96 protein-coding genes are annotated in these 105494 nt (G+C 57.7%); 46 read left to right on the top strand and 50 right to left on the bottom strand.

Annotation, left to right across the window (positions count from 1 at the left end; genetic code table 11):
* From AS89_RS16885 to AS89_RS0104365, 5 genes are all read left to right on the top strand, one after another.
* Positions 1-648 (top strand): MFS transporter (locus AS89_RS16885; RefSeq protein WP_010131153.1); only part of this gene is annotated, 648 nt, incomplete at its 5' end.
* 60 nt (positions 649-708) lie between these two features.
* Positions 709-1458 carry an SDR family NAD(P)-dependent oxidoreductase gene (locus AS89_RS0104380; protein ID WP_010131152.1) on the top strand — a complete coding sequence of 250 codons (750 nt, stop codon included), beginning with the start codon at positions 709-711 and terminating at the stop codon, positions 1456-1458.
* Positions 1459-1506: 48 nt separating this feature from the next.
* On the top strand, positions 1507-2475 hold the full coding sequence (locus tag AS89_RS0104375; protein WP_010131150.1) for a sugar kinase: 969 nt from the start codon (positions 1507-1509) through the stop codon (positions 2473-2475).
* 357 nt (positions 2476-2832) lie between these two features.
* On the top strand, positions 2833-5694 hold the full coding sequence (locus AS89_RS0104370) for a TonB-dependent receptor (RefSeq protein WP_010131149.1): 2862 nt from the start codon (positions 2833-2835) through the stop codon (positions 5692-5694).
* 232 nt (positions 5695-5926) lie between these two features.
* On the top strand, positions 5927-7768 hold the full coding sequence (locus tag AS89_RS0104365; RefSeq protein ID WP_237709626.1) for a polysaccharide lyase family 7 protein: 1842 nt from the start codon (positions 5927-5929) through the stop codon (positions 7766-7768).
* A gap of 174 nt (positions 7769-7942) precedes the next feature.
* Here AS89_RS0104365 and AS89_RS0104360 read toward each other — a convergent pair whose 3' ends face one another.
* The 10 genes from AS89_RS0104360 to AS89_RS0104315 form a co-directional block, all read right to left on the bottom strand.
* Positions 7943-9991, bottom strand: coding sequence for a M13 family metallopeptidase (locus AS89_RS0104360; RefSeq protein ID WP_010131147.1), 2049 nt, complete (start codon positions 9989-9991; stop codon positions 7943-7945).
* Between the two features lie 315 nt (positions 9992-10306).
* On the bottom strand, positions 10307-11074 hold the full coding sequence (locus AS89_RS0104355; RefSeq protein ID WP_010131146.1) for a hypothetical protein: 768 nt from the start codon (positions 11072-11074) through the stop codon (positions 10307-10309).
* 168 nt (positions 11075-11242) lie between these two features.
* Entirely contained in the window at positions 11243-12928 is a 1686-nt protein-coding gene (locus AS89_RS0104350) for a M28 family metallopeptidase (protein WP_100169246.1), read from the bottom strand.
* 87 nt (positions 12929-13015) lie between these two features.
* On the bottom strand, positions 13016-13783 hold the full coding sequence (locus AS89_RS0104345; RefSeq protein WP_029249780.1) for a hypothetical protein: 768 nt from the start codon (positions 13781-13783) through the stop codon (positions 13016-13018).
* A gap of 112 nt (positions 13784-13895) precedes the next feature.
* Positions 13896-14306, bottom strand: a complete 411-nt coding sequence (locus tag AS89_RS16880) for an ACT domain-containing protein (RefSeq protein ID WP_010131144.1) — start codon at positions 14304-14306, stop codon at positions 13896-13898.
* Complete coding sequence (locus AS89_RS0104335) at positions 14303-15202, bottom strand: hypothetical protein (RefSeq protein ID WP_010131143.1); 900 nt, start codon at positions 15200-15202, stop codon at positions 14303-14305. Before AS89_RS0104335 ends, AS89_RS16880 begins: the two co-directional genes overlap by 4 nt.
* A gap of 172 nt (positions 15203-15374) precedes the next feature.
* Positions 15375-15920: a hypothetical protein gene (locus tag AS89_RS0104330; protein ID WP_010131142.1), complete on the bottom strand. Its 546-nt coding sequence runs from the start codon at positions 15918-15920 to the stop codon at positions 15375-15377.
* Positions 15921-16079: 159 nt separating this feature from the next.
* Entirely contained in the window at positions 16080-17312 is a 1233-nt protein-coding gene (locus AS89_RS0104325) for a hypothetical protein (protein ID WP_138976364.1), read from the bottom strand.
* A 124-nt stretch (positions 17313-17436) separates the two neighbouring features.
* Positions 17437-18114, bottom strand: a complete 678-nt coding sequence (locus tag AS89_RS0104320; protein ID WP_010131140.1) for a thiol:disulfide interchange protein DsbA/DsbL — start codon at positions 18112-18114, stop codon at positions 17437-17439.
* Between the two features lie 192 nt (positions 18115-18306).
* The gene (locus AS89_RS0104315) at positions 18307-18957 is read right to left on the bottom strand and encodes a c-type cytochrome (RefSeq protein WP_010131139.1); all 651 of its coding nucleotides are present in this window, start codon (positions 18955-18957) and stop codon (positions 18307-18309) included.
* Positions 18958-19092: 135 nt separating this feature from the next.
* Here AS89_RS0104315 and yihA point away from each other — a divergent pair, with 135 nt between their 5' ends.
* The gene (gene yihA, locus AS89_RS0104310; protein ID WP_010131137.1) at positions 19093-19749 is read left to right on the top strand and encodes a ribosome biogenesis GTP-binding protein YihA/YsxC; all 657 of its coding nucleotides are present in this window, start codon (positions 19093-19095) and stop codon (positions 19747-19749) included.
* A gap of 679 nt (positions 19750-20428) precedes the next feature.
* Here yihA and polA read toward each other — a convergent pair.
* On the bottom strand, positions 20429-23170 hold the full coding sequence (gene polA / locus AS89_RS0104305) for a DNA polymerase I (RefSeq protein ID WP_010131136.1): 2742 nt from the start codon (positions 23168-23170) through the stop codon (positions 20429-20431).
* Positions 23171-23402: 232 nt separating this feature from the next.
* Here polA and AS89_RS0104300 point away from each other — a divergent pair, with 232 nt between their 5' ends.
* Complete coding sequence (locus tag AS89_RS0104300; protein ID WP_010131135.1) at positions 23403-24041, top strand: hypothetical protein; 639 nt, start codon at positions 23403-23405, stop codon at positions 24039-24041.
* On the opposite strand, the gene AS89_RS0104295 is transcribed toward AS89_RS0104300, so the two are convergent.
* Entirely contained in the window at positions 23983-24987 is a 1005-nt protein-coding gene (locus AS89_RS0104295) for a metal ABC transporter substrate-binding protein (protein ID WP_100169248.1), read from the bottom strand. The two genes, AS89_RS0104300 and AS89_RS0104295, sit on opposite strands and share 59 nt — an antisense overlap.
* 212 nt (positions 24988-25199) lie before the next feature.
* Here AS89_RS0104295 and znuC point away from each other — a divergent pair, with 212 nt between their 5' ends.
* Positions 25200-25994, top strand: a complete 795-nt coding sequence (gene znuC, locus AS89_RS16875) for a zinc ABC transporter ATP-binding protein ZnuC (protein WP_050901637.1) — start codon at positions 25200-25202, stop codon at positions 25992-25994.
* Positions 25994-26797, top strand: a complete 804-nt coding sequence (locus tag AS89_RS0104285; protein WP_010131132.1) for an iron chelate uptake ABC transporter family permease subunit — start codon at positions 25994-25996, stop codon at positions 26795-26797. Before znuC ends, AS89_RS0104285 begins: the two co-directional genes overlap by 1 nt.
* Positions 26798-26839: 42 nt before the next feature.
* Here AS89_RS0104285 and AS89_RS18750 read toward each other — a convergent pair whose 3' ends face one another.
* The 9 genes from AS89_RS18750 to AS89_RS0104240 all read right to left on the bottom strand — a co-directional run bounded on the left by AS89_RS18750 (position 26840) and on the right by AS89_RS0104240 (position 32798).
* Complete coding sequence (locus tag AS89_RS18750; protein WP_158217336.1) at positions 26840-26995, bottom strand: hypothetical protein; 156 nt, start codon at positions 26993-26995, stop codon at positions 26840-26842.
* A gap of 2 nt (positions 26996-26997) precedes the next feature.
* On the bottom strand, positions 26998-27177 hold the full coding sequence (locus AS89_RS0104275; protein ID WP_029249779.1) for a hypothetical protein: 180 nt from the start codon (positions 27175-27177) through the stop codon (positions 26998-27000).
* Positions 27178-27209: 32 nt separating this feature from the next.
* Entirely contained in the window at positions 27210-27419 is a 210-nt protein-coding gene (locus AS89_RS18595; protein ID WP_138976363.1) for a hypothetical protein, read from the bottom strand.
* A 150-nt stretch (positions 27420-27569) separates the two neighbouring features.
* Complete coding sequence (locus AS89_RS18125; RefSeq protein ID WP_010131131.1) at positions 27570-28361, bottom strand: CPBP family intramembrane glutamic endopeptidase; 792 nt, start codon at positions 28359-28361, stop codon at positions 27570-27572.
* 83 nt (positions 28362-28444) lie between these two features.
* Positions 28445-29113, bottom strand: coding sequence for an SCO family protein (locus AS89_RS0104260; RefSeq protein ID WP_010131130.1), 669 nt, complete (start codon positions 29111-29113; stop codon positions 28445-28447).
* 1 nt (position 29114) lies between these two features.
* Complete coding sequence (gene cyoE, locus AS89_RS0104255; RefSeq protein WP_010131128.1) at positions 29115-30023, bottom strand: heme o synthase; 909 nt, start codon at positions 30021-30023, stop codon at positions 29115-29117.
* A gap of 121 nt (positions 30024-30144) precedes the next feature.
* Positions 30145-31197 (bottom strand): COX15/CtaA family protein, encoded by a 1053-nt coding sequence (locus AS89_RS0104250; RefSeq protein WP_010131127.1) that lies wholly within the window; start codon positions 31195-31197, stop codon positions 30145-30147.
* Positions 31198-31215: 18 nt separating this feature from the next.
* Positions 31216-31875, bottom strand: coding sequence for a hypothetical protein (locus AS89_RS0104245; RefSeq protein ID WP_010131126.1), 660 nt, complete (start codon positions 31873-31875; stop codon positions 31216-31218).
* A gap of 89 nt (positions 31876-31964) precedes the next feature.
* On the bottom strand, positions 31965-32798 hold the full coding sequence (locus AS89_RS0104240; protein ID WP_010131125.1) for an SURF1 family protein: 834 nt from the start codon (positions 32796-32798) through the stop codon (positions 31965-31967).
* Positions 32799-32830: 32 nt separating this feature from the next.
* On the opposite strand from AS89_RS0104240, the gene AS89_RS0104235 reads away from it, so the two are divergent.
* Positions 32831-33055 carry a DUF2909 domain-containing protein gene (locus AS89_RS0104235; protein WP_010131124.1) on the top strand — a complete coding sequence of 75 codons (225 nt, stop codon included), beginning with the start codon at positions 32831-32833 and terminating at the stop codon, positions 33053-33055.
* Positions 33056-33102: 47 nt separating this feature from the next.
* Here AS89_RS0104235 and AS89_RS0104230 read toward each other — a convergent pair whose 3' ends face one another.
* From AS89_RS0104230 to coxB, 4 genes are read right to left on the bottom strand one after another with little or no spacing between them, the layout of a single operon-like run.
* Positions 33103-33993, bottom strand: coding sequence for a cytochrome c oxidase subunit 3 (locus AS89_RS0104230; protein WP_010131123.1), 891 nt, complete (start codon positions 33991-33993; stop codon positions 33103-33105).
* 6 nt (positions 33994-33999) lie between these two features.
* Positions 34000-34572, bottom strand: coding sequence for a cytochrome c oxidase assembly protein (locus AS89_RS16865; protein ID WP_010131122.1), 573 nt, complete (start codon positions 34570-34572; stop codon positions 34000-34002).
* A gap of 24 nt (positions 34573-34596) precedes the next feature.
* Positions 34597-36147: a cytochrome c oxidase subunit I gene (gene ctaD / locus AS89_RS0104220; RefSeq protein WP_010131120.1), complete on the bottom strand. Its 1551-nt coding sequence runs from the start codon at positions 36145-36147 to the stop codon at positions 34597-34599.
* A 24-nt stretch (positions 36148-36171) separates the two neighbouring features.
* Positions 36172-37332, bottom strand: a complete 1161-nt coding sequence (coxB, locus tag AS89_RS0104215) for a cytochrome c oxidase subunit II (protein ID WP_081475666.1) — start codon at positions 37330-37332, stop codon at positions 36172-36174.
* A 501-nt stretch (positions 37333-37833) separates the two neighbouring features.
* Here coxB and AS89_RS0104210 point away from each other — a divergent pair.
* Positions 37834-39108, top strand: a complete 1275-nt coding sequence (locus tag AS89_RS0104210; RefSeq protein WP_010131118.1) for an MATE family efflux transporter — start codon at positions 37834-37836, stop codon at positions 39106-39108.
* 154 nt (positions 39109-39262) lie between these two features.
* Entirely contained in the window at positions 39263-39922 is a 660-nt protein-coding gene (locus AS89_RS16860; protein ID WP_010131117.1) for a hypothetical protein, read from the top strand.
* Positions 39923-40031: 109 nt separating this feature from the next.
* Here AS89_RS16860 and AS89_RS0104200 read toward each other — a convergent pair whose 3' ends face one another.
* The 3 genes from AS89_RS0104200 to AS89_RS0104190 are packed head-to-tail and all read right to left on the bottom strand — an operon-like array spanning position 40032 to position 43189.
* A complete protein-coding gene (locus AS89_RS0104200) occupies positions 40032-40838 on the bottom strand; it encodes a hypothetical protein (RefSeq protein WP_010131116.1) in 807 nt (268 codons plus the stop codon).
* An 18-nt stretch (positions 40839-40856) separates the two neighbouring features.
* Positions 40857-41117, bottom strand: coding sequence for a YheV family putative zinc ribbon protein (locus tag AS89_RS0104195; RefSeq protein WP_010131115.1), 261 nt, complete (start codon positions 41115-41117; stop codon positions 40857-40859).
* A gap of 23 nt (positions 41118-41140) precedes the next feature.
* Positions 41141-43189 carry a M3 family metallopeptidase gene (locus tag AS89_RS0104190; RefSeq protein ID WP_010131114.1) on the bottom strand — a complete coding sequence of 683 codons (2049 nt, stop codon included), beginning with the start codon at positions 43187-43189 and terminating at the stop codon, positions 41141-41143.
* A 102-nt stretch (positions 43190-43291) separates the two neighbouring features.
* Between AS89_RS0104190 and AS89_RS0104185 the strand changes: the two genes are divergently transcribed.
* Together AS89_RS0104185 and AS89_RS16855 are read left to right on the top strand one after the other, a co-directional pair.
* Complete coding sequence (locus AS89_RS0104185; protein WP_010131113.1) at positions 43292-43861, top strand: gamma carbonic anhydrase family protein; 570 nt, start codon at positions 43292-43294, stop codon at positions 43859-43861.
* 30 nt (positions 43862-43891) lie between these two features.
* Positions 43892-44740: a helix-turn-helix transcriptional regulator gene (locus tag AS89_RS16855; RefSeq protein WP_010131112.1), complete on the top strand. Its 849-nt coding sequence runs from the start codon at positions 43892-43894 to the stop codon at positions 44738-44740.
* Positions 44741-44818: 78 nt separating this feature from the next.
* Here the strand turns inward: AS89_RS16855 and AS89_RS0104175 are convergent, their stop codons facing one another.
* Together AS89_RS0104175 and AS89_RS16850 are read right to left on the bottom strand one after the other, a co-directional pair.
* On the bottom strand, positions 44819-46246 hold the full coding sequence (locus AS89_RS0104175; protein WP_010131111.1) for an aldehyde dehydrogenase family protein: 1428 nt from the start codon (positions 46244-46246) through the stop codon (positions 44819-44821).
* A gap of 152 nt (positions 46247-46398) precedes the next feature.
* Positions 46399-47361, bottom strand: a complete 963-nt coding sequence (locus AS89_RS16850; RefSeq protein ID WP_010131110.1) for a LysR substrate-binding domain-containing protein — start codon at positions 47359-47361, stop codon at positions 46399-46401.
* A 161-nt stretch (positions 47362-47522) separates the two neighbouring features.
* Between AS89_RS16850 and AS89_RS0104165 the strand changes: the two genes are divergently transcribed.
* Together AS89_RS0104165 and AS89_RS0104160 are read left to right on the top strand one after the other, a co-directional pair.
* Positions 47523-48770, top strand: coding sequence for a Zn-dependent hydrolase (locus AS89_RS0104165; protein ID WP_010131109.1), 1248 nt, complete (start codon positions 47523-47525; stop codon positions 48768-48770).
* Positions 48771-48962: 192 nt separating this feature from the next.
* Positions 48963-49874, top strand: coding sequence for a dimethylarginine dimethylaminohydrolase family protein (locus tag AS89_RS0104160; protein ID WP_010131107.1), 912 nt, complete (start codon positions 48963-48965; stop codon positions 49872-49874).
* Positions 49875-49961: 87 nt separating this feature from the next.
* On the opposite strand, the gene AS89_RS0104155 is transcribed toward AS89_RS0104160, so the two are convergent.
* The 10 genes from AS89_RS0104155 to AS89_RS0104110 all read right to left on the bottom strand — a co-directional run bounded on the left by AS89_RS0104155 (position 49962) and on the right by AS89_RS0104110 (position 58695).
* Positions 49962-50351, bottom strand: a complete 390-nt coding sequence (locus tag AS89_RS0104155; protein ID WP_010131106.1) for a c-type cytochrome — start codon at positions 50349-50351, stop codon at positions 49962-49964.
* Positions 50352-50385: 34 nt separating this feature from the next.
* Positions 50386-50787 carry a hypothetical protein gene (locus AS89_RS0104150; RefSeq protein ID WP_033229933.1) on the bottom strand — a complete coding sequence of 134 codons (402 nt, stop codon included), beginning with the start codon at positions 50785-50787 and terminating at the stop codon, positions 50386-50388.
* A 170-nt stretch (positions 50788-50957) separates the two neighbouring features.
* Positions 50958-52094 (bottom strand): 5-(carboxyamino)imidazole ribonucleotide synthase, encoded by a 1137-nt coding sequence (locus AS89_RS0104145; protein WP_010131104.1) that lies wholly within the window; start codon positions 52092-52094, stop codon positions 50958-50960.
* An 87-nt stretch (positions 52095-52181) separates the two neighbouring features.
* Positions 52182-52673 carry a 5-(carboxyamino)imidazole ribonucleotide mutase gene (purE, locus tag AS89_RS0104140; RefSeq protein WP_010131103.1) on the bottom strand — a complete coding sequence of 164 codons (492 nt, stop codon included), beginning with the start codon at positions 52671-52673 and terminating at the stop codon, positions 52182-52184.
* A 344-nt stretch (positions 52674-53017) separates the two neighbouring features.
* Positions 53018-53866 (bottom strand): shikimate dehydrogenase, encoded by an 849-nt coding sequence (gene aroE, locus AS89_RS0104135; protein WP_010131102.1) that lies wholly within the window; start codon positions 53864-53866, stop codon positions 53018-53020.
* A 99-nt stretch (positions 53867-53965) separates the two neighbouring features.
* Entirely contained in the window at positions 53966-54397 is a 432-nt protein-coding gene (locus tag AS89_RS0104130) for a hypothetical protein (protein ID WP_010131101.1), read from the bottom strand.
* 53 nt (positions 54398-54450) lie between these two features.
* A complete protein-coding gene (hemF, locus tag AS89_RS0104125) occupies positions 54451-55356 on the bottom strand; it encodes an oxygen-dependent coproporphyrinogen oxidase (RefSeq protein ID WP_010131100.1) in 906 nt (301 codons plus the stop codon).
* A gap of 59 nt (positions 55357-55415) precedes the next feature.
* The gene (locus tag AS89_RS0104120) at positions 55416-56042 is read right to left on the bottom strand and encodes an L-threonylcarbamoyladenylate synthase (RefSeq protein WP_010131099.1); all 627 of its coding nucleotides are present in this window, start codon (positions 56040-56042) and stop codon (positions 55416-55418) included.
* A gap of 247 nt (positions 56043-56289) precedes the next feature.
* A complete protein-coding gene (dprA, locus tag AS89_RS16845) occupies positions 56290-57444 on the bottom strand; it encodes a DNA-processing protein DprA (protein ID WP_010131097.1) in 1155 nt (384 codons plus the stop codon).
* 183 nt (positions 57445-57627) lie between these two features.
* Positions 57628-58695, bottom strand: coding sequence for a LysM peptidoglycan-binding domain-containing protein (locus AS89_RS0104110; RefSeq protein WP_010131096.1), 1068 nt, complete (start codon positions 58693-58695; stop codon positions 57628-57630).
* Positions 58696-58998: 303 nt separating this feature from the next.
* On the opposite strand from AS89_RS0104110, the gene def reads away from it, so the two are divergent.
* The 5 genes from def (at position 58999) to AS89_RS0104085 (ending at position 65067) form a co-directional block, all read left to right on the top strand.
* The gene (gene def, locus AS89_RS0104105; protein WP_010131095.1) at positions 58999-59505 is read left to right on the top strand and encodes a peptide deformylase; all 507 of its coding nucleotides are present in this window, start codon (positions 58999-59001) and stop codon (positions 59503-59505) included.
* A 201-nt stretch (positions 59506-59706) separates the two neighbouring features.
* Entirely contained in the window at positions 59707-60675 is a 969-nt protein-coding gene (gene fmt, locus AS89_RS0104100; RefSeq protein WP_010131094.1) for a methionyl-tRNA formyltransferase, read from the top strand.
* Positions 60668-61975 carry a 16S rRNA (cytosine(967)-C(5))-methyltransferase RsmB gene (gene rsmB / locus AS89_RS0104095; protein WP_010131093.1) on the top strand — a complete coding sequence of 436 codons (1308 nt, stop codon included), beginning with the start codon at positions 60668-60670 and terminating at the stop codon, positions 61973-61975. Before fmt ends, rsmB begins: the two co-directional genes overlap by 8 nt.
* 237 nt (positions 61976-62212) lie before the next feature.
* On the top strand, positions 62213-63598 hold the full coding sequence (gene trkA, locus AS89_RS0104090; protein ID WP_010131092.1) for a Trk system potassium transporter TrkA: 1386 nt from the start codon (positions 62213-62215) through the stop codon (positions 63596-63598).
* Between the two features lie 17 nt (positions 63599-63615).
* Positions 63616-65067 (top strand): TrkH family potassium uptake protein, encoded by a 1452-nt coding sequence (locus AS89_RS0104085; protein WP_010131091.1) that lies wholly within the window; start codon positions 63616-63618, stop codon positions 65065-65067.
* A 47-nt stretch (positions 65068-65114) separates the two neighbouring features.
* On the opposite strand, the gene AS89_RS18120 is transcribed toward AS89_RS0104085, so the two are convergent.
* Together AS89_RS18120 and AS89_RS0104075 are read right to left on the bottom strand one after the other, a co-directional pair.
* Positions 65115-65756, bottom strand: a complete 642-nt coding sequence (locus tag AS89_RS18120) for a CDP-alcohol phosphatidyltransferase family protein (protein ID WP_010131090.1) — start codon at positions 65754-65756, stop codon at positions 65115-65117.
* 121 nt (positions 65757-65877) lie between these two features.
* Positions 65878-66747 carry a lysophospholipid acyltransferase family protein gene (locus AS89_RS0104075; RefSeq protein ID WP_258165055.1) on the bottom strand — a complete coding sequence of 290 codons (870 nt, stop codon included), beginning with the start codon at positions 66745-66747 and terminating at the stop codon, positions 65878-65880.
* Between the two features lie 195 nt (positions 66748-66942).
* Between AS89_RS0104075 and glyQ the strand changes: the two genes are divergently transcribed.
* The 4 genes from glyQ to AS89_RS0104055 are packed head-to-tail and all read left to right on the top strand — an operon-like array spanning position 66943 to position 71803.
* Complete coding sequence (gene glyQ / locus AS89_RS0104070; protein WP_100169247.1) at positions 66943-67923, top strand: glycine--tRNA ligase subunit alpha; 981 nt, start codon at positions 66943-66945, stop codon at positions 67921-67923.
* The gene (gene glyS, locus AS89_RS0104065) at positions 67923-70004 is read left to right on the top strand and encodes a glycine--tRNA ligase subunit beta (protein WP_010131085.1); all 2082 of its coding nucleotides are present in this window, start codon (positions 67923-67925) and stop codon (positions 70002-70004) included. Before glyQ ends, glyS begins: the two co-directional genes overlap by 1 nt.
* Before the next feature lie 10 nt (positions 70005-70014).
* Positions 70015-70563, top strand: coding sequence for a D-glycero-beta-D-manno-heptose 1,7-bisphosphate 7-phosphatase (gene gmhB / locus AS89_RS0104060; RefSeq protein WP_010131084.1), 549 nt, complete (start codon positions 70015-70017; stop codon positions 70561-70563).
* 25 nt (positions 70564-70588) lie between these two features.
* Positions 70589-71803, top strand: coding sequence for a class I SAM-dependent rRNA methyltransferase (locus tag AS89_RS0104055; RefSeq protein WP_010131083.1), 1215 nt, complete (start codon positions 70589-70591; stop codon positions 71801-71803).
* A 63-nt stretch (positions 71804-71866) separates the two neighbouring features.
* On the opposite strand, the gene AS89_RS0104050 is transcribed toward AS89_RS0104055, so the two are convergent.
* Positions 71867-74032 (bottom strand): TonB-dependent receptor family protein, encoded by a 2166-nt coding sequence (locus AS89_RS0104050; RefSeq protein WP_010131082.1) that lies wholly within the window; start codon positions 74030-74032, stop codon positions 71867-71869.
* 206 nt (positions 74033-74238) lie between these two features.
* On the opposite strand from AS89_RS0104050, the gene AS89_RS0104045 reads away from it, so the two are divergent.
* Complete coding sequence (locus AS89_RS0104045) at positions 74239-74709, top strand: GNAT family N-acetyltransferase (protein ID WP_010131081.1); 471 nt, start codon at positions 74239-74241, stop codon at positions 74707-74709.
* An 89-nt stretch (positions 74710-74798) separates the two neighbouring features.
* Here AS89_RS0104045 and gyrB read toward each other — a convergent pair whose 3' ends face one another.
* The 4 genes from gyrB to dnaA form a co-directional block, all read right to left on the bottom strand.
* Complete coding sequence (gene gyrB / locus AS89_RS0104040; RefSeq protein WP_010131079.1) at positions 74799-77219, bottom strand: DNA topoisomerase (ATP-hydrolyzing) subunit B; 2421 nt, start codon at positions 77217-77219, stop codon at positions 74799-74801.
* Between the two features lie 119 nt (positions 77220-77338).
* Positions 77339-78439, bottom strand: coding sequence for a DNA replication/repair protein RecF (gene recF / locus AS89_RS0104035; protein WP_010131078.1), 1101 nt, complete (start codon positions 78437-78439; stop codon positions 77339-77341).
* 133 nt (positions 78440-78572) lie between these two features.
* Entirely contained in the window at positions 78573-79682 is a 1110-nt protein-coding gene (dnaN, locus tag AS89_RS0104030) for a DNA polymerase III subunit beta (RefSeq protein WP_010131077.1), read from the bottom strand.
* An 82-nt stretch (positions 79683-79764) separates the two neighbouring features.
* A complete protein-coding gene (gene dnaA / locus AS89_RS0104025; RefSeq protein WP_029249771.1) occupies positions 79765-81558 on the bottom strand; it encodes a chromosomal replication initiator protein DnaA in 1794 nt (597 codons plus the stop codon).
* 709 nt (positions 81559-82267) lie between these two features.
* Between dnaA and rpmH the strand changes: the two genes are divergently transcribed.
* From rpmH to mnmE, 5 genes are all read left to right on the top strand, one after another.
* Positions 82268-82402, top strand: coding sequence for a 50S ribosomal protein L34 (rpmH, locus tag AS89_RS0104020; protein ID WP_010131075.1), 135 nt, complete (start codon positions 82268-82270; stop codon positions 82400-82402).
* A 44-nt stretch (positions 82403-82446) separates the two neighbouring features.
* The gene (rnpA, locus tag AS89_RS16835) at positions 82447-82971 is read left to right on the top strand and encodes a ribonuclease P protein component (RefSeq protein WP_010131074.1); all 525 of its coding nucleotides are present in this window, start codon (positions 82447-82449) and stop codon (positions 82969-82971) included.
* Positions 82968-83237, top strand: a complete 270-nt coding sequence (yidD, locus tag AS89_RS18380) for a membrane protein insertion efficiency factor YidD (protein ID WP_010131073.1) — start codon at positions 82968-82970, stop codon at positions 83235-83237. The genes rnpA and yidD overlap by 4 nt, the downstream gene beginning before the upstream one ends.
* Positions 83238-83244: 7 nt before the next feature.
* Complete coding sequence (gene yidC, locus AS89_RS0104010) at positions 83245-84900, top strand: membrane protein insertase YidC (protein ID WP_010131072.1); 1656 nt, start codon at positions 83245-83247, stop codon at positions 84898-84900.
* Between the two features lie 115 nt (positions 84901-85015).
* A complete protein-coding gene (mnmE, locus tag AS89_RS0104005; protein ID WP_010131070.1) occupies positions 85016-86389 on the top strand; it encodes a tRNA uridine-5-carboxymethylaminomethyl(34) synthesis GTPase MnmE in 1374 nt (457 codons plus the stop codon).
* A 54-nt stretch (positions 86390-86443) separates the two neighbouring features.
* Here the strand turns inward: mnmE and AS89_RS0104000 are convergent, their stop codons facing one another.
* From AS89_RS0104000 to AS89_RS0103990, 3 genes are all read right to left on the bottom strand, one after another.
* Positions 86444-87712: a sensor histidine kinase gene (locus tag AS89_RS0104000; RefSeq protein WP_010131068.1), complete on the bottom strand. Its 1269-nt coding sequence runs from the start codon at positions 87710-87712 to the stop codon at positions 86444-86446.
* Complete coding sequence (locus tag AS89_RS0103995; protein WP_010131066.1) at positions 87702-88397, bottom strand: response regulator transcription factor; 696 nt, start codon at positions 88395-88397, stop codon at positions 87702-87704. Before AS89_RS0103995 ends, AS89_RS0104000 begins: the two co-directional genes overlap by 11 nt.
* A gap of 108 nt (positions 88398-88505) precedes the next feature.
* Positions 88506-89996, bottom strand: coding sequence for a DUF4397 domain-containing protein (locus tag AS89_RS0103990; RefSeq protein ID WP_010131065.1), 1491 nt, complete (start codon positions 89994-89996; stop codon positions 88506-88508).
* Positions 89997-90722: 726 nt separating this feature from the next.
* On the opposite strand from AS89_RS0103990, the gene mnmG reads away from it, so the two are divergent.
* The 15 genes from mnmG to AS89_RS0103915 all read left to right on the top strand — a co-directional run bounded on the left by mnmG (position 90723) and on the right by AS89_RS0103915 (position 105459).
* Positions 90723-92612: a tRNA uridine-5-carboxymethylaminomethyl(34) synthesis enzyme MnmG gene (mnmG, locus tag AS89_RS0103985; RefSeq protein ID WP_010131064.1), complete on the top strand. Its 1890-nt coding sequence runs from the start codon at positions 90723-90725 to the stop codon at positions 92610-92612.
* A 4-nt stretch (positions 92613-92616) separates the two neighbouring features.
* A complete protein-coding gene (gene rsmG, locus AS89_RS0103980; RefSeq protein ID WP_010131063.1) occupies positions 92617-93261 on the top strand; it encodes a 16S rRNA (guanine(527)-N(7))-methyltransferase RsmG in 645 nt (214 codons plus the stop codon).
* A 184-nt stretch (positions 93262-93445) separates the two neighbouring features.
* A complete protein-coding gene (locus AS89_RS0103975; RefSeq protein WP_010131062.1) occupies positions 93446-94264 on the top strand; it encodes a ParA family protein in 819 nt (272 codons plus the stop codon).
* A gap of 18 nt (positions 94265-94282) precedes the next feature.
* On the top strand, positions 94283-95191 hold the full coding sequence (locus AS89_RS0103970) for a ParB/RepB/Spo0J family partition protein (RefSeq protein ID WP_010131060.1): 909 nt from the start codon (positions 94283-94285) through the stop codon (positions 95189-95191).
* 290 nt (positions 95192-95481) lie between these two features.
* Positions 95482-95874 carry an ATP synthase subunit I gene (locus tag AS89_RS0103965; protein WP_029249770.1) on the top strand — a complete coding sequence of 131 codons (393 nt, stop codon included), beginning with the start codon at positions 95482-95484 and terminating at the stop codon, positions 95872-95874.
* Between the two features lie 117 nt (positions 95875-95991).
* Positions 95992-96933 (top strand): F0F1 ATP synthase subunit A, encoded by a 942-nt coding sequence (gene atpB, locus AS89_RS0103960; protein ID WP_010131057.1) that lies wholly within the window; start codon positions 95992-95994, stop codon positions 96931-96933.
* 92 nt (positions 96934-97025) lie between these two features.
* Entirely contained in the window at positions 97026-97274 is a 249-nt protein-coding gene (gene atpE, locus AS89_RS0103955; protein WP_010131056.1) for a F0F1 ATP synthase subunit C, read from the top strand.
* 55 nt (positions 97275-97329) lie between these two features.
* Positions 97330-97800 (top strand): F0F1 ATP synthase subunit B, encoded by a 471-nt coding sequence (locus tag AS89_RS0103950; RefSeq protein WP_010131055.1) that lies wholly within the window; start codon positions 97330-97332, stop codon positions 97798-97800.
* A gap of 11 nt (positions 97801-97811) precedes the next feature.
* Complete coding sequence (locus AS89_RS0103945; RefSeq protein ID WP_010131054.1) at positions 97812-98345, top strand: F0F1 ATP synthase subunit delta; 534 nt, start codon at positions 97812-97814, stop codon at positions 98343-98345.
* Between the two features lie 47 nt (positions 98346-98392).
* Complete coding sequence (gene atpA, locus AS89_RS0103940) at positions 98393-99937, top strand: F0F1 ATP synthase subunit alpha (RefSeq protein WP_010131053.1); 1545 nt, start codon at positions 98393-98395, stop codon at positions 99935-99937.
* A gap of 65 nt (positions 99938-100002) precedes the next feature.
* The gene (gene atpG, locus AS89_RS0103935) at positions 100003-100863 is read left to right on the top strand and encodes a F0F1 ATP synthase subunit gamma (protein ID WP_010131052.1); all 861 of its coding nucleotides are present in this window, start codon (positions 100003-100005) and stop codon (positions 100861-100863) included.
* A gap of 38 nt (positions 100864-100901) precedes the next feature.
* Positions 100902-102299, top strand: coding sequence for a F0F1 ATP synthase subunit beta (gene atpD, locus AS89_RS0103930; protein ID WP_010131051.1), 1398 nt, complete (start codon positions 100902-100904; stop codon positions 102297-102299).
* 67 nt (positions 102300-102366) lie between these two features.
* Positions 102367-102786: a F0F1 ATP synthase subunit epsilon gene (locus AS89_RS0103925; RefSeq protein ID WP_010131050.1), complete on the top strand. Its 420-nt coding sequence runs from the start codon at positions 102367-102369 to the stop codon at positions 102784-102786.
* 125 nt (positions 102787-102911) lie between these two features.
* Positions 102912-103937 (top strand): patatin-like phospholipase family protein, encoded by a 1026-nt coding sequence (locus AS89_RS0103920; protein ID WP_010131049.1) that lies wholly within the window; start codon positions 102912-102914, stop codon positions 103935-103937.
* Positions 103938-103986: 49 nt separating this feature from the next.
* Entirely contained in the window at positions 103987-105459 is a 1473-nt protein-coding gene (locus tag AS89_RS0103915; RefSeq protein ID WP_010131048.1) for a tetratricopeptide repeat protein, read from the top strand.
* Positions 105460-105494 lie beyond the last annotated feature (35 nt).

The raw sequence follows: 105494 nt of genomic DNA, 5'->3' as shown, positions 1-105494 counted from the left end.
ACACTGCGCGAGCTGCTGTCTCATCGTCAGAGCTGGAGCGTTATCTCCGCACGTTTCTTTATTGAGCCGATCTGGTGGCTGTTCGTCGCCTGGCTGCCGCTGTACCTGAATGACAAGTTTGGTTTTGACGTAAAGGCGATCGGTGCTTCGGCGTGGATTCCCTACTGTGGTGCCGCGGCTGGTGCAATCTTTGGCGGCTGGCTCTCTGGCAAGCTCATCAGCAGTGGCTGGACCGTGAACAAGTCGCGTAAGTTCGCTGTCGTTGTCGGTGGCTGCTGCATGCTACCTGCATTGCTGGCAACTACCGTTGCGGCAACACCCGCGGCAGCACTCGCGCTCATCACCGTGATCCTGTTTGGCTTCCAGGCAGCGATCAACAACATCCAGACTTTGCCGAGCGACTATTTCTCTGGCAAGAGCGTAGCCAGCCTCGCCGGTATCAGCGGCGCGGTCGGTGTTATCAGTGTAATCACCGCCATCCAGATGGTTCCGATCATCACCAACGATGGCACCTACTATCCACCCTTCTTCATTCTCGGTGCATCTTTGGTACCGCTGATGTTGATTTCTGTCCTGTTTGTTGGGGGGCGTATCGGGCCGGTACGCAGCAAGCAGGAAAAGAAGCAATTCGCTGAAGCAGCGAACTGAAAAACGTTGATCACTCTTCGAAAACTATTCGGACGAAAAAAATTACAGTTAGGAGTAACTATGAAACTTCAAGGCAAAGTAGCCATCGTCAGCGGTGGGGCACGAGACATTGGCAAGGCGGTATCTTTGAAGCTGGCGGCAGAAGGCGCGAAAGTAGTGGTGAACTACTTCAGCAACAGCCAGACTGCAGAAGAAACCCTGGCCGAAATCAAGGCCGCCGGTGGGGAAGCCATCATCGCGCAGGGCGACATGACCAAGCAGGCTGATGTCGACGCAGTAGTAGCTGCAGCGCAAGAAGCTTACGGCTCCAACATCGACATACTGGTAAACGTTGCCGGTGGCCTGGTTGAGCGCAAAACCCTGGGTGAGATGGACGAAGACTTTTTCAACAAAGTGATGGCCCTGAACCTGAATAGCACCTTCCTGCTGACCAAAGCGGTTGTTCCGCACATGGACGGTGGTGCGATCGTGAACCTGGCGTCTCAGGCTGGCCGTGACGGCGGCGGCCCCGGTGCTTCGGCCTACGCTACTTCCAAAGGTGCGGTAATGACCTTCACCCGTGCCATGGCAAAAGAGCTGGGTCCGCAGAACATCCGCGTCAACTCTCTGTGCCCGGGCATGATCAGTACGACTTTCCACGACGTCTTCACCAAAGATGCGGTACGTACCAACGTTGCCAACGCCACTCCGCTGAAGCGTGAAGGTAAGGCACCGGAAGTGGCTGACGCAGTTGCCTACCTGGCGTCTGACGAAGCTTCTTTCATCACCGGTACCAACATCGACATCAATGGTGGTCTGTTCTTCTCCTAAGGGGGAAGAACGATGCATTAGCGTATTGGGGTAAACAGGCGGAATACCATGCACAAGCGCATAGCGGTCATCGGCGAGTGTATGCTCGAAATGAACCTCGGCGACGATTGTCGCAGCCATCACAGTGAGTCGCGCCTACGCGCGGGGCTCGCTTTTGGTGGCGATACGCTAAATACAGCCTTGTATATGTCCAGGCTCGGCGGCAACGTCGAATATGTGACAGCGCTCGGTGACGATCATCTGAGTGATTGGATGGTCCGTCAGTGGCAGGCAGAAGGGATCGGTTGCGAACTGGTAAGGCGTGAGGCGAACGGTACGCCCGGACTTTACCTGATCGAGACCGACGCCAGCGGTGAGCGCACTTTCCACTATTGGCGAGATCGCGCACCGGCCAAGCGCCTCCTCGATAATCCACAGGCTGCTAAACAACTCTTTGCGGAGCTAAAGGGTTTCGATGCGGTATACCTCTCCGGTATTTCCCTCGCGATTCTTTCCCCATATGGCCGCGAATGCCTGTTCGAGTTTCTCGCGGAATTCCGCCAGGACGGTGGTCAGGTCATTTTTGACGGCAATTACCGGCCGCGCCTGTGGGGCAGTGAGACGCTCACGCGCAAGGCCTATGAACAGATACTGCAGTTAACGGATCTCGCCCTGCCTACGTTTGAAGACGAGCAGCTGTTGTTCGCCGATAGCGACACCGATACCGCCCTGGCGCGCTTCCAGGAATATGGGGTCGATGAAGTTGTACTGAAGTTGGGCGCCGAGGGCTGCCTAATCGTTCAACCAAATCGCGATCCGAAGTTGGTTCCCGCAAATAAGGTCACGCCAGTCGATACTACTGCCGCGGGCGATTCTTTTAATGCGGGCTACCTTGCCAGCCGTCTCGGCGGTAGCAGTGCCGAAGAGGCCGCCCGCTGCGGGCACAAACTTGCCAGCACAGTGATTCAGCATCGCGGCGCCATCATCCCACAAAGTGCGATGCCAACAATGCCTGTTAAAGAGACGGAGCCGGCATAAATATCTTGCGGTTTCTGTTCCCAAAAAGCGGCTTTCTAGCCGCTTTTTTTATGTCTGCAGATTTTTCGAATACGAATCTTGGGATCATGTACTCGACACATCTATCAACCAGATTGGTTTGACCTCTTTCTGCTTTACAGAAGTGCATCACAAAGCGAAAAATAAATGGCGCTTTTCTTCTCCCCCCAGAAAAACAAAAAACTATATATAAAACATATATTTAAGTTAAATCTGCCAAAACCTGTATGACCAATATAAAAACCAATGTAATTGACAGGTTTTTATGAATTGGTTTAACTCCGCCTGCTGCGAACTAATAAAAATAAAATCGTTCTTACAATGAGAGGAAACTGTTAGATGGATAACTATAAGAAGTTTGATAAGCAGAGCGCTGTGCGGGACCTCAGCGTGCTGATGCTCTCCGCCTCCGCCATGGCATTTGCCCCAATGACGTTTGCCCAGTCGGATGACTCCACTGTGATGGAAGAGGTTGTAGCAACCGGCATCCGTCACAGTATGGAAGCCGCCGCCGATGCCAAACGCGACGATGCACGCGTAGTCGATGCCGTAGTGGCAGAAGACATTGGTAAACTCCCCGACAACAACATTGCAGAAGCTCTGCAACGCGTTACTGGTGTCTCCATTAACCGCGACTTTGGTGTGGGCTCTGAGGTTTCGATCCGCGGCCTTACCCAGAACCGCGTAGAAGTGAATGGACGTTCCGTACTCGGCGACAGCCGAAGCGGAATCGATTTTCAGGATTTCCCCGCCGCCTTCCTGGAAAAAGTGGAAGTCATCAAGTCGCCGACCCCGGAAATGACCGAGGGCGCACTGGGCGGCACCATCAGCCTGAAAATGGCGCGCCCACTGGACTTGGACGGCCCTCTCGCCGCAGTATCGGTACAGGGTGAATACGCCGATAAAGCAGACAACCTGGCTCCGATCATGAGCTCCGGGGTAGGCAACACCTGGGATCTGGGCGACGCCGGCACCTTCGGCGCTATTGCGTCTCTGTCTTATCAGGATCGTGAGCTGCGCCGCGACGAATCCCTCTTGCAGTTGCAGGTAGGGGAAGTAGAAGGCCTGGCGCCTGCGCAAAATACCCCGAGCGGCAACTATGTATACGGGCGCGAGCACACCTTCAACCCGCGTCGTGAGGAGCGCGAGCGCACCGCAATCAACCTTTCTTTCCAGTGGGCACCCGCCTCTGAACAGGGCCAATTCTATTTGGACCTGAACTCGGTTGAACGCGCGGGCAGCCAGGAGACCTTCTCGCTACTGCATATCCTCGACACCCCAACCGTAATTCCTGGTGAAACCTACGAAGATGCAAACGGTCAGCTGCAAAACTTTATGTACGACGCAGTTCAGCCATTGCAAACCGCCGGCTCCAGCTTCCGCAACAGCGACTCATTCAGCCATGCGTTCGGTGGCGAATGGGATTTCACCGACAAGCTAACCGTGAGCGGCGAGTTTTCCTATGCCGAAGCCGACAGCTACACCCCCTTCTCCGAATTCCGCTTCCGCGGTATTGATCGCGAACTGGAAGGGCAAGGTGCCGACGGCGAAAACAAGTGGCTAATTCCGGTGACCTTCGAGAACAGCAATAGCAGTGCACCAACCATCGACTTTGCCGACGGCTACGTATTTACCGATCAGCAAAATCAGGCGTTCCGCCGCTACGAAGATACCCGCACCTACATCAACAACGAGGAAAGCGCGTTTAAGTTCGACGTGGAGTACGCCGAGCCGTTTGGCCTGGATTGGGTATCGTCGGTTAAGAGTGGTGTACGTGTGACTTCGCGCGATTTCGAACAGAATCGCTACCAGTTCCGCATCACCAATATCTTTAAGAACCTGGAAGATGGCGACGGCAACCCAGACATTATCTGGATGGAAGATATCGCCGCCCAATTCCCGGATGCCATCAAAAACTACGATTTCAGTGGCGATGCGTTCGAGCACACGGGTCGCAGCGGCGCCTACGACCTGGCAAAGGTGACCGCGTACGATGTTGGCCTGCTGCAGAATCAGCAGGCGACTTTTGACATCGTGCAACAGCTGCTGGCTGGTACCAATATGGAAATCAGCGGTAGCCTTGCGGATAACCTCGAGTACCAGGAAGGCAGCTATTCCGAAGTAAACGAAGAAACATCCGCGGCTTACATTCAGGCAAACCTCGACTTCGGTGATGTGCGTGCGATCGTTGGTGGACGCTACGTGTCAACCGACATCAGCTCCAGTGCCTACCAAGAGGGCTCGATTGTTTCCGATGGCGCGAGCTACGACGACTTCCTGCCTAGCCTAAACGTAACCTGGAGCCTGACCGACGATACCCAGCTGCGCTTCGCCGCCGCCAAGGTAATGCGCCGCGCAGACTTTAACGAACTGAGCCCAGCCTACAATTACCGCGACGCGTACATCGCGGCCAGCCGCGGCAACCCCGAGCTAGAGCCCTACCGTGCAACCCAGTATGACATTGCCGCTGAGCACTACTGGGATAGCAACATGGTGTCCGCCACCCTGTTCTATAAGGATGTTGAATCTTTCCTGACCCAGACTTTCGAGTGCGAAAACCAGCCAGAAGTTGTCAGCACACTGACCAACACCTCTGATTTCGACAAGATCTGTCTGTGGCAGGCGGACGGCATTCAGTACGCCAATGAGAACACCCCTATTGCTGACATGGGTATCCTCACCGACTTCATCACCAACGGTGAAAACGGTAAGATTCAAGGCTTGGAACTGGGTTACCAGCAAGCCTTCGACTTCCTGCCCGGCCGCTGGTCTGGCCTGGGTATGAGTGCCAACTACACCTATGCGGATAGTGAAGATCCGAACGGTACTCCGCTGGAGGATATTTCCAAGAACACCTTCAATACGCAGTTCTACTATGAGTATGAAGGCCTCGGGATTCGTCTTGCGTATACCTACCGTGATCGCTTCCTCGATCAGGCGCAAACCAAGCGTGTATTGCCATTGGGCGAACTCGTACTGGGCGCAGGTTCTGACGACCCAACCCTGGGTAACAACTACCGCGAAGACCTTTCGCAACTGGACCTCTCTGCCAGCTACGATGTGAGCGAAGACATCACCGTTATCGCCAACATCACTAACCTGACCGCAGAGCCCACCATCAACACCGGTTCAAACGGTACCGCTTTCCAGATCATGGAAACCGACCGCCGTTACGTACTGGGCGTGCGCGCAAAATTCTAAATTGCTGCACGCAGTAAGAGCATTGCGGACCAAGCAATGAAAAGCCGCCGATGGTTTGCCACCGCCGGCGGCTTTCTCTGACGAATTTATCGCTTTTTTCGTTGTATCCCTGCAAACCAGAGAGGACCGGGTAAGCCGGTGGTATTGCCGTGGCTAGAAAATGCGGTAAACCACGCAGCGGTCGTGTGTACGCTGCACATTCAAAACCCTAGAAAAATATAATGAGGGTCACATGAAACCAACATCTCTAGCGATGAAACTCAGTTATGCTGCCGTGCTGTCGACATGTATTGCCAGCGCTAACGCATCGATTCTTAACCCCGGCTTTGAAAGCAATTTCGACAGCTGGACCGACATCGATCCTTCCGCGATTTCCAGTGTTGCCAACAGTGGTAGCAAGTCAGCAAAAATCTCCGGCAGTGGCGGCCGCGTCGAGCAGGATGTAGCTGTCAGCGCCAATACCAACTATCGATTGACCGCCTATGTACGCGGGGCCGGAACTGTGGGTGCGCAAGTAAGTGGTAGCACTTTCGATACCAGCGCGAGTAATTCCGACTGGCAGCCGGTATCCGTGGAGTTCAATTCCGGTAGCGCCAGCAGTATCACCGTTTTCGGTACCTATAACGGTGCAGAGGGCCGCCTCGATGACTTTGCTCTGGAAAACCTCGGTTCAGGGTCCAGCTCTTCAAGTTCATCCAGTAGCTCTTCGAGCTCCGGCGGTGACAGCTGTATCTCCGGCAGCAATCTTTCTGTGGCTGCCGCCATCGACGATGGCAGCAACGATGGCAATGGCCCAACCAATGTGATTGATGGCAGTCTTGCCACACGTTGGTCCTCAAAGGGCATCAAGTGGATAACCCTTGATCTCGGCACTGAACAGACCGTGAAGGAAATCGATATTGCTTGGTACAAGGGCAATCAGCGCACGAGCTTCTTCGAAGTCGAAACCTCGACCGACAACAGTAACTGGACCCTAGTCCTGTCCGGTGGCCAATCGAGCGGCAATAGCACGGATCTGGAAAACTACGATGTAACCGACTCCAGCGCACGCTACGTTCGCGTCACCGGTAGCGGTAATACTTCCAATAGCTGGAACAGTATTCTGGAGATGGATGTGATCGGATGTGCCGGTGGCAGTAGCTCCAGCAGCAGTTCCGGTGGCGGCTCATCCAGCTCAAGCTCCTCAAGCTCCAGCAGTTCCGGTGGCAGCTCCGGCGGCGGCTCCGGTTCCGGCGGTGGCCTGGACCCGAACCTGCCCCCATCCAGCAACTTTGACTTGAGTGCCTGGTACCTGAGTGTGCCCACCGACAACAACGGCGACGGCAAAGCGGATTCCATCAAGGAAAACGACCTGAATGCGGGCTACGCCGACGGAACCTATTTCTATACCGCGGCCGATGGCGGCATGGTGTTCCGCTGCCCGGTGGACGGCTACAAAACGTCGAGCAATACATCGTATACCCGTACCGAACTGCGTGAGATGTTGCGCCGTGGCGACACCAGCATCGCCACCCAGGGTGTGAACGCCAACAACTGGGTATTTGGTTCAGCCCCTGCAGGGGCGCGTGCGGCAGCTGGCGGTGTTGACGGCGTACTGCGTGCGACGCTTTCTGTTGACCATGTCACCACCACTGGCGACAGCGGCCAGGTTGGCCGGGTAATCGTAGGCCAGATCCATGCCAACAATGACGAGCCCCTGCGTCTTTACTACCGCAAACTGCCGGGTAACAGCAAAGGCTCGGTATACATCGCGCACGAGCCGAACGGCGGCAGCGATAGCTGGTACGACATGATTGGCAGTCGCTCCAGTAGCGCTTCCGATCCGGCCGACGGTATCGCGCTGGGCGAGAAGTGGAGTTACGAAGTGAAGGTCGTCGGTAACACCCTCACGGTCACCGTGTCTCGCGAAGGCAAAGCGGATGTGGTACAGGTGGTGGATATGAGCAACAGCGGCTATGACGTTGCCGATCAGTACCAATACTTCAAAGCCGGTGTGTACAACCAGAACAATACCGGTAACGGCAGCGATTACGTACAGGCAACCTTCTACGCGTTGGAACAGTCTCACAACTAACCCAATACAGCCTTTCTAAATCGCGTGAAATGGGCGGCCTGCCCCAAGCATCGAATGGCCGCCCAATAGAAGCTTCCCGGAGCTGGTATGAGTTAAATCCCCCAGGCTCCGGGCTTTTTACTTCCGCTTAATGTGCCCGCTGTGTTTCGCGTAATGGCTTAAGCCAGAGAACACTTACCAGATTTTGACGCGCTCGTCGGGTTTCAGATACAGCGCATCACCTTCTTTCACACCAAATGCGCTATAGAACTCCGGCACGTTGCGCACGGCACCGTTAATCCGAAACTCGGACGGTGCATGTGGATCGGTGTTGATCAGGTTGCGCATTGCCTCTTCGCGATACTTGCCCTGAAAAATTTGCCCGTAGCCCAGGAACACCCGTTGCTCACCGGTAAAGCCGTCGAGTACCGGAGCTTCTTTGCCGTCAAGAGACATTTGGTAAGCCAGCAAGCCAATACTCAGGCCACCCAGGTCGCCAATATTCTCGCCAAGGGTAAATTCACCGTTGATGTGGAGGTCGTCAAAAGGTGCGAACGCACTGTACTGATCAATCAACTGCGCGGTGCGGTCTTTGAATTCGGATTTATCTTCCTCCGTCCACCAGTTGCGCAGCACACCGTCACCATCAAACGTGCTGCCGGAATCATCAAAGCCATGGCCGATTTCGTGACCGATCACTGCACCAATACCGCCGTAGTTCACTGCATCATCCGCTTCCATATTGAAAAATGGGGGCTGCAAAATTGCGGCAGGAAATACGATTTCGTTTAAAGGTGGGTTGTAGTAGGCATTCACCGTCTGGGGCGTCATGGCCCACTCATGCTTGGCAACCGGTCCCTTTTGCTTTTCCAGCATTTCGGCGTAATTGAACAAAGCGGATCGCTGCATATTGCCGTAGAGGTCGTCGCCGCTAATGGTGAGAGCCGAATAGTCACGCCACTTATCCGGATAGCCAATTTTCGGAGTAAACTTGGACAGCTTGTCGAGGGCTTCCTGCTTCGTCGCTTCGCCCATCCAGTCGAGTTCCTTGATGCTGACTTCATAGGCTTTGATCAGGTTGGCGACCAGTTCCTGCATTCGCGCTTTGGCTTCCGGTGGGAAGTGCTCCTTCACGTACACCTTACCGACGACTTCACCCAGGTGCTGATTCACTAGATTCACACCACGACGCCACAGCTGGCGCGGCTCTTCCACCCCGTGCAAAGTGCGACTGTTAAAGTCAAAATGCTGCGCATAGATGGCCTCATCGAGATAAGGCGCGGCATGGCGTGCAGCGCTCCACTTCAGATAAGGCTTCCAGGCGTCGATACTGGTCTCGCTGATAATGGTATCCAGCTCTCGCATATAATCGAGCTGGGTCACCACCAGATTTTCCAGCTCAGTAATACCTGCCGTTGCAACAAACCCCTGCCAGTTAAAATTGGGCATCAATTCCGGCAACTCAGCCAGGGCCACCGGGTTGTACAGCGCAACCATGTCCCGGGTTTTTTCCTTCTTCATATGTTGCGCGGCGAGCGTCATCTCGAGATCATAAATACCCTGCGCGATTTGACCGCTGGATTCTTCACTGCTGATACCGGTGAGCGCCAGCATCTTGGCAATATGTTTCAGGTAGGCAGCGCGCACCTGCTCCGACTTATCGCCTTCTTTAAAGTAGTACTCGCGATCCGGCATACCCAGGCCACCCTGCCAGGCGTAAATCATATACACATTGGGATCTTTGAAATCGGCATACTGGCCGACGGTGAAAGGCAGGTCGTGCCCCAGTTTGTTGGCCTGGGCAAAATAGACAGCGAGCTCCGCGTGACTTGAAACTTCATCGATGCGCGCGAAACTTTCGATGAGTGGCTGCGCCCCAAGCGCATTGCGCGTTTCCAGATCCATAAATGAGCGATATAGACCACCCACCTTCTGCTGGTCGGTGCCATCCTCATGACTGGCGGCCGCTGATTCCTCGATTATCTTGCGCACATGCTCTTGTGCCTGGTCGCGCAGGATATGGAAACTACCGTAAGTGGCCTTGTCGGCAGGAATTTCGGTATTCGCCAACCAATTGCCATTAACATATGCGTTGAAATCATCGCCCGGGCGCACACTCGTATCCATGTTTTCCAGGTTGATCCCGGATTTCATCGCCGCTGTCTGCGGTTGCGGGTTTTCTACTTTCTGGTCACACCCTGCTGTTGCCAGCAGCAGTGCACTGATTACAAAGGCTTTTTTCATTATTTTTTCCTATTCAGGATCGTCTTTCCTGTCAGTACAGGCACATTTTTTGTACTACTCCTCGATAGTCTCACAGGTGCAAGTGCTGTGCCTACCGGGGTGCGTCTTGCGGTAATCGGTTTGCGACGGGGCGAATTCGAGGCACAAAAAAAGCGAGCCTCACAAGAGACTCGCTTTGCGGTCATACCCGGTGCGACGACTCGGGCCATGCCGCCGCGTTACCAAAAACCGGGATTACTCCACGATCTTTTGGGAAGAGCAGAGAAGGATGTATCAGCAGCATCTGAGAACGCTTCTTGCAGATCCAAGCTTTATTTATTGAATTCTGCGGCGAATAAAGTCTACCGAATAAAGCTCACCATCAATATCGACTTCAAATAATAGGTTCCGATCTGCATGCCCCTTAGCGATTTTTATTGGATTTAGAACGAAATTACTTTGGTAGGTTTCGCCTGGCGCAATAGTATGAGGCTTTAAACCATTGTCATATGCAAAGCTAATTGCTGCCGAATGCTCAGCATCCATGGCAGAAATCAACTCTGCATTTTGTTGATCTGCTCTCGCCTGAGCTAGTTGGGCCGCGACAGGATCATAGTATGACGTATAACTCGAACCATATGCATTTGCATAAGTTCCATTGCTCCCATATGCGGTTGCAGAACTCGTCGTATATGCGCTCCCATATCCAGCATTAGCCGCGTTCATCGCATTTCCTGCAGCTGATAAACCTACCGCAACAGCACGCCATGCAGCTGCTTTTTTGGCTTGGGCGACCATTTGTTCTGTCGTGAGGATTGGGTGGATCGCATTATCAACATACGCCGTAACGTCACCATCCATTATTGTTATCGGCTTCAATGTCCCGTTAGTGAAGGTAAGTGTAAAAATTTGTCGAGCATTTGCATCCGTGATCTCACCTGCCGATATCGTTAAGGTGCCTTTCGACCCTCCCAGCATGATGAATTCGCGCCCGTAATTATATCCCTTCGAACTATCACCAGATTCAATGGGGATATTTTTATATTGCGGCATTGCACAAGCAGTAGCTGCAAGTGCTACAACGAGAATTAACAGTTTTTTCATATGATTAGATTGCTAACGAATATTTTTATAAGTTCAGGTGGACCACTGCCTACAGGCTCATCAGAAACTGATTTACGTATCTGATGCCCAATACTAACACGCAGAACGTGACCCGCATCACATTTATTGAGAGTTCATATTGCACTCGCATAGCCATATCTAGTCATTTCAATCACCAGACTCATAGAGTTCGCCAAAAAAATCACCCTGATTCCAGCGTGGTTTCTGCGTTGAATCCGCCACATCACGCGCAATTGCGTAATTCACTTCGGCAAACTGCTGCGCCGCAATGTAGTTGATTCCCGCATCTGACTGATCGCTGGGTCTGTGGTAGTGGTCGCGCAGGAACTGGATTTGTGCGTGACTGCCGTCGATCTCGCTGTCGATGGCCTCGCGGCCGGTGATCAGGTAAATCGCTGGGATGCCCTGGCGTACGAAACTGTAATGGTCGCTACGCACAAAGATGACCTGTTCGGGCATGGGGTCAGGACTGAGTTTAAGACCGGCACGGCGCGCGGCACGGGCGGTGGTTTCGCCCAGGCTCGAATGCTCGGCACCGAAGGCGATGACGTCGCGGAACGGATACAGCAGCATCGGCATATCGAGATTGATGTTGGCCACCATGGAGCTTGGGGCAACCGGTGGGTGCTGGGCAAAGTAATCGGAGCCAAGCAGGCCCTCCTCCTCTGCGGTTACCGCGACAAACAGAATGGAACGCCGGGGCCCATGCTCCGCTGCGGCAAATAGCCGCGCTACCTCCAGCATCACGGCTATGCCGGCGGCATTATCCTGTGCGCCGTTATTAACAAGATTGGTGTCCGGCTCAATGCCGATATGATCCAGATGCGCGGAAAAGATGATGTACTCGTGTTTGAGCTGGGGATCCTGCCCCGGCAACAGGCCCACAACATTGGGGCTGGAGATGCGCTGGTGCTTGGCGCTGCTGGTCAGGGTGGCGGTATCGGGCAGGGAAAATCCCTGTGGCACCAGGCCATTTTCAATTTCAGTAAAAATGGTATCAAGGCTGCGCGCGGCGCCCATAAACAACTGCTTGGCAGCTGGCATATCGAGCATGACACCGGGCTGCAGGCGCTGGATAGCATTGCCCGGTGTTTCATCGGCACGCAGCCAGTCCCAGCGCGGATCCTGCAGATGCTTGGTAGAAGCCGCGAATGGGCGACGCAATTCCCGCATCGGGGTATTCAGGCTAATGGTGCCAACTGCACCACGGCGAGCGGCCGTCCGTTGTTTCGTGCGGTTGGATGCGAAGTGGGCACCCACCTCATTTGGTAGATGCTGTGGGCGTCCGGACAGGTACACAACAATTTTTCCCTGCACGTCGAGTCCGGCATAGTCATCGATGCCATAGGCGGGTGCATCGATACCAAAGCCGACAAACACCAGGCCCGCGGTAGTCGTGCTATCGCGATGCGCCGCAGAGGGAGCAGCAAGAAAATCCACCCCCAGGTCAAAGGTGATGTCGCCCTCGCGACTGTGCAGCACCAGTGTCGCCGCACCTGGATCCCAGAGCGCTTTGCGCAGGGGCACCTGCTGGAAGTAATCCTCTCCGGTGATGGAGACTAGCCCGAGCTCGGCAAACCGCGCAGCCACATAGTTCGCCGCCTGCTGGTAGCCGGCAGAACCGGTTTCCCGCCCCTGTAACCGGTCGTCCGCCAGAAATTCCACATCCGCACGCATGCGCTCCATGTCTGCACGAGGTATCTCGGGTAGCTGGCTGAGCCCCACACAGGCGCTCAGCAGTCCTACGACTAGGAGAGGAACAAACCGGGAAACTGGCCGCAAGGATTGCGGTGCTTTTAAGGCGATGACACGGATGGCGCTGAAGCGGGACATGCTGGGCTCATTCTAAAATTCGAAACGCCCCCAGCTTATCACGGCGCCGCGCGCGACACCGGCGATTGCTCTGCACAGGTTTTGCGATCAGTGCCGCGTATCGCGGGTATTGCGTGCCTTGAGAGATGCGGAAAAACTCGCCGCTACCGCACGCTCGGCGAGTTCGTGGGCGCGGTCTGCACAGAAATCACCGTGACCGGCGAGCATATGCTGGAACGGCAGGTCGAGCAGCCGCTGGAAGTCGGTAGCGAGCCAGCGCTGATAGTTTTCCCCCTGCGGGGTGGCGCGACGGCACCAGGCCGGCGATACCTGCATACCCCGATGCATGCCACTCAGGCGCAGCGCCCAGCGCCCGGCCCAGTTGCAGGCCGTCCAGCTGCTCCAGTATTGCAGGGAGTCCCCGGTAAGAAGCAGCCCACCGGAGTTAGGGACATACAGTGCAGCCTCGGGAATCTCGCTGTGGCTGAATTCAAATACCTGGCCATCCGGAATCGGGCAGCTGCCACCCTCTTGCAGAAATTCATCGGCGGCGGGAACTGGGTAGTAATCGGAGTGGTGTTGCCGCCAGAAAAATACATTGAAGCGATCGCGGTAATAGAGATCATCGCAGCCAAAGAAGTATCCAAGGCGCACCGCCTGACGCACGTTGCCGAGGTCGCACAGGCGCTCTTCCTGCAAGCGGGTGAGACGTATCGGATTGACCAGTAGCAAATCATCGTCAATGCGCACAATGCCCATATTGCGATTGACCAGCACCCCCGGCGCAACGCGGGCCTGGCCACGCACCACGAAGAAATCCGGCAGCAACTGGCGGATCGGGCCGTGGGGCAGTGGCGGCGGATAGGCGATATGCATGGTCGGCAGCGCACTCCTCGATAAGACGTCTTGCCCAGGGGCGCTCCCTGCCATCGGCGAACCCCGCCCAGACCTAAACATCTGGACGGAGAATAGAAACGGTGTCTACTTCCTAGGAGTACTGCAGACGATTGCTGATGCCATACAGGATCTGCATCGCATGTCTGGCATCGCGCGCGCGCACCAGGATGTGTTCGTGATAGCGCGCAGAAACCACATTGGCCTGGACCCCGGCATCAGCGAGCTCACGCAAAATTATGGCGGTGAGGCCGGGCGCCTCCACACCATGAACAAACTGCAAAGTAATTTGCCGGTAATCCTCACTCACCGATAACTGCGCCTGCTCGGCAAGATGTGTGGGCAGCAATGCGGTAATCCCTTCGCGCTCGCGGAAGATACACCGGCAATGTGCCAGGTGTTGCACCAGTTGGGCCTCATCCAGCACACACAGCCCGAGTACTTCGCGATCGAGGATCGGGGTCAGCCGCAATAGCAGCTGGTCGATTTTTACCTGAGCATTCATCGGCGGTCTCTCCCGGATTTGTCTTTCACCCGCGCCTTGGCGGTTTTGCTTTTTGACGATGCTTTCTGGCCTGGCACTTTGCCCTTGGGCTCAGCCACTGCCGGTCCGAAATCTTCGCCGGTAAATTCCGGCTCCCCTTCTACCGGGGTGGTATCGACCAATTGCTCGTGTTCACTCTGTTGCGCTTCCTGTTCCCATCGGTCGAGCGCCAGGTCGATATCTTTCTCCACATCCATGCGCGGGAAAATCGGACAGGGGGCGTTTTTCTCCGGATTGTGCCAACCGGATAGAGGTGCGACGAAAACAACCAGGGATTTATGCAGATAGTTGCGGCCGATGCTGGCTTCGGTCCAGGTGGTCTGCCAGGCAAACTTTCCCTTTACCGCATAATCGCTTTCGTAAGACTTGAGAGTGAGGAAGTACGGATACACGCGGCCACCCCGGCACACAATGCGGCGCTCGGTTTTAATATTGGCCATCTGGGTATGTGGGTCGAAGTACCAGCTTATGTCGTAGCCGTAGGCAAACTTCATCTCATCGCCATGGCGATTGAATGCGTAGGAGCGACCAGTTCCATCCTTGTTCAGGCTCCACACATGCTGCGCTTCGCCATCGCGGGAAATCAACCAATTGCCTACCCACTGCCCGGCCTGCAAGCGCGATTCCACTTCCCAACCGGGATACTGGCCTTGTTGCTCGCGCCCGGCTGTCTGCCCGGACGCTTGCGACTGCAATTCCTTGCTGGGTTTGGCAGCGGAGTCGGGTGCCGCAACCGCCGCAGTCGATGACAATAGCGCTGTCGATGACAATAGAAAGGCACTCACCAACACGGACCTTGCCGCAATCAGAGTTTGCCTACTGGTAACCAGTAGCTTGTGAATAAAGCGTTGCTGCATGACTGCCAGGCTCCGCTTGCGCTTTATTCTTCCCTGAGATGAATGCCAGTCCCTTGGACCCCGGCGGGGGACTTCCTTCCCCGGCCGCAGGCTGGACGCTTTCTTGGCCATTGCGCTGGCCCGTGCATTGATCATGGCTAGATTGACCAGCACTGCCCTATACGCTCCGGCTTCAATTGCCGGCCGAGGCGGTCTGCGGGGTCTCTTTCCGCTCGCGATCGTACAGATTGGGGCACTCGGCGCCGTGGTTGGGTGTTTCCCAGTCGGCGAGGCGACGCTGGAAGGCAAGGATGCCACCGTTATGCTGGCGCCAATGACGCCCGTCGATCACGTTGAAGTCTAAGGTGACCGCGCTCCAACCGGTAAACTGCGCGTAAACCATGCCGCTGTTGCAATGCAGGGTGCCGCCGGTACGGATTCGCACCGTATCACCGTTGATACGCCAGGAAATTGCGAAGCCATGGGTAAGCTGACCGTCAGCACGGAAACCGTGCGCAAAGCCGGTACCATCGGCGTGGAGCTGCCAAACCAGCTGCTCATCCCCCTGCCCCACCACCAGCCAGTTGCCGACCCAGCGTTTGGCCGCAGCCTGGTTGCCGGTCTGCTCCTGTGCGGAGGCGAATGCGGGAAGAATCAGGAACACTGCAAAGGTCAGGGCGTAGGATTGCAGCAGGGATACGAGAACGGGACGGAAGGACAACTGACGCAACAACTTCATGCGGCACTCTTCTCTGTTGGGTTCAACGACTGGCGGTTATTTGCACAACCTAATTAAAAGCCTAGTCGTAAATCTCAACAGTGGCAGCGAATGCGACAATTTTCTTTGTTTTCGCGTCAGCCCAGCCTAAGGAACTCGCCTTTAGTGAGGGAAACAAACCTATGTTTTACGCCGACGACGCAAACCAAACCACAGCATCAGGCCCAGCGTCAGCGCGGCAACAAACAAAAGTCCCGCCCATACATAAATGACACTGCCACTTGTCGGCTGCAGCAGTTCCCGGCCCTGCACCACACTGGCCAGCAAACGCTGAAACTGCTCGATCACCTCATTGGCCGGCGCGCGCGCGAGAATGGCCTCGCGCAGCGCCTGCCACTGCTGCTCGAGCTGGATTGCGAGCGCCGGATCCCGTTCGGCCAACTCTGCGCGCGCCGGCAAGTAACCACTGCGCAGGGCCAACATGAGTTTGTGATAGGCGCCGGCGGGGTCACCACCGCGATAGGCAATCTGCGCCAGATAGATCAGGCCCGCGGCCCGGGCCAGCGGGTGTTGCAGCGCACGAGTCTGCTCCGGGTGGGCGCGCCACCACATCAGCGATGCACGCGCGGGTTCGGGAAGCTCAGACGGACGCAACACCGCCATGCCGGGAAGGCCGACCAGCGCCGGGTACTGTTCGGCAAGTTTGCGGGATGGTGCCACCTGCGGTGCGCTGAAGCTGGCCACCTTGACCGCCAGCGCCCAGCGCTGGCGACTGCTGAGGTCGCCGTCCACGGCTTCATCATGGGCATCGTTACGGGTGGGCTCCAGCACATTGTAAAAATCGTAAAGACTCAGGTTCACCATGCGCGCGGGATCATTCAGGGCGCGTTCCGGTTGCCCGGCTAACCCATTTTCCCCATGGCAGTGCTGGCAGCGATCGCGATACAGGGCGTTTGCCTCACTGGCGGCAGGCAGGGGTTCGGCCGGGGAGCGCGGCAGTTGATAGAGCGCGGCCAGGCGGTCGGCCGCGGTGTTGGCACGGCGGCGTACCAGCTCCGCGGTGTCTTTGTCGGAAATAGCCGCTTGCAGCGTCTGCAATGTATTGAGCAATTGGGTGCGCCCCGGCCGGTCGGGCAGCCCCGCGACCAGGTCCGTAGCCAGCTCTGCGTTTTCGCGGGTTTGTCGATATAGCCCCCGGTCGAGGACATTGCCGCCGTTGACCGCGTCGGGATAATCCACCGCGACAAACGACAGCAGGCTCACTGCGCGCGCGGCAATATCCACCGGTGTCTGCTGCTCGGGCAGCTGCTCCTCGACCAGCGGTTCTTGCGGTATCTGCGCCATGGCCTGCAGCCAGCCACCCCAGAGGCTGAGCAGCAGAGCAATCAATAGTGGTGGGGGCAAATTGCGCATTCTGGCACTGGCAAAATCGGTGACGGTACCCATTGTTAGCCTAGCAGTGCGCCGACGCAGGGAAGTTCAGGCAATAAAAAACCCCGCAGTTGCGGGGTTTTGCGAGCGGGGTGCGCCGGGGCAATTAGCCTTTCTCGGCACGCTCTTTCTCGACCAGGAAGTCGACCACATCCAGCATGATCTCCTGCCCGTTGGACTTGCCCTTGATACCCGGCAGCGAGGTGCTGATGCGGTATTTACCGGCAACAACCATTTCCGGGGTACCGGTCAGTTTGTAGGCACGCTGTTTCGCCTGGCCCTGTTTGACCTTGCTGTTGATCGCGAAGCCATTCATCAATTTCACCGCTTTGGCGCCGTCGGCACCGGCATCGTTGAACAGCGCTTCAATGGCGGCATCATCGGCTTTCCAGTCGCGACCGTCGCGGGTGGCGAACATTTTGCGCTGCTGGGCGATGGCGGCAAAGATCGGGTCGTGCACCTTGTCCAGCGCACCCATGGCGTCCGCCACGTAGAACATACGCGCGTGGATCTCCATCACCGGCTGCCAGATGGCCGGGATCTTCTTCAGCGCCACATCGGCGGGCATGGTTTTCTGCCACTTTTTCAGCGGAGACTCAAAGTGATAGCAGTGGCCGCAGCCATACCAGAACAGTTCGGTCACTTCGATCTTGCTGTCGTCGTCCTGGGCAACGGCCTGCGGCAGTACTTCGTAGTGCTGACCGGCCTTGAACTTGCCCGGGGCTTCCTGGGCGCAGGCTGCCAGGCTCAGCAGCATGGTAAAGAGTGCGACGACGGCTTTCATAAAGAGTTACTCCAAAATTTATTCTGTGTGCCTGCAGCTGTAAGGCCAAAGTATGCTCGGGCTCAGCTGACTCCTGGCTGAATATAGACCGCGGAAATTATTGAAGTTCCCAACGGTCGGTGCAAGCCGGGTTCGGCAGGGGGAAACAAAAAGGCCGGTCACTGACCGGCCTTTTTCGCAACTGGCTACCGATTACTCGGTCAGGCCCGCTACGTAGTTCGCGACAGCCTTGATCTCGGCGTCGGACAGCTGGCGTGCCACGGTGCGCATAATGCGGGTATCACCATCGTTGGCACGGGTGCCTGCGCGGAAAGCCTTCAGCTGCTTCTCCACGTATTCGGCATACTGACCAGACAAACGCGGGTACGCGGCGGGTGCGTTACCCAGGCCGGTAGGCGAGTGGCAGCCCATGCACGCGGGTACACCGGTTTCGCTGTTGCCTGCGCGGTAGATCTCGCGGCCCAGCGCCAGGCCGTCCACGTTGTCACCGTTATTCAGCATCACCGAGAAGGCGGTAGAACCGGAAATCTGGATGTTCTGCGAAGCGTAGAAAGCAGCGATATCCTGCAGGTCCTGATCGCTCATGTTATCGAGCTGACCGGTCATTTCTGGAATGGACCGCGCACCGCTCTTCACGTCACGCAACTGCTTGAGCAGGTACTTTTCGCCGAGACCGGCAATTTTCGGGAAAGTCGGCGCCGGGCTGTTACCGTCCGCACCATGACAAGCCACACAGGTCGCAGCCTTTGCCTGCCCCGCACTGGCATCACCGGCAGCGTGTCCCACCTGGGCGAAAGCTACCATCCCCAAAGCCAGAGCGGCCTTCTTTATAATGCTGTTCATACGTCGTCCTGTTGCGCGCTGAAGTTTTGCACCCATCTTCGCTGCTGGCGGCACCCAAACGCCCTTAAACCATCAGCGACGATAAAACCGCGGCATTATATACTTGCGCGCCATCTGAGTGTACCGGGAAGTCCCATGTCTGAAGCCAATGTTAAACGAATCAATTTCCGCCACGCTGAATTTCTGATCAGCGCACCCACCTTGGCGGAGTGCCCGGTGGATTCTGGCGCCGAAGTAGCCTTCGCCGGCCGCTCCAATGCCGGCAAGTCCAGTGCGATTAATGCACTCACCGACAACAATAAGTTGGCACGGACCTCCAAGACGCCCGGACGCACCCAGCTGATCAACTTCTTCCACCTGAGCGAATCCCAGCGTCTGGTCGACCTGCCGGGCTACGGCTACGCCAAGGTGGCGCGTGCAATGAAGGACGAGTGGCAACGCAATCTGGCGTTTTATCTGGAGAATCGCCAATGCCTGAAGGGGCTGGTACTGTTGATGGACATTCGCCAGCCGCTGAAAGAGTTCGATTTGCAGATGCTGAACTGGGCAGTCAAGTCGGGCCTGCCCGCACATATCCTGCTGACCAAGGCCGACAAACTGAAGAATGGCCCCGCCAATAACACGCGCTTTGCCGTAGAGAAGGAATTGAAGGCACTCGAGCTGGACCACAACGTTACGGTACAGATTTTTTCCGCACCCAAGCGCAAGGGCCTCGACAAGCTCGAGCGCCAGTTGAACCAGTGGCTGGCGCTGCCCCAGGACGACGCCGAGGCGGAACAGCCAGGCGCGTGAATTGCACCGCCAAATTTCGTCTAAACTCAATGTAAGCCGCTTATTTTTTAGCCAACCCGGGCGATGAGCAGCTCACAGGATGTTTTCCCGGGCCGCGCAGGCCCGATAAGCGCCTTCAAGAACTGGAGGCAAAAAAAAGCCGGCAGATTGCAGCTGCCGGCTAGGGGTCAGTGCCCTTGGGGAGGGGCACTTGGGAGCCGCACCCAGGGGGACGGGTGCGACCTTGGGTTCTCACCCAAATTCCACTGCATCCTCTGCGATGCCTTCAAACCAAATCCTATAGTCCAAAGACTAAGCTGGGCCTGAAAGGTTCCCCACTCTTTTTTCGCAATGCGGACGCGGCAACTGTATCCCACCCATGGCTTTTTTGCGGGCAAAAAATTCTGTTTCTGAGACTTTATTCCTCGCCGCGCGTCAAAAAACTCTATTCCTGTTGATTAAATAACCAAGCCTTTTTGATACAGCCTCAGGCACTCTACACGTTATATCGACCTACGCAGCGCAAATTTCAGGCAAAAAAAAGCCCCGATGGGGGTATCTTCGGGGCGAGGGGCTTCTGACTAAGCTTTGGGGATGATGTTGCAATCCAACGATCTTGCTTAGTTAGAGAGGCCCCTTATCGAGTAGTTCCGCGGAAAGCGAAAAAATCGCAAAAATTTTTAAAAAATTGCTGACCGACTCAGTGCGCCTCGTCCCAGTTCGCGCCCTCACCCAGATCGGCAATCAGCGGCACATCCAGTTCTGCTGCAGCCTGCATCAATTCCGGAATCCGCTGCACCACCACTTCACGCTCATCAGCCGGCACTTCCAGTACCAGTTCATCGTGTACCTGCATGATTAGCCGGGTTTTCAGCTGCGCCTCGCGCAACCAAGCATCCACGCTGATCATTGCGCGCTTGATAATATCGGCCGCGGTACCCTGCATGGGCGCGTTGATCGCGGTGCGCTCCGCAGCCTGTCGCTGCATGCCGTTGCGGGAATTGATTTCCGGCAGGTACAGGCGGCGACCGAACAGGGTCTCCACGTAGCCCTTGTCGGCGGCCTGCTTGCGCGTGTTTTCCATATACGCGAGCACACCCGGGTAGCGCTCGAAATAGCGGTCGATATAGGTCTGGGCGTCTGCGCGCGGGATATCCAGTTGCTTGGCCAGACCAAACGCGCTCATGCCGTAGATCAAACCAAAGTTGATCGCCTTGGCGCGGCGGCGCTGTTCATCGCTGACCTCTTCCACCGGTACCTCGAACACTTCCGCGGCAGTCGCGCGGTGAATATCCGCCCCGTGGGCGAAGGCATCCAGCAGTCCCTTGTCTCCCGACAGATGCGCCATGATGCGCAATTCAATCTGCGAGTAATCCGCGGCCACGATCACGCTGCCACCATTGATGCGCGGGTCGGCGACAAACGCCTGGCGAATGCGACGGCCCTCTTCGGTACGGATCGGGATGTTCTGCAGGTTGGGATCCGAGGACGACAGGCGCCCGGTGGCCGCCACTGCCTGGTGGTAGGAGGTGTGTACCCGCCCAGTGACCGGGTCGATCATCTGCGGCAGCTTGTCGGTATAGGTGTTCTTCAGCTTGGCCATGCCGCGGTACTGCATAATCAGCGCCGGCAGTTTGTGTGACAGTGCGAGCTCCTGCAGCACCGGCTCGGCGGTAGACGGTGCCCCTTTCGGGGTTTTTTTGATCACCGGAATTTCCAGCTTTTCAAACAGAATCGCGCCCAGCTGTTTGGTGGAACCGAGATTGAATTCCTCACCCGCCTCGTCGTACGCCTGCTGCTCCAGCTCGCGCATTTTCTTGTCCAGCTCGTCGGACTGCTGTTTCAGCATCGCCGCATCGATATAGGCACCATTGCGCTCGATGTGCGTCAGCACCGGCACCAGCGGCATTTCAATTTCGTCGAGCACCTTTTCCAGGCTCGGCTCTTGCGCCAGCCGACCGCTCAGCTCCTGGTGCAGGCGCAGGGTGATGTCCGCATCTTCCGCCGCATACGGGCCGGCCTTGTCCAGTTCGATCTGGTTGAAGGTGAGCTGCTTGGCACCCTTGCCGGCAATGTCTTCGAACTTGATCGTGGCTTCACCCAGATATTTCTGCGCGAGGCTGTCCATATCGTGACGGCTGCCGGTGCTGTTGAGCACGTAGGATTCGAGCATGGTGTCGCGGGCAATCCCGCGCAGCTCAATGTCGTAGTTGGCGAGAATGTGGCTGTCGTACTTCAGGTTCTGACCGACCTTCTTGTATTCATCACTCTCGAGAATGGGCTTCAGTTTGGCCAGTGCCCGCGCAAAGTCGATCTGTGCCGGTGCGCCCATATAGTCGTGGGCCAAGGGCAGGTAGGCGGCCTCGCCGGCGTCCACCGCAAAGCTCACCCCTACCAGCTTGGCCTGCATGTAATTGAGGCTGGTGGTTTCGGTATCGAAGGCAAACAGGTCCGCCTGCTTCAGTTTGTCCAGCCAGGCATCCAGCTCTTGCTCGTCGAGGATAATGCTGTAGTTGCGCTCTATCGCGGCGACCGCCGCGGACGTTGCCTCGCCGCCGCCACCCAGCTCGTCGACCCAGCTGCGAAACTCCATTGCGGTAAACAGTTCGCGCAGTTTGTCGCTATCCGGTTCGCTGTTGGTGAGGGTCTGCGGCTGGTAGTCCATCTCCACGTCGGTCTTGATGGTGGCCAGCACGTAGGACATATCCGCCGCGTCCTTGTGCTCTTCCATTTTCTTGGCCAGGGTCTTGGACCCACGGAAGCCGAGCGGCGCAATGCCATCGAGATTGGCGTAAATATCCTTGAGGCTACCGAGCCCCTGCAGCAATGCCAGGGCAGTTTTCTCGCCCACACCGGGAACACCCGGGATGTTATCCACCTTGTCGCCCATCAGTGCGAGAAAATCGATGATCAGCTCCGGACCCACGCCGAATTTGGCCTTTACTCCCTCCACGTCCATCACCGTATTGGACATGGTATTTACCAGGGTCACGCCGGGGCGCACCAGCTGGGCCATATCCTTGTCGCCGGTGGAGATGATGACGTCCATGCCCTGCTCTGCGCCCTGCAGTGCCAGGGTGCCGATAACATCGTCTGCCTCAACCCCGTCGATCACCAGGCGCGGCAGCCCCATGGCATCGATGATGTCGTGAATCGGCTGTATCTGCGCGCGCAGGTCGTCGGGCATCGGCGGGCGGTGCGACTTGTATTCCTCGAACAGCTCATCGCGGAAGGTTTTGCCCTTGGCGTCAAATACCACCACCACTGGGCTGTCCGGATGCTCCTTCAGGTGCTTGCGCAGCATAGAGATCACCCCGCGCACGGCGCCGGTGGGCTGGCCGGTGCTGGTCGCCAGCGGCGGCAGAGCGTGGAATGCGCGGTAAAGGTAGGAGGAGCCGTCCACCAGGATCAGTGGCGCAGAAGAGGTCTTATCGTTGCTCATAGACAAATAGAAATTCGGGTTGCGATGACAGATAGATGAATGCGATGTGGCGCTGTTTGCGCAGGTCGACAGGATACCTGCCTTGAGAAGTTTTCGCTCGTGCGGCGGCGGCGGAAGTTGCCTCGCCCAACTCCATTTGTCGATGCCGCCGCGCGAGTCATCGCAGTGTCCCCCCCACTCAGGCAACAGCTTCTAGGCTTGCAATAGGGAAGTTGCAGAGAGGCATGAACAGATGAAATCCCGCATATTGATCCAGCTGGCGTTGGTTTGGGGGCTCGCCGGTACGGTGATCGCGCAAGATCAGGCGCCGGGCGCGGTAGAGAGCGCAGTAGGAGACCGCGTAGAGGGTGCAGTAGAGGAAACCGCAAGTGGCTCGGCCTACGCGGCAGAAACCATGGAGCATGTAGAGGCGACCGCATATCCGGTGCCGGAGTTGATTGCGGAAGAGGAAGTAAGCGACAACCGATACCTGATTCAGGAACAACACCGCGAGCAGTACCGGCAGGAGATGCTGCGCGACCCAAACCGAGAGGCCCTGCTCAACAACGTACGCAGTGTGCAGCAACAGCAGGTTGAAGCGTTGATGCGCGCGGCAGAGGAGCAGCTGGCGCAACAGCAGGCGCCGCAAGAGTCACCGCAACAAACATCTGCACAGGAAGCGTTGGAAACAACCGCGGCGGACCCTGTAACCACTGAGCAAGCGCCCGCAGCGGCGCTCACTCAGTCGGTTTCGGAAGCGCCTGAGGCAGTGCGGGAATCATCGCTTGCGCCTGCCGTTTTGCCGGAACAGGAAGCCGACCGGGAGGCACCGGCTAACGAAATACAACGGGAGCAGAATCAGGAAAGCGTGTCGGAGCAGGAGCCCAGCTGACGGTTGCTCCGTCCAATCCAGAAACTGGACGAAGCGGCCGGGCGCTTTTATCGGGAATTGTACTCAGGCAGCGGCGAGCATCCGCCAGCAGCTTTTCCATCAGCGCGCGGTACCCTGCATCTTGCGGCAGCGTACTTCCCAGGGGATCCAGGGCCTGGTAGCCCAAATTCAGATGGCTGGCAGTCTGACGATCGCGATCGTTCGCGGGGACCTCGCCAAACAGGCAACCGGCGGGCCCGGAAACCTCTTCACGTCGAATCTTGTCCACCATGGTGCGCGCGCCATGGGCCTGCTTTGACCCCCCACTCAGACTTTCCACCGCCACGCCGGCGGGGCCAAAGAACTGGCTGTAGGCCTTGTGCGTCGAGACGATGGGCACATCCTTGTATGCCCACAGGGCGCGATCCTGCACTTTTTGCAGATTGGCCATGGCGCGCGAGAAATCCCGGGCGCGCTGGCGGTAACCTTCAGCCTGTTGCGGATCGAGGGTACTGAGCCGCGCGGCGATGCGCGCGGCGATTGCTGAGGCATTACGCGGACGCAGCCACAGGTGTGGATCGGTCGGGTCGGAACCGTCGAATTCAAATTGGCTGGTATCGTCGAGCAGCGCCAGCTGGCGTTCCGCGGACACCAGTGCCATCTGCCGCGCGAGCACGGATTCCAGCGCGGGTCCCATCCACACGACTAGCGGAGCACCCTCGATGGTCAGGCGATCATTTACCGAGGGCGCATAGTGATGTGGATCGGCACCCTGCACCAGCTGGTGGACCTCAGCCGCATCCCCCACGACTTCGCGCGCGAGCATCGCCAGCGGCGCAATGCTCGCTACTACCACCAGCTTTTCAGAACGCTTGGTGTCCGGGGCTTTTGTACCGCAACCGGCACTCACCAGTGACGCAAAAATCAACCCGAGCGCAAAAACAACACCCAATGGCTTCTCGAACATAGGCAAACGAACCAACAGACCAAACAACAGACCGAACACCGCTGGCAAGGATAAATCGGCGGCCGGTAGCGACCGCAATTGCCGGCGAACACACGTCACACCGATTAAAGGGGTGCGATATAATCATACGCGGCTTACACTCGCCAGCCGTTTTATTATCGATCGCGCTTCTGCAGAGGCCAAACCCCTCTTCAACCAGTCTGGAGCCTCCCCTGAGTTCATCCACCCCGCTCATCCGCGCCCGCGACCTCGGCCTGAACATTGGCGGCCGCCAGCTGCTGCGGGATATTACGCTGGAATTGCGACCCGCAGAGATCGTCACCGTGATTGGCCCCAATGGTGCGGGCAAGACGACCTTATTGCGCCTGTTGCTCGGGCTGACCAAGCCCACCTCCGGTGCGATCGAGCGGCGTCCGGCATTGCGACTGGGTTATATGCCGCAACGCTTGCAGATCGACTCCAGTATGCCGATGACCGTCTCGCGCTTTTTACAGCTCGGTATCGATGATGTCAGTGTCGCCGCAGCTCTCGAACGCGTGGCAGCCCCGCACCTGGCCAACGCCCGCCTTACCGACCTGTCTGGCGGCGAAATGCAGCGGGTATTGCTGGCCCGCGCGGCGGCGCGCAGGCCGCAGCTGCTGGTACTCGATGAACCCACCCAGGGTGTCGACGTCGGTGGTCAGAGCGAGGTCTACCAGTTGATCGCCCAGCTACGCGACGAGCTGCAGTGCGGTGTATTGCTGGTGTCGCACGATTTGCACCTGGTGATGGCCGCGACCGACCGGGTGTTATGCCTCAATCAACATATTTGCTGCCACGGGCACCCGGAGCAGGTGAGCAAAGATCCGGTGTACCTTGAAATGTTTGGCGACAAACTCGCCCTGTATACCCATCACCACAATCATCATCACGACTTGAGCGGTGACGTTGTGGATAACGGTTGTCACCACGACCATCCGCACGCACTGACGCCGGGCAAGACCTCCGGCCCGCAGGAACACAATTAATGGACTGGTCACAACTCCTGAGCTCGACATTCCTCTGGTATGCGCTGGCTGCGGGCCTGTTGGTGGCGGTGGTCAGCGGGCCACTGGGCTGCTTCGCGGTCTGGCGGCGCATGGCCTATTTCGGCGATACCTTGGCGCACTCTGCCCTGCTCGGGGTAACCCTCGGGTTTGTACTGCATATACAGCCGACGCTGGCGGTGGTCGCCAGCAGCTGCGTACTGGCATTGCTGCTGGTGTACTTGCAGCGCCGTCAGAATCTTTCCGTCGATACCCTGCTGGGCATCCTCTCGCACAGCATGCTGGCGCTGGGCATCGTGACCATGAGCCTGCTGCAGATCAATGTGGATTTGCTGTCATTGCTGCTCGGCGACCTGCTGGCAGTTTCGTCGCAGGATCTGCTGCTGATGGCGATGGCGGCGGTCATCATTGCCGGCTTGCTGTGGTACCTGTGGCCAAAGCTGCTGGCATTTACGCTGCACGAAGAGCTCGCCGCAGTGGAAGGGGTTCCGGTGGATAAAATTCGACTGGCGTTGATGTTGATGCTGGCCCTGTTGATCGCCATCGCCATGAAAGTCGTCGGTGTACTGCTGATCACCGCGTTGCTGATTATTCCGGCGGCCACCGCACGTCGCCTGTCGGCGACCCCGGAACAGATGGCGGGTTTCGCATCACTGATCGGCTGCGTTTCTGTGGTGGTCGGCCTTGGTATGTCGGTGGTATGGGACAGCCCCGCGGGGCCGTCCATCGTGCTGGCTGCAAGCCTGTTCTTCCTGTTGGGGCAGGTCCGCGCGGCGCGCGCTTGACCTGGAGCGGCGGCGACTCTTCGTTCTATCAAATCGCTCGCATTAACGGCGCTGGCGCGGTTCTCGCCGCTGCCCCTTGCGCGCCGGCGTGACTGGCTCCGTTCCCGCGCGGTGGAAGGCATACACCGTCAGGCCGATACCAATCAGCATCAATACAAAAACCGCCAGACCGACGTAAAAGATCAGTTGGTCAGACATGACTACTCACTGCGCGCCAGCAGCGCTGAAACTTTTACGTAAATGCCAAAAGCGAGAATACTCGGCACCCAGAGGGCGGTGAATACGCCCTGTTCGCGGTAACCGTTGAACCAGAGATAACTGGAGAGGGCGAACGAAATCGCCACGGCGAGAAATATAAACAGGTCGGACAAGCGAAACATTAGGGCACCTAATCGCAGTTTGCCCAAAAAGTTTAGTCTTGCCAGAAGCCAATTGCGGCAATCAGCAGGCCACCAATGGCAAAGGATGCGGGAATACGCAATCCGGGGATGCCGAAGGTGGTAATCAATGAGGGTTCCCAGCCAAGCAGGCCAGCAATAAACCAGACCACCCAGGGCAGCACCATGGCAAGGCCGAGGTAACCCAGCAGTCGCCTTCCAACGGGCGGCCATTTAAGCCGCATGATTGCCAGTGCTCTGGTTTCGCTTCACAGACTTTCGCGCCAAACAACGGTCTATTCAGGTTAGTTCACCGACGCGTAGCTTGCGCCCTCCGGCAGTGCTTATCCCGGATTCTCTCCCTGGACTCTCTCCCTGGACTCTCTCCTGGACTGTTACCCTGGATAAGCGAGCAGGGTCATATGCAGCAGGTTGACCCCCCAGTGGGCAAGCACACATGCCCAGAAACTACCCCGCAGTTGCCACAGTAGTGCGTAACCGAAACCGGCCACACCCACCAGTGCAAGCATCGTCGGTGACGCCGCCCACCCCGTATGCAGGGAGACAAACAGCAGGCCCACCACAACGGTGGCGATCCAGGGCCAGCGGGCAAGCCATAACCCCAAGCCGCGCTGGAGGACCCAGCGAAAGAATCCCTCTTCGGCAATACATACCACAACAAAGTTGAGCAGCGCGGCAAGCGCAATGGTGGCAGTGAGCTTCGGGTGGAAATCGAGGACCATAGCGCCCAGCGCAATGGGTGCGGCGACAACAATGGCGATCCAGGGAAGGTCTTTGCGGTGCAGCGGTTGCGGCCGCACCAACATAAACAGCACGATGGTGAGCGCAATGACCGCCTTGGCCGGACGGAAGCTTGGGTAAATCAGGTTGGCGGATGCGTCCCGGTAGGGTTCCATGAGCAATATGTGTTCATTGCCCGGAATTAAGCCGCTGTTAACCAACAACATCAGCAAGCCGGTAATAAAAAAGCTAGCGGCCTTTTTCCAGCCGCGGGCACTCTCCATCGCCACCAGGCCGAGCCAGATCGCTGGCGCAAACACGCCAATCCAGCCGAAGGGGATTACCAGAGAGCATAGAAATGCGGCGGGCAACCACAGTGCTTTGCCGTCAACTGGTTCGGTCGCGGCAATTTCCGGCGCACCCCGTTGGACACTGAGAGAAAACATAGAAAATCCATTTTCAATAAGCTGAATGGGAACAGGCGCCATCGTAGCGCCTGTTATCAATCACTTCAGTGAACCCCGTCCCCTCAACCGGTAAACGTTGCTCGCATTGAGCGGTAGGTCAGTTTCATTTTGGCAGGATCCAGCGGCGCCTTGAAAAAGCCATGGTAGTGACCGCGTGGATTAATCAACACTACTTGCGAGCCGTGGTCGACAGTGTAATTGCCATCGTCCAGGGGGACCTTGTTAAAGGGGACATTCAGCTGGTTGGCAAAGCGCTTCAGATTCAGAAACTCACCAGTTACCCCGGCAAACTCCGGATTAAAGTAACGCACGTAGTCGTGTAGTTGTTCCGGGGTATCTCGCGTTGGGTCTACAGAAACCAGTAAAACATCCGTGGTTTTCTGAGTTTCTTCATCCAGCGTCTGATAGAAATTATTCAGCGTCGCCATGGTGGTCGGGCACACATCCGGGCAGTGAGTGAAGCCGAAAAACACCAGTGTCCAACGCCCCTCGAGTTGCGTGGTTTTAAAGGCATTGCCGGTATCCGCAATCAAGTCGAACTCATCGAGAATACGCGGACGCTCCAGCTTGATTGCGCCATTCAGGCGCAACTCGGCATCGCTAATTACCCGCGGCTGATTCATTTTGTTGAGGAAGCCGGCCATCACCGCAACCATAAACAGAACCAGAACGCCTACCGTTAAAATTATTCCCCGCTTTTGCGTGGCGGTGTGCTGTGAATTCTCACCCATCTCAGACTCCACTGGTTGGTAGCGCCACCAGATAATGATCCAGCAACATAATGCAGAACAGTGCCATCAAATAGATGATCGAGTACTTGAAGGTTTCCATGCCCGCATTGGGATTGCGATCGCGCAACATTTCTATCGCCCAGTACAGGAAACCAATACCCAGTACCACCGCGCCCAGCAGGTACAGCCAGCCAAGCATGGCAGTGGCAAATGGCAACAGCGAGACCGCGAGCAGAATAAAGGTATACAGCAAAATATGGACTTTGGTGTACTGCACCCCATGGGTAATCGGCAACATGGGAATTTCCGCTTTGGCGTAATCATCGCGACGATGCACGGCAAGCGCCCAGAAGTGCGGTGGTGTCCAGGCAAAAATAATCAGCGCCAGCAGCAGACCGTGACCATGAACCTCGCCGGTTACCGCAACCCAACCCAGTAACGGCGGTGCCGCGCCGGCGAGGCCGCCAATCACAATATTTTGTGGCGTCGCGCGCTTGAGAAACATTGTGTAAACCACCGCGTAACCCAGTAGAGACAACAGCGTTAGCCAGGCGGTCAGCGCATTTACAAACACAAGTAGAATTGCCATGCCCGCGCACCCAAGGAGCATGGCAAACAACAGGGCCTTTTGCGGCTCCACGCGACCACGTGCCACCGGTCGGTTGGTGGTGCGCGCCATCTTGATATCAATCTGGCGATCCACCAGGTGGTTTACCGCAGCGGCACCGCCGGCACACAGGGCGATGCCCAGATTACCGAGTATCAGTATGTCCAGGGGCACCATGCCAGGTACTGCCAGCAACATGCCGATCACCGAGGTGAGAATCATCAGCATCACCACACGCGGCTTGGTGAGCTCATAGTAATCGCGCCAGCTGGCGCGTTGGACGGGTACTGCCTGGGTACTCATGGTTACCACCTCGTTGTCATTGTTATGCGGCAGGGATGCCCGCTTTTGGCATCCCGTCAAATCAACCAGTTCGACCGAGAGGTACTACTTAATCCTCTGCTTTATCCCCTTCGAATATTCGTCACGGATACTGCTTTATTGCCGGCTGTACCGTATTGATGCGATAACAGAAGGTCAGCAAGCTCAGCAGGAGCAATGCGGCACCCGCATTGTGAGCCACGGCAATCGGAAGCGGCAGGTGCATCACTACGTTGGCAATACCTAACGCCACCTGCAAGCCCAGTACGGCGAGCAAACCTTGCGCCCAGCGCGGCGAGCCTGCGCGCCATGCGAGCATCGCCAGCAAGCTGACAATCAGGGTTACGATAATCGCGCCGATGCGATGGGTCAGGTGAATGGCGGTGCGTGCATCGCTCTCCATGGCACCGCCGAGGTAATTCGGGCCAATTTGTTGGGCAATATTGAATCCCTCGGCAAAGTCTGCGGCGGGCCACCACTGGTTATGGCACTTGGGGAAATCCGGGCACGCGAGCGCCGCATAGTTCGAGCTCGTCCAACCCCCCAGGGCAATCTGCAACCCGACCACCACCACGGCAGCTATCGCCAACGGGCGCAACCGTTGCAGTGCGGTAAACTCGTGAGCGGGAATCAACCGTTTGCGATAGCGCAAGCGCTCGGACAGCATCCACAATACCGACAGGGTCGCCATACCCCCGAGCAGGTGCAGGGTCACGACCTGGGGCCACAGCTTGAGGGTCACGGTCCACATACCAAAGGCGGCTTGCAGCGTAATCAGACCGAACAGGATGTGGCTTTGGATAAAGCCACGATGGCCGCGACGCCGCCAGAATAAATAGGTAAGACCTGCCACCAACAGCATCAACATCCCAGCGAAATAGCGATGCACCATTTCCGGCCAGGTCTTGTCGGTCTCTACCGGAGTATCCGGGAAAGCGGCATTCGCAGCCGTAATTTCGTGATGCTCGTCGGGCCACAGCAGGTGACCGTAGCAGCCGGGCCAATCCGGACAGCCCAGCCCGGCATCGGCAAGCCGGGTAAAAGCGCCCAGCACTACTACCACCACCGCGAGACCGGTGCCGATCAAGGCGAGGCGAAAGCGCCAGTCCTGTTTGTAGTTTTTTCTCAGCTCGGTAATGTCTGATTCCACGTCCATCGCTCTCTCCTGTCCCCGTTACTTCTCGTAGGAGTACTTCAGCAGCCGCTTGATATCCTTAAGTAGCTGGTTGCCGTTGTGGGTGTTGTCATACACCATCATGGCGTAGCCCTGTTGATCCACCAGCAGCGCACTTGGCCGCTTCAATTGTGCGTGGTCACTGTCTGCCAACCATTCATCCAGTTTTTGCTGGTCGCTGGTGGTGAACCTCAGCTTTGGATGTTGATCGGCAAGAATCCGATGACGCAACTCCGTCAGCGGCGCGCCCGTAACCAGCAGGCGCTCGACACGGCGAGACTTCTCACCCAGGCGGATATGTACCTGACGGGTGGTATAGAGGAGCTTTTCACACTCTCCAGCACAATCTTCTCCCCCAACAATCAGGTAGCGCCACTTCGGCTCCTGCGTCGCAAGGTCAACCGCATTGCCATCGTCAGCCAGTAGATTAATTTCAGCGAGGTCCTGGGCTGGCCTGAGCAGCTCACCCTGGTTCACCGTATCCGTAGGCATGCCCACGCCGGTGTAAAAAATGATATAGGCCGCAAGCATCGGCAGTGCCACAGAGGCAACGACACTCATGCCGGCGAAACGACTCAGGCCGCCCTTTTGCGCGGGTGCTGCAGGCGTAGGCCGAGAATCGGGCTGTGCTTCAGTTTCGATCTGGGTTTGCTCAGTCACGTGAGTACCTCGCTATCGCACTCATACCCGGACACTGGTCCAATTGAGTGCTCGTTATTGTTATGCGTTGATTATGTCTGTTTTGGTGTTTATTTAAACCACTTTTCTCGCACTATTTGTCGCAGATTGGTCGCAGCCAGCAGCCACATCACCAGCAGGGCGAGAGCCATGGCGAACCACTGTACTGCGTAGCCCGTATGCTTGGCCGGACTGGTAGTCAACAAATTCCATTCGGTAAGTAGCGCGGTATCGGAATCTGCGCTCAAGCGAATATGCCAGTCCGCTTGTTGCAATCCAGAGCCAAGTGCCCGCAACTGCGCCAGTGACTGAATACGGCCATGGACCGCAACGGCCGCTGGAGCAGCGGCGTCCGCGTTGGACTTGCCATTCGGGTAGAGAAAACCGGTAATTACCTTGGCCGCCAATGGGTAGGATACTTGCGGCAGCTGGTCGCGGTGACTGTTTGCCGGTATCCATCCTCGATTAATCAGCCAGCGTGCCTTTTCTGCACCGCCGCTGCCGGTTTCAAACACCTGCAGCACCTCGTAACCGACGCGACCATTACGCGTGCGGTTGTCTAAAAGAAAATATTCATCGGTATAAAAGCCCAGCAGGCGCACCGGGGTATAAGTTGTGGGGACTTTTAGGTCAGAAATTTTGATGGGCTGCGCACTGAGACGTGCGTCGACCTGCTGCTGGATATGCTGTTTTTCTGCCGCCCGCTGCAGCTGCCAGTTACCCAACCCGAGCAGCAGGGGGAAAAAACATAAACTCAGAACCGTCAGTGGCCAGTTGCGGATAAATGCTACACTGGCCTCCCGCGCTGCAGGATCCTGGCTTTTTGCCAAGTGCGCGGAATGGGCGGAGTTCCCGGTCTGTACTGCCTGATCGCGTTGTTGCTGCGATTTTTTGGGAGCTGTCATGCCAATAAATACTTCAATAAGTGGCGTTTGTTATGTGGCTTAAAGCAATAATTGTGTTGTTGTTTCTCGCGGTACTGGCCAGCCTGACCAGTGCACTCTTTTTTCTGCTGCGCGACATGGGCGCGCCGGAATCAAAACGAACCCTTTACGCGCTGGGCATTCGCATCTCGCTCGCTGCCCTGTTGCTGGCAGCAATCTGGTACGGCTTTGATAGTGGAATCCTGTCCAACACCGCACCCTGGGCAAATAAATACTGATTCAGTGAGGGAGTGGGTAGTACACGCTACCCACTCCTGATTTTTCGTTAGGCGCCCAGCACGTAAACGAAGATAAACAGACCGACCCACACCACATCCACGAAGTGCCAGTACCAAGTGGCCGCTTCAAAGCCAAAGTGATCGTCCGGCTTGAAGTGATTCGCGATTACCGAGCGCAATAGCATAATCAGCAACATAATGGTGCCGAGCGTTACATGCGCACCGTGGAAACCGGTCAGCATAAAGAAGGTGGTGCCGTAGATGCCAGATTCCAGGGTCAGGCCCAGGTGCTGGTAGGCTTCCAGGTATTCCTCGATTTGGAAAAACAGGAAGGCCCCGCCGAGCGCCACGGTAGCAGTCAGCCAGCCGTTAAAGCCCTTGCGATTACCCTTTTTCAGGTACACATGGGCAATGTGCACGGTGACGCTGGAAGCGAGCAGCAGCACGGTATTGATTAATGGCAGGTGCCAAGGATCGATGATGCCCTTGGGGCCGACCACTTTCGCCGCATCACCACTTACGGCCTGTTCCGGGGTTACCATCAGCGGCCAGGTATTCTGAAAACCTTCCCACAGCATGTTCGAGGAACCGCGGTCCCCTTCGCCGCCAAGCCACGGCAGGGTAAAGGTGCGAATGTAATACAGCGCACCAAAGAAAGCGGCAAAGAACATGACCTCGGAAAAAATAAACCAGCCCATACCCCACACGTACGAGCGCTTGAGCTGATCGCTATTGAGCCCCTGCATATTTTCTTTAATTACCGCGGCAAACCAGAACCACAATACGGTGGCCATCGCGAGGCTGCCGGCAAAGAAAATATAGGAGCTGCCGCCGTTAATCCATGTGGCGGCGCCGAATGCCATCAGGAAGATGCCGATGGTGGCAAAGATTGGCAGCCGGGACTGCTCGGGCACATAGTAGCTGCTTTCAGTGGCCATAGTTTTTTATCCCTCTCGCTCGGAGTCGGTATTTTTGTTGTTCGCTTGTTTGGCAAATCTTTCCGTGACATCAAACAGCGTGTAGGAAAGCGTAATGGTGTTCACCCCGGCGGGCAGATCTGGGTCGACGATAAAGCGCAGTCCCAATTCCGCAGTTTCGCCAGCGGCAAGTGATTGCTGGTTGAAGCAGAAGCACTCGGTCTTGTGAAAATAGTTGGCGGCCTTGAACGGCACCAGACTGGGAATGGCCTGGCCGATCATTTCGCGGTCGGTGGGATTGCGTGCGTGAAACACGGTATCTACCGCCTCACCCGGATGCACGCGAATTTCCACCATGCCCGGTTTAAATTCCCATGGCATATTTTCATTGTTGCTCGCCACAAACTGAACTTTGACCGTGCGCCCTGTATCGACCGCAGCCGGCACCGCTTCGTAGCGACCACCGGTTTTGCCATTCAGACCGGTTATTTCACAGAAGGCGTCGTAGAGAGGGGGCATGATGAACAACGCAAAGCCGAGCATGCCGACCGCCAGTGTCGTTAACTTGGCTGTGGTTTTTGCATTTGCGCTCAGTGCCATGATGCCAGCCCTCTCAATACCGGATTAACGTACGACCGGTGGCGTGCTGAAAGTGTGGTACGGCGCCGGCGACGGCACGCTCCACTCCAGCCCTTCCGGGTTTTCCCAAACTTCATCGGTCGCCTTCTTGCCACCGCGTACGGTGCGGATCACGTTGAACAGGAACAAGATCTGCGCGGCACCAAACAGGAAGGCGCCCACGCTGGCAATCTGGTTAAAGTCCGCAAACTGCAGTGCGTAGTCGGGAATTCGGCGCGGCATGCCGGCCAGGCCAACAAAGTGCATCGGGAAGAAGGTGACATTCAGGCCGACAAAGGCGAGCCAGAAATGCACTTTACCCATGGACTCGTTGTACATGTTGCCGGTCCACTTCGGCAGCCAGTAGTAAACGCCCGCGGTGATCGAGAAGATGGCACCGGGCACCAGCACGTAGTGGAAGTGCGCCACAACGAAGTAGGTATCGTGGTACTGGAAGTCCGCCGGTGCGATGGCCAGCATCAGGCCGGAGAAGCCGCCAATGGTAAACAGAATCACGAAGGCAATGGAGAACAACATTGGGGTCTCGAAGGTCATCGAGCCCCGGAACATGGTCGTCACCCAGTTGAACACCTTCACGCCGGTGGGTACCGCGATCAGCATAGTGGCGTACATAAAGAACAGCTCACCGGCGATGGGCATGCCCACGGTAAACATGTGGTGCGCCCACACGATAAAGCTGAGGAACGCGATACTTGCGGTGGCGTACACCATGGAGCTGTATCCGAACAGCGGCTTGCGCGCAAAAGTGGGAATAATCGCCGACACAATGCCGAATGCCGGCAGGATCATGATGTACACCTCGGGGTGGCCGAAGAACCAGAACACATGCTGGAACAGTACCGGGTCACCACCACCAGCGGCGCTGAAGAAGCTGGTACCGAAGTGGATATCCATCAACATCATGGTGACCACACCGGCCAGTACCGGCATTACCGCGATCAGCAGGTAAGCGGTAATCAACCAGGTCCACACGAACAGCGGCATCTTCATCAGGGTCATGCCCGGTGCGCGCATATTCAGAATCGTGGCCACGATATTGATCGCGCCCATGATGGATGAGGCACCCATGATGTGCACGGCAAAGATAAAGAAGGTCACGCTGGGCGGCGCGTACTCGGTGGAGAGCGGTGCGTAGAAGGTCCAGCCGAAATCGGGCGCGCCCCCTTCCATAAACAGCGTGGATACCAGCATTGCGAACGCGAACGGCAGAATCCAGAAGCTCCAGTTATTCATCCGCGGCAGGGCCATATCCGGTGCGCCGATCATCATCGGCACCATCCAGTTGGCAAGCCCCACAAAGGCGGGCATCACTGCACCGAACACCATGATTAGGCCATGCATGGTGGTCATCTGGTTAAAGAAACCGGGCTGCACAATCTGCAGTCCGGGCTGGAACAATTCGGCGCGGATTACCAGCGCCATACAACCGCCTAGCAGGAACATCGCAAAACTGAACCACAGGTACATCGAACCGATGTCTTTGTGGTTCGTGGTGTAGAGCCAGCGGGTAAAACCGGGTTTCGGACCGTGTGCCATAACTAAACTCCTCTCGGCTCTTACTTACTTATTCTTGAAATTGAGAACGTCAATGGGCTGCACGGTGTCGCCCATATTGTTGCCGAAGGCACTGCGCTGATAGGTGATGACCGCGGCCAGATCCACTTCACTCAGCTGTGCGCCAAACGCCTGCATCGCGGGATTGCTCGGGGAGCCATCCACAACCATGCTCATATGGGCGTCCATCGGACCGGTGGCAATCTTGGAACCGGCGATGGCTGGGAAGGTACCGGGGATACCCTCACCCTTGGCCTGGTGACAGGCGACACACGCACTTTTGTAGATCTCCTCGCCACGGGCGTAGAGCTCGTCAAACGTGAAGGTTTTATTGGTGAGTTCTTTGATGCGCGCAGCGGCGGCAGCGCGGTCGTTCAACCAGGAATGGTATTCATCTTCCGGCACCGCCTTGACCACAATGGGCATAAATCCGTGGTCCTTACCGCACAGCTCCGCACACTGGCCGCGGTAAATGCCGGGCTCTTCAATGCGCGTCCAGGATTCGTTCACAAATCCGGGAATCGCATCTTTCTTCACTGCCAGGTCGGGCACCCACCACGCGTGGATTACGTCATTTGCCGTAATCAGGAAGCGGATTTTTTTATTAATCGGCACCACCAGCGGCTCATCTACCTCGAGGAGGTAATTGGCTGCTTTCGGCTGCTGATTGTTGATTTGCGACTGCGGGGTGGAGAGGTTGGAGAAGAAGGAAACATCGGAACCCATGTAGTCGTATTTCCACTTCCACTGGTAGCCGGTGATCATGATGTCCAGATCGGCTTCCTTGGTGTCGTAGATATCGTACAGGGTTTTGGTGGCGGGTATCGCCATGCCGATCAGGATCAGGGTGGGGACGATTGTCCAGGCCAGCTCCACCAATGTGCTCTCGTGAAACTGTGCAGCCTGGTATCCCTTGCTCTTGCGGTGACGCCACATACTGTAAAACATCACGCCGAATACCACGACGCCGATCGCCACGCAGATCCAGAAGATCAGCATGTGCAAATCGTAAGTGGTACGGGAAACTTCGGTTACCCCTTGGGTCATATTGACCCCCCAGCGTGCTACCTCCTCTTCCGCATCTTGCGCTGTTTGCTGCGCAAAAATGCCGGGAGCAATGGTCGCTAGGGTCAGGAAGGCGAACAGCCGTTTTATGCCCATCAACATCGCCTGCAGATCTCCATGTTTGTTATTCTCGCGGATCACTCACGGGGCTGCCCGGCAGCGACCCTGACGCACGGGAAAATACCCGAGCGCGATCGCGGCGCGAAAAGCCACATATAAGCGAAACCGTAAACAGCGGCTGGCTGTTCGGAAGACTGGAGTCTGCCCCGACCACGAGATCGGGAACACATCCACACATTAAGCATGTGGACACGCTGTAGTAAACCAAGACTACATACACTGTTCGCACACCGGGCGATGACCTCGACTGCGCGATACTGCCGTCAGTGCAACTTGTTATTTTTACTTCAGATGTCGTCGCCCGGAAGGTACAACCAACAACCTGTGTCTTTTTGTCGCATCTAGCGTGTTCAACAGAAACACATCGCCAGAACAAAGTCAATTAAAACGCCAACTTACATGAAAAATTCATCGGCGCAGACCAGCGTCTCGAGGCGCCGTCATTTAGCCCCATATCTGCGCGTCTGGCACCTGGCCTGGCCCATGATTCTGAGCAACATTACGGTGCCTTTGCTGGGTGCAGTGGACACGGCCGTGCTCGGTCACCTGCCCAGCCCGGAATACCTTTCCGGAGTCGCCATCGGTGCCAGTGTGATTTCCATGCTGCTGTGGGCATTCGGCTTTTTGCGCATGGGTACCACCAGTTTGGTGGCCCGCTCCAGCGACAGCGGTGCAGTCTGGCTTCTGCGCGCGCTCGGCCTGGCCTTTTTACTCGGCACCCTGCTGTTGCTACTGGCCTCGCCACTACTGCCGTTTGTTACCCAGTGGATGAACGCCAGTGTCGACGCGACCCCGCATGCGCGGGACTACCTGCAAATCCGTTTGCTCAGTGCGCCCATTGCCCTCGCCAATTTCGCACTGCTGGGGTTTTTTATTGGCCGCCAGGATAGTCGCGCACCGCTGGCGATCCTGGTGACCGCCAACTTACTGAATATTGTGCTGGACCTGGTGTTGATTCTCGGCCTAGGCATGGGCGCCCGCGGCGCGGCCTGGGCATCGGTGTGCGCAGACCTGTGCAGCTTCGGCATGGGATGGTGGCTGCTGCGCCTGCGCCATGGTGATGCGCCGCAGGAAATGGCCGTAGTTTTACGCAATACGGCCTTCTGGCCATGGCAAAACATTGCCCCGTGGCTCGAACTGTTGCGTATCAACAGTGACCTGTTCATCCGCACCTGCCTGCTGCTGTTTACCCTCACCTTTTTCACCGCGCAGGGCGCGGCGCAGGGAGATACTGTGCTCGCGGCAAATGCGATCCTGCTCCAGCTGCTGATGATGACATCCTATGCGCTGGACGGATTTGCCCACGCAACCGAGTCATTGGTGGGCCAGTCTGTCGCGAGACAATCGATGGCCCAGTTCCGCCGTACCAATCGCGCCGCAGGTACCCTGGCGCTGGCTACTGCCATCGGGATCACCGCGATACTGGTTTCCGGACGGTATTGGATCCTGCCGCTGTTTACCGACATCCCCGCGGTATTGTCGGCGGCAACCGCGTACTACCCCTGGCTATGTGCACTGCCCATGGTCGCTGTGTGGAGCTATCAACTGGACGGGGTTTTCATCGGTGCAGGCAAGAGCCGACAGATGCGTGACACCATGTTCATCGCCACTGTGATGGTGTTCTTGCCATGCTGGTGGCTAACGCGCCACCTGGACAACACTGGCATCTGGTTCAGCTTATTTTTGTGGTTTATCGCACGCTCGATCGGATTATTGGTCTACTTTTACCACTACACTAAAAAGAATTATTGGCTGTAATTGGAGCTACGAAACGGGATCCTCATCCTTCGTTAGGCAGTCTTGCACACATATTTTGTTTGCTCTGTTTGTGGAGCAGTCCAGGCCTTGCGGTCCGGGAGAAATAAGTGGGCAATGAGACGGGGAAGCGGTTTCGCCGTTTTCGTTTCGACGTATGTCTGACCACTATGAACTGATCCAGCAGTGCATTGAGCGAGCTGTAGCCGCCGAGCAGGCCCGCAGTCGCTTCCGCCATTCACTGCATAAAGCCCTGCCCAACCTGCATCGCAGCATCCACCTGCCCGCGCGGGATGCGCCGCTGCATCTCACCTGCTTCGTGATTCGCTATATCCAGGTTATTCCAGTTTGGCTGCAGCGCCTGCAGGCGCTGTGCGACGCCGGCGGTATGGATTTTCATCCGGTGCAGGAGCTGATCACACACAGCTTTAGCGAAATCCCCGAACGCCAGCCGGAACAGCATGGGCTTGGATCGATTCTCGACGAAGCCTATCTCGCACATCGCATCATGGAAGAGATCAATGATGTGTTGCAGCCGGTATGCGGTACCCCGCTATTGCCCATGGATCCGATGGTAGCCAACCTGGTGGTGCGGGAATTGCTGGGAGAGAGCCTGGCATGTCAGCTTGACGGGCTAGCCGATATTTTACTGCAGCGCTTCGAGCCCGCGGAACTGGACCCAGAACACCTGATATCGATGATTTTGTATAAACAGCGCTTCGACGATGTGCCCGGCCAGTGGCCAGATTTTGCCAAGCACATGCAAATTGAATTACGCGGCCCATCAATCGATCGCCCAGTGGACTTATCCCACTAACTATCCGCACCCGCGCATTGGCCCGCTATCGCTTTCGCGGGCACTTTATCGATGGGCAACATGCTCTCGCAGCGATAAGTTAAGATACTGCCCACCGTTATCGCTCCCGTCACTGCGTTACGATTTGCCGCCAGCTGGCAAAAAAATCGACCTCACCATGCATCAAGGAGCGATTCAGGTCGTCCACCTTGCGATGCAACGTTTTATTGTAAAAAAACAGACTGCCACCGCGCAGGCTAAAGCCTTTGGCGTTCTCGGTGAGTAGTTGATAGAAGGCTTCCTGGCGCTCCAGATACTGTAAAACACGGCGCTTGCTAAAACGTCCTTTGCGATACTTCTGGAAAATAAACTCTTGTAACTGCTGGTCGGCAAGCGCGCGCGCCTCGGGTGATATACGACTGACGTCGAGCCAGTGCTTTACGTCCACCTCCAGTTCCTGCATGTACTGGTCTGCCGCCTGGGCGGCGGTTTTACTGCGATAAATGGCTTTTTTACGCCGCTCTTGGAAGGGTTCACTCTTGGCGGTACTGAGCGCCCAGATATCTTTCTTCGCCATATCCGCAAGTGGACGGAAAATCGTTTTATGCTGTCGATTGCTGTTTTCCGTCAGGCGATCACATACGTTAAGCGCAGCTTGCCAGTCGGCGAAGGGTTTACCAACCAGGATGGCATCGGGCAGGGCGCGAGTCTGTTGTTTTAACCGGCGGGTCTCGACATCCAGCAGCTTGGGCTGCTGCGCCCAGTCATTATTTTGCAGTACAAACAGCGACAACAGCCCCTGATTCACACAACGGGTAATCAGGTGCGCAGTCATTTCCTGCTGCTGTTCGCGCACTTGGCGCTGATGGTCGAGCCAGTAAAGGCCAGCGATAACGAGACCGATCGCTACGACGGCCAGGAAGAGGAGCTTTTTCAAGTGGAAATCGTTTTTTGGTTATTTTTTTTCAGACGGCGGCAACAAAATCTTCACCGTCGTTTCTTCCACTTCCCTGTCTTCGGTTTGATTGACCCGGGTGTCCAATTCCCGAACCGAGGCTTGCAGTCGAATTTCATCTTTGAAACCGCAGGCCACACATTCACGATAATTCTTTTCGCCCAATTTGTAATTGACGATCTTGTCCATTTCACTACAGCGCGGACAAACTGCGCCGGCAATAAACCGGCGTTTGGTGGGCTTGTTGGTTTCGTCGCTCACGGGATACCTCTATCTATAGTGGGCTATTCTATACCCGAGTGACGCAATAGTGCGTCTATTTTCGGTGCTCGGCCACGAAACGCCACAAAAATCTCCTGCGCATCGCGACTGCCTCCCTGCTCCAGCACCGTGGTCAGAAATTTTTCGCCGGTCTGTGGATCAAAAATGCCGTTTTCTTCAAACAGCGAGAAGGCATCGGCACTGAGCACTTCCGCCCACTTGTAACTGTAATAACCCGCCGCATAGCCTCCGGCAAAGATATGGCTGAAGCTGTTCTGGAAGCGGTTTTCCGGAGAAACCGGTACTACCGATACCTGCGCACGCACCTCATTGATCAAACGTTGGATCTCCTCCGCATTGGCACCCTCCGGACGTGAATGCAGCAGAAAATCGAACAGCGCAAATTCCAGCTGGCGCACGGTAAACATCGCCGACTGGAAGTTCTTCGCCGCCAGCATCTTATCCAGTAACACCTGCGGCAGCGGCTCACCGGTGTCGTAGTGACCGGAAATCATCGCCAGTGCCTGCGGTTCCCAGCACCAGTTTTCAAGAAACTGGCTGGGCAACTCCACCGCATCCCAGGCCACACCGTTGATCCCGGAAACCGCGGCCACATCAACCCGCGTCAACATATGGTGCAAGCCGTGGCCGAACTCATGGAACAGGGTGGTGACTTCGTAGTGCGTCAGCAGCGCGGGGGCATCCTGCGACGGCGAGGAAAAGTTGCAGACCAGATAGGCCACCGGCAACTGCAGGCCGGCCATGGTCTGGCGGCGCACGCGGGCGTCGTCCATCCAGGCCCCACCGCGTTTTTTCTCACGCGCATAGGGATCCAGATAAAACCCGGCGATGGGTTCATCACCGCGCTTTAACCAATAGAAATGGACGTCGGGATGATAGGTGGGAATGGTGTCATCGCGTTGCGCGACCACACCAAAGAGTTTTTCCACCACCGCAAACATACCAGCGAGTACTTTTGGGTAGGGGAAATAAGGGCGCAACTCTTCCTGACTGACGGCGTAGCGGGATTGCTTGAGTTTCTCCGCGGCCCAGGCCACATCCCAGGGGTGCAGCGTATCAAGTCCCAGTTCGCCAGTTGCAAACGTCTGCAGCTCGGCAAATTCTTTCACCGCCGCCGGCTTGGCACGCTTGGCCAGGTCGCGCAGGAAGGCTTCCACCTCTGCGGTGGAGCCGGCCATCTTACTGGCCAGGGAGCGTTCTGCGTAATTTTGCATGCCCAGCAGATGCGCCTGTTCGGCGCGCAACGCGAGAATTTCTGCCATTACATTTGCGTTGTCAAATTCACCCGCATTGGGACCGACATCGGACGCTCGCGTGATAAACGCGAAGTGCACGCGATGGCGCAGATCGCGATTTTCCGCGTGGGTCATCACCGCCAGGAAACAGGGGCCGTCCAGGGTGAGCAACCAGCCCGACAGGTTCTTCGCCTCCGCCAACGTCCTGGCCTGGGCCAGCGCAGAATCCGGGATACCCGCCAGTTCGGATTCATCGGTGATATTCAGCGTCCACGCATTGGTGGCGTCCAGTACGTTGTTGGCGAAGGTGCTTTTCAGTTCCGCGAGGCGCTTGCTGATCGCGGCGTAGCGCGTGCGCTTTTCACCCTCGAGACTCACCCCGCCCAGATGCATATCGCGCAAACCGTGGCGCACTGCCTGCTGCCGGGCCTGCGGCCAGCTGGCAAAGTCTTCCGCTTTGGCCAGGGCGCGGTAGGCGGCATACAGTTCCGGGTTCTGTCCCAGTTCGGTCCAGTACTCGGTCACCTTGGCCAGGCACTCTTCGTAAGGCTGGCGCCAGTCGCCACTCAACACACTGTTCAGGTGCGATACCGGCGAAAAGGCCTTGCTCAAGTGGTCCTGAGCCTCCTCCAACGGCGCCATGGTGTCGTCCCAGGTGGGGCTATCTCCGGCACTTTTCAGGCAGGATCGCAGCTGTTCGCGACAGTTGACGATCAGCGTGCTGACGGCAGGCTCCGCATGCAAGGGTTTCACCGTGTCGAACGGCGGCAGTACCGGTGCACCCAGCAACGGGTTGTCGAGGGAAGAATCTGGCATCGGAATTCCTTGTCGATGGGCGGCCATCACAGGGGCGATGAACGCGGGGACGGGTTAACATATGCCCCCTATTCTAGTGGATTGCCCAAGCGGAGGTCAGCCTTGCCCAAGCCGGATTTACCCCATACTTCTAAACCAGAACACCTGCGCGAACACCGCGGCCATACGCCAAATCTTGGCGAGCGCGTATTTATCGACCCGCAGAGCTGTGTGATTGGTGACGTGGAGCTGGGCAACGACAGTTCCGTATGGCCCATGGCAGTGGTGCGCGGCGACATGCACCGCGTGCGCATAGGCGCCCGCACCAGTGTGCAGGACGGCTCTGTGCTGCACATCACCCACGCCAGTGACTTCAACGAGGGCGGTTGGCCACTGACCATTGGTGACGATGTCACCATCGGCCACAAGGCGTGCCTGCATGGCTGCACCGTCGGTAGCCGCGTGTTGATTGGCATTGGTGCCATCGTTCTCGATGGCGCGGTGATTGAAGACGAAGTGGTACTGGCGGCCGGTGCGCTGGTGCCGCCGGGAAAACGCCTGGAAAGTGGTTACCTGTATGTAGGCTCCCCGGCCAGGCAGGCACGTCCGCTGTCTGACAAGGAAAAAAGCTTCTTTGCCTACACTGCGGGCAACTACGTGAAGTTGAAAGATGAATACCTGGGCAAAGACTAAGCCGACACTGCGATCCGGCAGGTATTCGGCATGAGCGTCGCGCCGAATTTATTCCACTGGCACCAGTGCGTCAGCACTCTGCTGGATTGCGACTCGGATTCACAGCGGGTGTATGCATTGCTGCGCGGTGTCGAACAGCTGGTGCATGGCAACAGCAGCATGGCAATTTTGTACCACTCGGGCAACGCACCAGAAATTGTCCACCACCGCTTGCTGGCCAATGAACAGCCCAGCACTCAGGTCGACCGGTACATTGAAGGCGCCTACCTGTTCGACCCGTTTTACCGCGCGGTGATGGACGATGAGAAACAGGGGTTGTTCTTCCTGCGCGAGGTCGCGCCCGATGCCTTCTCGCACACAGAATATTTTCGTAAGTACTACCGCGAGGCTAACTTGGGCGATGAGGCCTGTTATTTAGTACTGGGCCGTAACGGCAGGATCGCCAGCCTGTCGATTGGCCGCGCGCGCGATCTGGGCAGCGGGCGCTTCAATGATCAGGAAACGGCAGTATTGCACTCGTTAACGCCGGTGGTGGAAAACATACTCAGGAAGTGGATGGCCAGCTATGAGACTGCCGAATCAGGTCAGGAAAGTTTCGGCAAGCGTTTGGATAGCGCACTGGAAAATTTCGGCAGTTCGCGCCTGACCAATCGCGAATGCGAAGTGCTGCACCTGACCATGCGCGGGCATTCCATCAAGTCGATGGCGGAAAGACTGGATGCCAGCGTCGATACGGTAAAAACTCACCGCAAAAACATCTATGCCAAGCTCGATGTCACCTCGCAGTCAGAGCTGTTTTATCTTTTTATCAGCGCGTTGCGCCAGCATAGCAGTGGCGAGCCAGACCCATTGCTCAGCCTGGAAAGGCAACTCGCCTAAATCACAATGGCCTGCCGTCGCGTGCGCGTTATTGCGCTGAATTTTTTCCGGCTTTTGTGCCGGCTGCACGTGCAAAACTCAGTTCACAGGCGCTCCCAGTTGTGCGGATTTGATTTCGGTAAACTCTTCCACGCCATGGTGGGAAAACTCGCGGCCGTTACCGCTTTGTTTGAAGCCACCAAACGGCGCCTGGTAATTGAACTCACCGCCATTAACAAAGCACAACCCGGCGCGGATGCGTCGCGCAATGGTCAGCGCAGTGGTGTTGTCTTTCGCGAATACGCCGGAAGACAAGCCGTAGGGTGTATCGTTGGCGATCGTCAACGCCTGCTCCAGGTTGTCGTAGGCAATAACGCACAGCACCGGGCCGAAGATTTCTTCGCGCGCGATGCGCATGTCATTGGTGACATCGGCAAACACGGTTGGCCGTGCAAAATAGCCTTGCTCCAACCCTTGCGGTTTGCCGAGGCCACCGCACACCAGTGTTGCACCCTCGTCCATACCAATCTGGATATAGTCCTGAACCTGCTGCCACTGACGCTGGGAAGAAACCGGGCCCATAAACGCAGACTCACCCATGCCCACTTCGATCTCGGCGACGCGCGTGCGCACAATGTCCAGCGCCTCGTCGATACGACTCCGCGGCACCAGCATGCGCGTAAGTGCGGTGCAGGTCTGACCGCTGTTGATCATCACGTCGTCGACGCCGTAACGCACCGCCGCGGTTAGTTCACAATCCTCGGTAATGATGTACGGGGATTTGCCACCCAACTCCTGGGTGACACGCTTGACCGTCGGTGCACAGGCCTTGGCGATCTCGATACCGGCGCGGGTGGAGCCGGTAAACGACATCATGTCCACCAGCGGGTGCTCACATAGCGCGCGGCCTACTTCAGTGCCGTGTCCCGGCACCAGGTTGAATACGCCCGCCGGCAGGCCAGCTTCGTGGAAAATTTCCGCCATCAGGTAATCCTGTAGCGGTGTCTGTTCGGAGGGTTTGACCACCATGGTGCAGCCAGCGGCGAGCGCTGCGCCCACCTTGCCAACAAACTGGTGCAAAGGGTAATTCCACGGATTGATAAACCCGCACACGCCAACGGCTTCACGCCATATCAGCGAGTGGCCAAGCTCTTCGGTCTCTTCGGTAATTCCGGCCTGATCGGCGAACAGGCGCATGGCCTCGATGGGCCCCTCCACCTGCAACCAGCCGGCAATATGCTGGGGGCAGCCCATGCTGTCGGATACCGCTGCAATCAACTCCTGCTGCCGCGCGTGCATCAGGTCGGCCGCACGCAGCAACAGTGCGCGGCGCTCCGTGGCCGGGGTATTGGCCCAGGCATCAAATGCTCGGGACGCGGCCTGCACCGCGCGATCCACGTCGTCGGCACTGCCGGCGGGCACACGGGTAATAACAGATTCGGTTGCGGGATTGATCACTTCCAGCCAGGTGTCGGAAGTGGATTCCACCCAGTTGCCATCGATGTAGAGCTTGTTGTGGTATTGCATCGTGCTTGGTGTTGTTTGAAGGTTTATTCAGTATGCGCCACGGGCAAGTTGGCCTGTATCACCTGAACAGGTGATACAAAACAGGTGATACAAGGCTTGGTGGGCGACGTGCAGTCACACGGGAAAAAAGCGGGACGCAGGCAACACAGCAATCAGCGATCGGCGTCTTTTGCAGTAGACGTCAGGGACTGCTGCAATGTGAGCACCGGGGTTGCCAGTACCGCACCGCGGGTCTCCAGCCACTGGAACACGCTAGCGAGTACCAGCCGCGCCCGGTCATGCATGGCAGCGTGGTGGTCACTCACCAGATACAGAAACTGGCCGATCGTATACGGGCGCTCGATCACCGTCGCCAGACGCCCGCTGGTGAGGTCTTCGCTCACTTCCAATCGATCCGCCAGCGCCACACCCATACCAAGGCGCGCCGCTTCAATCGCCTGATAGGCATAATCCACCGTCACACCCTGGATCGCAGGTGCATACTCCACACCCTGCGCAGTGAACCAGCCGCGCCACTGCTGCTGACGATCGTGCAGCAGCGGCAGCGTCAACAGATCTGCCGGCCGCACCGCGCGGCGATGTGCCTGCAGCAATTGGGGACTCGCCACCGGCAAATAGTGCTCCTGATACAGCGGGGTAACCTGGCGTCCCGGCGCGTCCGGCTCACCGAGACAGATGGCTATATCCACCTCCTCATCAAGCCTTGCCGCACGCGGCTCAATGGTCGTCAGGCGCAAACGGATCTCCGGGTAGCGCTGCTGCACCTCGGCGAGAATCCGCAGCAGCCAGCGCGAGGCCATGGTGGCGGTGGCCGCGACCACCACCTCACCGGCAAGATTGTCCGGGTCCAGTGTCAGCAGGCCCTGCTCGAGACGCCCGAACGCATCGGAGACCGAGCGGTGCAGGCGCTTGCCTGCCGCGGTCAGTGACAGGCGGTTGCCGCTGCGCAGAAACAGCGCGGTGCCCAGCCTCTCCTCCAGCTCGCGAATCTGCCGACTGAGCGCCGGGTGCGACACATGCAACTCCTCCGCCGCGCGCCGCAAGTGACAGTGGCGGCCCACCGCATAGAAGCTGCGCAATGATGTGAGGGACAGGTTTCGCAGCTCTGCTGCCATGGTTTACCTCGGAAACACCCCGCCTGCGGGGTTTGCTTGTGCTTGGTGCCAAAAAGATACCAAAGTGGCAATTAATAGTTAATTGTGTTCACAAAAACAAACCATAGACTTGTGCTAAACCCTATTCATCCTCCAACACAATAAAAGTGCGGATCGACTCCATGACTGATACCAGCCAAGTGCGCATCAACGGCCAGCGCCTGTGGGACTCCCTGATGGAGATGGCGCAAATCGGCGCCACCGACAAAGGCGGCTGTAACCGCCAGGCCCTTACCGACCTCGACAAACAGGGTCGCGATCTCTTCGTGAAATGGTGTGAAGACGCCGGCTGCTCCGTCTCCGTAGACGAAATGGGCAACATCTTCGCGCGCCGCCCGGGCAACAACCCGGAACTACCTGCGGTGCTCACCGGCTCCCACCTGGATACACAGCCCACCGGGGGCAAATTCGACGGCGTCTATGGCGTGCTCTCAGGCCTGGAAGTGGTGCGCGCGCTCAACGACGCCGGTATCGAAACGGAAGCACCACTGGAAGTCGCCGTGTGGACCAATGAAGAAGGCGCTCGCTTCTCCCCCGCCATGATCGGTTCCGGCGTGTGGGCCGGCGAGTTCGACCTCGACTACGCCTACGCCCGCGCCGACAAGGAAGGCAAATCCTTTGGCGACGAACTCGCGCGCATCGGCTACAAGGGCGAAGCCTCTGCCAAGCCACGCCCACTGGCCGCCGCCTTTGAAGTGCATATCGAGCAGGGCCCAATTCTGGAAGCCGAACAAAAACAGATCGGCGTACTGAGCGGTGTGCAGGGCATGAACTGGTACGACCTCACCCTGATTGGCCAGCCCTGCCACGCGGGACCCAGCCCCATGGAAATCCGCCGCGACCCGTTTATGGGCCTGCACAAGATCCTCGACCAGCTGTACCAACTCGCCGCCGAACACGGCCCCTGGGCCCGTGCCACCTTCGGTGATATCCGCGTCGAGCCGGGCAGCCGCAACACCGTGCCGGAGAAACTCGTGCTCGCCGTCGACCTGCGCCACCCGGACCAGCAAGTGCTCGATTCCATGGACCAGCGCTTCCGCGAAATCACCGCTACCGTCGCCGAGGAAACCGGACTGGAACACGACATCCGCGACGAATGGCGCTCCCCCGCCGTGGCCTTCGACAAGAACTGTGTCGAAGCCGTGCGCGCATCCGTCGCCGACCTCGGCTACAGCAACAAGGAGATGGTTTCCGGTGCCGGTCACGACTCCGTGTACATCTCCCGTGTCGCGCCCACCAGCATGATCTTTGTGCCCTGCGAAAAAGGCTTGAGCCACAACGAAGCGGAAAATGCGGAGCCGAAGGATCTGGAAGCCGGTGCGAATGTACTGCTGCACGCGATGCTAAAGATGGCCAACAACGCCAAGTAACGAACGTACTTACGAAGTAAAAAATTTAATGCGAAGCCGCTGTTGCCGGTGGCTATTCGCGAGACCTTCTAAAACAGGGATGTTTTAGAAGAGCCCCCAGGGATGGGTGCACGGCGTGTCTCGCGAATAGCCGCCGGCGGCAGGGGCGCCACGGAGCCAAAACAGAGCTCCGCAAAATTCGGGAAACCAACAATGACTGAATTCACCTACAAACACCGCAAAGACAACGGCAACACCGAGGCCCTCAAACGCTGGGGTATCGACTCCGAATACGGCGTGCTGACCGACCTGCTGGTAGGCCCCATCGACCACTACACCTGGCAGATGGGCAACGCCGCCTCGCGCCGGTCCGTGCGCCTCGGCCGAGAATTCGATGCCGCCGTCGCCAAACGCCAGCACCAGGAAATGCTCGACGCCTACAAACAGGCCGGTGTTAACACCCACCTGCTGCCCGCAGACGGCAACCTCCCCTACCAGCTGTACGCCCGCGACAGCAGCGTCATGACCCCATGGGGGCCGATCGTTACCCAAATGTATTCCCCGTGGCGCCGCGGCGAATGGGTCGACGTCGTGAAGACCTACCAGAAACTCGACATCCCCATTTACGACATAATCACCGCCGGCAGCCTTGAGGGCGGCGATTTTATGGTGCTGGAGCCGGGTGTCATCCTGTGTGGCTACAGCGGCGAGCGCACCTCACCCCAGGGCTTCAACCAGATGAAGAGCTGGATCGAAAAAGAAGGCTGGGAAGTAAAAGGCTACCAGTTCGACCCCTACTTCCTACACCTGGATGTACTGGTAGCCGCACTCGCGGAAAAACTGGTCGCGGTATGTGTGGACGCGGTGGAGCCCGAACTGGTGCAGTGGTTCAAAGACCGCAACTTTGAAATTATCGACATCTCCTACCCGCAGGTAATGGAGCTTGGGGTCAACGTGGTAGCGCTCGGTAACGACCGTGTAATGCTGCCCGCCGACAATACCGAACTGAAAGAAAAATGCCGTGCCCACGGCCTACAGGTAATCGACCCGGACATTTCCATGATCACCGCCGGCGGCGGTGGCGTGCACTGCATGTGCCAGCCACTGGCGAGAAAGCCCGCCTAAGCAGGCTTGCACAAAAAAGGTCGGCCATAGGCCGACCTTTTTTATTGCAGGAAAATTTCTCGTTCCGTACTAAGGGTCGCAGCCGATTCAGCGCGCCGCCTTAACTTCCTCTTCACTCACCACCATTACCTCATCGCCCCAGGTATTGGTGATAAACGCGATGATCGCCGAGATCTCGCGGTCCGTCAGAAATTCCAGTGGCGGCATCAAATCCTCTTCGCCGCCATTACGACGCGGTGCCGAACGCCCGTGTAATACGGTATCGATCAACAGCGGTTTATTTGCCAGCAACGCAGGATTGCGCAGAGATGGGTACAACGCCTCCTCGCCATAGCCGTCAATCTTATGGCACTTCTTGCAGTTATCGGCAAAGGTAAGTGCACCCAGTCCAATCAGGTCCCGGGTCTCCTGCTCTGAAGCAATGGCGCCGACGGAAAAGGTTGCGAACAGTATGCCGATGGATAGTGTGCGTTTCATACGATCTGCCCTATTGCCAGTCAATTGTGTGAGGTTATTTTCCCTGCGCGCGCAGCCATCCCGAGCCGGCGATGCCGCCCGCGGCACAGGCCAGGATGATCACCAGCGGCGTCAGTGTACCCAATGCCAGCGCACCCACACCCAGCCCGCGCATGGGCAACAGTACCAGCAGCAAAATGCCCGCAGGTATCAGGGATAGCAGAAATCCACGGGTAATCCAGCTTTTGCGCCACGGCAGCATAAAAATTAAGCCGCAAATACCGCCCCAGACAACGCGCTGGTAAAGGTAGGCATTGGACAGGTGCGGCGCAATATCCACGGACAGCGCTCGAGTAATCCCGTAATGCCCCAGTGCCCACAAGCCCAGCGCATAGCACAGGCCCGCAACACCGCCGGCAGCAAAACAGATGGATAGGTTTTTGATAAATTCTCGCACGAACAGATCCCCCAACTTCTTGTTATCCCCGCCTGCAAATTGCGCGGGTGAATAGAAGGAGTATGCCAGAACTCAGGGAAAAGAATCGAAACCGGTTGGAAGTTTGAGGGGCCAGTAGGCTACATCAGTAGAAGTGAGGGTGGCGGTAGACTACCGCCACCGGGGGTAATTTACGCCGGGCGTTTGCTCGGTCCGTACAGCTCTTCCAGCATGCTGTCGATACGCGCAGCCAGCGCATCCTGGGTATCATCCAGCAAAATCACGTGACCCATCTTGCGGCCCGGGCGCAGTTCCTTGCCGTAAGACCAGACACCTTCGTTCTGCAACGCCGGCTTCTTATCCACACCCAACATGTTGATCATGACTGCCACGCGGTCGCAGCCGGTCTCGCCCAATGGCATGCCGAGAATTGCGCGCACATGGTTGGCGAACTGGCTGGTTTTAGCGCCCGCCAGGGTCCAGTGGCCGCTGTTGTGGACACGCGGTGCCAGCTCGTTGATCAGCAGGCCGTCGTCACTGACGAAACACTCCATCGCCAGTACACCCACATAGTCCCAGGCGTTCAACAGCGTGGACAGGTATTCTTCAGCGGTGGTTTGCAGCTTTTCATCCACATGCGGCGCCGGCGCGGTGGATACCAGCAGGGTGCCGTTGTAGTGATCGTTCTCGGCCAGCGGATAGGTAACCACTTTGCCATCGGCGGTACGCGCACCGATCAGGGAAACCTCGCGGGAAAAGTTGATGCCCTTTTCTACCACGTATTCCTGCGCCGGCACCTGGTCGGCAATCGCAGCGAGGTCATCGTCGCTGTTTACACGCCACTGGTTTTTACCGTCGTAACCGTGCTCACAGCTTTTGATAAAGGAGGGGTAACCCAGTTCTTTGACCGCCGCACAGATTTCAGCGTAATTGTTGGCCGGGCGGAAAGGCGCCACCGGCAGGCCGGCATCGTTGATCGCGGTTTTTTCGCGCACGCGGTGCTGGGTCTTTTCAAAGGCATCCGGACGCGGGTACACCGGGCAGAATTTTTCCAGCGCGCGCAGCAGGCCAACATCGACACTTTCGCGCTCGGCGGTAATCACCTCGGGGCTGCCCATCGCCTTGTACAGTTCTTCGATGTCAGTGCCTTCGCTGGCGTGCACGATGGTGCCGAGACCTTCCACACAGGTGGTGCTTTCACCACCTTCGGCAAGGAAACTGAACTCGATCCCCAGCGGGCGGGCTTCCTGGGCCATCATCTGCGCCAATTGGCCGCAGCCGACAATACCGACACGGCGCTGTGCAGATTGCTCTTGGCTGGATGTCATTTCCGCGATACCTCGTAAACCTTCCGTGCTTGTCGCACTATTCAAAAATCTAGCTGGTCAGTAACTCGAATTAATCAGCAAACCGGCTTATTCAACTTCAAACGGCACACCGGCGCTCTGCTTTTCACGCCAGGCGATCAGGCGCTGCTGCAATTCCGGATCGGTCAGCGACAACATCTGCGCCGCCATCAGGCCAGCGTTGAAGGCACCGGATGCGCCCACCGCCTGGGTAGCCACGGCCACACCCTTGGGCATCTGCACGATAGACAGCAGGCTATCCATGCCGGTCATAAACTTGCTCGCCACCGGCACGCCGATTACCGGCAGCGGGGTCATGGCCGCAATCATTCCCGGCAGGTGCGCAGAGCCGCCGGCACCAGCGATGATCACCTGGGTACCGCGCTCGTGCGCGGTGGAGGCGAACTCCACCATACGCTGCGGCGTGCGGTGCGCAGAAACGACGGCCGTGGCAAAGGGCACACCCAGCTCGGTGAGCGGCTTGGTAGCCATTTCCATGGTCGGCCAGTCGGACTGCGAACCCATCACAATGGTGACTTTTTCAAACGGCAGCTGATTCACGGGGATAACTCCAGTGTTCGCGGGCACCACAGCGCTGTTGTTCACTGGCGGCACCGGGGAAAAACAGGGTCTTACTGGTCACGCTTTCGAGAGTGCGCCCACCCGACCCGAAAATTTTAGGGGCGAGAGGATAGCAAAAATTGGCCGTAAAAGTACGCTATACGGCGTTTTCCCACGGGTTTCATCGCAGTATCGGCGCTATCTGGCCGCAAAAGATGGCTTTTTGGGCTCCCCTGGTCGCACTTGCACCGCCGGAACCCCAAAAGATAGTGTGGCGCGGCGGTCACAACACCTATAAGTGGCCACCGGGATGAAATGATAGTTGGCTATGGAAACGCCTCGCCTCAGCCCGTTTCTCCCGCCTCGGCATTGCGTTTGTTATGCAGGGCTTCACGCAACATCGCCTGCACCGGTGCCTCGGATGGGCGCACACCCCGCCACAGGTGAAATGCCTCGGCCGCCTGGCCCACCAGCATACCCAGGCCATCCGCGGTACGGGCGCCCAGCGGTGCCGCCCAGCGCATAAACGGCGTCGGCTCTGCACCGTAGACCATGTCGTAGACGCAGCAGTCCGGGCCCACTACCGACGCGTCAATATGCGGGCGCTCGCCGCTCAGCCCGGCCGCACTGGCATTGATGATCAGATCGAAACCCGCGGGAATATCTTCCAGGCCGCCGGCAGTCACGCTGCCGAAACGCTGGAAATCTTCCGCCAACTGATGCGCCTTGGCTGCGGTGCGATTGGCAATGTGCAGCCGTGCGGGCTGCTCGTTCAGCAGAGGCAACAGGGTGCCGCGGGTAGCGCCACCGGCACCCAGCACCAGTAGTTTTTTGCCGCGAATCTGCCAGCCGAGGTTGTCACGAATATCTGCCACCAGTCCGGGGCCATCGGTATTGTCGCCCAGCAAACGGCCATCTTCCTGCAGTGCCAGGGTATTTACCGCACCCGCACTGCGCGCGCGTTCGGTGAGTGTATCGGCGTACTGAAATGCATCCAGCTTGAACGGGGCGGTGACGTTCAACCCTCGCGCGCCGGTGGCAAAAAATTTGTCCACCACCGGTTTGAACCCATCGACTTCGGCGAACAGTTTGCCGTACTCGAGATCCTGATGGGTTTCCCTGGCAAAGGCGCGGTGGATCACCGGCGACATGGACTGCTCGATGGGATTACCGATGACCGCATATTTATCCATAAGTAACCTGAATCTCATTTGTTATGTTGCGCAGCGCCTGCTGGTTAACAGCGCAATTAATTGCTATGCGTTCCGTGTGTATCGTTACAAGTCATGTCATTACAGTGCGCGCAGTGCCTTGCGCACCTGCACGGTTTCGTCGACGCCAATCAGGCTATCGATTTTCAGTTCACCCTGGTATTCACTCACCAGATAGCGGGTGCTGGCACTATATACCTGCTTCGGCTTTTCACCACGAGCGTCGAGCAATATCCAATTCAGGGTGGCGAGGCTCGCGTTTTCGTTCAACTCAATCACATCGGTTACCGCACCGACAATCTGGGTTACGCCCAGTTTCTGATAGAGCTTCAACAGTTTCTCCACCCGATCAATAAAATAGTCCCGGTCCAACTGGGATTTTTTGCCATCGGAGAAATGGTAGTGCAGAGGGAACCGGTAAAAATCCGCGATCTGCTCGGCGTCGCGCGCCTCGAACAGCCGGCGGTATTCGAGAAATAATTTATTGATGTCTTCGAGACGAGCCTTGTGCATTTCGTTACCTCTTTTTACAGCAGCTCCACAACCTATGACTCCGGCAAAGCGTTTTATATCCAGTCCCGGTGTGGCAGGAAGTCGGTATACAGCTTCGCTTCGGCGCTGCCCTCTTCCGGGTGCCAGTCATAGCGCCAGCGCACCTCGGATGGCAGCGACATCAGAATTGATTCGGTGCGGCCACCACTTTGCAGGCCGAACAGGGTGCCGCGGTCGAATACCAGATTGAATTCCACATAGCGGCCGCGACGGTACAGTTGGAAGTCGCGCTCGCGCTCACCATAGGGTGTGTCCTTGCGCTGTTTCAGGATCGGCAGATAAGCATCCAGATAGGCATTACCCACTGCCTGCATAAAGGCAAATGCATTATCGAAGCCGCCTTCACTGAAGTCATCAAAGAACAGGCCGCCCACACCGCGCGCTTCCTTGCGATGCTTCAGGTAAAAATATTCGTCGCACCACTTTTTCAAACGCGGGTAAATATCCTCACCAAAGGGCGCACAGGCCTCCTTCGCGGTCTGGTGCCAGTGCACGACGTCTTCTTCAAAACCGTAGTAGGGAGTCAGGTCAAAGCCGCCACCAAACCACCACACCGGGTCTGCGCCTTCTTTTTGCGCTACAAACAAGCGCACATTGGCGTGGCTGGTGGGGGCATAGGGGTTGCGCGGGTGGATAACCAGGCTCACACCCATGGCTTCGAAAGAGCGACCAGCAAGCTCGGGGCGTGCCGCGGTGGCCGATGGTGGCAACTTGTCACCGTGCACATGGGAAAAGTTAACCCCGCCTTTCTCGATAACATTGCCGTTTTCCAGCACCCGGGTGCGGCCACCACCACCACCCTCGCGCTCCCAGGTATCCTCAAAAAATTCCTGCCCGTCTACCGCTACCAGTTCCACACAAATGCGGTCTTGCAGGTCCAGCAGATATTGTTTGACGGCCTGGATGTCGATGCTACTCATGCAATGCTCACGATTTTATTTCGCTAGTAATAAGTTTTTCTATCAAACGTGTTGCGGGCTTATCCCGCACGCACAATGCGACCACTGGAAGCGTCGCGAATTTCGCTGGGGGAGGCGCGCCCACCGGTACTGCCGCCGCCAATAAAATCCAACGCATCGCCAAAGTAACGCAGCACCTGGAATTTGTGGCGCGCTGGCTGGCAGCCCGCCGGGTTGGCGGAGGTCGACACAATTGGACCACCAAAGGCCCGCGACAGTGCCGCGGTGAACGGGTGGTTGGTATGACGCAGGGCGACACTGTGGTGCACACCGCTGACCCACGGCGGTATCTGGTCAAAATGCGGTACCAGCCAGGTAACCGGCCCCGGCCAGGTGGCATCGATCCGTGCGCGCTGGTCACCGGATAGATTGTGAAGCAAGGCGGAGAAGTGGTTCACGTCGCCGGATACCAGTATCAGCCCTTTTTCCAGTGGACGATTTTTCAAGCGCAGCAGGCGCTGCACCGCGTCCGCATTATTGGGATCACAGGCAAGGCCCCAAACGGACTCGGTCGGGTGCGCGATCACGCCGCCGGCGGCAATAATGCGCGCGGCGCTTGCCAAGCTGATGCCGGCGCCAGGCAAATTCGGTGTATGGGTCGTTGCGGTATCGTCGACGGCGGTAACGGAGGTGATGTTCTCTGACAAGGCTGGGACTCTTTGGGTCAGCAAGCGGAAGACGCGGCCAGCGCGCCGGGGTAAACGCCCCGATACTTTTCCATACGCACCGCAATGGGCAACAGTATCAGAGGGTCGCCTGGTGGCAGCGCCGCAATTTATCGAATACTACCAGCCTAGACAAGGTGGGTGGATTTCGCGGCGCACTCATGCCGCCGCAGTATCCTACCCGGATCCAACAGGAAGCAAATCCACGCGGCTAACGAACCAGCAGTGCTCACTCCACCAGCCCGGCGAGGGCTTTGGCGCCACTGCCGGTTAGCTGGTAGCCACCGGGGAGCTGCTCCACCAGCCCTTCCAGCTCCATTTGCAACAGGCTCGCCATCAGCTCACCAGTGTCGCCGCCGGTGTCGCGGGCCAGCTGTTCGATGCTGCGCGGATCACCACCGAGGGCGACAATAAGGTTGCGCTGCGCCGGCGGCAGATTTGTTTCGGTGACGGCAGTCTGTTCAAACAAGGATGGCTGCTGCGCCATGCCCGCTAACAATCCACCAAGTTCCGCCACGATATCCGCACTTGTCTCCACCAGGTGGGCACCGTGCTTGATCATGTGGTGACAACCGCGCGCCATGGGGTTGTGCACAGAACCGGGGATCGCGAACACCTCGCGATTCTGCTCCAGCGCCAGGCGCGCGGTAATCAGCGAGCCGGAACGCACCGCAGCCTCCACCAGCAGGATGCCCAGGCTCAGGCCGGAGATAATCCGGTTGCGACGAGGGAAATTGCCTGGTTCCGGTGCGCTGGCCAACGGCATTTCACTTACCAGCGCGCCACCCGACTCCAATATCTGTTCCGCCAGAGCCGTATTGCGCTGCGGGTAAATACGATCCACACCAGTGCCCAGCACGGCGATCGTTTTGCCGGCGCCACGTAACGCGCCCTTGTGTGCCATGGCGTCGACCCCAAGGGCGAGGCCTGAGGTAATCGCGAAGCCAGCGGCAGCGAGGTCTGCAGAAAAAGCCTCGGCATTGTCGAGACCCGCGCGACTGGCGCGGCGCGCCCCAACCACGGCGATCTGCGGCAGGGACAGCGCCAGGGGATCTCCGGTGATATACAGAACGGGGGGTGGACGGTCGATTTGGCGCAGCAATGACGGATAGCTTTCATCATCGCAATGCAGCAGATAGATGCAGTTTTCCACACAACGCTGGCGTTCAGCGAGTGCCCATTGCGCCAGTTCACTATCGCAGCCCAGACGCTGGTATTCGGCCAGCTGGGTGCGGGCGCGCTCCGGTAATTTGCGGGGGAAATGGGTGGCAGGCTGCCGGAGAGCGGCTTCGGCGGAGCCAAATTGCTCCACCAGTTGCCAGTACAGACTGGGGCCAATGCCCTCCAGCCGCAGCAGAGAGAGAGTCGCGGTCAACGCATCCATGCGATTTGCCGTAAATGTTGTTCAGTAGAGCTTTGGGATTGAAGGAGTCGCAGAAAAACGTAGCGAGCGGTTGGCTGGTGGTGGCCGCCGGAGCGCAACAACCGGAGCGTACTTAAAGTACGTGAGGATTGTGAGCACCGCCGGCCGCCGTCAGGCGACCGCGCAGTAGTTTTTCAGTGATTCCTAGGGGTTGCGCACCAGATCCATTACTGCCAGCGGCTTTTCGGCTTCCAGCACCAGGCCGAGGCTCATTTTTTCGAAGCTGCGGAAAACCATCAGCACACCGGCGCGCTCGTCCGGCAGTTTCACATTCTGGCGGGCGATACGGTCGCGCACAGTGGCACCGCGCTTGTAGATCGCCAGCACGTTGCCAGGCTCCAGGCCTTCACGCAGGCCGCGGTTGATGGCAACCACGTCGTATTTGGCAACCTGGGTGACACCCTCTTCCACACCGAGAATGACGCCATCCACGGGCACTAGCGGTGCACTTGGCTGGAACAGTGCGGCAATCGCGCGTTCTTCTACCGGCAGCAAGCGGTCTTCGAGACGCATATCGCGGCTGCTGCGGGTCACGTCCAGGGTGGCCACGGCGAATTCGCTGTTGGCGTTGTCCACATCCAGCTGGCGCAGGTCTACGGAGGCAACATCCAGGGCCTGCTGGCCCAGCTCCTCACCGGTGAATGGGTCGGCGTAGACCGGGCCCGGGCGATACACACCGTAAGACGGCAGTGGCTCGCGGAAATCGCCGCGCGCGTATACTTTTTCACCGGCGCCCATCAGGATGCGCTGGTCCTGCCCGGAAATTACGTAGGGTACGCCGCGGAAGGCATTGGGGCCGACGATACGGGTGCGCGACAGAAAGGCATTGATGGCATCCAGCGGAATGGCGGGGATCGCGGTATCAATGGGTTCGCGGCGCACGGAGGGGCCAAGGCGGTTGTTGCTGGCGGGGCTCAACCGGTAGGCAGTAGGCGCGCGCTCGAGCTCGAGCCGCGGCTGGCCGTCAACGTAGACCAGGTTGAGGCGGTCGCCCGGGTAGATCAGGTGCGGGTTCTCAACCTGCGGGTTTACCTGCCAGATTTCTGGCCAGAACCACGGTTGGGACAGGAAGCGCCCGGAGATATCCCACAGGGTGTCGCCCTTCTGGACGGTATAGGTGTCCGGATGGTCGGGCTTCAGCAGCGTATCTTGTGCATGCAAGCCAAAGGTCGCCAGCAGGGTTGCGGCGGCGGCCAGTATTATTTTTTTCATGGAAGCATTCCTATGCTTTTTTATCGCTAACGCTATTGGCCATCCAGTCTGCTGATTCTTTATACGGCTATCGCTGAGGTTTTATATCGCTATAATCTGTCAGCGCTGAGCCCGGCGGTGGCTGCACTACCAGACAGAGGTCTGCTAGTGCTAATGACCACGCGCGGCAAAGTGGGGGCTAAAGACGCCAGCTGGCGGTTTCGCCAGGGTGCAAAAACTCTCCCCCAGTTCAGCAAATTTCAAGCGCGATCATTATGTTATCAGCGCAAGTTCCACTAAGACTAGAAGTTTGTCACAGGTGTTATGGCCAAACTGGAAATCCTTGAATTCCCCGATCCCCGCTTGCGCAAGGTTGCAGAGCCTGTTGCAGAGGTGACGGACGATCACCGCACACTCATCGAAGCCATGTTTGAAACCATGTATGAGGCGCCAGGTGTTGGCCTGGCGGCGACGCAGATCAATGTCCATGAGCGCATTGTGGTGATTGATGTGTCGGAAGATCAGAGTGAGCCTCTGGTGCTGATCAACCCTGAGGTTGAGGTGCTGGATCCGGAAATCCACAAGTACGATGAGGGCTGTCTGTCGGTGCCGGGCTTCTATGAGAAGGTAGAGCGCCCGCGCAAGATCCGCCTGAAGGCACTGGATCGCAACGGTGAGACGTACGCGCTGGAAGCCGAGGGGTTGCTGGCGGTCTGTATCCAGCACGAGATCGACCACCTCGATGGCAAGCTGTTCGTAGATTACATCTCGCCACTAAAGCGCAATCGTATTCGCTCCAAACTGGAAAAAGCGCACCGCCAGCGCGCCTGATCCCAGGCAGTTCTTGCCCGGCCCATTGGCGGCTAAGCACCGGGTGCCTGTTTTCAGAACCGCTGTAGATACATCCCTGTACGCTGCGTCGGCAACATCCCTGTTGCCGACGCTTCTGAAAACAGGCACCCAGCACTTAGCCTTCAGTTCTGCCTATCGGACATCGCTACCCGTCCGCTCGCCCATTACCAAAGAGTATTCATGAGCCTCAACATCATCTTTGCCGGCACCCCCGATTTTGCTGCCGTCCACCTGCAAACCCTGCTCGATAACGAACACAACGTCATCGCCGTGTATAGCCAGCCAGACCGCCCCGCGGGCCGTGGCAAGAAGCTGTTGGCGAGCCCGGTGAAGCAGCTGGCGCTGGAACACGAGATCCCGGTGTATCAGCCCCTGTCGTTGCGCGACGAACAGGCGCAACAGGAACTGGCGGCGCTGAATGCGGAGCTGATGGTGGTGGTGGCGTACGGCTTGATTCTGCCGCAGGTGGTGCTGGACACACCGCGGCTTGGCTGTGTGAACGTGCACGCATCCCTGTTGCCGCGCTGGCGCGGTGCAGCGCCGATTCAGCGGGCGGTGGAAGCCGGCGATGCGGAGAGTGGCGTGGCGATTATGCAAATGGAGGCGGGGCTGGATACCGGTCCGGTGCTGGTGGAGGCGCGCACGCCGCTTGCCGCGGGCGAGACCGGTGGCAGCCTGCACGACAAGCTGGCCGGGCTCGGCGGGCCGGCGTTACTGGAAGCGCTGGCCATGCTTGAGAGCGGCACCGCGAAGCCGCAGGTGCAGGACGATGCGCTGGCCAATTACGCGGGCAAGATTACTAAAGAAGAGGCGCGCCTGGACTGGAGCCGTCCGGCGACAGAGCTGGAGCGCCTGGTGCGGGCATTCAATCCGTTCCCGGTGTGCTGGACCGAGTATCGGGACAACAAGGGCATGCCACAGCGACTGCGGGTTTACGCAGCGAAGCTGGAACAGGGCTGCCATAACGACAGCCCGGGGACCATTCTCAGCGCCGACGATGAGGGCATCCTGGTTGCCTGTGGCCGCGAGGCGCTGCGCCTGACGCAACTACAATTGCCGGGCAAGAAGGCACTGCCGGTGGCGGAGCTATTAAAAGGTTACCGCGATCTGTTTGCCGCGGGCATCACCTTGGGAGCAGCCGATGAATGATCCAAGAGCTCTGGCGGCGCGTGTAATCGCGCGCCTGTACCAGGACCGCGGCTCCCTGCAGCGCTTGCTGCCGTGGGCGGAAAAACAGGTCGACGAGAAAGACCGTTCGCTGCTGCGCGAACTCTGTTATGGCACCGCGCGCTTCGCGCCGCGTCTGGAGCTGATGCTCAACAAACTGCTGCGCAAGCCGGTAAAGGATGAAGAGCTGGAAGCGCTGATGCTGGTGGGCCTGTACCAGCTGGAATACACGCGCATTCCCGACCACGCGGCGATTGCCGCGACCGTGGAAGCGGCCCGCGCGATCAAACTCGGCCACGCCACCGGTGTGGTGAATGGCGTGCTGCGCAATGCTCTGCGTAATAAGGAAGCACTCACTCGCAAACTCTCCGGCAATCCCCAGTTCAGCTCGGCGCACCCGGAATGGCTGCAACAGGCCGTGAAAGCCGCCTGGGGCGCTGAAGCGCGCGCCATCTTCACGGCCAATAACGAAAACCCGCCGATGAGCCTGCGGGTGAATCGATCGCAAATCAGCCGCGCGGACTATCTGCAACAACTGCAAGATACCGGCATCAATGCCGAGCCCTGCACCTTCTCCGCAGCGGGCCTGATCCTGGAGAGCCCGGTAGCGGTCAGCCGCCTGCCCGGCTTCGAAGACGGACTCGTCAGTGTGCAGGACCAATCCGCACAACTCGCCGCGCCGTTGCTGGATCCGCAGCCCGGTGAGCGCGTGCTCGACGCCTGCGCCGCCCCTGGTGGCAAAACCTGCCACCTGCTGGAGCTGCAGCCAGACCTCGACCTCAGCGCCCTGGATATTGAAGAAGAGCGCCTCGACCGCGTCATCGAAAACCTCGAGCGCCTCGGCATCGGCGCGCAGATCATCTGCGCCGACGCCGCCGAACCCGAGCACTGGTGGGACGGCGAACCCTTCGACCGAATCCTGCTCGACGCCCCCTGCTCCGCCACCGGCGTGATCCGGCGCAACCCGGACATCAAGCTACTGCGACGCCCGGAAGATATTCAGGAGCTTGCCGCGCTGCAGGGCAAAATCCTGCGTGCAATGTGGCGCCTTTTGAAACCTGGCGGCACACTCCTTTACGCCACATGTTCCATACTGCCGGAGGAAAACAGCGCTCAAGTGGCACGCTTCGTTGCGGAGACACCGGATGCGAGGGACAATACGCCGCAGTTGTTGCACGGGGAGCCCTGGGGATTGCCGCAGGAAGTCGGTATGCAGTTGCTGCCAGGTCTCCATGCAGGCGATGGGTTTTATTACGCAAAGCTGGAAAAGCAGGCGCAGTAAGCCAACCACGTTTGCTCAGACTCCGTGCGCTTACGAAGTACAAGAGTAAAAATTTAGGCTGGTCAGCCGGTGCAGGATGTCAGGATCGTCGCAAACAGGATGTTTGCGCCGAAGCGCCCAGGGATGGGTTTACAGCGGTCCTGACATCCTGCACCGGTTGGCCAGCCGCCACGCCCGCAAAAGAATCCACAAAGCGGGTGGCACTAAGGCCAGAAGCCAAAGGCCCAATCGCATAATATGAAAATCATTATTCTCGGCGCCGGCCAGGTCGGTGGGTCACTGGCGGAAAGTCTCGCCTCGGAACGCAACGACATTGTTCTGGTGGACAGCAACGAGAAAACCCTGCGCGAGCTCCGCGACAAGATCGATATCGGCGTCGTCGAAGGCCATGCCTCGCACCCGGATATCCTGCAGGAAGCCGGCATCGAAGACGCCGACATCCTCGTCGCCGTCACCAACAACGACGAAACCAATATGGCCGCGTGCCAGATTGCCCACTCGTTGTTCCGCGTACCCACCAAAATCGCCCGCGTGCGCGCATCCGCCTATCTGCAATATCCCGAACTGTTTTCCACCGAGTCGATTCCCATCGACGTACTTATCAGCCCCGAGCAGATCGTCTCCGAATACATCGCACGGCTGATCGCGCATCCCGGCGCACTGCAGGTACTCGATTTTGCCGATGGCCGTGTGCAGCTGGTTGCCGTGCGCGCCGTACAGGGCGGGCCGCTGGTCGGGCACCAGCTGCGTTACCTGCGCGAACATATGCCCAAGGTCGACACCCGCGTTGCCGCCATCTATCGGCGCAACAGCCCGATCATCCCGCAGGGCTCCACCGTGATTGAAGCCGGCGACGAAGTCTTCTTTATCGCTGCGAAGCAGGATATCCGCGCAGTCATGAGTGAACTGCGGCGCCTCGAGCAGGGCTATAAGCGCATCACCATCGCCGGCGGCGGCAATATCGGGCTGCGCCTGGCCACCAAGCTGGAAAACCGCTACTCGGTCAAAATCATCGAGCAGAGCCACGAGCGCTGTATCTTCCTCTCGGAAGAGTTGAGCAACAGCATCGTGCTGCACGGCAGTGCCTCGGACCAGGACCTGCTGCTGGAAGAGAACATCGAAGACACCGATGTATTCCTGGCGCTGACCAACGACGATGAAGCCAACATCATGTCGTCACTGCTGGCGAAGCGACTGGGCGCGCGCAAGGTCATGGCACTGATCAACAACCGCGCCTATGTGGACCTGGTACAGGGCGGCGAAATCGATATTGCCATCTCCCCCCAGCAAAACACCATCGGCAGCCTGCTTACCCATGTGCGTCGCGGTGACATGGTGAACGTGCACTCCCTGCGCCGTGGTGCCGCAGAGGCGATCGAAGTGATTGCCCACGGCGACAACCGCACCTCGAAAGTTGTGGGCAGGAAAATTGAGGACATCGACCTGCCCGAGGGCGCCAGTATCGGCGCCATCGTGCGCGAGCGCGACGGCGAAAGTCAGGTGCTGATTGCCCACGACAACATCGTGGTGGAAACCGACGACCACGTCATCGTGTTCCTGGTCGACCGCCGCCACACCCGCCACGTGGAACAGTTGTTCCAGGTCGGCTTTAGCTTCTTCTGATGTCGGGACACGATTAGATGCGTTTTGCAGTCATAGCGCGAGTCTTCGGCATACTTCTGACGGTGTTCAGCCTGACCCTGCTGCCGCCCATTGGGGTGTCGCTGTGGTACGACGACGACACCCATGTCGCCTTCTCCATTGCGTTTGGCATCACCCTGATCACCGGCTTGCTGATGTGGCTGCCGGTGCACGACTTAAAACAAGACCTGCGCACCCGCGACGGCTTCGTCGTCACCTCGCTGTTCTGGCTGATTCTGGGTAGCTTCGGTGCCCTGCCGCTAATTATCAGCCCTGCACCCGATCTCAATGTGGTGGACTCCATTTTTGAATCGATTTCCGGGCTGACCACAACCGGCGCCACCACCATTGTTGGCCTCGACACCCTGCCGCCAGCGATTTTGTATTACCGCCAGCAACTGCAGTGGTTTGGTGGTATCGGGGTAATTGTGATCGCGCTGGCTATTTTGCCGATGCTCGGTATCGGTGGTATGCAGCTGTACAAGGCAGAAATGCCCGGCCCGGTGAAAGATACCAAGCTGACCCCGCGCATCGCAGAAACCGCGCGTGCGTTGATCGTTATCTACATCGCGCTCACCGTACTGTGCGGCATTGGCTACTGGTGGGCGGGGATGACCGCGTTCGATGCGGTGGGGCACGCATTTTCCACCGTGGCGAACGGTGGTTTTTCCACGCACGACGCAAGCATGGGCTTCTATGCCAACAACAATGCGATAATGGCGATCGCCATTATTTTTATGCTGACCGCGGCGATTAACTTTGGCCTGCATTTTTACGCGCTGGGTAACCGCACGCTAAAACATTACTGGAAGGATTCCGAATTTCGCTTCTACGTGCTGGTCACCTTTTTCTCCAGCATTATTATCATCGGTTACCTGTACACCTCGGGCACCTTCAATATGAAGGACAGCTTCCTGCACGGTATTTTCCAGGTGGTTTCCATCGGCACCACCGCAGGTTTTGCCTCAGAGAGCTTTGCGCTGTGGCCGGCATTTTTGCCCTATATCTTGTTGCTGCTGGGGATCATGGGCGCCTGTGCCGGCTCCACGTCCGGTGGCATCAAGGCGGTGCGGGTAATGCTGATTGTGAAATCCGGCCTGCGTGAGCTGAGTCGCCTGGTGCACCCCAATGCCGTCGTGCCCATCAAGGTGAATAAAAAGATCGTACCGACGCGCGTCACCGACGCCGTGTGGGGATTTTTTGCGATTTATATCCTGTCGTTTTTTATTCTTACGATTGTGGTAATGGCCACCGGCGAGAACTTTGTTACCTCGTTTTCCACCGTGGCATCTTGCCTGAGCAATATTGGCCCAGCACTGGGCGATGCCGCTTCGCACTATGGCGAAGTCAATGGTGTGGCCAAGTGTTTTCTGATCCTCGCCATGCTGATGGGGCGTTTGGAAATCTTCACATTGTTGGTGCTGCTCACACCGGCTTTCTGGCGCCACTAATTCCTCGCACCTGCATCTGTGACAATCGAAACGCTCGTAGGGAGACACTAGTCGAATGTGTCTTCCTTGCCACGGATAACATCCCAGTAGCGCGGCAAAAATCGCAGTAATACCCACACTTCCAAGATACAGCCAATCAGCGTGAGCGCCTCCATGGTGTGATCAAAAATAACTTCTTCAGCGGTGCTTTCTGGAATCATTTCAATGGCCAACTGCTCCGCAAATCCCATGCCCAGAATTAAAAATGCCAGCGCCATCGCAGCGCGCGACAGCAGCTCTGGACGCAGATGCGGGCGTCTTTTTAACCAGCACAGCAACACCGGGTAGGCCGTTAACTGAATGGAAAATCGCGTAATCACGAGGGTGGTATAGATGCCACTAATGGACCCGTAATGCCATAACAGCGGGATCAGGGTGAGGATATAAATACGATCGGCAATCGGATCCAGCAAGGCGCCAAAATACGAGTGCCAGTTGAAGCGATTCGCAAACCAGCCATCAAGCTGGTCGGTCCAGGCGCCGAGGCAATAGACCACGAGAGCCCACAGATGTCGGTCGCTGAGGGAGAGCCAGAAAATCACCGGGATCAGCGCAATGCGCAACAGCGACAGTCCGGTGGGCAAGAAGCGCCAGGGGGACGTTTCTGCGGGGATTGGCGTTTCTTCGGATTCGGGTTCGATTTGGCTCATTAGGCATGGGTTATGGGATGACCTACCTATGAGCTTAATCGAAAATTTGCGGGAAGCCCGCGCGCCTTGCCCGTGTAGCAGCTGCCGTCAGGGGCGGGTCGCGTATAGCGCCAACAGCGGGTCAGTTTTTCCTGTACAGGCCTGTACGACCTTCCGGCGCCCGACGGAAACGTTTGTATTCCCACTGATATTGTTCTGGCGCCTCGGCAATGCAGGCTTCCACACCGCGGTTCAATGCCGCGAGGGATACCTTGGCCTCGTCACTGTAAATGGCCTCTTCGGCCGGCAACAGCACCAGCTCAAACCCCTGCTCCAGGCGCTTGGCAAAGCCAAACACCACCTTGCAACCGGTGCGCTGGATCAGGTTGTAGGCGAGCGTCATGGTCAGGGTCGGGTGGCCGAAAAACGGCGCAAACTCACCACCAGACAGATCCGGCTCCTGGTCCGGCAATACGCCCACAATACCGCCCGCTTTTAGCGCCTTCAGCAATGCCCGCACACCGCGCACATTGGTGGGCACCAGGTTGGCCCCGGTTTTCTCGCGGCCGGCGCGGATCAACGCATCCAGTGCCTCGATTTTGGGTGGTGCGTACAGGCTGGTGGTAGGCCCGACGGTGGCCAGGTACTGGCCGAAGATCTCCCAGTTTCCGATATGCGGCGCGAGGACCAAAACGCCGCGTCCTTCGCTGACACCTTCGGTAAGCAGTTGCTGGTTGCGGATGCGCTCGATACTGTCTTCGGCGACACTCCACGACTGGCGCCACAGGCTGGCGACTTCGAATCCGGTCATGGCGGTATTCACCACACTCTGGCGGGCGAGCTGTTCCCGCGCCTTGTCCGGCATTTCTGGATAGCAGTGTGCCAAATTGATACGGCTTACCCGCAGACTGTTTGCCCGGGTAGCCACGGCGCAGCGGCCCGTCAGACCACCGAGGCGGCGCGACCACTTGAGTGGCAGTTGTCCAATCAACTTCAAGGCACCTGCGGCCAATTGCCCTTTGATATCCAACCGTTACATCCTTCTTGCCAGGGCATCAGCCCGCTCTTGTTCAAGTTTTTTCCGGTGTTCGCCTGATATAGGCCAGATTGTGGCCATCAAATCCCCTGTGCGCTGTTTAGCGTGCAACCGGCTGCCGCTATAATTGCGCCCCTTGTCTATTCCACCCAGCTGAAACCGGAGATTGTGGTGTCCGAGCAACAAACCAGCGGTTCTGCCCCCGCGCAGGATCTGAGCACCTTTCAGGGATTGATTTTTACCCTGCAGGAATACTGGGCGCGCCAAGGGTGCGTCATTCTACAGCCTCTGGATATGGAAGTGGGCGCTGGCACCTTCCACCCCGCAACCTTCCTGCGCGCCATCGGCCCGGAAACGTGGAATGCCGCCTATGTGCAGCCCTGCCGCCGCCCCACGGACGGTCGCTACGGTGAGAACCCCAACCGCCTGCAGCACTACTATCAGTATCAGGTAGTAATGAAGCCGTCGCCATCGAATATCCAGGAGCTGTACCTTGACAGCCTGCGTGCACTGGGTATCGACCCCGAGGTCCACGATATTCGTTTTGTTGAAGACAACTGGGAGTCCCCCACGCTGGGTGCCTGGGGCCTCGGCTGGGAAGTTTGGCTGAACGGTATGGAGGTGACCCAGTTCACCTACTTCCAGCAGGTGGGTGGTATCGAGTGCTACCCGGTTACCGGCGAGATCACCTACGGTATTGAGCGTATTGCGATGTACCTGCAGGGCGTGGAGTCCATCTATGACCTGGTGTGGACCCGCGACGCGCAAGGCAACGCGGTGACCTACGGCGACGTGTTCCACCAGAACGAAGTGGAAATGTCCCACTACAACTTTGAGCACGCGGATGTCGAATTCCTGTTCGCGACCTTCGATCACTGTGAGCGCGAAAGCCAGCGCCTGATCGAACTGGGCCTGCCGCTGCCCGCCTATGAACAGGTAATGAAGGCGTCTCACGCGTTCAACCTGCTGGATGCGCGCCACGCGATCTCTGTCACCGAACGCCAGCGCTTTATTCTGCGTGTGCGCACCCTGGCACGGGCGGTCGCCCAGGCCTATTTCGACGCGCGCCATGCCCTCGGTTTCCCGCTGGCAACCGAACAGGCCCGCAATGACGTACTTGCTCAACTCGACGCGCAGAAGGAGAAGAAGTAATGGCTCAGGATTTTCTGGTTGAGCTGGGCACCGAAGAGCTGCCCCCCAAAGCGCTGAACAAACTGATGCAGGCCTTCGCCGACGGTATCGAGCAGGGTCTTAAAGATGCCGAACTGGAATACGGTGAGGTAAATGCGTTCGCCAGTCCGCGCCGCCTGGCGGTGTCAGTGAGCGACCTGGCGGAGCAGCAGCAAGACAAGCAAATTGAAAAGCACGGCCCGGCCGTGGCCGCAGCCTTTGATAAAGAGGGTAACCCCACCAAGGCTGCGCAAGGTTTCGCACGTGGCGCCGGCGTCAGCGTTGACGAACTTGCGCGGGTGCAAACCGACAAGGGTGAGCGCCTGGCGTTTATCAGCGAGCAAAAAGGTGCTGCGACCCAGGACCTGCTGGGCGATATTGTCAGCAAATCCCTGGCACAGCTGCCGATTCCCAAGCGCATGCGCTGGGGCGCACGTAAAGAAGAATTCGTACGCCCGGTACAGTGGCTAATCATGCTGTTCGGCAACCAGGTGGTAGATGCCGAGGTACTTGGACTGAAAGCCGGCAATACGACCCGCGGGCATCGCTTCCACTGCAATCGCGAACTCACCGTGGCGTCGGCCAACGATTATGTGCAGCAGCTGCGCGATCCTGGTTTCGTAGTCGTCGACTTTGCCGCACGCAGGGAAATGATTCGCGAGCAGGTACAGGCCGAAGCGAACAATGTAAACGGCGAGGCGGTCATCGATGAAGATCTGCTGGACGAAGTGACCGCACTCGTGGAGTGGCCGGTTGCGCTGACCGGACGCTTCGAAAAACGCTTCCTCGAGGTGCCCGCCGAAGCACTGATTTCCTCGATGAAGGAACACCAGAAATATTTCCACGTAGTGGATGAAGACGGCAAGCTGATGCCGTTCTTTATCACGGTTTCCAATATCGAGAGCACCGACGCCAAGCAGGTGATCGAGGGTAATGAACGTGTTATCCGTCCACGCCTGTCCGATGCGGCCTTCTTTTTCGAAACTGATAAGAAGACCAGCCTCGAAGCGCGCCGTGAAAAACTCAAGTCCATTGTGTTCCAGCAAAAGTTGGGAACCGTGTACGACAAGACCGAACGCCTGGCAAAACTGGCGGCGGCTATCGCCGACAAGCTGAAAGGCGACGCCGCTCTGGCCGAGCGCGCAGCCAAACTGTGCAAGTCGGATCTGGTTACCGAAATGGTGTTTGAGTTTGCCGACATGCAGGGCATCGCCGGTTACTACTATGCGGAAAATGACGGTGAGCAACTGGATGTGGCCAAGGCCATGTACGAGCAATATATGCCGAAGTTTGCCGGCGACGAATTGCCGCACACAGAAACCGGTACTATTGTCGCCCTGGCCGATCGCATCGATACGCTGGTGGGTATTTTCGGTATCGGCCAGCCACCCAGTGGCTCACGCGACCCATTCGCACTGCGTCGTGCCAGCCTCGGCGTGCTGCGTCTGCTGGTAGAAAAGAATATCGACCTGGATCTGCGCGAGCTGCTCACCCTGGCCCGCGACGGATATCCGCGCACCGCACTGGCCGAATACGACAACGTGGTTGAGCAGACTCTCGCCTATATGATCGAGCGTTTCCGCGCCCGTTACGAAGACGCTGGCATCAAGGCCGAAGTATTCCTGGCGGTATCCGCACGCAAACTGTCACGTCCGCTGGATATCGACAATCGTGTGAAGGCGGTGCACAGCTTCAGCCAGCTGCCGGAAGCGGAAGCGCTGGCAGCGGCCAACAAACGTGTATCCAATATCCTCGCCAAGCTCGACGGCCCGGTGCCCACCGAGGTAGACCAGGCGCTACTGGAAGAAGATGCGGAAAAGGCGCTGTATCTGGCGGTGCGCGATGCGGCGGATGCGGTAACCCCGCTGTATGCCGAGGCGCGCTTCGAAGAGGGCCTCGCGGGCCTATCCGGTTTGCGTGACACCGTCGATGCCTTCTTCGATGGCGTGATGGTCATGGCCGAAGATGACAAGCTGCGTAACAACCGCCTGGCGTTGCTGGCGCAGTTGCGTGGGCTTTTCCTGGAAGCGGCCGATATTTCGCTGCTGGCTCCCGCGAAGTAAAGCGCGCGCTATGAGCATAATTGTTCTTGATCGCGACGGCGTCATCAATCAGCCCAACGGTGACCATGTGACCTGTGCGGCCGAATGGACGCCGATACCCGGCAGTATCGAGGCAATGGCGCGTCTCAGTCAGGCCGGCTACCAGTTGGTCATTGCCACTAATCAAAGCGGCCTCGCCCGAGGCCTGTTTGATCTGGACGATCTCGAAGCCATCCATGCGATGTTGCGCGAACAGGTGGAGGATGCCGGCGGCGAAGTGGCCGGCATCTTTTACTGCCCGCACAGTGACGCGGACAATTGTCGCTGCCGCAAGCCGAAGACCGGTTTGCTCGATGCTATCGAAGCGGAATTCGATGTTAGCTTGCACGACTGTTTTTTTGTTGGCGACCGCACCAAAGATCTCTATTGCGCCGTGGCCAAGGGTTGTAAACCGGTACTGGTACAAACCGGCTGCGGACAACAGACACTGGCGTCACTCATGCAGAACCCGGATGCGAGCCTCGCCGAAACGCGCGTGATGGAAAATCTCGCGGAATTTGCCGACTTCGTTCTATCCTAATCGATCACCGTCGGCGCATCTGCCGATGGCACTCATCACCGGAGTTTCCCCCGTGCATCAATTGATTCTCAATCCACGCGCCGAGCGCCGCCTGAAGATGGGGCACCTGTGGATTTACAGCAATGAGGTGGACACCAAGCGCAGTCCGCTAAAAGGCATCGAGCCCGGCAGCCAGTGTGAGATGCTCGATAGCAACGGCAAGAGCCAGGGATACGCGCTGGTGAATCCCAACCAGCTTATCTGCGCGCGTCTGGTATCACGCAAAGGCGCGTTTACGCGTAAGACTTTGCAGCGCCGGCTGGAGCAGGCGCTGGCTTTGCGCGAGCGCTACTTCGACCATCCCAGTTACCGCTTGGTCTACGGTGACTCTGACGGGCTGCCGGGCCTGGTGGTAGACCGCTTTGGTGATTACCTGGTGGTGCAAATCAGTAGCTGGGGCATGGAGCAATTTTGCGAACAAATCGTGAGTGCGTTACAGGCGCTATGCAAACCAAAGGGCATTTTGCTGCGCAACGATCACCAGGGTCGCAAGGTAGAGGAGTTGCCGGAACTGTGTGAGGTAGCATACGGCGAAGTGCCGGAGATGGTGCCATTTGAAGAAAACGGGGTGCCGCTGCTGGCGCCGGTGTATCAGGGACAGAAAACGGGTTGGTTTTACGATCACCGCGACAACCGCGCGCACTTGAACCGCTGGGTAAATGGCCGCCGGGTATTGGATCTGTTTTCCTATGCGGGCGGCTGGGGTGTGCAAGCGCTTGCTAACGGCGCAACAGAGGTTACTTGTGTAGATGCTTCCGCGCAGGCGCTGGACTGGTGTGAAGAAAATGCCGCGTTGAACAAGCGCAAGGACGATCTGATCACCATTCAGGGCAAGGCGATCGACGCAATGAAATCATTGATCGCCAGTGGCGAACGTTACGATGCCATCGTGCTGGATCCACCAGCCTTTATTAAGCGTCGCAAGGATCAGAAATCCGGCGAGGCGGCTTATCGCCACATCAATGAATTGGCGCTGCGCTTGCTTGAAAAAAATGGCCTGTTGGTGAGTGCCTCCTGCTCCATGCACCTCGCATCGGATACCTTGCTGGAAATCCTGCGCGGCGCTGGTCGCCACCTGGACAAGAACATCAGCATCATCGGCAGTGGCGGTCAGGGTGCGGATCACCCGGTGCATCCGGCAATTGTCGAGACGCGCTATCTAAAGGCGCACTTCGTGCACCTGAGCGGCACGCTGCAGTAATTATTTCTGGCGATAAAAAAACCCGGCAGTTGCCGGGTTTTTTGTGTCGCGCGACTTCAGAATTTAGAAGCTGTAGGTCACACCAACGGATGCGGTACGCGGGCGGTTGGCGCGTGCGCCATCCGGGGCGCGATTGATAATCGCCTGTTCATCCAACAGGTTGTCCACTTTCAGGTAACCGGCCAGGTCTTCACTGAAATCGTAGTGCGCAGCCGCATCGACCACCCACAGGGATTCGGTGCGCGCGAACTGATCGACATCACCGCGATTACATGAATTATCGACACACATGTCATCCTGATAAGCGGCAGTCAGGTTAACGCGCCAGTCGGCACCACTATCGATACCGGTAGTGACCGCAAATACGTTCTCTGGCAGATAGGCAAAGTTGTCGCCGGAAAGAATATCTTCAGCAATGTTATCGCGCGTGATCTCGGCGTCGGTCCAGGTGTAGCTGGCGCTCAGCGGAATCATCCAACCGTTAGCCAGCGACCACTCGGTAGCAGCCAGAGCTTCAATACCTTTAATTTCCGATTCGCCCAAAGCGTAGGTGCCGCTGTCGGCGCCATTGGCGCACGGGACGGCCACGGAGCAGTTCTGTACGGTGCTTTCGTAGTCACTGAAGAACGCAATGACTTCGGTGCGCAGGCTGCCATTGTCGAAACGTGCACCCCATTCGTAGTTGGTAGACAGGTCGCCGGCTTCGCCGTCAGAGGAGCCAGAACCGGGAGGAGCGAAGCCGCGGTGGGCACCGGCTAGCAGGGTAATGGTGTCGCTCAGCTGATAGGTCAGGCCAAGGCCCGGCAGCCACTCACTCAGGGAGTTGCTGCGGCTGCTGCCTTTCTCGGTGCGGTCGATATCGTTGTAGCGCTGTTGTGAGGTCTCGATATCTTCGTAACGCAGGGTGGCGGTTAGAGCCAGCGCATCGTTTATCTGGATCTGGTCATACACGAACAGGGAAATTGCATCGGCTTTGCCGACGCGGTTGTTGCTGGAGCTGGGATCGGTGATATCGACAAATACCAGTTCACCATTGACCTGGTTGTAGTTATCGACGGGCTGGAAGCGATCGATATCATCGTAGTGATCACGCACACCAAACTCGAGGTCATGGGCGATGGTGCCGGTCTGGAGCAGCCAGTTAGCACTTACTTGCAGACCGCGGGACACATAGGTGCGGTCGTTATGTTTGATGCCAACGCCCTCGTAATCCATGGTTCCGTCGAGCACGGCCTGGGCATCTGCATCGCCAGTATTGGCCGCATCGATCAGGCCGCCGAGGCTCACTTTGAACCAGTCGCGCTTGAATTTGTTGTAGTAGGCCTGGGTGTTCAGGCTGAAGCTTTCCGTCAGGGCGATGGAGTGGTTCAACTGGACGGTGCTATGACGGTTTTCAATTTCGTCGAGGGCACTGATGCCATAGCGGCGATTGGGATCAGCGACAAAATCGGCGTCAGTAAGGCCCAGGTAGCTCATGCCGGACTCTTCTTCGGAGTACTGCAGCTTTACATTCAGCTGCTGGGCGTACTTGGCGCCGGCAGATGAGTTCAGGCGCCCCTTCAGCAGGTAGTCTTCCTTATTGATATCGGCGGCGTCCGCGCGATCGATGTCGCGGAAGCCATCGGCACGTTGCTGGTGTGTCTCAATCAACCACCCTGCGGTGTCGGTGCTGTCGCCATAATAGGTGTGCAGGCGGTTCTCACCAAACTGACCCGCCTCCAGCTGGACCTTACCGGTAGATTCATTTGGAATCTGGGTGCTGAGCATGTTGACCGCACCACCGACAGTGAATGGGCCATATTTCAGCGTGGACGGGCCTTTCAATACTTCAATGCTGTTAAGGCGGCCAGCGGTCGGGAAATAGTAGGCTTCCGGGGCGGAGTAAGGCGCCGGCGCAACCAGTACGCCATCTTCCATCAAGGAGATCTTGCCAGAGCGGCCGCCGTCAGCCCCGCGAATACCAATGTTCGGGCGCAGGCCATAACCGTCTTCTTCCCGCAGGTAAACACCCGGCACCGCGCGCATCATGCGGTTGATGTCGACGAACTCAAACTTTTCCAGATCCTCGGCGCTCACGAGATGCGCGGAGCCCGGCAGTTTTTCGATTTCGCTGGTATCGCCCAGAACAGAAATGGTTTCCAGGTTCGCAGGTTTTTCTTCCGCGAATACGCCGGCGCTCAAGCTAGCGAGCAAGGCAACAGAAAGCGGGGTGAGGGAAAAGCGGGCCACGTGACGCTCCTTGTGTACATCTGTCATTAAGATAGTTAATGAGAATTATTATATTTTACAGAACGATCTTTGTCACTGTGGAGGTCACTGTTTTTGTTGAACTTTCGTGCCAGTTTCAGGTCCCCTTGCCGCCGAATGTTGGGTTAGGAGCCACTGGCGCGGCAAGCTACCATCTGCTACTGCATTGATTGATTTCGGGAGTTGTTATGCTGAGACCCTTACAGGAATCGGATATAGAACGCCTGTTGCAGCTTTGGCTCTACCTCGCGTCCACCGCGCATCCCAGCCTGCCGGTCAGTTACTGGTCTGAGCAAGGTCGTGTGATGCGCCGCAAGCTCAGTGCTCAGTGCGGTCGGTGGAAGCGTGGCGGGCGCGCAGCGGAAGTGCACTGGGTCTATTCACGACCGGACAGCAGCATTGCCGAGGGCCTCGTTACCGTGAGCCACAACCATCAGGTACAAACGATTTTTGTGTCACCAGGCGAGCAGCGGCACGGCGTGGGCAGTGAGCTTATGGAGCAGGCGAAGTTTGATCAGCTGGAGCTGACAACTTCCGTGCTGGAGGAAAACCTGCGCGGCCGCTATTTTCTGCAGCAGCATGGCTTTGTCGAGTTTGAACGGACCTTTAATGCGGCTGCCGGCCAGGATGAGATTGCCATGCGCTGCCGACTCACCTGATGTAAATACTCACCAACGCAAAAGCCCGCACGGTGCTTAAGGTGCACCGTGCGGGCTTTTCACTGTATTTGAGATAGCGTGAGTGTTGGTTACACGTCCAGGTTCTCTACGGCCAGAGCATTACTCTCAATAAACTCACGGCGCGGCTCTACCTGATCCCCCATCAGGGTGGTAAAGATCTGGTCGGCGGCAATCGCATCTTCCACGGTCACCTGCAGCATACGACGGGTTTCCGGGTTCATGGTGGTGTCCCACAGCTGCTCCGGGTTCATTTCACCGAGACCCTTATAGCGTTGGATGCTGTACCCGCGGCGGCTCTCATTCATTAGCCAGGCAAGCGCCTCCGGGAAGCTGTGCACTGGCTGCTGTTTCTCGCCGCGCTGGATATAGGCGCCCTCTTCCAGCAGCCCTTGTAGCTTTTCACCCAGCTGGCAGATAGCGCGGTATTCCGCAGACTCAAAGAACTCGTGATTTACGGTGTAGCGGCTACTTACACCGTGGGCCACGATATCGATGGTCGGCAGGAAAAGGTTGCGCTCCTGATCTTCAGTCACGGAAACGCTGTGGCGGCGGCCACCGCCCTCACCTTCCTGTTCCAGTCGCGCCTGCAGCTGGTTAGCCCAGTCGGCCATGGCTTCGCTGGACTGCAGCTGCTCCGGCTTTACTGACGGCAGGTAAACCATGCTCTGCAGGACTTCTTCCGGATACAGGCGCGACAGGCGATCGATGGTCGCCATTACCCCGCGGTATTCTTTCACCAGTGACTCCAGCGCAGTGCCTGACAGGCCCGGCGCTTCCGGGTTCACGTACAGGGTGGCGCTTTCCAGAGCGGCATTGGTGAGGAACTGGGTCAGGGCCGCCTCATCCTTCAGGTACTGCTCCTGCTTGCCCTTGCCGATCTTATACAGGGGCGGCTGGGCGATAAAGATATGCCCGCGCTCGATCAACTCCGGCATTTGACGGAAGAAGAAGGTGAGCAGCAGCGTACGAATATGGGCTCCGTCCACGTCCGCATCCGTCATGATAATGATGGAGTGGTAACGCAGCTTGTCCGGGTTGAATTCGCTTTTGCCGATACCGCAACCAAGCGCGGTAATCAGCGTGCCCACCTCGGCGCTGGACAGCATCTTGTCGAAACGCGCCTTTTCAACATTCAGAATCTTTCCTTTTAGCGGCAGGATCGCCTGGGTACGGCGGTCCCTGCCCTGCTTCGCAGAGCCACCCGCTGAGTCACCCTCCACCAGGTAGAGTTCGGAAAGCGCGGGATCTTTCTGCTGACAATCGGCGAGCTTGCCGGGCAAGCCAGCGATATCCAGGGCACCCTTGCGGCGGGTCATCTCACGGGCTTTACGCGCCGCTTCGCGGGCGCGGGCCGCGTCGATCATCTTGCCTACCACGGCCTTGGCTTCCTGGGGGTTCTCCAGCAGGTAGTCGTTAAACGATTGGCCCATTTCCTGCTCGACCGCGGGCTTTACTTCGGAAGACACCAGCTTGTCTTTGGTCTGCGAGGAGAACTTCGGATCCGGCACTTTCACCGAGATAATAGCGGTCAAACCTTCACGCGCGTCGTCGCCAGTGGTGCTGACCTTGTCTTTTTTACCAACACCTTCTTTCTCGATGTAGTTGTTCAGACCACGGGTCAGTGCCGCGCGGAAGCCGGCCAGATGGGTACCGCCGTCCTTCTGTGGAATATTGTTGGTGTAGCAGTAGATGTTTTCTTGGAAAGAGTCATTCCACTGCAGGGCAACTTCAACCGCAATGCCATCTTCACGCTGGTTCTGGAAGTGCAGGACCTTGTTGATCGGCGTCTTGTTCTGGTTCAAAAATTCGACGAAGGCCTGCAAGCCACCCTCGTATTCATAAATTTCTTCTTTTCCGCTGCGTTCATCGCGCAACACGATACGCACGCCGGAGTTGAGGAAGGAGAGCTCGCGCAGGCGCTTGGCGAGCTGCTCAAAGTGGAATTCGATATTGGAGAAGGTACCCGCAGAAGGCTTGAAATGTACGCTAGTGCCGCTGGTTTCACTGTCACCGACAACGGTGAGGGGCGCATCGGGTACACCGTGGCGATAAACCTGCTCATGGATTTTGCCACCACGACGAATCGTCAGTTTCAGCTCTTCAGACAGCGCGTTTACCACCGAAACACCAACGCCGTGCAATCCACCGGACACCTTATAGGTGTTGTCGTCGAACTTACCGCCGGCGTGCAGTACCGTCATAATAACTTCGGCGGCGGATACACCCTCCTCCGGGTGTATTTCGGTGGGAATACCACGGCCATTGTCGGAGACGCTGACCGATTCGTCCGGGTGAATGACCACTCGGATCTCGTCACAATGCCCCGCCAGTGCCTCATCAATGGAGTTATCCACCACCTCGAACACCATATGGTGCAGACCGGTGCCATCGTCGGTATCGCCGATATACATTCCCGGGCGCTTGCGCACCGCATCCAGGCCCTTCAGTACCTTGATGCTACTGGAATCGTAGTTATTCTCTTCCGACATTCTGTTGCTCCATTCCGCCGGGCACTGGGCGCGGCCTGATCTCTTCTAGAATTAATGCGTTTTCGTTTTTCGAGATGTTGCCTCATGCGGGCAAACACCAATATGCAAACTTTTTCTAACTAGGCGTTTGGGCTGACGGCTTTAATATGACCATGTTCCACGTGGAACATCTGAGGGTCGCCCCAGACGCCACCAAGCGCCTTCCAAGCCCGCTGTGTCGTCTCTGGGTCGATACCCGTCACCAAGACCTGGCTTGCAGTATCCCGCACCCAGCGGGCAAACAGCGCCTGGTTGTCATCGTCCAGCTCAGCAGGAAGATCATCCACCAGAAACAGTGGTTTCTCCGCGCCACCGACCGTTGCCGCCATGGCGGTGCGCAGTGCACACACAGCCATTTTTTGCTGACCCCGGGAAAGCACCGCCTCCGCCGCCTGACCATTAATGGTAAAGCGCAAGTCGGCGCGATGAGGGCCAACCCGCGTGAAGCCCTGTTCATAATCACCCGGTCGCGCACTCGCCAGTGCATCGGCCAGGCTGAGCTCGCGCTTCCAGCCGCTGCGATACTGAACGTCGAGATCCCCGAAGACGTCGCGGGGCAGTTCATCAAGGCGCTCACGAAATAGGACCTTCAGCCTCTGAAAGACCCCATAACGCCCCTTGTGGACCGCCTCACCCGCTGACACAAGCTGTTGCTCCCAAGGGGCCAGCAAATTCGAGTCAATTTTACCACGACGAAGCAGCGCATTGCGCTGCTTTAACGCGCTTTGATACACCTTCCACCGTGAGGAAAACGAATGTTCCACGTGGAACACTGTCCAGTCCAACAACTGCCGGCGAACCCCGGGGCCACCATCCAGCGCGGCGAAACTGTCGCTGTTAATGACCTGCAGCGGCAGGCATGCCGCCAGCTCCGAACTGGATCCTGCCGGCTGTTGATTGATCCGTATTCGACCCTTGCCATCCCGGAGCTTCTCAACCCCCAGTGCGACACCAGAGCGCAATCTGCCAAAAACCGCAAGCGACTCCTCGCCATAGCGGATCAGTGACTGGCTTTGCCGCGAGCGAAAGGAACGGCCACTACCGAGCGTGTACACGGCCTCCAACAGCGACGTTTTACCGCTGCCGTTCGCGCCACAAAAGAGATGCACAACACCCTCCAGCACGACATCGGCGTGCTGAATATTGCGAAAATTCGTGAGAACTACTCGAGATAGCGCCACACTCACACCCGAATTAGCGAGCTACAGATACGAAAAGACCGCCGGCCCCGAAGGGTGGCGGTCTCTAACGACAACGCGTGTACCAAACTCAATTACTACACTCGCGACTAACGATTTGCTGACACACCGTCACTTAAAGGCGCATCGGCATAATGACATAGACCGCATCGCCCTCTTCCGGCTGCTGCAGCAGTGCACTGCTGTTGGCATCGCCAAGGCCGATACGGATCTGATCACTGTGAATAGCACCGGTAACGTCCAACAGGTAACCGACGTTGAAACCAATCTCCAGAGGATCACCGTGGTAATCCACCATCAGCTGCTCTTCGGCCTCTTCCTGCTCCGGGTTATTTGCGACAATCTGCAGTAAACCCTCCGACAACTGCAGACGTACACCGCGATACTTTTCGTTGGAGAGAATCGCCGCACGCTGGAATGCCTGACGCAGTGCCAGACGGTCGGCAAACACTTCATTACCGGTTCCGCGCGGCAAAACACGTTCGTAATCCGGGAACTTGCCGTCAACCAACTTGGAGGTAAAGGTGAACTGGCCGCACACCACACGGATATGATTATTGCCCAGTACTACCTCTGCGCTCGCATCGGAGTCCTCCAGCAGGCGTGCGAGCTCAAGCACACCCTTGCGCGGCACGATTGCCTGGATCGGCGCGTCCACGTTAAGGCCCGGGGCATCGCGATCACACAGTGCCAGGCGATGACCATCTGTGGCCACGGCACGCAGCTGCTGCGGACGACACTCCAACAACAAGCCATTCAGATAGTAGCGAACATCCTGCTGCGCCATGGCAAAGCCAGTGGCATCAATCAGGCGACGAATTTCGCGCTGAGAAATGGAAAAACGGCTCTGAGCGGTGGTCTCTTCCTGGTTCGGGAAGTCGCTCGCCGGCAGGGTCGACAGCTGATAACGACTGCGGCCACTGCGCAACACCAGGCGCTCGCCATCACGTTCGAACTTCAACTCGGCACCGTCAGGTAGAGAGCGACAGATATCCAGCAATTTGCGCGCCGGAACCGTCACCTCGCCTTCCATTTCTGCCGGTTGCTCCAGTTGCAAGCGACCGACGATCTCCACTTCCAGATCGGTACCGGTTAACGACAGCTCCTGCCCCTGCAGCTGCATCAATACATTCGCCAGCACCGGCAGTGTCTGACGCTTCTCTACCACGCCGGCAACAAGCTGTAGTGGCTTTACCAGGGCATCGCGGCTCACGCTGAATTTCATAATTATTGCCTTGATCTAGGTTAGGTCGTTTTTATCCTACCGCCGTCATGCACAGTAGTAAAAATTATTAAATATCAAACAGTTAGGTGGTCAAAGAGCGCGTTAGCAGACGCACGTCCTCACGAATGTCCCCATCGGATTCCTGCAGCTCTTTGATCTTACGGCACGCGTGCAGCACGGTGGTGTGATCGCGACCACCAAAGGCATCGCCAATCTCGGGGAGACTGTGATTGGTCAGCTCCTTCGCCAGCGACATGGCCACCTGACGGGGACGAGCAACAGAGCGGCTGCGGCGCTTGGACAGCAGGTCCGCCACCTTGATCTTGTAATACTCCGCCACTACGCGCTGGATGTTATCGATGCTCACCAGGCGGTCCTGCAGCGCCAGCAGGTCTTTAAGCGCCTCCCGCACGAGAATATCGTCGATTGCGCGACCGGTGAACTGCGCATTTGCGATCACCCGCCGCAACGCACCCTCAAGCTCACGCACATTGGAGCGAATACGCTGCGCGATAAAGAACGCTGAATCAGGTGGCAATTCAACACCCACCTGCTCCGCTTTCTTCATCAAAATCGCCACACGGGTTTCCAGCTCCGGCGGCTCCACGGCCACCGTCAGCCCCCAACCGAAACGGGACTTGAGCCGCTCTTCCAGACCGTCGATCTCTTTTGGATAGCGGTCACAGGTAAGGATAATCTGCTGACCGCCCTCAAGCAGCGCATTAAAGGTATGGAAAAACTCTTCCTGCGAGCGCTCTTTACCGGCAAAAAACTGGATATCATCGATCAACAACGCATCCACCGAGCGGTAGTAGCGCTTGAAATCGCTGATCGCGTTCAGCTGCAGGGCCTTTACCATATCGGCGACAAAACGCTCGGAGTGCAGGTACACCACTTTGGCGTTCGGATTGCGCTCAACCAGCGCATTACCCACTGCATGCATAAGGTGCGTCTTACCGAGACCAACACCACCGTAAATAAACAGTGGGTTATAGGCACCGCCGGGGTTGTCGGCGATCTGCTGTGCAGCCGCCAGACCAAGCTGGTTGGATTTACCCTCAACAAATGAAGCAAACGTGAATCCGCGATTCAGCGCACTGCCGTGCTTGATGGCGCCTTCGACCTCCACCTTGCGCTGGCCAACGCCACCGGCTAACCCCGCAACGGCGGTATCCGCACTGTGCAGGTCAGCCGGCAGCTTCTCTGCTGCACTCAACGCATCAGCACCAGCAGCTTCCGCCGCAAGATTCTCGTGGGACTCCATCCCGGGCAGCGAACGATTAACGGGCAAAGGGGCCGGCGCCGGCGAAACCGGCAAAGGTGAGCGCGCCACTTCAGGCACGGAAGAACTAGCCGGCATCGCCGCTACAGCGGGAACACTGCCCGCGGGGAGGTGACTGGGCTGCACACCCGACTGCGCAACGTTGTTTGCTGTGCCATTGGAAGTGCCATTGGAAGTGCCACCGTACGCCTGATCACTGCGCCCATGGGCTGGCGCTGCAGTCTGCTGGTAGCCCGCGTATGTATTATCTGCGTTGAGGCTGCGACGAAAACGCGACGTGCGGCGGTCAAGCGCCACCACGTCCACAGCAACAGCACGACCAGCAAACTGCTGCGCCAACTCGCGAATACGATCGAGAAACTTATCGCTTACCCAATTGAGAATAAAGCGATTGGGTGCGACCAGACGCAGCTCGCCATCGGCGCTCTCCGCATCCGCACTCTTCGCCCCAGCACTCTCCGCATGGCCACTACCGGCACCATTAACCGCACTGGCATCCGTGACCCGCAGTGGCCGGATCCAGGTATTAAACTGCTGTGGTGGCAGCTCATCCTGCAAACAGGCAGCACACTGCTTCCAGATGGAATCAGACAAGGAACCCCCTAAGAAAGACAGACTGAGGTACAACTACGCCCGCACACACCGGCCACACGACTGTCGTGGGCCGCCCCCAGAAAAGGCGGGCATCACCTCAAATGAAGGCCGACAGTATATCGACTGGACGCCGGGTTATCCACAACTCCGCCACATTTGGGGACAACTTTTTTATCAGAAAGGCCAGCAATATCAACCACTTGACCACAAATTGAGCGCATAGCCACCACACATCAATCGATGTTATCCACAAGCACTTGTGAGTATCTTGGGGCCAAACAGTGAACTTCTAAAAATACTGCAAGCAATACAGGGACTTACCGGAGTGACGCCCAAACCATCCTGTGCGCAAGGACAAAACGCCCAGTGGGCAAATTGCAACATGCTACCTATACATAAGAAGCAAGACTGGCACGCCCGGGGCCTGCGGACCTCACCCGCCCCCCTAATCCGGAACCGAGCCCTGAACCCAACCAAAAACAATGGCAACACAAAATCACTCACCAACAAACTATCCTTTGTCCGGGAAGCGTTGCTTTAACTGGCTTCTTTCTATACAATCCGCCGCCTTCGCAGCGCATAGCCCGCGATAACCTTTGCCCGGATCGCAAGACCAGGCACACCGCTAACGGGCTATTGCCGAGCGCGGTAAAGAATTACCCAAACTTCCCGGACATGACTCCAGGACAACAATCCAGGTAGTAACAAAATGAAACGTACATTTCAGCCCAGCAACTTGAAGCGCGCACGTACCCACGGTTTCCGTGCTCGTATGGCAACCAAAAGCGGCCGTAAAATCTTGGCCCGTCGTCGCGCCAAGGGCCGCAAGGTTCTGTGCGCCTAAGATTGCCGCCTCGCGAGCAACCTTATACTTGCCACTGAATCATCATGCAGTGTTCACGCAGCGACTTCGCATTCGCCAAGCCGCTGCGGCTGCTCAATGCGGCGCACTATCGCGCCGTATTTGACTCCGCTCCGGTTCGCGCAGCGCAACCGCAATTCCTGATTCTCGCCCGCCCTAACGAGCTGCCTCACCCAAGGCTCGGCCTCGTCATTGCCAAAAAACACGTCCGCAACGCTACCGATCGCAATCGTATTAAACGCATTGCCCGCGAAACATTTCGTTTACGCCAACATGATTTGTTCCCGCTCGATGCCGTGGTGCTGGCGCGCGCCGGCGCTGGCGAACTGGACAACGCAGCCCTTGCCAAGATTTTCAACAAGCTGTGGCGCAAGCTCGATCAGCGCGCACGCAACCCGCAGCCCCAACAAGCAGGGCCGAAGGGCGGCAAAGGTGGCGGCAGGAACAGTGGTAAACGACCACCACGACGCAACACCGCCGGCGACAGCGGCAAACCGGGCAAGCAGCCATCCGGCGCAGCAAAGAATGACGGCGGCGGCGATAACCCATGACGTGGCTGGCTATTCGACTGATCAAGTTGTATCGCCTGGTCGCCAGTCCCTGGGTTGGCAATCAGTGCCGCTTCTACCCCACCTGCTCCTGTTATGCCGAAGAAGCATTTAAAACTCACGGATTCTGCAAAGGGGGTTATTTAACCCTGCTTCGCCTTATAAAATGCCACCCCTGGCATCCGGGCGGATTCGATTACGTACCACCGGCCCAACAAGCACACGAAACACCGGCGAACGATAGAACGCCGCCAACGCAACAAGGCTAACGACATAATGGATTGGCAACGCTACACGCTGGTCGGCGGCATCGCCGCTGTCCTTCTGGCACTGATTTACCAGTGGAACGCTTTCCAGGAGCAACACGCCCCGGCGATCGACCAGACAACCGTGGTGAACCATCAGAACACCGACACGGAAACCCTTCCCAGCAGCCAGGCCCAGTCCACCGCCGGCAGCGACCTGCCTGAAGGCAGTATCCCGGAAGTCGGCACCACCACGCAGCCCAAGTTGATCAGCGTCGAGACCGACACCCTGAGCCTGTTGATCGACCCACAGGGTGGCGACATCGTAAAAGTCGCACTGCGCCAGTTCCATGAAGAACTGAATACCCCAGACCGCCCGCTGATCCTGCTCAACCAGACCCGCAGCCATACCTATATTGCGCGCAGCGGCCTGGTCGGGGGTAAAGGTAGCTGCTCCGCGGCACGCCCAGCCTTCACCAGCGAGGCCAGCGAATATGCGCTGCAGGAAGGTAAAGACACCCTCACGGTAGAGCTCAAGCAATCCCAGAATGGCATCGGTTTCACCAAGCGCTTTACCTTTACCCGTGGCGACTACCTGGTAAATGTTGCTTACCTGGTGGACAACGGCCGCGACAAGCCGCTGCTTGCCGGCATGTGTGGCGAGATCATCCGCGACGCCCAGGAGCCGCCGGTGGACATGGGTATCGGTATGGCACCATTCCTTGGCGCCGCCCTGCACACCAGTGAAGAGAACTATTTCAAGCAGGATTTCGAAGACATCGCCAAGCGCCCCACCACCGAAACCATTCAGGGTGGCTGGGTTGCTATGGTGCAGCACTACTTCCTCAGTGCCTGGATTCCCAACCAGCAAGACCTCAATACCTTTACCCTGGCGCCCATCGGCAACGGTCTGTTCAGCATGGGCTTCACCAGCCCGCAGCTGCGTATCGAGCCGGGCCAGCAGGGCACGGTGGCCGCCGACTTCTATGTCGGTCCAAAAGACGTGTACCGTCTGGAAGAGATTTCCCCCTACCTGGACCTGACCGTGGATTACGGCTGGTTGTGGTGGCTGGCCAAGCCCATGTTCCGCGTACTGCACTGGATTCATGAGCACCTGGTCGCCAACTGGGGCTGGGCAATTATCCTGCTGACCGTGTTTATCAAGGCGCTGCTGTACCCTCTGTCTGCCGCTGGCCTCAAGTCCATGGCGCGCATGCGCAAGTTCGCCCCGCAGATGAAAAAGCTGCAGGAGCAGTACAAGGACAATCGCCAGAAGCTCGCCGAAGAAACCATGAAGCTGTACCGCCGGGAGAAGATCAATCCCGTGGGTGGCTGTTTGCCGATCCTGCTGCAGATGCCGGTATTTATCGGCCTCTACTGGATGCTGATGGAAACCGTGGAACTGCGCCACGCACCCTGGATCGGCTGGATTCACGACCTGTCGGTTAAAGACCCTTATTTCATCCTGCCGCTGATTATGGGTGCCAGCATGTGGCTGATGCAGAAGCTGCAGCCGCAGCCCACCGATCCCACCCAGGCGAAGATCATGCAGCTGATGCCAATCATGATGACCTTCTTCTTCCTGTGGTTCCCGGCCGGACTGGTTCTGTACTGGATCGCGAACAACCTGATCTCGATCGCACAGACCTGGTTTATCAACAAACAGGTCGAAGCCGCAGACAAGTAATTTGCGTGATCGTGACATCCAGAAGGGCCGCTAGTAGCGGCCCTTCTTTTTGGTGAACCCCATAGGCGCAACCTGTTCATAAAGCCCGTTTTGGAAAGTCGGATAAACTCAAACTATGTCCCTGCAAAGCCTCAGCAAAGAGACCATCGCTGCCGTCGCCACCCCACCGGGCCGTGGCGGCATCGGCGTGATTCGCCTGTCCGGACCCGACGCGCGCAAGATCGGCGAACAGCTATGCGCCAAATCCTTCAAGCCCCGCTTTGCCCACTACTGCGATTTCGCCCATCGGGACCAACTCCTCGACCAGGGTCTGGCACTCTACTTGCCCGGACCTAACTCCTTCACCGGTGAGGACGTGGTGGAACTGCAAGGGCATGGTGGCCCGGTAATCCTCGACACGCTGCTTGCCGCGCTCATCGAGATGGGCGCACGCCAGGCACGTCCCGGCGAGTTTTCCGAGCGCGCATTTCTCAACGACAAGCTGGATCTGGCCCAGGCCGAGGCCATTGCCGACCTGATTGACGCCGGTACCACCCAGGCCGCGCAGAATGCACTGCGCTCGCTGCAGGGAGTATTCTCCGAAAAAATCGAAGACTTAGCGGAAAAACTGACGCATTTACGTATCTACGTCGAAGCAGCCATCGATTTTCCTGAAGAAGAAATCGATTTTCTTGCCGATGGCAAAGTTGCTGCCGATATTGAGGCGCTGCTGGCCCAACTCGACAGCGTGGAAGCAGAAGCGCGCCAGGGCGCGATTACGCGGGAGGGCATGCAGGTGGCTATCGCCGGCAAACCCAATGCGGGCAAGTCGAGTCTATTAAATGCACTGGCCGGCAAAGACTCGGCCATCGTCACCGACATCGCCGGCACCACCCGCGATGTACTGCGCGAGCATATTCATATCGATGGTATGCCCCTGCACATCGCCGACACCGCCGGTTTGCGGGAATCCCCAGATCAGGTGGAACGAATTGGCATGCAGCGCGCGTGGGACGAGATTCACAGCGCCGATCGCGTGCTGCTGGTGGTGGATGCCGCGGAAGTCACCAGCCTCGACCCCGAACAAGCCTGGCCGGAATTCACCGCCCAGCTGCCGGACCCGGACAAACTGACCCTGGTGGTCAACAAGATCGACCTCACCGACTACAGCTCTGGGCTGCAAGCCCACAGTGATGGGGTACCGGTGGTCGCCATCAGCGCCAAAACCGGCGCGGGCATCAACGCCCTGCGCGATCACCTGAAGCAATGCATGGGGTACCAGTCCGGGAACGAGGGAAGTTTCAGTGCGCGCCGCCGTCACCTCGACGCCCTAGCTCAGGCGCGGGCATTTATCACCGCCGGCCAGGCCCAGCTCACCGCCAGTGGCGCCGGCGAACTGCTGGCGGAAGATCTGCGCCAGGCGCAACAGTCCCTTGGGGAAATCACCGGCGCCATGACCGCCGACGAGTTACTCGGCAAGATTTTCGGCAGCTTCTGTATTGGTAAATAAATGTATTGGTAAATAAACGGCGCCGGATAACAAACCTGGCGGTGACGCCGGGCATTAAGCAAAGCGGAGGGTCGCGGTGGTACCGGCGCCCTCTTCACTGGCCAGCGACACCCGCCAACCGTTCTGTTCACACAGGCGCTTCACAATCGCCAATCCCACACCATAACCGGAGCGCGATTGCTCACTGCCCCGCACGTGCGGTTCGTAGATACTGGCCAGCTTGTCCTCGCTGATCCCGCGGCCGCTGTCGATGACCTGGACCTCGCCATCCCCTACGCGTACCACCACTTTGCCGCGGTCGGTGTAGTTCACCGCGTTGCGGATCAGGTTACCCACCAGAATTGAGATCACGCGTTTATTCGCTTGCAACAACAAGCTCGAGTGGCACACCAGCTCAACCGCAATGCCTTTCTGCTCTGCCAACTGCGCGATACCCTCGTGTTCCCGCGCGATCAGGTCGCACACATCGACGCGCTCCGTGGGCAAACCGTCACCCTGCTCACGCGACAACGCCAAGAATGCATCGATCAGCTCCTGCATATCGTGGCAGGCGCGCTGCACGCGATCGACCAGCTTCAGGTCCTCGTGGGCGAGACCAGGTTTCGCCGCAAGCAGCTCTGCGGACATGGCAATCACGGTGATCGGGGTGCGCAGTTCGTGGCTGGCATCCCGGGAAAAAGCGCGTTCCCGGTCGACAAAGCGCGCGATCCTGCTGCGATAATGCTCAATCGCATCCACCAGCATGGCCACCTCGGTATCCAGGCTCATGGGCAACAGGTCCGCCAGATCCACTTCGCCTTTTTCCTCCGGCAGCATATTGATCAGCCGCGCCAGTTCGATGGTCGGGGAAACCGCGCGCCGCGCGCGCAGGTAACTGAACCACAGCACCAGATACAGCAGCAGCAGCACCACCGCCAGCGGCACCAGTCCGTACAGTGAAATCAGGCTATTCACTCCGGAGCGGTTAAAAAACAGGAACATGCGCTGGCCGCCGCGCGAACTTACATACAGCGAATTGAATTCGTCGGCCTTTACTTCGTGGTAGCCGTCGGCGACGTCGGTTGCCATGCGCCACGGGAATGCAGCCGCGTCCCGCGGAAACAGGTAGCCCTGGAGATTCAGGGAATTGGACAGCTGTACCGAGGGGTTCTTTTCCACCAGCTGCCAGTAATGGGCAGTTTCCCGCTCCAACGCTTCCTGTACCAGCAGATGGGACAGTAGCCAGTTGGTCAGCAGCACCCCGAGAATGACGGCAAAGCCAATCAACAACCCCTGTAGTACAAAGGTGCGAAAGATTTTGTCCTGCAGGCGATTATTTCTCATCGGGAACCACTAACTGATAACCACTGCCGGGGTGGTTCAGGATCATTTGCTGGGAGAAGGGTTTGTCGACTTTCTTGCGCAAGCTGTACATATGGCTGCGCAGGGTGTCACTGTCGGGCAGTATGTCGCCCCAGACCTTGCGCTCCAGTTCCGCGCGACTCATCACCGCCGGCGAACTGCGCATCAGCGCTTCGAGTAAACGCAGGCCGATTGGGGGCAACCGGATATCCTGCCCATCCCGCTGCACCTGCAGGGTACTTTTGTCCAGCTCCAGTGCGCCCACCACGAGTTTGTCGCGCGTGAGTTCTGCCCGGTTGCGGCGCAGTTGCGCATTGACCCGCGCCTCCAGTTCACGGATGGCAAACGGCTTCACCAGATAATCATCGGCGCCGGCATTCAGCCCGAGAACCTTTTCATCCAGCGTGTCGCGCGCGGTCAACATTATGATCGGAGTATCCAGCCTGGCATGCTCGCGGATCGCCCGGCAGATCTCAAGTCCGTCGATGCCCGGCAGGGACAGGTCGAGTACCACCAGGTCCACGGGTTTGGTGGTTGCCAAATGCAGCCCGGTCACACCGTCCGCCGCGTAATCCACCACAAAACCGCGTCCCTCCAAATAGGAGGTAATCATTTCTGCAATATCGCGATGGTCTTCAATGAGCAAAACCGTGCCGTTTGTTTGCATCACCACTGCTCTCGCTAAAATGCTGCCAAAAAACAAATGCGGGCCCGACATGGGCCCGCACTCTGCTCTGATGTCACTCTCACTTGCCCGTGAGAAATCATACGGAAATCAGTTGGTGAGCACCACGACACCAAAGTCTTCCGTAGTGCCGCCCTGTTCGCTCGGGCCGTAGGCCAGCACACTGGCAACTACGCCACCATCCAGCGCGAAGTTCTCGACGTTGATGGCCACCATGCCGCCGGCTACCACACGAATATCGTAGGCACCGGTCGCCACGGTTACGTAGTCGGTGATGTCACCAAAAGCGAAATCATCCAGCAGCGGTGCACCGGCGAGGCCACCCTCGACATCCATCGCCGAGAATTCACCCGCGGCGGTCACGTACACATCGACGTCACCGGCGGCGGGCGCCGCGTGGATCACCTTCACCGAAGCCTCGGTTGCCACGGCGCGGTTAGCGTCCACGGTAGGCAGCAGGCCGAAAGCGGGCGTGCCCAGCACACGACCAGCGGCTACCACGGTGTACTCGGTACCGGCTTCCAGTGCGACGTCACCGGACATAAACACACTGTCACCCACCATATTGGTGTCCGGGGCCACATCGAATACGTAGTTCGCAGCCGGCACACCGGCATAGGCACTCTCACCAGGGAACTGATCCAGGTAGTTGAAACCGGCAATCAACTCCACCGGATCCATGCCCAGTACCTCACTGGTTGCAAACACTTCCACATTGCCACTGTCGACGCCGGCCGACATCACCGCGGCATTCGCATCCGGCGACAGGTGCACTACGCGCACGCCGGCATTGGTATCCATATCCAGGATCTCAACCGACTCGCCCTGCTCGGTGGTAACCAGCAGCTTGACCGGCGATGCCGCCGCCTCGGTGCTGTTCTCCGCGGCGATCGCGGTTACCAGCAGTTTCTGACCAGCAAACGCGGTGAGATCCACGGTGCCCGAGTCATACACTACGTCATCTTCGACGCCTACCCGAATCCGCACTGGCTCGGCCATTACCACACCCGCATCGATCGACTCACCAAACTCAAACGCGAAGGCGGCGGACAGGCCGGCAAAATCATCTTCCGGTGCACTGAGATACACATCGACCCGCGGCGCATCGGGTGCGGCATGGGTAACCGTCAGGGCAACTTCGGTATCGGCAGGATCAGAAGCCGATTCGCTGACCACCAGCGGCGCAATCTCTGCCACGTTGCCAACCGCAATCACCGTCGGGCGCGCATTCTCTTCAATAGTGAAGCCCGCAACATCGATCACTGACGCGTTCTCTCCGGGCAGGATCCCCTCCACCGAGATGTCATAGTCGCCCGCATCCAGCTCGGCAAAACCGCTGGTCTCGGCGTAATCCAGCCCCTCGATCGCCACTGTGCCGTTCAGCAACACATTCACTGCCGGCGCGTCAGGTGACGCGTGCACCACCTGAATAAAACCGCTGGCTGGTGGCTCTTCTGCCGCCGGCGGAAACTCAATCACGCTGTTATTGTTGTTGCTGTCGCTTGAGCAACCAGCAATTACCGCAGCCAGCGGCAGCGCCACTGCCAACTTCGAGACAATCGATCCGTTTGAGGTTTTCATGGGGCTCTCCTGTTGTGTTAGTGGGGCGATAGTGGCGGACACCACATCAGGAGCGCGTCAAAAGCACGTGAAAATTCTGTGAAGATCGACTACCGAGTTTCCACTCGCAAAAAATCCATTTAAGACTAACTAGTCAGATAAGTGGCCGGGGCTAGGTTTACTTTCCAACAAGCTCTCCCCGCACAAACCACAAGAGTTGCGCACACAAATTCACAGAGTTATCCAGATAGACCACCTATCCAGATGCCCCGCACAGGCTGTTATCCCGTTAAACCACAGACTTATTCACAAAATGGCACCAACCCTCACGTCAAACAGCGCAGTGTGGATAAAAACAGTGGAAAAGTGGGGGGAAACCGGTACGCAAATGGGGACAAATACACGAGTGCGCGAATCGGTGCAGACTTATCCCACTCATCCACACTGCCATACCGCGGTTGTACCCTGCTAAAAGCAGGGGTTTACAGGGTAGTTATCATTAGCCTAACCAATTGTTTTTAAACGTCTTTTTTCACTTATACGTAAAAAACACTGCCCTATATAACTACATTAAACATAAACACATACATACACATAAGATATGTATAACTTTATTTAAATAGAGATAAGAGCGACGAAAACGAAATTTCAAAATGCCGCTTTTTTGCACAGCTCAAGGCGCCTATAATGTGCGGCCGATTTTTACCGTGACCTGTCAGCGGCCAAGCTGACCCCAGAGCTGAACCTATGGATTACCCCACGCAATATGATGTGATCGTGATTGGCGGCGGACATGCCGGCACCGAGGCGTGCCTGGCATCTGCGCGCATGGGGAGTCGCACCCTGCTGCTGACCCATAACATCGAAACGCTCGGGCAAATGTCCTGTAACCCGGCCATCGGCGGCATCGGTAAAAGTCACCTGGTGAAAGAAGTGGACGCCCTCGGCGGCGCCATGGCCACCGCCACCGATCTCGGTGGTATCCAGTTCCGCGTGCTGAATGCCCGCAAGGGCCCCGCGGTGCGCGCCACTCGCGCCCAGGCCGACCGCGCGCTATACAAGGCCGCGATTCGCAATATCCTCGAGAACCAGCCCAACCTGGATATCTTCCAGCAAGCGGCCGACGACCTGATCGTCGACAACGACCGAGTGACCGGTGTGGTAACCAATGCGGGCCTGCGCTTCCGCGGCAAAACCGTGGTCATTACCGCTGGCACCTTTCTCGGTGGGCGTATTCATATCGGCCTGGACAACCATGCCGGTGGCCGAGCCGGTGACCCGCCCTCCATTGCGCTGGCCGAGCGCCTGCGTGCGCTGCCGTTTCGCGTTGAGCGCCTGAAAACGGGCACTCCGCCGCGTATCGACGCGCGCTCCGTGGACTTCTCCGGCCTGGAGGAGCAGTGGGGCGACGAGCCGCTGCCGGTCATGTCCTACCTGGGCAACCGCGCCCAGCATCCGCAACAGGTGTGCTGCTGGATCACCCACACCAACGAGCAGACCCACGACATTATCCGTGGTGGTCTGGACCGCTCACCCATGTATTCCGGAGTGATCGAGGGCATTGGCCCGCGTTACTGCCCGTCCATCGAGGACAAGGTGCACCGCTTCGCCGACAAGGACAGCCACCAGATCTTTATCGAGCCCGAGGGACTTACCACCAACGAGCTCTACCCCAATGGCATCTCCACCAGCCTACCGTTCGATGTGCAGATGAATCTGGTGCGCTCCATCAAGGGCTTTGAGAATGCGCATATCACCCGCCCGGGCTATGCCATCGAATACGATTTCTTCGATCCGCGCGACCTGTTGCCGTCACTGGAAACCAAGTTTATTTCCGGCCTGTTCTTCGCCGGCCAGATCAACGGCACCACCGGTTACGAGGAAGCTGCCGCCCAGGGCCTGTTGGCCGGCGCCAATGCCGCGCTGCAGGCGCAGGACAAAGATGCCTGGTCGCCGCGCCGCGATGAGGCCTATCTCGGCGTGCTGGTGGACGATCTAATCACCAGCGGCACCAAAGAGCCCTACCGCATGTTCACCAGCCGCGCGGAATACCGCCTGTTGCTGCGCGAAGACAATGCGGACCTGCGCCTCACCGAAAAGGGGCGCGAACTGGGGCTGGTGGACGACATCCGCTGGCAGGCCTTCTGCGAAAAGCGCGAAGCCATTGCCCGCGAACAACAGCGCCTCAAGGAAACCTGGGTACAGCCCGGTAGCGAAGCGGCAGCAAGCGTGGAGCAAAAGCTGCCGCAGCCGCTGGCGCGCGAATACAGCCTGCAGGACCTGTTGAAGCGTCCGGAGCTGACTTACACCGATATCGCCAGCCTCAAAGGTGAAGCGGTCGCCGACGAGCGTGTCGCCGAGCAGGTGGAGATATCCGCCAAATACGCCGGTTACATCGATCGCCAGCGCGACGACATCGAGCGCCTGCAGGCCTACGAGGACACCCCCCTGCCCGTGGATTTCGACTATGGCGCGGTGTCCGGCCTGTCCAACGAGGTGGTGCAGAAGCTAACGGACGCGCGCCCCGATACCCTGGCGCGAGCCAGTCGCGTGCCCGGGGTGACCCCAGCCGCGGTGTCGCTGCTGTTGATCCAGCTGAAGAAGCGCGGACTGCTGACCCGCAAAAAGGCGGTGTGAGGTAATGGAGCAGTTTCGAAACCGCCTGCAGCAGGCGGCAGACCAGTTACAGCTGGCGTTAACCAGGGAGCAGCAGGACAAGATACTGGCCTACCTCGACCTGTTTGCGCGCTGGAACGCCGCCTACAACCTGTCCGCGGTGCGCGACCCGGCGGAAATGCTGGAGCGCCATATCATCGACAGCCTGAGCGTGGTGAACCTGTGTTGCACCAGTCCAGCCGACCAGACCCCGCTGATCGATGTTGGCTCAGGCGGTGGCCTGCCCGGTATCCCGCTGGCGATTGTCCACCCCGAGCGCCCCATCAGCCTGCTCGACAGTAATGGCAAAAAGTCGCGCTTCCAGTTTCAGGTGGCCAGCCAGCTGAAGCTCGCCAACATCAACGTGGTGAACCAGCGGGTGGAGGCCTACCAGCCGGAGAAGCTATATGCCGGAGTGGTTTCCAGGGCGTTTGCCTCACTGCAGGATATGGTGCAAGGGAGTGAGCACTTGCTCGCTCCAGCCGGCCGATTTTATGCGATGAAGGGCAAGATCCCGGAAGATGAGTTGAGCGCATTGCCAAAAGGCATTAAGGTCGAGCAGATGCACCCATTGCGAGTACCCGGGTGCGACGCCGAGCGCCACCTGATCGTCCTTGTTCGCGAGGACTGAACCGCCAGCTCTGGCAATCCGCTCCAATGCCGGGGTGGAACAAAAACAACTGAGATCAATACCAGTGCACCGGGCTGATGTTCGCGGGTGTGCTTTTGCTGCCGCGCCTCCCGGTCAAACCGGCCTAGCGGCGAGCCCGGGACGCCACAGGAACTGTGCCAACGGGACCAACAGGACCAGAACCTTGAGCAAAATTTTTGCGGTAGCCAACCAGAAGGGCGGAGTCGGCAAGACCACGACCTGCGTCAACCTGTCCGCATCGCTTGTGGCCAACAAGCGACGGGTGTTGCTGATTGACCTGGATCCCCAGGGCAACGCCACCATGGGCAGCGGCATCGACAAAAGCGAGCTGCAGCTGTCGAGCTACGATGTGCTGGCCAGCCTGCTGCCGCCGCGCAAAGCGATTGTGCCAACCGCCAGCGGTTATGACCTGATGCCAGCGAACATCGACCTGTCCGCGGCGGAAGTGGAATTACTGGAGATGGACGGCCGCGAATCCCGTCTGCGCCAGGCGCTGGAACAGGTCGCCGATGACTACGACTACATCATCATCGACTGCCCGCCATCCCTGAACATGCTTACCGTAAACGCCCTGTGCGCCGCCGGCGGCGTATTGATTCCGATGCAGTGCGAATACTACGCGCTGGAAGGCCTGTCCTCCCTGATTGACACCATTACGCAGGTCCAGCAGGCCGCGAACCCGAACCTGAAGATCGAGGGCATCCTGCGCACCATGTACGACCCGCGCAATAGCCTGACCAGTGATGTTTCTGAGCAGTTGAGCGAATACTTTGGTGAGCGCCTGTACCGCACCTGCATTCCGCGCAATGTGCGTCTCGCAGAAGCCCCGAGTTTTGGCAAGCCCGCGCTCGACTATGACCGCAGCTCCAAAGGCGCCATCGCCTACCTCGCCCTCGCCGGCGAGATTACCCGCCGCGACACTGCGGCAAACCAGAATAGCAACCAGAACAGTGGACCACGCCCGGTAGCGGAAGCGGTTTAAGACTGAGGTAACAAACCTATGGCCGCGAAACGCAAGGGCCTCGGGAAAGGGCTTTCCCATCTGATCAGCAACAATGCCAGCGAAGCCATTGCCGTGGCCACGGGCGAGCGCAACGGCGATGTTGCCGAGCGCGTGGATGGAGAGCTCAAAGAGCTGCCCATCGAATTCCTACAGCGCGGCCGCTACCAGCCGCGCCGCGACTTCCCGCAGGAGTCCCTGCAAGAACTGGCCGACTCCATCCGCGCCCAGGGCATTATGCAGCCCATCGTGGTACGCCCTGTCGGTGAGCGCAAATACGAGATCATCGCCGGTGAACGCCGCTGGCGCGCGGCCCAGCTCGCCGAGTTGGATAAAGTCCCCGCCCTGGTTCGCGAAGTGGCCGACGAAGCCGCTATCGCCATGGCGCTGATCGAGAATATCCAGCGCGAAGACCTGAACCCGGTTGAAGAGGCGGTGGCGCTCAAGCGCCTGCAGGATGAATTCGAGCTCACCCAGCAGCAGGTGGCCGAGGCCGTGGGTAAATCCCGCACCGCAGTGACCAACCTGCTGCGCCTGTTGAGCCTCACCGACGAGGTGCGCACCTTCCTCGAGCGCGGCGATATCGAAACCGGCCACGCCAAGGCGCTGCTCGGCCTCGCCGGTGAAGACCAGAAAGCCACTGCCCGCCAGGTGGTCGACCGCGGTTTGACCGTGCGCCAGACCGAGGCGCTGGTACGCAACGTCCAGGCCCAGGCGGGCAAGCCGAAACCGAAGAAAGCCCCGGTGGACCCCAATATTCGCCGTCTGAGTGAAAAGCTGGCAGAAAAAATTGGTGTTCCAGTGTCGATCGATCACGGCGAAAAAGGTGCCGGCAAGCTGGTACTCAAGTACACCAGCCTGGATGAGCTGGACGGCATTTTGGCCCACCTGGGCTACAGCGAAGACTGATTTGCTTGCCGCCCAGATGCTCTGGAAACGTTACTATTGCAACGTTTTTGTAAAAAATGCGCCAAACCAGTGCGGTGTTTTGGCGCATACTTCTCTGTTCGCTGGCACCTCTGCTGCCAAATAACCCCTCGATATGTAAGTACTTACTATCACCGAAACAGGTGGTAAACGACCGCGAAAGTCATACCATCTGACGAGATTTGCTAGTTGAATCGGCAGCCTCGTTCCGACATAATTCGCACGCCCAAATTTTGGGCGGAAAAGAAAATTTGGCCGGCCTGTTCCCGCCTATGCGTAATCCCCCAGTTGTACAGATTTCGCTGATCCAGCTAGCGGTTGTTTTGCTGGCTGTAGTGGCGCTCGAATTCACGCTGGGACGTGTCATCGCCCTTTCCGCCCTGCTTGGCGGCGCCCTGTGTGTGGTGCCCAATCTGTATTTTGGTTTGCGTGCCTTTGAGCTGTTAGGGCCGAACCGCGGCAAGATTCGCGGAGCGCGCGCCAGCCAGCGCGCGGTGGGAAGTTTCTACCGCGCCGAAACCGGCAAGTTCGTAATGACCCTGGTGGGGTTTGCGCTGGTGTTTGCCAGCGTCAAAACGCTGAACCCCGCAGTGCTGTTTATCAGTTACGGCTTGTGCGTGATTTTGCAATGGATTCTCGTAGCCCGCCTGCATACCAAAGGTTAGCGGGGGGCGGGGAGCCTCGAAGAGTGACTGCGCTTTTGTTCAGGGCCGAAAACCAAGGCCGCGCAGGTTCGGGGTTCCACGAAACAGATTTTTCATCTTAAAACGTGTTGAGGAACTATGGCTGCCGAACAAACCGCGACGGGTTATATCCAGCACCACCTGCAAAATCTTGCATACGGTAAACTTCCAGCGGGTTACACCCGCACCGATGGAACCGTACTTTCCGAATCCACCTGGACGATTGCACACAGCAGCCAGGAAGCCGCCGATATGGGTTTCTGGGCCGTGCACCTGGACACCCTGGGTTGGTCCATTGGTCTTGGTCTGATTTTCTGCTTCCTGTTCGCCCGCGCGGCAAAGAAAGCCACCGCTGGTGTTCCCACCGGTTTCCAGAGCTTCGTCGAAGTCATCGTCGACTTCATCGACAAAACCGTTAAAGACACCTTCCCGCACCGCAACAGCATGGTTGCACCGATGGCCCTGACCATCTTCGTGTGGGTATTCCTGATGAACCTGATGGATTTGATCCCGGTTGACTGGCTGCCGCTGGCGTTCGCCCACGGTACCTCTGCCCTGACCGGTGCCGATCCGCATCACGTCTACTTCAAGGTTGTTCCTACCACCGACCTGAACGCCACCCTGGGTATGGCGCTGGCGGTGTTCGCCCTGATGATTTTCTTCAGCGTGAAAGAAAAAGGCCTGATGGGCTTTGTTAAGGAACTGACTCTGCACCCCTTCCACTCCGGCAAGTGGTACGTAGACATCTTCCTGATCCCGTTCAACTTCCTGCTGGAAGCGGTTTCCCTGATCGCCAAGCCTGTATCTCTCGGCCTGCGTCTGTTCGGTAACCTCTACGCGGGTGAGATGATTTTCATCCTGATCGCCATCGTATTCGGTGTTGGCGTTCTGGGCTTTATCGGCGCCAGCTTCCTGCAGATGGGCTGGGCGATTTTCCACATCCTGGTAATTACCCTGCAGGCCTTCGTATTCATGGTACTGACTACCGTGTACATGGCCATGGCGCACGACCGGGAAGAAGAGCACGCGCACGACCAGTAAGGTCGTGCCAGCTGTAAAGAATTTGTCGGTTTACTGACTTTTTTCACTCACTTTCAACTTCAACAACTCTTAACTTACTTTTGGAGAAAACAATGGAAGCATTAGGTCTGGTATACGTAGCTGCTGCACTGCTGATCGGTCTGGGCGCACTGGGTACTGCTATCGGTTTCGGCACCCTGGGTGGCAAACTGCTGGAAGGTTCTGCTCGTCAGCCGGAACAGGCTCCTGCCCTGCAAGGCAAAATGTTCCTGATGGCTGGTCTGCTCGACGCCGTACCGATGATCGGTGTTGGTATCGCTATGTACCTGATTTTCGCGGTTGCTCCTGGTCTGGCTGGTTAATCCCATCGTTCCAATTGCCCTTTAACCCATTTTTGAAAGAGCAAGAGGTGTCGGTGTGAATATCAACCTGACTCTGATCGGCCAGTCGATCACCTTTTTCGCCTTTGTATGGTTCTGCTGGAAGTACGTCTGGCCGGCCCTGCTGGGTGTTATGCAGGAACGTGAGCAAAAAATTGCCACTGGTCTGCAAGAAGCCGAGCGCGCAGAAAAAGATCTTGAACTGGCTCAGCGCAAAGCGGCCGAGCAACTGAAAGAAGCCAAAGCCCAAGCGGCAGAAATCATCGATGGTGCCAACAAGCGCGCCAACCAAATCGTTGATGAAGCCAAAGAGGCTGCGCGCAGCGAAGGCGATCGCCTGAAAGCTGCCGCACAGGCGGAAATCGAACAGGAAGTAAACCGAGCGAAAGAACAACTTCGCACCCGTGTTGCTGCCCTGTCTGTTGCCGGCGCAGAAAAAATCCTCTCAATCAACATCGATGCCAAGGCACACGATGACATGATTGAGAAACTGGCAGCCGAGCTGTAAGCGAGGAACCCATGGCGGAACTCAGCACTCTGGCCCGGCCTTACGCAAAAGCGGCATTTGCCCACGCCCAGCAAGCCTCCGACCTCAGTGGTTGGAGCGCGGCGTTGGTAACCGCAGCGGCGGTCAGCCAGAACGAAAAAGTTGGCGAGCTGCTGGATAACCCGCAGCTGACCAGTGAAGTGCGCGCGGAAAAATTCCTGTCTGTATGTGGCGATTTCGACCCGTCCATGCAGAACTTCATCAAGCTGCTGGCGGAAAACCACCGCCTGCCGCTGCTGCCGGAAATTTCCGAACTGTTCGAAGACCTGAAGGCCCAGGCAGAAGCCACTCTCGAAGTGGAAGTTATCTCTGCCCGCCCGCTCAGCGACGAACAGTCCCAGCGCCTCACCCAGGCACTCAGCAAGAAGTTTGCCCGCGAGGTGCACCTGCACAGCGCGGTCGACGAAAGCCTGCTGGGCGGCGCGATTATTCGCGCTGGTGACACGGTGATTGATGGCACCGTGCGCGGCCGACTGGCCAAACTCGCCGAGGCGATGAACTCCTAAATTACCTTCCCGGCGGGCAGCCCCGCCGGGGAATCGAGGAACAGAGCATGCAGCAACTGAATCCCTCTGAGATCAGTGAAATTATCAAGAGCCGCATCGACAATCTCGATGTGAGCACCGAAGCCCAGAATGAGGGCACAATTGTTTCCGTATCCGACGGTATCATCCGCATCCACGGCCTGGCCGACGTGATGTACGGTGAGATGATCGAGTTCGAAGGCGGTGTTACCGGTATGGCACTGAACCTGGAGCGCGACTCCGTTGGTGCCATCGTACTGGGCGACTACAAGTCTCTGGCAGAAGGTCAGAAGTGTCGTTGTACTGGCCGCATCCTGGAAGCCCCGGTTGGTCCGGAGCTGCTGGGTCGTGTGGTTGACGCCCTGGGTAACCCGATCGACGGTAAAGGTCCGCTGAACAACAAGCTGACCGACGCTGTTGAAAAAGTTGCACCTGGCGTAATTGCCCGTCAGTCCGTTGACCAGCCGGTACAGACCGGTCTGAAAGCGGTAGACACCATGATCCCGATCGGTCGTGGCCAGCGTGAGCTGATCATTGGCGACCGTCAGATCGGTAAAACTGCGGTTGCGATCGATGCGATCATCAACCAGAAAGGCACCGGCATTAAGTGTATCTACGTTGCCGTAGGCCAGAAGCAGTCCTCTATTGCGAACGTTGTGCGCAAGCTCGAAGAGCACGGCGCAATGGACCACACCATCGTAGTTGCCGCCGGCGCCGCCGATCCGGCCGCGATGCAGTTCCTGGCTCCATACGTTGGCTGCACCATGGGTGAGTACTTCCGCGACCGCGGTGAAGACGCCCTGATCATTTACGATGACCTGACCAAGCAGGCCTGGGCCTACCGTCAGATCTCCCTGCTGCTGAAGCGTCCTCCGGGCCGTGAAGCATACCCGGGTGACGTTTTCTACTTGCACTCCCGACTGCTGGAGCGCGCTGCTCGCGTAAACGCTGAGTACGTAGAAAAGTTCACCAACGGTGAAGTGAAAGGCAAAACCGGCTCCCTGACCGCGCTGCCAATCATTGAAACCCAGGCGGGTGACGTTTCTGCATTCGTACCGACCAACGTAATCTCCATTACCGACGGTCAGATCTTCCTGGAAACCGACCTGTTCAACTCCGGTGTACGTCCGGCGATCAACCCGGGTATCTCCGTATCCCGTGTTGGTGGTTCCGCACAGACCAAGGTGATCAAGAAGCTTTCCGGTGGTATTCGTACCGCACTGGCACAGTACCGCGAACTCGCGGCCTTCTCCCAGTTCGCTTCTGACCTGGACGAAGCCACCAAGGCCCAGCTGGACCACGGTGAGCGCGTTACCGAACTGATGAAGCAGAAGCAGTACTCCCCGATGTCCATCGCGGACATGGCGGTTTCTGTTTACGCTGCCGACAAAGGCTTCCTGAACGACGTAGAAGTCAACAAAGTGCTGGACTTTGAATCCGCCCTGCTCGCTTACATGAACAGCGAACACGCAGAGCTGATGGAAAAAGTGAACAGCACCGGTGACTACAACGGCGAAATCGACGCTGCCTTCAAGGCCGCGATCGAAAAATTCGTCGCTACCGGTAGCTGGTAATCCGTTTTCGCCCTGCACTCTCTGAGTACAGGGCGAAACAACGCGAGCGAACAAGGTAAAGCACTATGGCAGGCGGAAAAGAAGTACGCACAAAAATTGCCAGCATCAAGAGCACGCAGAAAATCACCTCGGCCATGGAAATGGTTGCGGCGAGCAAGATGCGTAAAGCTCAAGATCGCATGGCACTGGGGCGCCCTTACGCAAGCCGCATTCGCGCGGTGATTGGCCACATTGCCAACGCCAACGCGGAATACCAGCACATCTACCTGCAAGAGCGCGAAGTAAAGCGTGTGGGTTACATTCTGGTATCCACCGACCGCGGTCTCTGTGGTGGTCTGAACATCAATGTGTTCAAGGCAGCGATCCGTGATATGCACACCTGGGATAAACAGGGTGTAGGCGTAGACATCTGCGCGATCGGCAACAAGGCGGCCAGCTTTTTCAACAGCATCGGCGGCAACGTCGTAGCAGCAGTGCGCGACCTGGGCGACCAGCCTCAGGCCAAGCAACTGATCGGTTCTGTAAAAGTGATGCTCGATCGTTTCGCCAGTGGCGAGATCGACCGTCTCTTCCTGGTGTCGAACGAATTCGTCAACACCATGACTCAGAAGCCGCAGATCAACCAGCTGCTTCCGTTGAAGAAAGACGAAGATGAACAACTGCAGCACGAATGGGATTACCTGTACGAGCCAGAGCCTGTCGAGATTCTCGACGGACTGTTGTCTCGCTACATCGAGTCTCAGGTGTATCAGGCAGTAGTTGAAAACAAGGCCTGTGAACAGGCTGCACGTATGATTGCGATGAAGAGTGCCACCGATAACGCCGGTGAGCTGATCGACGCACTGCAGCTGGTTTACAACAAGGCGCGCCAGGCAGCGATTACCCAAGAGCTGTCTGAGATTGTTGGCGGCGCCGCAGCGGTCTAATTCGACCGCCGAAAGATTTGAACTTTGAGGATCGGGAAATGAGTAACGGGCAAATTGTGCAAGTTATCGGCGCGGTCATCGACGTGGAATTCCCGCGCGACGCCGTACCGAATGTATACGATGCACTTGTGGTTGAGGGCAAAGACCTCACCATGGAAGTGCAGCAGCAGCTGGGCGACGGCATTGTACGTGCTATCGCCATGGGTTCTTCCGAGGGTATCTCCCGCGGTCTGCCAGTAAAGAACACTGGCGCGCCGGTTTCTGTACCAGTAGGTACCGAGACCCTGGGTCGTATCATGGACGTACTGGGTAACCCAATTGACGAATGTGGCCCTATCGGTGAGAAAGAGCGTTCCTCTATCCACCGCGCTGCACCAACCTACGAAGAGCAGTCCAGCTCCACCGAACTGCTGGAAACCGGCATCAAGGTAATCGACCTGGTATGTCCGTTCGCCAAGGGTGGTAAAGTTGGTCTGTTCGGTGGTGCCGGTGTAGGTAAAACCGTAAACATGATGGAGCTCATCAACAACATCGCCACCGAGCACAGCGGCCTGTCCGTGTTCGCGGGTGTAGGTGAGCGTACTCGTGAAGGTAACGACTTCTACCACGAGATGCAGGAAGCTGGCGTTGTTAACGTCGAAGAGTTTGCCAAGTCCAAGGTAGCGATGGTTTACGGCCAGATGAATGAGCCGCCCGGTAACCGTCTGCGTGTAGCGCTGACCGGCCTGACCATGGCCGAGAAATTCCGTGACGAAGGTCGTGACGTACTGTTGTTCGTAGACAACATTTACCGTTACACCCTGGCCGGTACCGAAGTATCCGCACTGCTCGGCCGTATGCCGTCTGCGGTAGGTTACCAGCCGACTCTGGCGGAAGAGATGGGTGTTCTGCAGGAGCGTATTACCTCCACCAAGACTGGCTCCATCACCTCCATCCAGGCGGTATACGTACCGGCGGATGACTTGACTGACCCGTCTCCGGCAACCACCTTCGCCCACTTGGACTCCACCGTAGTACTGAGCCGTGACATCGCCGCCAAGGGTATCTACCCGGCTGTTGACCCGCTCGACTCCACTTCCCGTCAGCTGGATCCGCAGGTGATTGGTGAGGAGCACTACTCTGTAGCCCGTGGCGTACAGTCTGTACTGCAGCGCTACAAAGAGCTGAAGGACATCATCGCGATCCTGGGTATGGACGAACTGTCCGAGGAAGATAAGCAGATCGTAGCGCGCGCGCGTAAGATCGAACGCTTCCTGTCTCAGCCGTTCCACGTAGCGGAAGTATTTACCGGTGCACCGGGCAAATACGTTTCCCTGAAAGAAACCATCCGTGGTTTCCAGGGCATCCTGAACGGCGAATACGACGATATGCCAGAGCAGGCCTTCTACATGGTCGGCACCATCGACGAAGCCGTCGAGAAAGCCAACAAGAAGTAAGGCACGCGCGTAAGGCCCGGTTTTTGCCGGGCCTTACAAGGCAAACAGCTGAGAATGAGGTAGCCTTATGGCTATGACTGTACATTGCGACATTGTTAGCGCAGAGGAATCCCTCTTCTCGGGTCTGGTGAAGATGGTGATTGTCAGCGGCGTCGAAGGGGAACTCGGTATCTCCTACGGTCACGCGCAGCTGCTCACCCACCTCAAGCCCGGCCCGGTACGCATCATCAAAGACAATGGTGATGAAGAGGTGCTGTTCCTGAGCGGCGGCTATGCCGAAATCCAGCCGAACATGGTAACCATCCTGGCCGACATCGCCGAGCGCGATATCGACGAAGATGCAGCCAAAAAGGCACGCGAAGAGGCGGAACACGCCCTGCGCAGTGCCCCGGCGGATATCGACTACGCCCGCGTTTCCGCGCAACTCGCCGAAGCCGAAGCCCGTCTGCGCACCCTGCAGGCGATCCGCAAGGCAGCCGGCAAGTAACGCGTATCTGCTTCCCACAGCAGGTCTGAAAAAGCAGCTTCGGCTGCTTTTTTTGTGCTTGTCATTTTAATCCCGCACAAGCCGCGTCATTATTTATTTACTGAACCATCGGCATTGGAATCCACATGGTAAATGGTCTGAACAACGGCGCACCGCGTATTGGCCTGGCCCTAGGCAGCGGCGCGGCCAAAGGCTTTGCCCATATCGGTGTGCTGCGCGCATTGCAGGAAATGGGTATCTATCCGCACGTGATTGCCGGCACCTCCATGGGCGCGTTTGTTGGCGCCGCCTATTCTGCCGGCCACCTCGACCGACTGGAAGAATGGGCGCGGCTACTGGACAACTGGAAAGTGCTCTCGCTGCTGGATATCAACTGGACCCTCAGTGGTGGGGTGATCGGCGGTATCAAGCCGTTCCGGGCGTTTTTCGAAGAGGTGGAATACAAGCAGATTGAGGATCTGCCGGTACCCTTCACCGCCATTGCCACCGACCTGCACAGCGGTCAGGAAATCTGGCTGCAACAGGGTAACCTGCAGGAAGCAGTAAGCGCCTCCTGCTCGATTCCCGGACTGCTGTCCGCGAAAGACCTTTCCGGGCGTTGGCTGGTGGATGGTGCCGTGTCCAATCCCGTACCGGTCGATGTGTGTCGCGCCATGGGTGCAACCACGGTTATTGCCATCGACGTCACCGAAGATGCTGCACCGTTGTTGGATCGCGAGCACGGCGAAGTGCGCAGCGTTATTAGTGCCGCATCCCAGGTTGCGGATACTCCGTTACTCGAGGCCGAAAGCGAGGAAATGGAGCAGCTTGAGTCTGGCAGTAATGATCAAGAACGCCGCTTTGGCGAGGGATTGTCACGACTGGTGGAACAGGGCCGCGAACAGTTGAACCATTTGCGTGGCAGTCGCGAGACCAAGGCGAGCCCGCCGGGGATGTTCGATACTATGCGACGTGCGATGGAAATTCTCGAGCGCCGGCACAAGCGCACCCGCATGATGGGCGCTCCGCCCGATGTGCTCATCCGGCCTAAGGTCGGCGCGATTGGTGGCAATGAGTATGCGCGCGCCGGCGAGGCGATTGAACTGGGCGAAAAAGAAGTCGTGCGCCTGCGCAGCTGGATAGAAGACACGCTGCGCCAGGATGCTGAGTAATTCATAGTCGCACCCTATCCGGTAAAACCGCGTGTACGCGGGGGAGTAGATGTCTGTGACACGATGCCTGTGGTTTTTTCTTCCGGTAATTTTATTGTCGTTCAGCGTGCGCATTGCTGCTGCCGACTGGTATGAATACCAGTCGGAAAACTTCACCGTGTATTCCGATGTTTCTGAGCAGCGTGTCAACACCTTGATGCGCGATCTGGAGCGGTTCCGCCGCACCGCCCTCTCCTTTACTGGCCTTGAGGAAGTTCCTGAAAACGCAAAGCTGCGGGTATTCCATTTCCGAAATTCCACAGACTTTGTGAAGTTCTCTGGCGATCAGAAAATTGCCGGGTTTTACCGGGAGACCTGGCAGGGCCCGGTAATCTTTTCCCGCGACGGTGACCACGGAATTGCCGGTTCCGGATTGATCTTCCATGAATACGTACATCATCTGATGCGCGAACACAGCGCCATGACCTACCCGCGCTGGTACGCGGAAGGTTTTGCCGAACTGTTGGCGAGTGCGGAATTGCGCAAAAACCATGTCCTGGTGGGCGGCCTGCCAGAATGGCGATTAAGTGCCTGGGCCAAAGACGCACCACTAACGATTGAACAGCTGCTATCGCCACCATCACTCGCGGCAGCAAGTGGTCATGACAACAGCCGCTACTGGAATAACTACTATGCCAGTGCCTGGTTACTGACCCATTACCTGCAACTGGGCCACAATGTCGGCCACCCGGACTATCGCACGGCTACCGAAAGTTACCTGCGTGCTGTCGCCGCCGGTGAAGATCCGGTTGCCAGCTTTGCCGAGTATTTTGGCAAGCCAATGGCAGAAGTACAGCGGGAAATACTCGCCTATATGCGCGACGATATTCATCGCCATAGCTTAGCTATACCGGAATATTCCTACTCCATCCCCCGCCGCGCGCTAAACGAAAATGAACACCTGTTCCTTTTGGCGAACCAGGCGCTGGATTTGCAAAAGTCCTCACTGGCAATGGAGTATTTGCAGCAAAGTGAGGAGCAAAGCCTCGGTTGGCCGGAGAACCTCACGGCGATGGCGGTAATCGAGGCTGAGAAAGGCGACTTTAAATTCGGCGAGAAAATGCTGCAGGACATCGGTGATTTCGGCCTTGTCAGCCACCTCACCGCGGCAAATCTTTCCCGTTATTATCTACTGCGCTTGCAAGCACTCAGCAAAACCCGCAAGTGGCATGAAGACGATTACCAGCAGGCAGAAAAGTACGGCAAGCTCGCCGTAGAAGCCGGGCCTAATTACTTGCCTAGTTACCGTACGCTGTGGGTGCTGTATCAGCTAAAGGGCGAGAGCGAATCGGCGTTACAAATTATGCTGAGTGCCCATCACCAGCAGCCCAATCATTTGAACCTGAATGCAGCGATCGGTTTTTACCTGGCGCATCTGGGTGAAACTGCGCTGGCCCGCGAGTATCTGGAACGCGTGGTGGCTTGGAGCCACTCACAAGACTTGCGCGCCAGAGCGCAGAAATTACTCGAGAGTGGCCACTGAAAAATTGGTTTCCCAATAACAAAAAAAGCCCGCGA

This window comes from Microbulbifer agarilyticus S89 (genome assembly GCF_000220505.1).
Lineage (GTDB): Bacteria > Pseudomonadota > Gammaproteobacteria > Pseudomonadales > Cellvibrionaceae > Microbulbifer > Microbulbifer agarilyticus_B.
The sequence above is the reverse complement of the archived record's forward strand: the minus strand, read 5'-3'. Positions and strand labels throughout refer to the sequence as shown.

Coding starts and splice junctions, on each gene's coding strand:
- AS89_RS0104380 (WP_010131152.1), top strand. CDS start 709: ATGAAACTTCAAGGCAAAGTAGCCATCGTCAGCGGTGGGGCACGAGAC.
- AS89_RS0104375 (WP_010131150.1), top strand. CDS start 1,507: ATGCACAAGCGCATAGCGGTCATCGGCGAGTGTATGCTCGAAATGAAC.
- AS89_RS0104370 (WP_010131149.1), top strand. CDS start 2,833: ATGGATAACTATAAGAAGTTTGATAAGCAGAGCGCTGTGCGGGACCTC.
- AS89_RS0104365 (WP_237709626.1), top strand. CDS start 5,927: ATGAAACCAACATCTCTAGCGATGAAACTCAGTTATGCTGCCGTGCTG.
- AS89_RS0104360 (WP_010131147.1), bottom strand. CDS start 9,991: ATGAAAAAAGCCTTTGTAATCAGTGCACTGCTGCTGGCAACAGCAGGG.
- AS89_RS0104355 (WP_010131146.1), bottom strand. CDS start 11,074: ATGAAAAAACTGTTAATTCTCGTTGTAGCACTTGCAGCTACTGCTTGT.
- AS89_RS0104350 (WP_100169246.1), bottom strand. CDS start 12,928: ATGTCCCGCTTCAGCGCCATCCGTGTCATCGCCTTAAAAGCACCGCAA.
- AS89_RS0104345 (WP_029249780.1), bottom strand. CDS start 13,783: ATGCATATCGCCTATCCGCCGCCACTGCCCCACGGCCCGATCCGCCAG.
- AS89_RS16880 (WP_010131144.1), bottom strand. CDS start 14,306: ATGAATGCTCAGGTAAAAATCGACCAGCTGCTATTGCGGCTGACCCCG.
- AS89_RS0104335 (WP_010131143.1), bottom strand. CDS start 15,202: ATGCAGCAACGCTTTATTCACAAGCTACTGGTTACCAGTAGGCAAACT.
- AS89_RS0104330 (WP_010131142.1), bottom strand. CDS start 15,920: ATGAAGTTGTTGCGTCAGTTGTCCTTCCGTCCCGTTCTCGTATCCCTG.
- AS89_RS0104325 (WP_138976364.1), bottom strand. CDS start 17,312: ATGCGCAATTTGCCCCCACCACTATTGATTGCTCTGCTGCTCAGCCTC.
- AS89_RS0104320 (WP_010131140.1), bottom strand. CDS start 18,114: ATGAAAGCCGTCGTCGCACTCTTTACCATGCTGCTGAGCCTGGCAGCC.
- AS89_RS0104315 (WP_010131139.1), bottom strand. CDS start 18,957: ATGAACAGCATTATAAAGAAGGCCGCTCTGGCTTTGGGGATGGTAGCT.
- yihA (WP_010131137.1), top strand. CDS start 19,093: ATGTCTGAAGCCAATGTTAAACGAATCAATTTCCGCCACGCTGAATTT.
- polA (WP_010131136.1), bottom strand. CDS start 23,170: ATGAGCAACGATAAGACCTCTTCTGCGCCACTGATCCTGGTGGACGGC.
- AS89_RS0104300 (WP_010131135.1), top strand. CDS start 23,403: ATGAAATCCCGCATATTGATCCAGCTGGCGTTGGTTTGGGGGCTCGCC.
- AS89_RS0104295 (WP_100169248.1), bottom strand. CDS start 24,987: ATGTTCGAGAAGCCATTGGGTGTTGTTTTTGCGCTCGGGTTGATTTTT.
- AS89_RS0104285 (WP_010131132.1), top strand. CDS start 25,994: ATGGACTGGTCACAACTCCTGAGCTCGACATTCCTCTGGTATGCGCTG.
- AS89_RS18750 (WP_158217336.1), bottom strand. CDS start 26,995: ATGTCTGACCAACTGATCTTTTACGTCGGTCTGGCGGTTTTTGTATTG.
- AS89_RS0104275 (WP_029249779.1), bottom strand. CDS start 27,177: ATGTTTCGCTTGTCCGACCTGTTTATATTTCTCGCCGTGGCGATTTCG.
- AS89_RS18595 (WP_138976363.1), bottom strand. CDS start 27,419: ATGCGGCTTAAATGGCCGCCCGTTGGAAGGCGACTGCTGGGTTACCTC.
- AS89_RS18125 (WP_010131131.1), bottom strand. CDS start 28,361: ATGTTTTCTCTCAGTGTCCAACGGGGTGCGCCGGAAATTGCCGCGACC.
- AS89_RS0104260 (WP_010131130.1), bottom strand. CDS start 29,113: ATGGGTGAGAATTCACAGCACACCGCCACGCAAAAGCGGGGAATAATT.
- cyoE (WP_010131128.1), bottom strand. CDS start 30,023: ATGAGTACCCAGGCAGTACCCGTCCAACGCGCCAGCTGGCGCGATTAC.
- AS89_RS0104250 (WP_010131127.1), bottom strand. CDS start 31,197: ATGGACGTGGAATCAGACATTACCGAGCTGAGAAAAAACTACAAACAG.
- AS89_RS0104240 (WP_010131125.1), bottom strand. CDS start 32,798: ATGACAGCTCCCAAAAAATCGCAGCAACAACGCGATCAGGCAGTACAG.
- AS89_RS0104235 (WP_010131124.1), top strand. CDS start 32,831: ATGTGGCTTAAAGCAATAATTGTGTTGTTGTTTCTCGCGGTACTGGCC.
- AS89_RS0104230 (WP_010131123.1), bottom strand. CDS start 33,993: ATGGCCACTGAAAGCAGCTACTATGTGCCCGAGCAGTCCCGGCTGCCA.
- AS89_RS16865 (WP_010131122.1), bottom strand. CDS start 34,572: ATGGCACTGAGCGCAAATGCAAAAACCACAGCCAAGTTAACGACACTG.
- ctaD (WP_010131120.1), bottom strand. CDS start 36,147: ATGGCACACGGTCCGAAACCCGGTTTTACCCGCTGGCTCTACACCACG.
- coxB (WP_081475666.1), bottom strand. CDS start 37,332: ATGTTGATGGGCATAAAACGGCTGTTCGCCTTCCTGACCCTAGCGACC.
- AS89_RS0104210 (WP_010131118.1), top strand. CDS start 37,834: ATGATTCTGAGCAACATTACGGTGCCTTTGCTGGGTGCAGTGGACACG.
- AS89_RS16860 (WP_010131117.1), top strand. CDS start 39,263: ATGTCTGACCACTATGAACTGATCCAGCAGTGCATTGAGCGAGCTGTA.
- AS89_RS0104190 (WP_010131114.1), bottom strand. CDS start 43,189: ATGCCAGATTCTTCCCTCGACAACCCGTTGCTGGGTGCACCGGTACTG.
- AS89_RS16855 (WP_010131112.1), top strand. CDS start 43,892: ATGAGCGTCGCGCCGAATTTATTCCACTGGCACCAGTGCGTCAGCACT.
- AS89_RS0104175 (WP_010131111.1), bottom strand. CDS start 46,246: ATGCAATACCACAACAAGCTCTACATCGATGGCAACTGGGTGGAATCC.
- AS89_RS16850 (WP_010131110.1), bottom strand. CDS start 47,361: ATGGCAGCAGAGCTGCGAAACCTGTCCCTCACATCATTGCGCAGCTTC.
- AS89_RS0104165 (WP_010131109.1), top strand. CDS start 47,523: ATGACTGATACCAGCCAAGTGCGCATCAACGGCCAGCGCCTGTGGGAC.
- AS89_RS0104160 (WP_010131107.1), top strand. CDS start 48,963: ATGACTGAATTCACCTACAAACACCGCAAAGACAACGGCAACACCGAG.
- AS89_RS0104155 (WP_010131106.1), bottom strand. CDS start 50,351: ATGAAACGCACACTATCCATCGGCATACTGTTCGCAACCTTTTCCGTC.
- AS89_RS0104145 (WP_010131104.1), bottom strand. CDS start 52,094: ATGACATCCAGCCAAGAGCAATCTGCACAGCGCCGTGTCGGTATTGTC.
- aroE (WP_010131102.1), bottom strand. CDS start 53,866: ATGGATAAATATGCGGTCATCGGTAATCCCATCGAGCAGTCCATGTCG.
- AS89_RS0104130 (WP_010131101.1), bottom strand. CDS start 54,397: ATGCACAAGGCTCGTCTCGAAGACATCAATAAATTATTTCTCGAATAC.
- hemF (WP_010131100.1), bottom strand. CDS start 55,356: ATGAGTAGCATCGACATCCAGGCCGTCAAACAATATCTGCTGGACCTG.
- dprA (WP_010131097.1), bottom strand. CDS start 57,444: ATGGATGCGTTGACCGCGACTCTCTCTCTGCTGCGGCTGGAGGGCATT.
- AS89_RS0104110 (WP_010131096.1), bottom strand. CDS start 58,695: ATGAAAAAAATAATACTGGCCGCCGCCGCAACCCTGCTGGCGACCTTT.
- def (WP_010131095.1), top strand. CDS start 58,999: ATGGCCAAACTGGAAATCCTTGAATTCCCCGATCCCCGCTTGCGCAAG.
- fmt (WP_010131094.1), top strand. CDS start 59,707: ATGAGCCTCAACATCATCTTTGCCGGCACCCCCGATTTTGCTGCCGTC.
- rsmB (WP_010131093.1), top strand. CDS start 60,668: ATGAATGATCCAAGAGCTCTGGCGGCGCGTGTAATCGCGCGCCTGTAC.
- trkA (WP_010131092.1), top strand. CDS start 62,213: ATGAAAATCATTATTCTCGGCGCCGGCCAGGTCGGTGGGTCACTGGCG.
- AS89_RS0104085 (WP_010131091.1), top strand. CDS start 63,616: ATGCGTTTTGCAGTCATAGCGCGAGTCTTCGGCATACTTCTGACGGTG.
- AS89_RS18120 (WP_010131090.1), bottom strand. CDS start 65,756: ATGAGCCAAATCGAACCCGAATCCGAAGAAACGCCAATCCCCGCAGAA.
- glyS (WP_010131085.1), top strand. CDS start 67,923: ATGGCTCAGGATTTTCTGGTTGAGCTGGGCACCGAAGAGCTGCCCCCC.
- gmhB (WP_010131084.1), top strand. CDS start 70,015: ATGAGCATAATTGTTCTTGATCGCGACGGCGTCATCAATCAGCCCAAC.
- AS89_RS0104055 (WP_010131083.1), top strand. CDS start 70,589: ATGGCACTCATCACCGGAGTTTCCCCCGTGCATCAATTGATTCTCAAT.
- AS89_RS0104045 (WP_010131081.1), top strand. CDS start 74,239: ATGCTGAGACCCTTACAGGAATCGGATATAGAACGCCTGTTGCAGCTT.
- gyrB (WP_010131079.1), bottom strand. CDS start 77,219: ATGTCGGAAGAGAATAACTACGATTCCAGTAGCATCAAGGTACTGAAG.
- dnaN (WP_010131077.1), bottom strand. CDS start 79,682: ATGAAATTCAGCGTGAGCCGCGATGCCCTGGTAAAGCCACTACAGCTT.
- rpmH (WP_010131075.1), top strand. CDS start 82,268: ATGAAACGTACATTTCAGCCCAGCAACTTGAAGCGCGCACGTACCCAC.
- rnpA (WP_010131074.1), top strand. CDS start 82,447: ATGCAGTGTTCACGCAGCGACTTCGCATTCGCCAAGCCGCTGCGGCTG.
- yidD (WP_010131073.1), top strand. CDS start 82,968: ATGACGTGGCTGGCTATTCGACTGATCAAGTTGTATCGCCTGGTCGCC.
- yidC (WP_010131072.1), top strand. CDS start 83,245: ATGGATTGGCAACGCTACACGCTGGTCGGCGGCATCGCCGCTGTCCTT.
- mnmE (WP_010131070.1), top strand. CDS start 85,016: ATGTCCCTGCAAAGCCTCAGCAAAGAGACCATCGCTGCCGTCGCCACC.
- AS89_RS0104000 (WP_010131068.1), bottom strand. CDS start 87,712: ATGAGAAATAATCGCCTGCAGGACAAAATCTTTCGCACCTTTGTACTA.
- AS89_RS0103995 (WP_010131066.1), bottom strand. CDS start 88,397: ATGCAAACAAACGGCACGGTTTTGCTCATTGAAGACCATCGCGATATT.
- AS89_RS0103990 (WP_010131065.1), bottom strand. CDS start 89,996: ATGAAAACCTCAAACGGATCGATTGTCTCGAAGTTGGCAGTGGCGCTG.
- mnmG (WP_010131064.1), top strand. CDS start 90,723: ATGGATTACCCCACGCAATATGATGTGATCGTGATTGGCGGCGGACAT.
- rsmG (WP_010131063.1), top strand. CDS start 92,617: ATGGAGCAGTTTCGAAACCGCCTGCAGCAGGCGGCAGACCAGTTACAG.
- AS89_RS0103970 (WP_010131060.1), top strand. CDS start 94,283: ATGGCCGCGAAACGCAAGGGCCTCGGGAAAGGGCTTTCCCATCTGATC.
- AS89_RS0103965 (WP_029249770.1), top strand. CDS start 95,482: ATGCGTAATCCCCCAGTTGTACAGATTTCGCTGATCCAGCTAGCGGTT.
- atpB (WP_010131057.1), top strand. CDS start 95,992: ATGGCTGCCGAACAAACCGCGACGGGTTATATCCAGCACCACCTGCAA.
- atpE (WP_010131056.1), top strand. CDS start 97,026: ATGGAAGCATTAGGTCTGGTATACGTAGCTGCTGCACTGCTGATCGGT.
- AS89_RS0103945 (WP_010131054.1), top strand. CDS start 97,812: ATGGCGGAACTCAGCACTCTGGCCCGGCCTTACGCAAAAGCGGCATTT.
- atpA (WP_010131053.1), top strand. CDS start 98,393: ATGCAGCAACTGAATCCCTCTGAGATCAGTGAAATTATCAAGAGCCGC.
- atpG (WP_010131052.1), top strand. CDS start 100,003: ATGGCAGGCGGAAAAGAAGTACGCACAAAAATTGCCAGCATCAAGAGC.
- atpD (WP_010131051.1), top strand. CDS start 100,902: ATGAGTAACGGGCAAATTGTGCAAGTTATCGGCGCGGTCATCGACGTG.
- AS89_RS0103925 (WP_010131050.1), top strand. CDS start 102,367: ATGGCTATGACTGTACATTGCGACATTGTTAGCGCAGAGGAATCCCTC.
- AS89_RS0103920 (WP_010131049.1), top strand. CDS start 102,912: ATGGTAAATGGTCTGAACAACGGCGCACCGCGTATTGGCCTGGCCCTA.
- AS89_RS0103915 (WP_010131048.1), top strand. CDS start 103,987: ATGTCTGTGACACGATGCCTGTGGTTTTTTCTTCCGGTAATTTTATTG.